The organism is Microbulbifer sediminum, assembly GCF_021729035.1.
Taxonomy (GTDB): domain Bacteria; phylum Pseudomonadota; class Gammaproteobacteria; order Pseudomonadales; family Cellvibrionaceae; genus Microbulbifer; species Microbulbifer sediminum.
In genome coordinates, this window is sequence record NZ_JAJSAP010000011.1 from 1,419 (window position 1) to 110,283 (window position 108,865).

At 61.3% G+C, this 108,865-nt stretch carries 97 protein-coding genes and 7 tRNA genes; 72 read left to right on the forward strand and 32 right to left on the reverse strand.

The features are described 5' to 3' along the window. Positions 1–362 precede the first annotated feature (362 nt). A tRNA-Arg gene (locus LVD11_RS15720) sits at positions 363–439 on the reverse strand. Between the two features lie 338 nt (positions 440–777). On the opposite strand from LVD11_RS15720, the gene ftsH reads away from it, so the two are divergent. Beyond that, positions 778–2,682 carry an ATP-dependent zinc metalloprotease FtsH gene (gene ftsH / locus LVD11_RS15725; RefSeq protein ID WP_237060537.1) on the forward strand — a complete coding sequence of 635 codons (1,905 nt, stop codon included), beginning with the start codon at positions 778–780 and terminating at the stop codon, positions 2,680–2,682. A gap of 25 nt (positions 2,683–2,707) precedes the next feature. Here ftsH and LVD11_RS15730 read toward each other — a convergent pair whose 3' ends face one another. The 3 genes from LVD11_RS15730 to LVD11_RS15740 all read right to left on the reverse strand — a co-directional run bounded on the left by LVD11_RS15730 (position 2,708) and on the right by LVD11_RS15740 (position 6,368). Then, positions 2,708–3,493 (reverse strand): Fpg/Nei family DNA glycosylase, encoded by a 786-nt coding sequence (locus LVD11_RS15730; protein WP_237060539.1) that lies wholly within the window; start codon positions 3,491–3,493, stop codon positions 2,708–2,710. A gap of 49 nt (positions 3,494–3,542) precedes the next feature. Next, positions 3,543–5,261 (reverse strand): DNA polymerase/3'-5' exonuclease PolX, encoded by a 1,719-nt coding sequence (gene polX, locus LVD11_RS15735; RefSeq protein ID WP_237060541.1) that lies wholly within the window; start codon positions 5,259–5,261, stop codon positions 3,543–3,545. A 102-nt stretch (positions 5,262–5,363) separates the two neighbouring features. After that, a complete protein-coding gene (locus LVD11_RS15740) occupies positions 5,364–6,368 on the reverse strand; it encodes a tRNA dihydrouridine synthase (RefSeq protein ID WP_237060543.1) in 1,005 nt (334 codons plus the stop codon). Between the two features lie 254 nt (positions 6,369–6,622). Between LVD11_RS15740 and LVD11_RS15745 the strand changes: the two genes are divergently transcribed. From LVD11_RS15745 to LVD11_RS15755, 3 genes are read left to right on the forward strand one after another with little or no spacing between them, the layout of a single operon-like run. Continuing rightward, entirely contained in the window at positions 6,623–6,856 is a 234-nt protein-coding gene (locus LVD11_RS15745; protein ID WP_237060545.1) for an OadG family protein, read from the forward strand. A 57-nt stretch (positions 6,857–6,913) separates the two neighbouring features. After that, positions 6,914–8,704: a sodium-extruding oxaloacetate decarboxylase subunit alpha gene (oadA, locus tag LVD11_RS15750; protein WP_237060547.1), complete on the forward strand. Its 1,791-nt coding sequence runs from the start codon at positions 6,914–6,916 to the stop codon at positions 8,702–8,704. Between the two features lie 12 nt (positions 8,705–8,716). Beyond that, on the forward strand, positions 8,717–10,030 hold the full coding sequence (locus LVD11_RS15755; protein WP_237060549.1) for a sodium ion-translocating decarboxylase subunit beta: 1,314 nt from the start codon (positions 8,717–8,719) through the stop codon (positions 10,028–10,030). 65 nt (positions 10,031–10,095) lie between these two features. Here LVD11_RS15755 and LVD11_RS15760 read toward each other — a convergent pair whose 3' ends face one another. After that, the gene (locus tag LVD11_RS15760; RefSeq protein WP_237060551.1) at positions 10,096–12,264 is read right to left on the reverse strand and encodes a Vgb family protein; all 2,169 of its coding nucleotides are present in this window, start codon (positions 12,262–12,264) and stop codon (positions 10,096–10,098) included. Positions 12,265–12,599: 335 nt separating this feature from the next. Continuing rightward, positions 12,600–12,761 (reverse strand): hypothetical protein, encoded by a 162-nt coding sequence (locus LVD11_RS15765; protein ID WP_237060553.1) that lies wholly within the window; start codon positions 12,759–12,761, stop codon positions 12,600–12,602. Positions 12,762–13,726: 965 nt separating this feature from the next. Between LVD11_RS15765 and djlA the strand changes: the two genes are divergently transcribed. The 3 genes from djlA to LVD11_RS15780 all read left to right on the forward strand — a co-directional run bounded on the left by djlA (position 13,727) and on the right by LVD11_RS15780 (position 16,012). After that, a complete protein-coding gene (gene djlA / locus LVD11_RS15770; protein WP_237060555.1) occupies positions 13,727–14,500 on the forward strand; it encodes a co-chaperone DjlA in 774 nt (257 codons plus the stop codon). A 25-nt stretch (positions 14,501–14,525) separates the two neighbouring features. After that, a complete protein-coding gene (locus LVD11_RS15775) occupies positions 14,526–14,831 on the forward strand; it encodes a BolA family protein (RefSeq protein WP_237060557.1) in 306 nt (101 codons plus the stop codon). Positions 14,832–15,187: 356 nt separating this feature from the next. Next, positions 15,188–16,012: an OmpW/AlkL family protein gene (locus tag LVD11_RS15780; protein WP_237060559.1), complete on the forward strand. Its 825-nt coding sequence runs from the start codon at positions 15,188–15,190 to the stop codon at positions 16,010–16,012. 91 nt (positions 16,013–16,103) lie between these two features. On the opposite strand, the gene LVD11_RS15785 is transcribed toward LVD11_RS15780, so the two are convergent. Both LVD11_RS15785 and recQ read right to left on the reverse strand, forming a co-directional pair. After that, on the reverse strand, positions 16,104–17,600 hold the full coding sequence (locus LVD11_RS15785; protein ID WP_237060560.1) for a CoA-acylating methylmalonate-semialdehyde dehydrogenase: 1,497 nt from the start codon (positions 17,598–17,600) through the stop codon (positions 16,104–16,106). 202 nt (positions 17,601–17,802) lie between these two features. Beyond that, entirely contained in the window at positions 17,803–19,632 is a 1,830-nt protein-coding gene (recQ, locus tag LVD11_RS15790) for a DNA helicase RecQ (protein ID WP_237060563.1), read from the reverse strand. Positions 19,633–19,818: 186 nt separating this feature from the next. Here recQ and LVD11_RS15795 point away from each other — a divergent pair, with 186 nt between their 5' ends. Beyond that, positions 19,819–20,241 (forward strand): hypothetical protein, encoded by a 423-nt coding sequence (locus tag LVD11_RS15795; RefSeq protein WP_237060565.1) that lies wholly within the window; start codon positions 19,819–19,821, stop codon positions 20,239–20,241. On the opposite strand, the gene LVD11_RS15800 is transcribed toward LVD11_RS15795, so the two are convergent. Next, positions 20,229–21,047 carry a glutaminyl-peptide cyclotransferase gene (locus LVD11_RS15800; RefSeq protein ID WP_237060567.1) on the reverse strand — a complete coding sequence of 273 codons (819 nt, stop codon included), beginning with the start codon at positions 21,045–21,047 and terminating at the stop codon, positions 20,229–20,231. The genes LVD11_RS15795 and LVD11_RS15800 overlap by 13 nt on opposite strands. Before the next feature lie 12 nt (positions 21,048–21,059). Between LVD11_RS15800 and LVD11_RS15805 the strand changes: the two genes are divergently transcribed. Further along, positions 21,060–21,707, forward strand: coding sequence for a DUF502 domain-containing protein (locus LVD11_RS15805; RefSeq protein ID WP_237060569.1), 648 nt, complete (start codon positions 21,060–21,062; stop codon positions 21,705–21,707). Between the two features lie 27 nt (positions 21,708–21,734). Here LVD11_RS15805 and mnmC read toward each other — a convergent pair whose 3' ends face one another. From mnmC to LVD11_RS15825, 4 genes are all read right to left on the reverse strand, one after another. Next, positions 21,735–23,744 carry a bifunctional tRNA (5-methylaminomethyl-2-thiouridine)(34)-methyltransferase MnmC2/FAD-dependent 5-carboxymethylaminomethyl-2-thiouridine(34) oxidoreductase MnmC1 gene (mnmC, locus tag LVD11_RS15810; RefSeq protein WP_237060571.1) on the reverse strand — a complete coding sequence of 670 codons (2,010 nt, stop codon included), beginning with the start codon at positions 23,742–23,744 and terminating at the stop codon, positions 21,735–21,737. Next, positions 23,741–24,265, reverse strand: coding sequence for a flavodoxin FldB (fldB, locus tag LVD11_RS15815; RefSeq protein ID WP_237060573.1), 525 nt, complete (start codon positions 24,263–24,265; stop codon positions 23,741–23,743). Before fldB ends, mnmC begins: the two co-directional genes overlap by 4 nt. A gap of 19 nt (positions 24,266–24,284) precedes the next feature. Further along, positions 24,285–24,749, reverse strand: coding sequence for a tRNA (uridine(34)/cytosine(34)/5-carboxymethylaminomethyluridine(34)-2'-O)-methyltransferase TrmL (gene trmL / locus LVD11_RS15820; protein ID WP_237060575.1), 465 nt, complete (start codon positions 24,747–24,749; stop codon positions 24,285–24,287). Positions 24,750–24,840: 91 nt separating this feature from the next. Next, positions 24,841–25,371 (reverse strand): glycine cleavage system transcriptional repressor, encoded by a 531-nt coding sequence (locus tag LVD11_RS15825; RefSeq protein ID WP_237060576.1) that lies wholly within the window; start codon positions 25,369–25,371, stop codon positions 24,841–24,843. 234 nt (positions 25,372–25,605) lie between these two features. Here LVD11_RS15825 and LVD11_RS15830 point away from each other — a divergent pair, with 234 nt between their 5' ends. The 4 genes from LVD11_RS15830 to LVD11_RS15845 all read left to right on the forward strand — a co-directional run bounded on the left by LVD11_RS15830 (position 25,606) and on the right by LVD11_RS15845 (position 27,797). Continuing rightward, positions 25,606–25,908 (forward strand): MTH1187 family thiamine-binding protein, encoded by a 303-nt coding sequence (locus tag LVD11_RS15830; RefSeq protein WP_237060577.1) that lies wholly within the window; start codon positions 25,606–25,608, stop codon positions 25,906–25,908. A gap of 20 nt (positions 25,909–25,928) precedes the next feature. Continuing rightward, positions 25,929–26,843 (forward strand): class I SAM-dependent methyltransferase, encoded by a 915-nt coding sequence (locus LVD11_RS15835; RefSeq protein ID WP_369413327.1) that lies wholly within the window; start codon positions 25,929–25,931, stop codon positions 26,841–26,843. A gap of 83 nt (positions 26,844–26,926) precedes the next feature. Then, on the forward strand, positions 26,927–27,151 hold the full coding sequence (locus LVD11_RS15840; protein ID WP_237060578.1) for a YheU family protein: 225 nt from the start codon (positions 26,927–26,929) through the stop codon (positions 27,149–27,151). Next, the gene (locus LVD11_RS15845; RefSeq protein ID WP_237060579.1) at positions 27,144–27,797 is read left to right on the forward strand and encodes an alpha/beta family hydrolase; all 654 of its coding nucleotides are present in this window, start codon (positions 27,144–27,146) and stop codon (positions 27,795–27,797) included. The genes LVD11_RS15840 and LVD11_RS15845 overlap by 8 nt, the downstream gene beginning before the upstream one ends. A gap of 8 nt (positions 27,798–27,805) precedes the next feature. Here the strand turns inward: LVD11_RS15845 and LVD11_RS15850 are convergent, their stop codons facing one another. Then, a complete protein-coding gene (locus tag LVD11_RS15850) occupies positions 27,806–28,105 on the reverse strand; it encodes an antibiotic biosynthesis monooxygenase family protein (RefSeq protein ID WP_237060580.1) in 300 nt (99 codons plus the stop codon). 134 nt (positions 28,106–28,239) lie between these two features. Between LVD11_RS15850 and tusA the strand changes: the two genes are divergently transcribed. Beyond that, positions 28,240–28,473 carry a sulfurtransferase TusA gene (gene tusA / locus LVD11_RS15855; protein WP_237060581.1) on the forward strand — a complete coding sequence of 78 codons (234 nt, stop codon included), beginning with the start codon at positions 28,240–28,242 and terminating at the stop codon, positions 28,471–28,473. 33 nt (positions 28,474–28,506) lie between these two features. Here tusA and LVD11_RS15860 read toward each other — a convergent pair whose 3' ends face one another. Beyond that, a complete protein-coding gene (locus LVD11_RS15860) occupies positions 28,507–29,193 on the reverse strand; it encodes a hypothetical protein (protein ID WP_237060582.1) in 687 nt (228 codons plus the stop codon). A gap of 303 nt (positions 29,194–29,496) precedes the next feature. On the opposite strand from LVD11_RS15860, the gene LVD11_RS15865 reads away from it, so the two are divergent. The 5 genes from LVD11_RS15865 to LVD11_RS15885 are packed head-to-tail and all read left to right on the forward strand — an operon-like array spanning position 29,497 to position 34,238. Next, on the forward strand, positions 29,497–30,078 hold the full coding sequence (locus tag LVD11_RS15865; RefSeq protein ID WP_237060583.1) for an elongation factor P hydroxylase: 582 nt from the start codon (positions 29,497–29,499) through the stop codon (positions 30,076–30,078). After that, positions 30,075–31,016 (forward strand): 5'-3' exonuclease, encoded by a 942-nt coding sequence (locus tag LVD11_RS15870; protein WP_237060585.1) that lies wholly within the window; start codon positions 30,075–30,077, stop codon positions 31,014–31,016. Before LVD11_RS15865 ends, LVD11_RS15870 begins: the two co-directional genes overlap by 4 nt. Continuing rightward, positions 31,013–32,146 (forward strand): 4-phosphoerythronate dehydrogenase, encoded by a 1,134-nt coding sequence (locus LVD11_RS15875; RefSeq protein ID WP_237060587.1) that lies wholly within the window; start codon positions 31,013–31,015, stop codon positions 32,144–32,146. The genes LVD11_RS15870 and LVD11_RS15875 overlap by 4 nt, the downstream gene beginning before the upstream one ends. Then, positions 32,143–33,282 (forward strand): ATP-NAD kinase family protein, encoded by a 1,140-nt coding sequence (locus tag LVD11_RS15880; RefSeq protein ID WP_237060588.1) that lies wholly within the window; start codon positions 32,143–32,145, stop codon positions 33,280–33,282. The genes LVD11_RS15875 and LVD11_RS15880 overlap by 4 nt, the downstream gene beginning before the upstream one ends. Next, the gene (locus LVD11_RS15885; RefSeq protein WP_237060590.1) at positions 33,279–34,238 is read left to right on the forward strand and encodes a class I SAM-dependent methyltransferase; all 960 of its coding nucleotides are present in this window, start codon (positions 33,279–33,281) and stop codon (positions 34,236–34,238) included. The genes LVD11_RS15880 and LVD11_RS15885 overlap by 4 nt, the downstream gene beginning before the upstream one ends. Before the next feature lie 25 nt (positions 34,239–34,263). Here LVD11_RS15885 and LVD11_RS15890 read toward each other — a convergent pair whose 3' ends face one another. Both LVD11_RS15890 and LVD11_RS15895 read right to left on the reverse strand, forming a co-directional pair. After that, a complete protein-coding gene (locus LVD11_RS15890) occupies positions 34,264–34,662 on the reverse strand; it encodes a hypothetical protein (protein WP_237060592.1) in 399 nt (132 codons plus the stop codon). Positions 34,663–34,676: 14 nt separating this feature from the next. Beyond that, positions 34,677–35,891: a pyridoxal phosphate-dependent aminotransferase gene (locus LVD11_RS15895; protein WP_237060595.1), complete on the reverse strand. Its 1,215-nt coding sequence runs from the start codon at positions 35,889–35,891 to the stop codon at positions 34,677–34,679. Between the two features lie 131 nt (positions 35,892–36,022). On the opposite strand from LVD11_RS15895, the gene msrB reads away from it, so the two are divergent. From msrB to LVD11_RS15955, 12 genes are all read left to right on the forward strand, one after another. Next, complete coding sequence (gene msrB, locus LVD11_RS15900) at positions 36,023–36,436, forward strand: peptide-methionine (R)-S-oxide reductase MsrB (protein ID WP_237060597.1); 414 nt, start codon at positions 36,023–36,025, stop codon at positions 36,434–36,436. Next, positions 36,433–37,188, forward strand: coding sequence for a DUF1499 domain-containing protein (locus LVD11_RS15905; protein WP_237060599.1), 756 nt, complete (start codon positions 36,433–36,435; stop codon positions 37,186–37,188). Before msrB ends, LVD11_RS15905 begins: the two co-directional genes overlap by 4 nt. Positions 37,189–37,374: 186 nt before the next feature. Next, positions 37,375–37,450 (forward strand) — tRNA-Glu (locus LVD11_RS15910). Positions 37,451–37,452: 2 nt separating this feature from the next. Continuing rightward, positions 37,453–37,528, forward strand: a tRNA-Gly gene (locus LVD11_RS15915). A gap of 119 nt (positions 37,529–37,647) precedes the next feature. Beyond that, a tRNA-Glu gene (locus tag LVD11_RS15920) sits at positions 37,648–37,723 on the forward strand. 40 nt (positions 37,724–37,763) lie between these two features. Then, a tRNA-Gly gene (locus LVD11_RS15925) sits at positions 37,764–37,839 on the forward strand. Between the two features lie 171 nt (positions 37,840–38,010). Then, positions 38,011–39,381: a patatin-like phospholipase family protein gene (locus tag LVD11_RS15930; RefSeq protein WP_237060601.1), complete on the forward strand. Its 1,371-nt coding sequence runs from the start codon at positions 38,011–38,013 to the stop codon at positions 39,379–39,381. Between the two features lie 139 nt (positions 39,382–39,520). Beyond that, positions 39,521–40,453, forward strand: coding sequence for an ABC transporter ATP-binding protein (locus LVD11_RS15935; protein ID WP_237060603.1), 933 nt, complete (start codon positions 39,521–39,523; stop codon positions 40,451–40,453). Next, positions 40,453–41,226 carry an ABC transporter permease gene (locus tag LVD11_RS15940; RefSeq protein ID WP_237060605.1) on the forward strand — a complete coding sequence of 258 codons (774 nt, stop codon included), beginning with the start codon at positions 40,453–40,455 and terminating at the stop codon, positions 41,224–41,226. Before LVD11_RS15935 ends, LVD11_RS15940 begins: the two co-directional genes overlap by 1 nt. Before the next feature lie 85 nt (positions 41,227–41,311). Then, a complete protein-coding gene (gene queF, locus LVD11_RS15945) occupies positions 41,312–42,154 on the forward strand; it encodes an NADPH-dependent 7-cyano-7-deazaguanine reductase QueF (RefSeq protein ID WP_237060607.1) in 843 nt (280 codons plus the stop codon). 217 nt (positions 42,155–42,371) lie between these two features. Next, positions 42,372–42,908 carry an HdeD family acid-resistance protein gene (locus tag LVD11_RS15950; protein ID WP_237060609.1) on the forward strand — a complete coding sequence of 179 codons (537 nt, stop codon included), beginning with the start codon at positions 42,372–42,374 and terminating at the stop codon, positions 42,906–42,908. Between the two features lie 128 nt (positions 42,909–43,036). After that, positions 43,037–44,428 carry an alpha/beta hydrolase gene (locus LVD11_RS15955; RefSeq protein ID WP_237060611.1) on the forward strand — a complete coding sequence of 464 codons (1,392 nt, stop codon included), beginning with the start codon at positions 43,037–43,039 and terminating at the stop codon, positions 44,426–44,428. 71 nt (positions 44,429–44,499) lie between these two features. Here LVD11_RS15955 and LVD11_RS15960 read toward each other — a convergent pair whose 3' ends face one another. After that, the gene (locus LVD11_RS15960; RefSeq protein WP_369413328.1) at positions 44,500–45,900 is read right to left on the reverse strand and encodes an adenylate/guanylate cyclase domain-containing protein; all 1,401 of its coding nucleotides are present in this window, start codon (positions 45,898–45,900) and stop codon (positions 44,500–44,502) included. Between the two features lie 265 nt (positions 45,901–46,165). Between LVD11_RS15960 and LVD11_RS15965 the strand changes: the two genes are divergently transcribed. Both LVD11_RS15965 and LVD11_RS15970 read left to right on the forward strand, forming a co-directional pair. Then, positions 46,166–46,729: a nitroreductase family protein gene (locus LVD11_RS15965; RefSeq protein ID WP_237060613.1), complete on the forward strand. Its 564-nt coding sequence runs from the start codon at positions 46,166–46,168 to the stop codon at positions 46,727–46,729. A 211-nt stretch (positions 46,730–46,940) separates the two neighbouring features. After that, positions 46,941–47,028, forward strand: a tRNA-Ser gene (locus LVD11_RS15970). Positions 47,029–47,451: 423 nt separating this feature from the next. On the opposite strand, the gene LVD11_RS15975 is transcribed toward LVD11_RS15970, so the two are convergent. Together LVD11_RS15975 and LVD11_RS15980 are read right to left on the reverse strand one after the other, a co-directional pair. Next, the gene (locus LVD11_RS15975; RefSeq protein ID WP_237060614.1) at positions 47,452–50,592 is read right to left on the reverse strand and encodes an efflux RND transporter permease subunit; all 3,141 of its coding nucleotides are present in this window, start codon (positions 50,590–50,592) and stop codon (positions 47,452–47,454) included. A 12-nt stretch (positions 50,593–50,604) separates the two neighbouring features. After that, positions 50,605–51,780 carry an efflux RND transporter periplasmic adaptor subunit gene (locus LVD11_RS15980; RefSeq protein WP_233005644.1) on the reverse strand — a complete coding sequence of 392 codons (1,176 nt, stop codon included), beginning with the start codon at positions 51,778–51,780 and terminating at the stop codon, positions 50,605–50,607. Positions 51,781–52,216: 436 nt separating this feature from the next. Here LVD11_RS15980 and LVD11_RS15985 point away from each other — a divergent pair, with 436 nt between their 5' ends. The 8 genes from LVD11_RS15985 (at position 52,217) to LVD11_RS16020 (ending at position 61,770) form a co-directional block, all read left to right on the forward strand. Continuing rightward, the gene (locus LVD11_RS15985) at positions 52,217–52,876 is read left to right on the forward strand and encodes a LexA family protein (RefSeq protein WP_233005643.1); all 660 of its coding nucleotides are present in this window, start codon (positions 52,217–52,219) and stop codon (positions 52,874–52,876) included. Beyond that, positions 52,873–54,156: a Y-family DNA polymerase gene (locus tag LVD11_RS15990; protein WP_237060615.1), complete on the forward strand. Its 1,284-nt coding sequence runs from the start codon at positions 52,873–52,875 to the stop codon at positions 54,154–54,156. The genes LVD11_RS15985 and LVD11_RS15990 overlap by 4 nt, the downstream gene beginning before the upstream one ends. A gap of 811 nt (positions 54,157–54,967) precedes the next feature. Then, positions 54,968–56,203, forward strand: a complete 1,236-nt coding sequence (locus LVD11_RS15995) for a cation:proton antiporter (protein ID WP_237060616.1) — start codon at positions 54,968–54,970, stop codon at positions 56,201–56,203. A gap of 25 nt (positions 56,204–56,228) precedes the next feature. Continuing rightward, entirely contained in the window at positions 56,229–58,418 is a 2,190-nt protein-coding gene (locus tag LVD11_RS16000) for an FUSC family protein (protein WP_237060617.1), read from the forward strand. Between the two features lie 50 nt (positions 58,419–58,468). Continuing rightward, positions 58,469–58,681 (forward strand): DUF1656 domain-containing protein, encoded by a 213-nt coding sequence (locus tag LVD11_RS16005; protein ID WP_233005639.1) that lies wholly within the window; start codon positions 58,469–58,471, stop codon positions 58,679–58,681. 3 nt (positions 58,682–58,684) lie between these two features. Further along, on the forward strand, positions 58,685–59,809 hold the full coding sequence (locus LVD11_RS16010; protein ID WP_237060618.1) for an HlyD family secretion protein: 1,125 nt from the start codon (positions 58,685–58,687) through the stop codon (positions 59,807–59,809). Next, positions 59,784–61,304 carry an efflux transporter outer membrane subunit gene (locus LVD11_RS16015; protein ID WP_237060619.1) on the forward strand — a complete coding sequence of 507 codons (1,521 nt, stop codon included), beginning with the start codon at positions 59,784–59,786 and terminating at the stop codon, positions 61,302–61,304. Before LVD11_RS16010 ends, LVD11_RS16015 begins: the two co-directional genes overlap by 26 nt. 16 nt (positions 61,305–61,320) lie before the next feature. Next, positions 61,321–61,770, forward strand: coding sequence for a potassium channel family protein (locus LVD11_RS16020; RefSeq protein ID WP_232942984.1), 450 nt, complete (start codon positions 61,321–61,323; stop codon positions 61,768–61,770). Positions 61,771–61,777: 7 nt separating this feature from the next. Here the strand turns inward: LVD11_RS16020 and LVD11_RS16025 are convergent, their stop codons facing one another. Then, positions 61,778–62,005: a hypothetical protein gene (locus tag LVD11_RS16025; RefSeq protein WP_232942983.1), complete on the reverse strand. Its 228-nt coding sequence runs from the start codon at positions 62,003–62,005 to the stop codon at positions 61,778–61,780. A gap of 374 nt (positions 62,006–62,379) precedes the next feature. On the opposite strand from LVD11_RS16025, the gene LVD11_RS16030 reads away from it, so the two are divergent. From LVD11_RS16030 to LVD11_RS16045, 4 genes are all read left to right on the forward strand, one after another. Further along, positions 62,380–64,305 (forward strand): glycoside hydrolase family 3 protein, encoded by a 1,926-nt coding sequence (locus LVD11_RS16030; RefSeq protein WP_237060620.1) that lies wholly within the window; start codon positions 62,380–62,382, stop codon positions 64,303–64,305. Between the two features lie 155 nt (positions 64,306–64,460). After that, positions 64,461–65,165, forward strand: a complete 705-nt coding sequence (gene pxpB, locus LVD11_RS16035; protein ID WP_237060622.1) for a 5-oxoprolinase subunit PxpB — start codon at positions 64,461–64,463, stop codon at positions 65,163–65,165. Continuing rightward, positions 65,158–66,117, forward strand: a complete 960-nt coding sequence (locus tag LVD11_RS16040; RefSeq protein WP_237060624.1) for a 5-oxoprolinase subunit C family protein — start codon at positions 65,158–65,160, stop codon at positions 66,115–66,117. The genes pxpB and LVD11_RS16040 overlap by 8 nt, the downstream gene beginning before the upstream one ends. A gap of 30 nt (positions 66,118–66,147) precedes the next feature. Further along, positions 66,148–66,873, forward strand: coding sequence for a 5-oxoprolinase subunit PxpA (locus LVD11_RS16045; protein WP_237060625.1), 726 nt, complete (start codon positions 66,148–66,150; stop codon positions 66,871–66,873). A gap of 9 nt (positions 66,874–66,882) precedes the next feature. On the opposite strand, the gene LVD11_RS16050 is transcribed toward LVD11_RS16045, so the two are convergent. From LVD11_RS16050 to LVD11_RS16060, 3 genes are all read right to left on the reverse strand, one after another. After that, positions 66,883–67,572 carry an aspartate/glutamate racemase family protein gene (locus LVD11_RS16050; protein WP_237060627.1) on the reverse strand — a complete coding sequence of 230 codons (690 nt, stop codon included), beginning with the start codon at positions 67,570–67,572 and terminating at the stop codon, positions 66,883–66,885. Next, on the reverse strand, positions 67,569–67,904 hold the full coding sequence (locus LVD11_RS16055) for an antibiotic biosynthesis monooxygenase family protein (protein ID WP_237060629.1): 336 nt from the start codon (positions 67,902–67,904) through the stop codon (positions 67,569–67,571). The genes LVD11_RS16050 and LVD11_RS16055 overlap by 4 nt, the downstream gene beginning before the upstream one ends. Before the next feature lie 119 nt (positions 67,905–68,023). Next, complete coding sequence (locus LVD11_RS16060; RefSeq protein ID WP_237060631.1) at positions 68,024–68,911, reverse strand: N-acetylmuramoyl-L-alanine amidase; 888 nt, start codon at positions 68,909–68,911, stop codon at positions 68,024–68,026. A gap of 871 nt (positions 68,912–69,782) precedes the next feature. Between LVD11_RS16060 and LVD11_RS16065 the strand changes: the two genes are divergently transcribed. The 3 genes from LVD11_RS16065 to LVD11_RS16075 are packed head-to-tail and all read left to right on the forward strand — an operon-like array spanning position 69,783 to position 73,047. After that, entirely contained in the window at positions 69,783–71,126 is a 1,344-nt protein-coding gene (locus LVD11_RS16065; RefSeq protein WP_237060632.1) for an NlpC/P60 family protein, read from the forward strand. After that, on the forward strand, positions 71,123–72,217 hold the full coding sequence (locus LVD11_RS16070; RefSeq protein WP_237060633.1) for a dipeptide epimerase: 1,095 nt from the start codon (positions 71,123–71,125) through the stop codon (positions 72,215–72,217). Before LVD11_RS16065 ends, LVD11_RS16070 begins: the two co-directional genes overlap by 4 nt. A gap of 41 nt (positions 72,218–72,258) precedes the next feature. Then, on the forward strand, positions 72,259–73,047 hold the full coding sequence (locus tag LVD11_RS16075; RefSeq protein WP_237060634.1) for a MurR/RpiR family transcriptional regulator: 789 nt from the start codon (positions 72,259–72,261) through the stop codon (positions 73,045–73,047). Between the two features lie 86 nt (positions 73,048–73,133). Here LVD11_RS16075 and LVD11_RS16080 read toward each other — a convergent pair whose 3' ends face one another. Next, positions 73,134–74,534 (reverse strand): transglutaminase-like domain-containing protein, encoded by a 1,401-nt coding sequence (locus tag LVD11_RS16080; RefSeq protein ID WP_237060635.1) that lies wholly within the window; start codon positions 74,532–74,534, stop codon positions 73,134–73,136. A gap of 361 nt (positions 74,535–74,895) precedes the next feature. Between LVD11_RS16080 and LVD11_RS16085 the strand changes: the two genes are divergently transcribed. From LVD11_RS16085 to glcF, 10 genes are all read left to right on the forward strand, one after another. Beyond that, positions 74,896–76,533: a serine hydrolase gene (locus LVD11_RS16085; protein ID WP_237060636.1), complete on the forward strand. Its 1,638-nt coding sequence runs from the start codon at positions 74,896–74,898 to the stop codon at positions 76,531–76,533. Between the two features lie 11 nt (positions 76,534–76,544). Beyond that, complete coding sequence (locus LVD11_RS16090) at positions 76,545–77,591, forward strand: S66 peptidase family protein (RefSeq protein ID WP_237060637.1); 1,047 nt, start codon at positions 76,545–76,547, stop codon at positions 77,589–77,591. Between the two features lie 126 nt (positions 77,592–77,717). After that, on the forward strand, positions 77,718–79,112 hold the full coding sequence (locus LVD11_RS16095; RefSeq protein ID WP_237060638.1) for a Na+/H+ antiporter NhaC family protein: 1,395 nt from the start codon (positions 77,718–77,720) through the stop codon (positions 79,110–79,112). Positions 79,113–79,130: 18 nt separating this feature from the next. After that, complete coding sequence (locus LVD11_RS16100; RefSeq protein WP_237060640.1) at positions 79,131–81,053, forward strand: aminotransferase class I/II-fold pyridoxal phosphate-dependent enzyme; 1,923 nt, start codon at positions 79,131–79,133, stop codon at positions 81,051–81,053. Between the two features lie 99 nt (positions 81,054–81,152). Beyond that, the gene (locus tag LVD11_RS16105) at positions 81,153–81,836 is read left to right on the forward strand and encodes a M15 family metallopeptidase (protein ID WP_237060642.1); all 684 of its coding nucleotides are present in this window, start codon (positions 81,153–81,155) and stop codon (positions 81,834–81,836) included. A gap of 79 nt (positions 81,837–81,915) precedes the next feature. After that, positions 81,916–83,100 (forward strand): exo-beta-N-acetylmuramidase NamZ family protein, encoded by a 1,185-nt coding sequence (locus tag LVD11_RS16110; protein ID WP_237060643.1) that lies wholly within the window; start codon positions 81,916–81,918, stop codon positions 83,098–83,100. A gap of 3 nt (positions 83,101–83,103) precedes the next feature. Beyond that, entirely contained in the window at positions 83,104–84,294 is a 1,191-nt protein-coding gene (locus LVD11_RS16115) for an acyltransferase family protein (RefSeq protein ID WP_237060644.1), read from the forward strand. A gap of 13 nt (positions 84,295–84,307) precedes the next feature. Further along, positions 84,308–85,756, forward strand: coding sequence for an FAD-linked oxidase C-terminal domain-containing protein (locus LVD11_RS16120; protein WP_237060645.1), 1,449 nt, complete (start codon positions 84,308–84,310; stop codon positions 85,754–85,756). Then, the gene (gene glcE, locus LVD11_RS16125; RefSeq protein ID WP_237060646.1) at positions 85,749–86,825 is read left to right on the forward strand and encodes a glycolate oxidase subunit GlcE; all 1,077 of its coding nucleotides are present in this window, start codon (positions 85,749–85,751) and stop codon (positions 86,823–86,825) included. Before LVD11_RS16120 ends, glcE begins: the two co-directional genes overlap by 8 nt. Next, positions 86,816–88,087, forward strand: coding sequence for a glycolate oxidase subunit GlcF (gene glcF / locus LVD11_RS16130; protein WP_237060647.1), 1,272 nt, complete (start codon positions 86,816–86,818; stop codon positions 88,085–88,087). The genes glcE and glcF overlap by 10 nt, the downstream gene beginning before the upstream one ends. Positions 88,088–88,167: 80 nt before the next feature. Here the strand turns inward: glcF and murQ are convergent, their stop codons facing one another. The 5 genes from murQ to LVD11_RS16155 form a co-directional block, all read right to left on the reverse strand. Beyond that, positions 88,168–89,121, reverse strand: a complete 954-nt coding sequence (gene murQ, locus LVD11_RS16135) for an N-acetylmuramic acid 6-phosphate etherase (RefSeq protein ID WP_237060648.1) — start codon at positions 89,119–89,121, stop codon at positions 88,168–88,170. A gap of 123 nt (positions 89,122–89,244) precedes the next feature. Continuing rightward, positions 89,245–90,117, reverse strand: coding sequence for a glucosamine kinase nucleotide-binding domain-containing protein (locus tag LVD11_RS16140; RefSeq protein WP_237060649.1), 873 nt, complete (start codon positions 90,115–90,117; stop codon positions 89,245–89,247). After that, positions 90,114–91,688: a sodium:solute symporter gene (locus LVD11_RS16145; protein ID WP_237060650.1), complete on the reverse strand. Its 1,575-nt coding sequence runs from the start codon at positions 91,686–91,688 to the stop codon at positions 90,114–90,116. The genes LVD11_RS16140 and LVD11_RS16145 overlap by 4 nt, the downstream gene beginning before the upstream one ends. A gap of 958 nt (positions 91,689–92,646) precedes the next feature. Next, positions 92,647–93,348, reverse strand: coding sequence for a 2OG-Fe(II) oxygenase (locus LVD11_RS16150; RefSeq protein ID WP_237060652.1), 702 nt, complete (start codon positions 93,346–93,348; stop codon positions 92,647–92,649). 291 nt (positions 93,349–93,639) lie between these two features. Further along, entirely contained in the window at positions 93,640–94,314 is a 675-nt protein-coding gene (locus LVD11_RS16155) for a type 1 glutamine amidotransferase domain-containing protein (RefSeq protein ID WP_237060655.1), read from the reverse strand. Between the two features lie 233 nt (positions 94,315–94,547). Between LVD11_RS16155 and LVD11_RS16160 the strand changes: the two genes are divergently transcribed. The 3 genes from LVD11_RS16160 to LVD11_RS17020 all read left to right on the forward strand — a co-directional run bounded on the left by LVD11_RS16160 (position 94,548) and on the right by LVD11_RS17020 (position 98,007). Continuing rightward, positions 94,548–95,564, forward strand: a complete 1,017-nt coding sequence (locus tag LVD11_RS16160; protein ID WP_237060657.1) for an isoaspartyl peptidase/L-asparaginase family protein — start codon at positions 94,548–94,550, stop codon at positions 95,562–95,564. A gap of 94 nt (positions 95,565–95,658) precedes the next feature. Beyond that, entirely contained in the window at positions 95,659–95,784 is a 126-nt protein-coding gene (locus LVD11_RS16950) for a hypothetical protein (RefSeq protein ID WP_255775807.1), read from the forward strand. A gap of 114 nt (positions 95,785–95,898) precedes the next feature. Next, complete coding sequence (locus tag LVD11_RS17020; RefSeq protein WP_237060658.1) at positions 95,899–98,007, forward strand: mechanosensitive ion channel family protein; 2,109 nt, start codon at positions 95,899–95,901, stop codon at positions 98,005–98,007. Between the two features lie 16 nt (positions 98,008–98,023). On the opposite strand, the gene LVD11_RS16170 is transcribed toward LVD11_RS17020, so the two are convergent. Both LVD11_RS16170 and LVD11_RS16175 read right to left on the reverse strand, forming a co-directional pair. After that, positions 98,024–99,469 carry a hypothetical protein gene (locus LVD11_RS16170; protein WP_237060660.1) on the reverse strand — a complete coding sequence of 482 codons (1,446 nt, stop codon included), beginning with the start codon at positions 99,467–99,469 and terminating at the stop codon, positions 98,024–98,026. A gap of 379 nt (positions 99,470–99,848) precedes the next feature. Beyond that, a tRNA-Arg gene (locus tag LVD11_RS16175) sits at positions 99,849–99,924 on the reverse strand. Between the two features lie 363 nt (positions 99,925–100,287). Here LVD11_RS16175 and LVD11_RS16180 point away from each other — a divergent pair. From LVD11_RS16180 to LVD11_RS16230, 11 genes are all read left to right on the forward strand, one after another. Continuing rightward, complete coding sequence (locus tag LVD11_RS16180; protein ID WP_237060661.1) at positions 100,288–100,467, forward strand: PA3496 family putative envelope integrity protein; 180 nt, start codon at positions 100,288–100,290, stop codon at positions 100,465–100,467. Positions 100,468–100,580: 113 nt separating this feature from the next. Beyond that, positions 100,581–100,928 (forward strand): STAS domain-containing protein, encoded by a 348-nt coding sequence (locus LVD11_RS16185; protein WP_237060662.1) that lies wholly within the window; start codon positions 100,581–100,583, stop codon positions 100,926–100,928. A gap of 887 nt (positions 100,929–101,815) precedes the next feature. Beyond that, positions 101,816–102,496, forward strand: coding sequence for a cytochrome c biogenesis heme-transporting ATPase CcmA (gene ccmA / locus LVD11_RS16190; RefSeq protein ID WP_237060663.1), 681 nt, complete (start codon positions 101,816–101,818; stop codon positions 102,494–102,496). Continuing rightward, positions 102,483–103,226, forward strand: coding sequence for a heme exporter protein CcmB (gene ccmB / locus LVD11_RS16195; protein ID WP_237060664.1), 744 nt, complete (start codon positions 102,483–102,485; stop codon positions 103,224–103,226). The genes ccmA and ccmB overlap by 14 nt, the downstream gene beginning before the upstream one ends. Positions 103,227–103,238: 12 nt before the next feature. Then, on the forward strand, positions 103,239–103,982 hold the full coding sequence (locus LVD11_RS16200) for a heme ABC transporter permease (protein WP_305080712.1): 744 nt from the start codon (positions 103,239–103,241) through the stop codon (positions 103,980–103,982). A gap of 1 nt (position 103,983) precedes the next feature. Continuing rightward, positions 103,984–104,217, forward strand: coding sequence for a heme exporter protein CcmD (gene ccmD / locus LVD11_RS16205; protein ID WP_237060665.1), 234 nt, complete (start codon positions 103,984–103,986; stop codon positions 104,215–104,217). A 55-nt stretch (positions 104,218–104,272) separates the two neighbouring features. Next, on the forward strand, positions 104,273–104,722 hold the full coding sequence (ccmE, locus tag LVD11_RS16210) for a cytochrome c maturation protein CcmE (protein WP_237060666.1): 450 nt from the start codon (positions 104,273–104,275) through the stop codon (positions 104,720–104,722). After that, on the forward strand, positions 104,719–106,704 hold the full coding sequence (locus tag LVD11_RS16215; protein WP_237060668.1) for a heme lyase CcmF/NrfE family subunit: 1,986 nt from the start codon (positions 104,719–104,721) through the stop codon (positions 106,702–106,704). The genes ccmE and LVD11_RS16215 overlap by 4 nt, the downstream gene beginning before the upstream one ends. Positions 106,705–106,736: 32 nt before the next feature. After that, entirely contained in the window at positions 106,737–107,321 is a 585-nt protein-coding gene (locus tag LVD11_RS16220) for a DsbE family thiol:disulfide interchange protein (RefSeq protein WP_237060670.1), read from the forward strand. Continuing rightward, positions 107,284–107,880, forward strand: coding sequence for an IMPACT family protein (locus LVD11_RS16225; RefSeq protein WP_237060672.1), 597 nt, complete (start codon positions 107,284–107,286; stop codon positions 107,878–107,880). Before LVD11_RS16220 ends, LVD11_RS16225 begins: the two co-directional genes overlap by 38 nt. A 188-nt stretch (positions 107,881–108,068) precedes the next feature. Beyond that, positions 108,069–108,368, forward strand: a complete 300-nt coding sequence (locus tag LVD11_RS16230; RefSeq protein ID WP_237060674.1) for a hypothetical protein — start codon at positions 108,069–108,071, stop codon at positions 108,366–108,368. Positions 108,369–108,865 lie beyond the last annotated feature (497 nt).

The window sequence follows — 108,865 nt, forward strand, 5'->3', positions numbered from 1 at the left end:
TGGTGGCCTCTGGAGCGGGGATGTAGGGAGGATGGACTCGAAACACGCTGTTGCGTGTTTCGCCCCTGCGGGCTCGCGTTGCGCGGTCTCAACTCGCTGGAGCGGGTTGATCCAATCTGGGGGTTCTCACCTTCATCTCTGCAAGTGCGCTATATAAAAGGGCCCATCCTGGTGGTGGCCTCTGGAGCGGGGATGTAGGGAGGATGGACTCGAAACACGCTGTTGCGTGTTTCGCCCCTGCGGGCTCGCTTCGCTCGGTCTCAACTCGCATGCGCGAGTTGATCGAACCTGGGAGGTTCGTCCACCGCCCGAACTTGCCATACAAAAAAAGCCCCATCCTTTCGGATGAGGCTTTCTTTGTATGGCGCGCTCGGGAGGATTCGAACCTCCGACCGCCTGGTTCGTAGCCAGGTACTCTATCCAGCTGAGCTACGAGCGCGTCGTTGTGGTTGCGAATATTAGAGAGTTGGGTCGGCTTCGTCAACTCTTTTTTAAGTATTTTTAAGAAAAAATCCTTAAAAATCCGCAAGTTACCGAGGCTGACCGCTTCCCCGGGGGTTGCCGGATCAGCTCGATAGGGCGCGCATTCTGCCTCGGTCGGCGGGACAATGCAAGCCCTTATTGGAAGATAGTTGTAATTGGGCGTCGGTGGGGGCTGGAGCGCGAAACTATACTGGATGGAGTATCTGGGCCCGCCGCGGTGCGGCATTGTTGTGTCCCCGCCCCGCTCAACCTGCGGCTCCCCTAAAGGCAGGGCTAGCCAGAAACAATTTTCATATGGCAGACGAACATAAGGAAGACAAGCAGGGCCGACCGGCAGGCCAGCCCCAATCACCTCTCGCCAGTTACCTGGTGTGGATGCTTCTCCTGTTCCTCGCTTTTTCATACTGGACCACTTCCCGGCAAGAGGAGGCTGGCCAGAAGCTTTCCTATACCGAGTTCAAGGAGAAGGTGCGCGCCGGCGAGGTGGAGAGTGTGACCCTTAGCGGTGAGCAGATCACAGGCCGGTTTGTGGGCGCTGACTCCTATCCGGTGCCCAGGGGGGAGGATCGCGCCGCAATAGAGTTCCGGACCACCAAGCCGCCGGTGGAAGATCCGGACCTGATCCCGCTGCTCGAAGATCGCAATGTCGAGATCAACGCGGAGCCGGTACGCCGTGATAACTGGACGCCACTGCTGATCAGCCTGATGCCCCTTTTGCTGATTATAGGGCTTCTCTGGTTCGCGGGACGCGTCATGCAAAACCGTATTGGCGCCGGCGGTACTACTACCGGGCCTTTCGGTTTCGGCAAGTCTCGTGCCAGGCGATTTGAACGCGGTGAGTCAAATGTGACCTTTGAGGATGTTGCGGGCCTGGAGAACGCCAAGCGAGACCTGCGTGAAATTGCCGATTACCTGAAGAACCCCGAACACTATCGGGAATTGGGTGCCAAGATCCCGAAGGGCATCCTGTTGATGGGGCCGCCGGGAACGGGGAAGACCCTGATGGCGAAAGCGCTTGCCGGAGAAAGCGATGTGCCCTTTTTCAGTATCAGTGGTTCCGAATTCATCGAGATGTTTGTCGGAGTCGGGGCCTCCCGGGTGAGGGATATGTTCGCCTGTGCGAAGAAGGAAGCGCCTGCGATTATCTTTATCGATGAGATCGACTCGGTCGGGCGGGCCCGCGGAACCGGGCTGGGGGGAGGCCATGATGAGCGTGAGCAGACCCTGAACCAGATCCTTGGTGAAATGGATGGCTTTGACCCGCACGAGGCGGTAGTCGTCATTGCGGCCACCAACCGGCCGGACGTGCTCGATGCGGCGCTCCTGCGGCCCGGCCGGTTTGACCGTAAGATTACCCTGGACCTTCCGGACAAGAAGGCCCGCCTTGCCATCCTGAAGACCCACTCCCGCCACACACCGCTGGCGGAGGATGTGGACCTGGAGCGCCTGGCGGCACTGACAGTAGGTTTCTCCGGTGCCGACCTGGAAAACATGATCAATGAGGCCGCGCTCCTGGCGGGTAGGGACGACCGCACGGTAGTGGATATGGCTCGCATGCTGAAGGCGCGCGACCGCGTGGTATTGGGCAGTGAGCGGGAAATGGTGATCAGTGATGAGGAGAAAAAACTCATTGCCTATCATGAGTCTGGTCATGCACTGGCTGCCAGTCTCCTGCCCCATGCCGATCCCCTGGACAAGGCGACAATCGTGCCCCGGGGGCACAGCCTCGGAGCCACTGAACAGATTCCGGAGGAGGAGCGGCACAGCCTGCGAGCCAGCTACCTGTATGACCGCATCGGGGTAATGCTCGGCGGGCGAGTGGCGGAAAAGATTGTTTTCGGGGAGGTAAGTTCCGGTGCCGAGGCCGACCTGAAGCAGGCCACGAGCCTGGCCCAGCACATGGTGGCACAATGGGGCATGAGCGATCGCCTGGGACCGGTGGCGTATCGTCGAGGCGAGGAGCATGTCTTCCTGGGGCGCGAGATTGCCCAGCAAAAGGATTTCAGTGAGCACACTGCGCAGGTCATTGATGAGGAAGTCGGTGACCTGGTCTCAAGGATTGAAAAAAAAGTGCAGAGCCTGCTGGGGGAACACCGACAGCAGCTGGATGCACTGGCGCGAGTGCTTCTTGAGAAGGAGACCCTGGAGGCGGCTGAAATTCAGGCGATTATCCTTGGGGAGAGGAACTCCGATAGTTAAGGCCTGGCAATGCCAGCGGGTTGCGCTATCCCGGCTGGCAGCCAGGGCAATACCAGGCGGTGCGCCCGCCGATTGTCATTTGTTCCAGATTCCCGCCACAGCGAGGGCAATGCCCGTCTTTACCCCGATGGGGCAGGAGATAGGATTCTGGCAGGGCTTCGGGATCGGCGTTGCAGTCGATGGCCTTGTGCAGCACCCGTTGCATCACGTTGAATATCCGCTCGCGGTTGCTCTTGTTGAGCTCAGCCAGCTCGCTTGCGGGATGGATAAGGCACTGGAACAAAATCTCGTCGGAATAATAATTGCCGATGCCGGCTATCTGGCGCTGGTCCATCAACCAGGACTTTGCCCGGCCGTGCCCGCTGCCGGATAGCCTGAGAAACTCCCGCTCGCTGATCCGAAGGGCATCGGGGCCCAGCTCGTGACTGCGGATCCAGGCGTTGGGTGAATCAGCCAGGGCAATATGCCCCAGCTTACGTGGGCAACGGTAGGCGAGTCGGCTGTTGTTCGCAAAGTCGATCTCAAGTTGTGTGTATTGAGGCGTTCTGTTGCCTGCCTGGCAGTAAGCCAGGTCACCACTCATGCCGAAATGTAATACCAGGCACTTGCCTGAATCCAGGTGCGCAAGAAGATATTTTCCGTGGCGTTCGGTTTTTCTGAACGCGGCCCCGTGTAGCGCACGGCCCAGGGCCTGGGGTGTGGTATCCACCAGCAGTTCGGGTCCGGGCACGCGTACATGCTGGATCGCCTGGTGGAGCGCTGTGGAATCGAAGTAGCGACGATAGACTTCAACGTCGGGTAGCTCGGGCATCCGGGGCAGGCTCCAGTAGCGTCACAACGACCAGGGGATAGATCGTCATTTAACGGGTGAAGAGTTTCGCCAGCTTGTCCAGGGGCTGGCAGTTAACCACGTCACTTTTTTCCAGCCAGCCGCGCCGGGCCTGGTCGACTCCGAAACGCATATGGTCCATGTCCGATATGCTGTGGGCATCAGTGGCAATGGAAATTTTCACTCCCAGTTCCCTGGCCATCCGGCAGCCCTCGTCCGTGAGGTCGAGGCGCTGTGGCTGAGCGTTGAGCTCCACGATGCAGCCGCGTTCCCTGGCCGCCTCCAGTATCTTTTCCATATCTGTCTCATATGGAGGGCGCTTATTGATCAGGCGGCCACTAGGGTGGGCGAGAATGTTGAAATTGATATTATCCATGGCGCGCAGGATGCGCTCTGTCTGTTTTTTCCGCGACAGGCCAAATCTGTGGTGGATGGCACAAACAGTAAAGTCCAGTTCCCTGAGCACGCTATCGGGCAAATCGAGGGAGCCATCTTCAAGAATGTCTACCTCACTGGATTTAAGCAGGACGATACCATCGAGCTTCTGGTTCAGCCTGTCGATCTCCCGGACCTGGGCCAGCAGACGCTTCTTGTCCAGGCCATTGGCGACAGTCAGCCGTTGTGAATGATCGGTAATCGCCAGGTAGTCATATCCCAGGTCGCGGGCAGCTTCAGCCATCTCCTTCAGGCTATTGTGGCCATCGCTGGCGCTGGTATGGGCATGCAGGTTGCCGCGGATATCGTTCAGGGTAATGAGCCTGGGGAGCTTGTCTTTTTTCGCAGCTTCCAGCTCACCATGGTCTTCCCGCAGTTCCGGCGGTATCCAGGCAAGGCCAAGCTTTGCGTAAACAGATTCCTCAGTTTTTCCGCAGACGCGCTTATCGCCCTTGAATACACCATATTCGTTTACCTTGAACCCCTTCCTGATACCGAGCTTGCGCAGGGCAATGTTGTGGGATTTGGAACCTGTAAAATAGATTTGTGCCGCACCGAAGCTGACCTGGGGTACTACCCGCAGGTCGACCTGCATCCCGGACTGGAGAAACACTGTTGATCGCGTCTTGCCCCTGGAGGCGATTTCATCGACCTCGTTATAGGACGTGAAATGATCCATTACCGAAGAGCCCTGCTTGGCAGTGACGAGGATGTCCAGGTCACCCACCGTCTCTTTGCGCCGCCGGTAGCTACCGGTAATGACGATATCCTTGATCCCATCTGCTTTTTCAAGGTGCTCGATCAGCGGCCTGCCAATTTCCTCCGCGTCAATCAGCCGCGTACGCTTTTCTTCTCCGGAGTATTTTTGCAGGCGGGCGAGGATCTTTTTCTCGCTTTTCTCGCCGAAGCCGGAGACTCTGCGGATCTCGCCGGAAGCGGCTGCTCTCTCAAGGTCTGCGAGGCTGTTGACGTTGAGAGCGTCATGGAGTGCCTTAACTTTCCTTGCGCCGAGTCCCTCGATCATCATCAGCTCACTGAGGGCCTCCGGGGTGCGCTCCTCTACCTCCTTGAGAAGCGGCAGCTCACCGGTCTCCACTATCGTCCCGATTTTTTGCGCCAGGTCGTTGCCAATGCCCGGGAGCTCGGAAAGGTCCTCTCCGTCTTCCAGAAGGTCTGCCATGCTTCTCGGGTAGCCGCGAATCGTGCTCGCTGCGTTGCGGTAGGCTCGCACCCGGAACTGGTTGGCGCCTTCAATCTCCAGGAGGTCCGCCAGCTTCTCGAAGCTGTCGGCGATCTCGCTGTTATGAACAGTCATGTGTGGATGCGAAACCGGTATCAGGTTTGTTGTTGAAATCCATATCACTTGCCACTGGCGGGGAGTTTTCACCAGGCCTGCCCGGTATATGTATGGACAGGGCTAGGCTGCTGCGGTCTCTCCAGCAGTGCGAGTAAGCTCTTCGCCGAAGGCCTGCTCGATTGCGCCCTGGTCGCGAAGGCGCTTGAAGCCTTCAAAGAAGACCTGAGCTTCAGGGTAGGCCAGTTTCAGGTAGGCGAGCCACTGCTTGACCCGGTTGCCGAGATATTTGGCCGGATATTCGTCGCGGGTGGTCCGGTAGTAGTTCCACAGCAAGTGGACGATCTGAGGCCAGGGTAGTGGTGTGTATTCCTCCCCGGCGCAGGATGCCTTGATCTGTAGTGCCAGGTCGGGGCGTGCCAGTAGGCTGCGGCCCAACATAAAGGCGTCACACCCGGTGACTTCGCGGCACCGGCGGAAATCCTTTACGGTCCAGATATCGCCGTTGGCAATGACTGGTATGGAGAGCTGCTCACGGATCTCACCGATGTATTCCCAGTATGCGGGAGGGCGGTAACCGTCTACTTTGGAGCGGGCGTGGACTGCCAGTTCAGAGGCGCCACCGTTTTCCGCAGCCCGGGCATTGTCCAGGTAGCTGGAACGGTCCTCGTAACCGAGGCGGATCTTTGCCGTCACCGGGAGTTCATCGGGGACCGCGCCCCTGACCGCGGCGACAATGCGTTCCACGCGGTTGGGGCTTTGCAGCAGACAGGCACCGCCATCGCTGTTGTTAACCGATTTGGCCGGGCAACCGAAGTTGAGGTCGATAGCCCGGGCCCCAGCCTCTACCGCGCGACTGGCATTGATTGCCATTGATTCCGGGTTGCCGCCGAGCAGCTGCAGCCGCACGGGAATACCGTGCGGGGTGAGGGCCCCACTGGCCAGTTCCGGACACAGCCGGGTGAATACCTTGCGGGGAAGGCGCGTGTGGGTGACGCGAACGAATTCGGTCACGCAGATATCGACTCCACCGATTGCGGACAAAAGGGTCCTTACATGGTGGTCAATCACGCCTTCCATGGGAGCCTGGTAAATGCTGGGAGTATACGTAAGAGACTGCGTGGTCATAATTTGGTGCCGGTTCCGGGGCGGCGGATCGGAGCGAAAAAAGCAGCAATCCGCCAATTGCCGGCCATTTTATCAGTGCTTTACCTGTCCTCCTAACGGAAAGTATTTAATGACAGTTATGGCAAGAAATGTGGTTGCCGGAACGGATATTCCGCTGGTGATTCATTGTTGCGGCTGTAACTAATAAGTATTTGATTTTAAAAGGTTGTTGTATTGATAATAGCGCCCGCCAAAGTGGAAATCAGGGGGCAAGCGTGGAAGAAGCGCTATTGCAACAGGGACTGGACATCACACTGTTCGGTATGGGAATCGTTTTTACGTTCCTGCTTCTGCTGGTGATCGGAACCAGCATTATGTCCCGCATTATTATCCGTAACTTTCCCGAAGCGGAGCCCGCCGCTCCAGCTCCCGGCAGTCCCGCCGCCGACGATGCGCGCCTTCGCGCAATTATCAAGGCCGCCATTGATCAGCATCGCAAACGCCGATGATCGCTTTTATCACGCGACTGCCAGATAAACCCGAATAAATAGCGAGAGAGATAACCCATGACTGAGGTTAAAAAGCCACTGGGGATTACCGATGTAGTCCTGCGCGATGCTCACCAGTCACTGTTCGCCACACGGATGCGCCTCGACGATATGCTGCCGATCGCAGAGAAGCTGGATGAGGTCGGGTTCTGGTCACTGGAGTCCTGGGGGGGAGCGACTTTTGATGCCTGCATCCGCTACCTGGGCGAGGATCCCTGGGAGCGGATCCGCGAACTGAAAAAGGCCATGCCCAATACCCCCCAGCAGATGCTGTTCCGCGGCCAGAATATTCTCGGCTATCGCCACTATGCAGATGACGTGGTGGAAAAGTTTGTCGAGCGCGCAGCGGAAAACGGCGTGGATGTGTTCCGCGTGTTCGATGCCATGAACGATATGCGAAATCTGCAGACGGCATTGCGCGCAGTAAAGAAGCAGGGCAAGCATGCCCAGGGAACCATCTCTTACACCGTCAGCCCCGTTCACACCATGGACCTGTGGGTAGACCTGGGTCGCCAGATCGAGGACATGGGGGCAGACTCCATTGCCATCAAGGACATGGCCGGCCTGTTGCGGCCCTACGAGGGGTACGAGCTGGTGAAGCGTCTCAAGGAGGCGGTGGATATTCCTATCCACATGCAGTGCCATGCCACCACCGGCCTGTCGACGGCGACCGCGCTCAAGTGTATCGAGGCCGGAATCGATAATATCGACACTGCGATCTCCTCCATGTCCATGACCTACGGCCACAGCCCCACCGAATCTGTGGTTGCCATTCTGGAGGGGACCGAGCGCGATACCGGGCTGGATATCAACCTGCTGGAAGAGATCGCCGCATACTTCCGCGAGGTGCGAAAGAAATACGCGAAGTTTGAGGGCTCGCTGCGTGGGGTGGATTCCCGCATCCTGGTCGCCCAGGTGCCGGGCGGCATGCTTACCAATATGGAGAGCCAGCTGAAAGAGCAGGGTGCCGGTGACCGGCTGGATGAGGTTCTCGAGGAGATTCCCCGGGTGCGTGAAGACCTGGGCTATATCCCGCTGGTGACTCCTACTTCGCAGATCGTCGGCACCCAGGCGGTACTGAATGTCCTTACCGGCGAGCGTTACAAGACTATCTCCAAGGAAACTGCCGCTGTACTCAAGGGCGAGTATGGTGCAACCGCGGCCCCGGTGAATAAAGAACTGCAGGAGCGGGTACTGGACGGCGGTGAGCCGGTTACCTGTCGTCCCGCCGACCTGCTGGAGCCGGAGCTGGACAAGCTCACTGGCGAGCTGAAGCAGAAAGCCTCTGATGAGGAAATCTGGCTGGAGCAGGGCGAGCGCGAGATTGACGATGTACTCACGTACGCGCTGTTCCCGCAGATCGGGCTGAAGTTCCTCAAGAACCGGGACAACCCCGACGCGTTCGAGCCGGTACCCACCGGCAATGAGGGCAGCGCGGTCACCAACGATCAGGGCGAAGAAGTCTACACCGTTACGGTCGAGGGCCAGAGCTATACGGTGACTGTTGCGGACGGTGGTGACCTGACGGGTATTGCGCCGGTGGGCAGTGCCGGAAGCCCTGCGCCTGTGGGTGGTCATACAGCCCCCGCCTCCGGTGGCGAACCGGTATCCGCGCCGCTTGCCGGTAATATCTTCAAAGTACTGGTAAAACCCGGTGACCAGGTGACCGAGGGGCAGACCATCGTCGTCCTGGAAGCGATGAAGATGGAAACTGCGGTCAGCGCGCCGCGGTCCGGCGCAGTTACTGAAGTGACCGTAAAAGAAGGCGATTCTGTCGCCGTGGGCGATGCCCTGCTGAAGATCGCATAAACGGGGGCACGCGTGGATAACCTACTCAATCTCTGGCTGGCCTCCGGCGCCTACAAGATGTCGAGCGGCCAGTTCGTCATGATCCTTGTGGGGCTGGTGCTGCTGTTCCTGGCCATTCGCAAGAACTTCGAGCCACTGCTGCTGGTTCCGATCGGATTCGGCGGTATTCTCGCCAACATCCCTGGCGCTAACCTGGCCCTGTCCGCGGCGGAAACCGCAGTGGTATCGGGCGACCCGGAAATGCTGCGGCAGATGGCCCAGCTGCTGGGGGTGAGCGCTACTGATTCCCTGTATGCACTCAAGGAGGCGTTGGGTAATGCCCCGGCAGCCGTACAGTCGCGGGCGGCGGAGCTGGCCACGGATGCCGGTTTCAATAACGGCATGCTGTATAACTTCTACAACGTGGCCATTGCCTCGGGTGTGGCGCCGCTGGTGATTTTCATGGGTGTGGGCGCCATGACCGACTTCGGCCCGCTGCTGGCGAATCCCCGCACCCTGTTCCTGGGTGCGGCGGCCCAGTTCGGTATCTTTGCCACGGTACTGGGCGCGGTGGGGTTGTCAGTGGCCGGGATAATGGATTTCTCCATCGCTGATGCGGCGGCCATCGGTATTATCGGCGGCGCGGATGGTCCCACGGCAATTTACGTATCCAGCTTGCTGGCTCCGGATCTCCTGGGTGCCATTGCAGTAGCCGCATACTCGTATATGGCCCTGGTACCCCTGATCCAGCCGCCCATCATGCGCGCGCTCACCACCCCGGAAGAGCGTCGTATCGAGATGGTGCAGCTGCGCCATGTGACCAAGCGGGAGAAAATCACCTTCCCGCTGTTGCTGCTGATCCTGGTGGCCCTGTTCCTGCCGGATGCCGCACCGCTGCTGGGCATGTTCTGCTTCGGCAACCTGATGCGTGAATGTGGAGTGGTGGCGCGCCTGTCCGATACCGCCCAGAACGCGCTGATCAATATCACCACTATCTTTCTCGGTCTCTCCGTTGGATCCAAGCTGGCGGCAGACAAGTTCCTGGACCCGAAAACCCTCGGTATCCTGGCGCTGGGTATCGTAGCCTTCGCCATCGGCACCGCGGCGGGTGTACTGATGGCCAAGCTGTTGAATGTCTTCAGTCAAAACAAGGTCAACCCGTTGATCGGTTCCGCCGGCGTATCGGCAGTGCCCATGGCGGCGCGGGTCTCCAACAAGATCGGCCTGGAGGAAAACCCGCACAACTTCCTGCTGATGCACGCCATGGGCCCGAATGTGGCTGGCGTGATCGGTTCGGCAGTGGCTGCCGGTGTGATGATTACCATGGTGCGGGCAATGACCGGTTGATCGGCTCTTGCCTGTCACAACGTGAAAGGGCGAACCAGGTGGTTCGCCCTTTTTTGTTGTTACATTCAGTGAAAGCTTCGTGGTGGCCCGATCAGTGGTGTTTTTACAGGCCTGGCGGCGCCCGGGACGATCACAAACGAGTTGGCGCCGGGATTGGTGCTGTAGAACAGCGGCCCGTCCTTGCGCCAGTTGTTGAGCAGCCAGATATTGCCGGAGGGGTCAATGGCTCCTCCGGTAATCCGTTCCAGGGCGTCGCTGGTGTAACCGGTGTCCGGTGATATCGCGTCCCCGAGTCCCAGCCCATGGGGGCAGCGGCCAGAGCCACAGAGGCGGGTGACACCGGTATCTGGCCATTCCTGGTCGTCGTCGGCGTCCTCTAGCGGCACGCGGCCGAAATTAAATACCCACAGGGTATCGTCGCCGTCCACTGCGCTGCCCCAGGGTATCGTTAGCCCACCGCGCTGGTTGAACTGCTTTGGTTGGCCTCCGTCCGCGGGGTAAAAGATCACTGACGGATTCTCACCACCCTGTGAATCCAGCGGATCGATACAGACGATATTGACAGTATCAGAGCTGGATACCCACATATTCCCACGGCTGTCACTGGAGATCCCCATTGGCCAGGAGACCGAGACCTGTGAGGAATCGACGGTCTCGATGGTACCGTCGAGGGACACGATATAAATCTCCTGTGCCTTGTTGCCGGTTACCCAGGCGCGTCCTTCCGGGTCGATGGCAATGGCGAAGGGTTTCAGCAGTGGGGATTCTGAGTCCGGTTCAGTGCCTCCCCCGGGCAGTGGCATATTGCGCGCCAGCCAGGGGTTTCCCTCCGGAATGACAGTGATGCTGTCACTGCCACAGTTGGCGACCCAGATATTGCCTTTTCGGTCTGACACGGTTGCCTGGGGCCAGAAGATCTTCCCCCGCGTAAACCCCCGGGATGGTGATAGCGGGACACCGTTCGGAAGGAAGAGGGACACACTGTTATGGTTTGCTGGGATCTTGTTCCTGCGGTCCGGTGGAATGGTGCCGTCGGCACAGGCCTCAGCCTCAAAGCCGAAGTTCCCGACCCAGATATTACCCCTGGGGTCCAGGCTGATACCGTAGCCGGCGCCGCTCAAGCCGCCTCCGAAGTAGGGGGAGCCGGGGAAGGTCTCGCCCCAGGGAAAGAACTTGAGCAGGCGCTGACCGGCGCAGGCAATATCTGTGGGGGCCGCGGGCACATAGTTGTCATTGATCCAGGCAAAACCGCGATGGTCGAGGGCGATATTACCGGGGCCGTTGATCAGGTTATTGCTGTCCTGCTCACTGTACTGGCCGCCGGTAAATTTCAGGAACAGCAGCCAGTTTGTCGGGCGTTCGAGACGCATTGGCTGGTAGATCGGCGAAGCGAGGGACAACAGGAAAATTGGGTCATCTGCATCCTTGGGGTAGTTGGGGTAAGACGGGTGCTTTGTGAGGTTTGCGAGTGCCTGCAACACGGTCTTGGGCGCCATTCCACCCACTGGCGTGGTGGCCTCAAAAAGCGCCTGGCAGTAAACCGGGTCTGCGATGCAGGCGGCGACCACGTTGGCCAGGGAGTTGAAAGTCCTCAGAGTTGAGGTTTCCGTACCATTGGGTGAGTTCGCCAGCACGGAGGCAAGCGCTCCCGTGCGGGGGTTGGCCATATTCCCGCCCATGCGCACGGCATTGAGCATGCCGTAGCGGTTGCCTGAAATGCCCTCTTCGTCGACAAACTGGGCGAAGGCGGTGCCGGTGGCAACAGTGGTGCGTTCGTTGACTTCTATGCGGCGGGGAAGCCGGTGGCCTGACCCGATCGCGCTGGCCAGCATTGCCGTATTTTTTTTCGCGACGACGAAATAAATGGGATCAAGCCCGTGAGACAGGATCAGCGGCAAGCGGAAGTGCAGGTCGAATTTTCCGTCCAGGCGGGAAGTGGTGGTGTCGAGCACCAGGTCGTAGCCGATTCCGGGATAAGTGACGTGGAGGGTAACCCGGTAGCCGGCGAGCGCATTGCCATTGCCGCTCAGTTGCCCGGCGATATGCTGTTCCCGACCGAGGATCGGCCCGAGTGTCTGTGGAAAATAGTGCTGAGGATCTACTGCAGGCAGTTCTCCGTTGGCAGCGACCTGTGCCGGTGTAGTAATCAGGCCCAGTAACAGAAGCAGGGAAAAAAGGTGGGGCAGGATCTGGCTGCAGGAACTGGTCGATGGGAAACTGCGGACATCTTCCATGAGTCGTACTTCCTAATGCTTTCCTCTTCAGTCGCTACCCGATACCAGAGTTGTGCTTGAACATGGGTCGGGCATCTGGGGAAAGTATGGCACAGGCCGGCCGCCGGAAGAGCGGCCCGGCGGCTGGCGCGGTAAGACCGGTCCGTCAGGGAGATCATTGAGTGCATGCGTTTGCCCGTTGCGGTGGCAATAGCGCTACGTATCGCGGATGCCAGCGGAAGCAGGCCTGGCGGAACCAGCCCCGTGGGTGGTGGTGGACGGGACAAGCTGGGATTTCCGCCTCCGGTATATCGGCAATATGGGGGAGTAGAGTTATGAAAATCCCTCTGTACTACTCAGCTCTTGTTCAAAATAATTTCATTTCTCAGCAGCGTGGACAGTGTAAACCCTGCAGCGCCCACCACTTTTGTAGCGACAAACTCCGGGTTGGTGGTAATGCCGCCGTTAACGGCGGCCGTGATTTCCCATATCTCGCAGTTGCGCTCGCCGGCATCCACCTCGGCCGCCGGGCAACCGGTGTCCCGAACGATTTATGAAAGGCCTGGCAGCATTTTTCTCTGATGCCGCGCCAGCCGTTTTCCCGGCTACCAGTTGCGACAGCTCGTCGATTGTGGTCTCCATACGTGCGCTGTATGTGTGTTGCCCAACGAGCTTCGGTGTTCACGGTCCAAGGGCCGCGGGGGTTTTAGGACTATCTGGTGGGAAGTGTCTGCCGGCCCTCCAGACCGCTGGGGCCGAACCGTCCTTTACCATAAATGGTGTAGACGTCAGGGGGGTCGAACTGGCAAATATAGATCGAGTGACGATCCTGTGTTGCCAGTTCCTCCGTGAAATGGGGATTCTCCCCCCATCTGATTGACCTGGTCGGTGGGGCTGCGCCCTGCGCCCGCCGTTGCGCTCGGTGTCAGTCTGCAGCCGGCAGGGCCCGGCGCTCGAACGTCATTGATTTCGGAGCCGGTGACCGGGAACGCGTCGGGAACTCCCGGCGCAGGGTTGTTGCCAGACTTGTGACAGTTGCTGCAGCGCACCGCCACGCCCATATCGCCCGGGCCGCGTCCTACCCGGGGGACAGGGGGACGGCCGCTGCCCTGTACTGGCATGTCCTCCTGGTGCCAATTGAGGCACCGGGGTTGCGCTGGTACGGGGGCAATTGGGGGCCAGTTGTTACGGTCCGCGGCTGTCGGGGACTGGGGACGTAACGCTGCTCGCCTGGAGTGCTGTCGCAGGGCCGTGCTGCGATTTCCGGTTGTGGTGAGGGACTGGTAAACGGTAACCCGGTGGTGCGGGCCGTGACAGGTGCGGGGCCGAGTTCAGAGGCGACGATTGCCCAGCCCGGCATATTCCCGTACCGGATAGGGGCCGACCGCCCGGTCGGGTGCCCGTCCGGAATCGGCAGTGTGCATGGTATGATGGGCGTGATTTTTACATGACCGGGCGCACTGGGGCGCCGAGAGGAGAATTTATGTCCTGGCTTGGGGCCGGCATTGGGGCCGGTATCGGGTTGATGTTTGGTGGCCCTATCGGTGCCGCACTGGGCGCATGGGTTGGCAGCTCGTTCGGTTCCGGGCTCAAGCGGGTCGGGAACGGCGCGGCACTGGGGCGCGATGGCGCCCAGGCAGTCTTCATCGTTACGGTGTTTTCCATGCTGGCCAAGATGGCCAAGGCGGACGGGCAGGTGAGCCGGGCCGAGATCGACCTGATCGAGGAGTTCATCTCCAAAAACCTGCGCCTCAATGCCGAGGACCGCAAGCAGGCAATCAAGATATTCCAGAACGCCAAGTCCGATGGCTACAGCATTTACGATTATGCCCAGCAGTACCAGCAGCTGGTGCGCAACCAGGCGATGCGCGAAATGGTTTACCGTTTGCTGTTTGCGGTTGCCTATGCAGATGGCGAGCTGCACGCGGCGGAAGAGGACATCCTGCGGCGCATTCCCGGGTACCTGGGGCTACACGCCTCCATCTTCGCCGCCATGCAGGGTGAGTTTGGCCGCCGCGCACCTGCGGCCAGCGGCAGTCTTGAGCAGCATTATGCGGTACTGGGATGCTCACCGGATGCCAGTGACCGCGACCTGAAACTGGCTTATCGTCGCAAGGCGGCGGAATTCCACCCGGACAAGATTGCCTCCAAGGGGCTGCCGGAGGAATTCATGCGCTATGCGGAAGACCAGATGAAAAGTGTCACTGTGGCTTACGACACCATTATGGAAGCGCGCAAGAGCCGCGCGGTATCCTGATTACGAAATTTTTTGGAGGTAAAGCATGAGCCTGGCCAGCCAGATCGAGGCAAAACTGTCGTCAGCGTTTCACCCGGAGCATATAGAGGTGGACTGTGAAAGCCATTTGCATAATGTGCCGGCAGGTTCGGAGATGCATTTTCGTGTAGTGCTGGTCAGTGATGCCTTCTCTGATCTGCGTAAGGTCCAGCGGCACCAGCGCGTATACGCTGTGCTGTCAGATGAGATGGCAGGACCGGTGCATGCCCTGGCCCTCCACACGTTCAGTCCCGAGGAGTGGCGGGGGCAGGCCCCGGATAGCCCACAGTGCCTCGGGGGTGGGAAACGCTGACAGAGCAGATCCCGCCAATGGTCCCTGTTGATTTTATTTTGCAAGCGCGCCTTCGAGGGCGCGCTTTTACTTTCGAACCGGGTTGATGTCGAGGCCAATCCGGGGCTTATCCCGCCAATTCTGACGTTCAAATCATTAATTTGCCGTTAATTTTTTTCTTTAATTTGGCGCGTTTATTTTTATAAAAATAATTTCTGCGCCAAAAAAAATTATCAGCCGACATAATCACGCAAAAGTTCCATTTTTGCAGTGAGAAGTTGGATGTTTTTTCTACAGAGGTGCTCCTGCCTGTCTAGACTGAAAAGTGATTGGGTTAATTGCTGTTCAATTTGCCGAATATCAATGGAGTACGACCTATGAAAATGACGCGCATTCTGACACCTCTGGCAATCGCAGTATCGTCCCTGGTGGCTGCGCAGCAGGCCGTGGCTGGCCCATCCGGCTATGCTCCGCCCGCTGGACCGCCTCCCATTTACCATGCAGGGACTGCCGTGGTGCGCCTGGGCGCTGCTTATGTGGATCCGGATTCTTCTTCCGGCAACCTGAGAAACCCGGATATTTTCCCCGAGTTCTCCGGCCTCAAGTATGACCTGGATGACAACACTACCTGGCAGTGGAGTGCCATGTTCATGCCGATTGACCATTTCTCGGTAGAGTATGGTTATATCGGTGAATCGGATCACGACCTGGAAATCCGACGGCTTGGCCTCCTGGAGCGGCCGGACCTTGAGGGTAACCGTCGTAACCTGGGCAGCCTGGAACGGACTTCCAGCACCCTCATGGTGAACTGGTTCCCGGTATGCCCGGAATCCTGGGTGCAGCCCTACATCGGCTTCGGTGCTGTCTATACGGACTTCGACAGTGTCAACGTTCGTGAGCCGGTTTACGAGCTGCTGGAAGTGATCGGTGACGCCGCGCCCGGCGGTAACGCACGTGTGAGCGTGGACGATACCTGGGGCTGGGCGGGCCAGATCGGTATTGACATCATGTTTGGTCGCGAGAGCAACTGGCTGGCCAATGCGGCCGTGCAGTACCACGATGTTGAGACCACTGGAAGTCTGCGCTATGTCGTGGATGGTGTTACCAATATGGGCGAGCCGCGTCAGTTCTACAATACTGTGAGAACTGACCTGGATGTGGACCCCTGGGTATTCAACCTGGGAATCGGCTACAAGTTCTGATCGGCTCCCCAATCCGGAAAAAGGCGCTTCGGCGCCTTTTTTCGTTGTGAATCCCCTCGGTTAAGGGGAGACGATGGCGGCTGGCAACCTCTCAGCCGTGGCTGGGGAAACTGAACTGTGCGCCCTCGCGCAGGCCGCTGCTGGGCCAGCGCTGGGTCACCGTCTTGCGGCGTGTGTAGAAACGCACAGAGTCCGGCCCGTAGGTACCCAGATCGCCAAACAGGGATCGCTTCCAGCCACCAAAACTGTGGTATGCCGCCGGCACTGGCAGTGGGACATTAATGCCGACCATGCCGATGCGAATATGATCAGAGAAATAGCGGGCCGCTTCACCGTCGCGGGTGAACAGGCAGGTGCCGTTGCCGTATTCATGTGCGTCGATAATGTCCATTGCCCGCTGCAGGTTTTCCACCCGCATCATGCAGAGCACCGGTCCGAAGATCTCCTCACTGTGAATGGACATGCCCTCGCGAACCCGGTCAAACAGGCAGGCCCCCAGGTAATTGCCGTTTTCGAAACCAGGTACCTCCCGCTCGCGGCCATCCACCACCAGTTCAGCACCTTCCTCGATACCGCGCTCGATAAATCCCCGGACCCGCTGGAGGTGCGCCCGGGTCACCAATGGCCCCATGTCGTTGGTGTTATCCCTGCCATCGCCCAGCCGGAGAGCGGCGATCTGCTCCCTAAGTTTTTGTACCAGGGTGTCGGCAGTGGCATCCCCAACGGCAATGACGACGGAGATGGCCATGCAGCGCTCGCCGCTTGATCCGTAGGCGGCCCCCATCAATGCGCTGGCGGTATTGTCGAGATCTGCGTCCGGCATCACCACAGCGTGGTTTTTGGCACCTCCCAGCGCCTGGACCCGTTTGTGATGGGCGGTGCCGGTGGTGTAGACGTACTCCGCAACCGGGGTGGACCCGACAAAACTCACTGCCTCGATACGCGGGTCGGCAAGCAATGTATTCACAGCTTCCCCGTCCCCGTTAACCACGTTGAGTACTCCCGGGGGCACGCCGGCCTGGTGGCCGAGCTCGGCAATAAGCAGTGCGGGGCTGGGATCGCGCTCGGAGGGTTTCAGAACGAATGTATTGCCGCAGGCGATGGCCATCGGCCACATCCACAGGGGCAGCATGGCGGGAAAGTTAAAGGGCGTGATGCCGGCGCATACGCCCAGGGGCTGGAATTCACTCCAGCTGTCGATCGCCGGCCCGACATTCCTGCTGTGTTCCCCCTTCAGCAACCCGGGGATGCCGCAGGCATATTCCACGTTCTCGATTCCGCGCTGCAGCTCTCCCCTGGCATCGTCCAGTACCTTGCCGTGTTCACGGGTGATCAGCATACAGATTTCGTCGGCGTGTTCTTCCAGCAGGTCCTTGAGGCGGAACAGGACCCGGGCGCGCTTGATCGGTGGGGTATCACGCCAATCGGGAAAAGCGGCCCGGGCCGCGGCGATTGCCCCTTCGACGGTTTGCCGGTCTGCCAGTGTGACTGTGGCCGTCACTTCGCCGGTGGACGGGTTGACGAGTTCCTGCTCGCGGCCGGTGCCGCGTACACGCTCGCCTTCGATCAGGTGGGCAACATTATTCATGGTGCTTCCGCTCCAAAGTAACCGTGGTCGAATAGTGCCTGCAGTGACGGCTGGGGAACGCGACGGGACCCGGCCTGGGGCGGGGCTGATCGCGGTCCGGCAGTCGCCCGGGCACTCTGCGGTGGTGCTGGAGCGAGTTTAGGCGATCGGCGGCGGACCCGAAGGGCTGCGACAGTATCCTGGTGGTGACCGGCGTCTCCGATCAATCCGCCGGCTGGGCGTCGAAGTCCTGTAGTACCTCGAGGAAGGGGGCGCCGAAACGGGCCAGCTTGCTGTCGCCAACGCCGGTGATTCCCAGCAGCTCGGTTTCCGAGCGCGGGCGGGCGCTGACCATCTCGCGCAGGGTTGCGTCGTGGAAAACTACATAGGGCGGTACGCCGCGTTCGTCGGCCAGGCGTTTGCGGCAGGCCCGGAGTGCCTCCCACAGTGGCTGGTCTTCTGCACTGATATCCGCTGCTGCCGGGCGCGGCTGACGTTCCTGCCGGGACACGCTTTCCGGCTGCTTGCGCAGCTGGATGGACTCTTCCCCGCGTAACAGGGGGCGACAGGCCTCGGTCAGTTTTAGGGCCCCGAAAGCCGCCCCGTCCACTTCCAGGTAACCGCGTACCACCAGTTGCCTGACAACACCGCGCCACTCTGCGGTGGCCAGGTCGGCGCCTATGCCCCATGTGGACAGCTGGTGGTGATCGAAACGATGGATTTTTTCGTTGTTGCTGCCACGCAGCACATCGATCACGTGGGCGGCCCCGAAGCGCTGGCCGGTGCGGTAAACACAGGAGAGCAGTTTGGCGGCTGCTTGTGTGCCGTCCCAGGTCTCCGGCGGCTCCAGGCAGGTATCGCAGTTGCCGCAGGGCTGCGGCAGTTCCTCGGCGAAATAGCGCAACAGAGCCTGGCGTCGGCAGCTGGTAATCTCGCACAGTCCCAGCATGGCGTTGAGGCGCGACCGCTCGCCGCGCTTGTGTTCCTCGCTGCCCTCTGAGCCTGCCACCATCTGCCCCAGCTTGACCACATCTTCCAGGCCGTAGAGGAGCAGGGCGGTTGCCGGCTCGCCATCGCGTCCGGCGCGGCCGGTCTCCTGGTAATAGGCCTCGACGCTGCGGGGCAGGTCCAGGTGGGTGACAAAACGCACATCGGGCTTGTCGATGCCCATGCCAAAAGCAATGGTGGCGACGACGATGATGCCATCCTCGCGCAGGAATCGGCGCTGGTGCTCCGCGCGGGTCTCAGCGGGAAGGCCGGCATGGTAGGGCAGGGCGGCAAAGCCCTGCTGGCACAGCCAGTCCGCGGTGTTCTCCACCTTGCTGCGGGAAAGGCAGTAGACAATGCCGGCATTGCCCTGTTGTTCGTCGCGCAGGAACCGGAGCAGCTGTCGCCGCGGGTTATTTTTCTGGGCAATTCGGTACTGGATATTGGGCCGATCGAAGCTGCTGACGAAATGCCGGGCGGATTCCAGGTCCAGGCGGCGCGCGATCTCGCCGCGGGTACGCTGGTCGGCGGTGGCCGTCAGGGCGATGCGGGGAACGTTCGGGAACTGTTCGTGCAGGCAGTTGAGATGCAGGTAGTCAGCGCGGAAGTCATGCCCCCACTGGGAAACGCAATGGGCCTCGTCGATGGCGAAAAGCGACAGCTGGATGCGTTGCAACAGCCCCAGGGTGCGTGGCTGCAACAGCCGTTCCGGTGCGAGGTAGAGCAGGTCCAGCTCGCCGTGCAGCAATTGCGTCTCAATATCCTGCGCCTCGTCGAGGGGCAGGGCGGAGTTGAGGAACGCGGCCCGCACGCCGGCGGCTCGCAGCGACTCCACCTGGTCCTGCATCAGTGCGATGAGTGGTGAGATCACCACGCCGCAACCGGGACGGGCCAGGGCCGGGATCTGGTAGCAGAGTGACTTGCCGCCGCCGGTGGGCATCAGCACCAGTGCATCCCCGCCGGCCATCAGGGTGGAAATTACGGCTTCCTGGGGACCGCGGAAATCTGCAAAGCCAAATGTGTGCTCGAGGACATGTCGGGGAGATGGGGGGGGCTGGGTACTCATGGGCGGCAGTATAACGCGCAGCGGGCACTGGCGTCGCCGGCATACGAAAACATTCAGGGACAGTATCGCTCGGATGGTTCTTCAATGCAGTGGTGAAGTGGGTCACAATAATGTCGCGAAAAGAGTCTCCTCTTGGGGCGGGTAGGTCTATAATTGACCGCCGCAGACATAGACAAGGATAAGCCTATGCGCGTTGTAATTATGGTTTCCCTGCTGGTGGGGGTTCTCGCAGGATGCGTTTCCACCTCTCCGCGTCACCTGGTCCAGTCGGGCCTCGCCGATACCCACCTGGGATGGCAGCCTGCGCCGGAAAACCAGTTGGCATTCTCTCTCGCCACTGCTTCGGGCATTGCCAGGATTGAGTTCCGGCCACTGCCGGAGGAGCTCGAGGTCCTGAGCCTGGATATGCCAGGGATGGAAAAAGTGGAGGGGGTCCAGTGGCTGGGCAGCGACGGCGACCACGCCGTGTTGTTCAGCGGTATCCCGGGAGCCGCCGGCGTTACCCTGGAACGCAAGGCCCGGGGATTTCGCCTGGTGATCGCCGGTGAGGCCCTGGATCTGGTTCGCGGCGGTGGTGTGCTGACCGTTATCGATTACTACCGGGGCTGATGGCCGGTTGCGTTGCCGCCCCGCTCCCCGGCTGCTTTCCCATCCTCGCTAAACCCCAGGCCCTGCGGCCGGATAAGGTAGAGCTGTCGCCAGTATTTACCGGTCACCCAGAGCGCATTCCGGCTGCGGTCCCAGGCGATGCCGTTGGCCACGGTGCCCGGCTGCGGCGAATCCGGCTGTAGCGCCGCCAGGTCCACCTGCCCGCGCACTTCCCCGGTCTCGGGATCGATGGCAATGATCCGGCTGTCCTGCCAGATATTGGCCCATACCAGTCCGTGGGCGTATTCCAGTTCATTCAGGCGCGACCAGTCGGCATCGCCGCCGTGCACCTGCAGGCGGCGCTGGATGGCAAAAGTGTCCGGGTCGCGAAAGGTGAGTTCGTCACTGCCATTGCTCATGATCAGCTGCCTGCCATCGGTGGTCAGGCCCCAGCCCTCCCCCGCGTAGTGACGTGTACCCAGCCGGGACAGGTCGTCGCTGCGGTAGAGTTGTAATTCCCCGGCCCTCCAGGTCAGCAGGTAAAGCCGTCCATCCAGCACCGCCAGCCCCTCCGCGAACCGGTTGCCGGACAGCCACTGCCGGCGTACCGGTGGTCCGCCCGGATCGGTATACTGGGCCAGCCACGACTGTCCATAGCGGCCACTGCTCTCCCACCAGCGCTCGCCATCGTAGTAGAGCCCCTGGGTGAAATGGTCGGCGCCGCGCGCCCGCTGTTCCAGCAGGGTGTAGTCGCTCTGCGGCACCGGCGTCTTGGCGAGTGCGCCGCCGGCGAGCAGCGCGGCGATAACTGTGATCAACTTTCGCATCAGAACCTGCATATGACCCGAGTAAAAACGTTTGTCACCCTGACCCTTCTCGGTGGCCTGGCGGTGGTGTTGCCCATTGTGATTTTTGCGCTCCTGTTCCAGTGGCTGTTCGGGCAGGTCAGCGACCTGGTGGCGCCGGCGGTCCAGTGGCTGGAATCGCATACACAGCTCAAGGATACCCTTGCCAGGCTGGTGGTGATAGCGGTGATCCTGGGGGCCTGTTTCCTGATCGGGCTGGTGGTCAAGACCAGCGTCGGCCGCTGGCTGCACAAGCATATCGATCTCTGGCTGGGGCGCCTTGCGCCGGGCTACAACACCATCAAGGACCTGGTGCTGCAATTTATTGGCGGTGGTGGCGGTGAGGGGGTGCTGTCTGGCCAGGTGGCACGCGTGCGTATCCACGGCGTGGACAATCCGCTTTCGGTCACCGCGATAGTCACGTCCCAGCATGATAACGGCGATTACACCGTGTACGTGCCCACGGCTCCGGTGCCTACTTCCGGCTTTGTATTCCATGTGCCGCCGGCGTGTGTGGAGTTCCTGCCCCATGTCAGCGTCGAGGCGGCGATGAAGTCCATCGTTGCCTGTGGCTCCGGGAGTGGCGCACTGCTGTCCGGCAGTGTCCCATCCCCGGATGCGGCGGCTCCCTTACAGGGCTGATTATCCCGGTGGCGTATGGAGCCGGTTTCAGTCGTGGCGGTTCTTGCTCAATGCCCGGATCGCAAACCTGGCCGGGTGTAGCGCCTTCACCAGTTCAGCGCTCAGCGGCATGGGGCGCCCCAGTAACCAGGATGCAATCGTCTCCGCAGCCAGCGGGGCATAGGTAAAGCCCCGCGAGCCCAGCCCACCGAGGACGAACAGGCCTGGGTAGTAGGGCGTGGTCCGGGGAATCAGTTGCTTGCGGTTCTTGCGCAGTGCCCCGTAACTGGCCTCCAGCTTGTCCCAGCGGGGTACCGGGCCGGCCATGGGCAGGTAATCCGGCGTGGCGGCGCGCACGGCGGCACGCCCGACGAGGTGCTGCGGGGCAAACTCCCGGGCCACCTGCGGCACCATGCCCGCCAGGGTGTCCAGGTTTTCCCGGTGTTCGGTATCCCGTGTCTCCGTGCCCGTCTCGCGCAACTTGAACGTGGCGCCGAAACTGTGCCAGCCGCCGGCGGCTGGTGCCAGGTAGCCGGCGCCGCAGAGCACCCGTTGTAACCTGCGTGACGATTCGCCCTCTGCGGCCCGGGAAACCTGGCCGCGAATCGGGTTCAGCGGCAGGGGGGCAGTCTCCGGAAAGCCCGCCAGGCCCGTGGCGCTGCAGACCACGACTGCACCGGCATGGTACTCGACCTGTCCGGCACGCAGGGTCCAGCCACGGTGACCATTCCGTTCGAGCGCATCGATCCGGGTATTGCATTGCAGCTGGATATTTTCGTGGGCGAGCAGGGCCTCGCAGACCCGGCGCGGTTCCAGCCAGCCGCCCCCGGGGAAATACAGCCCGCCGAAGTCCAGCGGCAGGCCCGCCAGTTCGCCGGCCTCGCGGGCGTCCACCAGGCGGGCCAGGCCCGTCGCATCGTGATGGCGCAGCCAGTCGGCCACCTGTGCCTGCAGTGCCGCTTCCTTTTCTGTCTGGGCCAGTTGCAGCATACCGCAGGGATGGAACACGTCCGGGCAGTAGCGCCGGTAGTAACGCAACGCGAACATCAGCGCGTGCAGGTTGAAGTCGCCGTTGGGGCCCGGTTTGGGGGAAAGCTTGGCATACAGGATGCCCTGGTCATTGCCGGATGCAGCCGCGCCCGGGTGGGCGCCCTGCTCGAATACCATCACCCGATGGCCCTGTTCTGCCAGGTTGCGTGCCACTGCGGCCCCGGAGATACCGCCACCGATCACTGCCACGGCAGCACAACCCTTGCCAGGGGATTTTCCAACTGGTGGCAGGTGCCACGGGGTTGCCGAGAATCCGGGCTCTGGCTCTCTCGCACTGGCGAGACGGCCGCGCAGCATTTCGCGCTTGCGGCCGAAGCCCGGCACCTTCTCGATCCCGAAACCGGCTTCCTTCAGGCCGCGCTTGACCAGCCCGGCGCAGGTAAAGGTGGCGAAGGTAGCCTCCGGGTGACTGAGCGTGCTGATCTCGCGAAACAGGGCCTCGCTCCACATGGCCGGATTCTTGGATGGTGCAAAGCCGTCGAGGAACCAGGCATCCACCTGCCGGTCCCGCGCCGGGTCCTCCAGCCGCAGGGTACGAAAGGCTTCGCTGGCCTCGCCGATGACCAGGGTGAGGCTTACGCGGTCAAACAGCAGGCGGTGAACACCGGGGGCCAGTAGGGGAGGATAGGCCTCCACCAGCTGGTCGGCGTAGCGCGCCAGTTGTGGCCACAGCGACAGCGCCCGGGGCAGGTCGCGGGGATGGAGCGGGTATTTCTCCACCGAAATGAAGTGCAGGTGCGCATCCGGGGGCGCTGTCTCTTCCCAGAGGGCGCGGGCGGCAAGGAAGTTGAGCCCGGTGCCGAAGCCGGTCTCGCCGATAGTGAACGTCGCGGAAGCCGGAAGGTGCCGCCAGCGTTCCCCGAGCCCGTTTTGCTGGAGGAACACATAGCGGCTTTCGTCCAGGCCCGAGGCACTGGAAAAGTAGACATCGTCAAACGCGCGCGAGAGCGGCTGGCCGTCTTCGCGCCAGAGGATGTCCGCGTGTTGGCTGGCGGGCCGGTCGGTCACTGCTGCAGCCCGAACTCGCGCATGACCTGCTCGCACCAGCGGGCAACACGATCTTCCGTCAGGTCGAACTCGTTTTCCTCGTCCAGGGCCAGCCCGACAAACTGACTGCCGTCTTCCGTCAGGCCCTTGGACTGCTCAAACTCGTAGCCCTCGGCCGGCCAGTAGCCGACCGCCTTGGCGCCCTGTGCCAGCAGCTGGGCGTGGAGGTAGCCCAGGGCGTCCTGGAACCACTGGGGATAGCCCTCCTGGTCGCCAAGGCCGAACAGGGCGACAGTCTTGCCCTGCAGGTTCAGTTCGGCCAGCGCATCCCAGACCTCTTCCCAGTCCTCCTGCAGTTCGCCGTAATCCCAGGTGGGGATGCCGAAAATCAGGAAGTCGTATTCTTCAGCCTGGCGAATGTCATCCTCTGCCACATTGTGCAGATCAATCCACTCGGCGCCGATGCGGTCGCGGATTTTCTCCGCCGCCATTTCCGTGTAACAGGTACTGGAGCCGTAAAACAGTCCGATAGGTGCAAGCATAATCCGATTCAGTTCCGGGTTATTGGGCGCCGGCGAAGCCGAGCTGGCGCCATGCCTCGTAAATGACGATGGCCGCGGCATTGGACAGGTTGATGCTGCGGCTTTCAGGGCGCATGGGGATTCTCAGGGTGTTTTCCGGGCCGGTGGCGGCGAGGAAATCAGTGGGCAGGCCACGGGTCTCGGGGCCAAACACGATGGCATCTCCATCGCGGTACTGGATTTCCGTATGGGGCCGCTGCCCTCTGGTGGAGAGAGCCAGAACCCGCGATGGTTGCTCGCTCTCCACAAAAGCCCCCCAGTCGCGGTGGCGGACGACGCGGCTGTACTCGCCGTAGTCGAGCCCGGCGCGACGCAGGCGCTTGTCGTCCATGGCGAAACCCAGCGGCTCAATCAGGTGCAGCTCCGCCCCCGTATTGGCGCACAGGCGAATGATGTTGCCGGTATTGGGAGCGATTTCAGGTTGGTACAGGACGATCTTGAACATTGCGTCGGCTTGTCGGCGGCATCATGGCGGCCGGCGCGGGGCTGCGGCCCCGGGAAGGGCCGCCCCCTTCGAGGCGCGAATTATTTCACAGTTACTGGGGGGAGGCGATCTCCTCGCAGTCGATTTCCACCCCGAGCTCGTCCGCGATGCTGTCCAGCTCGTCCTGCAGACCGTCCAGGTCCATATCGCCAGCCACCTGAATCACGCATTCGGCGGTAAACAGCGGCTCGCCACTCCAGGGCGTGCTGTCGTAGCCGGTGTCCAGCTGCTCCATATTGATTTGCCGGGCGGCCAGGGCGCGGGAGATCTCCCGCACAATGCCCGGACGATCATTGCCCACCAGTTTGAGGGTCAGTGTCTGTCGGTCGCCGGCAGCCACGGCGGTGGCTTCCTCGATCTGGAGCTTATAGCCCTCGGCGGACAGCGCTACCAGGGCGTCTTTCAGTGGCTGGCAGGAATCACTGGGTACGCTGACCCGCAATATACCGGCAAACTTGCCGGCAAAGTGCGCCATGCGGCTGTCCTCCCAGTTGCCTCCCTTGTCCGCGATCACCGCAGAGAGCTTCTCCACAACTCCGGGCTTGTCGTCACTGATGAGAGAAATCACGAGATGCTGTTGCATGGCAGGGTCCTTCAGGTTAATTCCGCAAGCTGGCGCCTGATCTTTCAGGTCACCGGCCGATGGCCGGCCATTAGTATGGGCCAGGCGGCCGGGTTACACTCAACCTATTGTAGCGACTGGCGGCGCGCCTGATAACTGCCTGGCACCCGAGTTGGTTGCCGGTGCGATGGATGTGTGCAGGCGGCGCCAGTCCAGTGCGAGAGTGGAACCAGCATTGAGCGGGAGAGGCGGGCTATGAAAGTCCATGCAGACTTGTGTGTGATTCCCATTGGGGTCGGCGTATCGGTCGGCGAGTACATTGCAGAGTGCCAGCGGGTTCTTGAAGAAGCGGGGCTCGAGCATCGCATGCATGCCTACGGAACCAATATCGAGGGAGACTGGGACCAGGTGATGGCAGCGGTAAAGCTTTGCCACGAACGCGTCCATAATATGGGCGCGCCGCGTATCAGTACCAGTCTCAAGTTGGGAACCCGTACCGATCGCGCGCAGTCTTTACAGGATAAACTCGACAGTGTGGAATCGAGACTCAACCATTAGAACTCACAGGAGGGAGTTATATGAAAATCAAAAAGTTTTCAGCCGGACTGGCATGTGCAGCGCTGGTGCTGGGCACCGTTGGCTGCTCTGAAAAAGAGAGCGCGGACGGCCAGGAAATGGAGAGCATGCAGGCCTCTGAGAGCAGCACCATGGAGCAGCCGGCGGAGTCCGGCAGTGAGGCGGTGGAAGGCGCCGATCTCGAGGCCGTGATCGCGGGCGATCACCGCACGCCGAAATATGCCGAGCGTGACCAGTTCCGTCACCCGGCCGAGACCCTGAAATTCATGGGTATCGAGCCCACCATGACCGTGGTGGAAATCAGCCCGGGCGGTGGCTGGTACACCGAGATCCTGGCGCCGTACCTGAAAGATGCCGGTACCCTCTACGCGGCGCATTTCCCGGCGGACAGCGAGTCGGGATACTTCAAGAAATCCCTCAAGGGTTTTGAGGAGAAGGTAAAGGGTGACAGCGACACCTATGGCGCCATCAAGATGGCCGAATTCGATCCGGCCGATGGTTCGCTGGAGAATGTACCCGAAGGCAGTGCCGATGCCGTGGTGACTTTCCGTAACGTACATAACTGGATGGGTGGCGGCAAGGAGCAGGAAGCCTTCAACAACTTCTTCGCCGTGCTGAAGCCTGGCGGCGTGCTGGGGGTTGTGGAGCACCGCGCGAAGCCCGGAACCAGCAAGGAAGACATGAAGAAAAGCGGTTATGTCACCCAGGATTACGTGGTTGAGCTGGCGGAAGGCGCTGGCTTTGAGTTGGAAGAGGCGAGTGAAGTCAACGCCAACCCCAAAGACACTGCGGATCACCCGAAAGGCGTCTGGACCCTGCCGCCGTCCCTGCGCCTCGGCGAGGAAGACCGGGACAAGTACCTGGCCATCGGCGAAAGCGATCGTATGACCCTGCGCTTCCGCAAGCCGGCCGAATAAACCCGGCCCCATTGCCGGCACCGGGTATCCCCAGTGCCGGCCCTGTTTTTACGTAATTCTTACCGGCAGTTTCCGTTTTTCCCATGATTATTCCCCACCAGCAACTGGACCCCGGCACCTTGCAGAATCTGCTCGAGGAGTATGCGACCCGCGACGGCACCGACTACGGCGAGCGTGAAGTCAGCCTTGAAGACAAGGTGGCGAGCCTGCGCCGGCAATTGCAGTCCGGTGACGTGGTTATCTGGTTCGAGCCAGGCGATGAATCGGTCAATCTGGTACTGGCGCAGGACCTGCCGGACGATGAGTGAATTCCTGGTCGATGCCCCGGCCGGTACTCCCCGCGCGCGCTTCCTGTTCGCCCACGGCGCCGGTGCGCCGATGGACAGTGACTTTATGGTGGCAATCAGCTCGGCGCTGGCGGGGCGGGGCATAGAAGTTGTGCGCTTCGAATTTCCGTATATGGCACAGCGTCGCCGCGGGGGCAAGCGGCGGCCGCCCAACCCGGTGCCGCAGTTACAGGAGTATTTCCGCGAGGTGCTGGCCGAAGTGGATGATCGCCAGCCGGAACTGCCATTGTTTGTCGGTGGCAAGTCCATGGGCGGACGCCTGGCGAGTATGCTGGCTGACGAGTACCGGGAGGGGGGTGTGATCGAGGGGCTGGTGTGCTTCGGGTACCCTTTCCACCCGCGTGGTAAGCCGGACCGGTTGCGGACGGAACACCTGCGGGAAATGGCCTGCCCGGCGCTGGTGGTGCAGGGTACCCGGGACCCGCTCGGTAGCCGGGGAGAAGTGGAAACTTACGGACTGTCACCGTCTATCCGCGTGCAGTGGCTCGGGGACGGCGACCATGACTTTCGCCCGCGCCGTGCCAGTGGCTTCACCCGGGATGGACACTGGCGATCGGCGGCTGATGCCGCCGCTGGTTTCATGCTGGGGCTGGCTTCCGGAAGCTGAGGCGCCTGTTAATCCGCTCCCTCGAGAATCGTGATGCGTTCGGGCTCGGCCAGCATGGGGCGCAGCAGCGACATCTGCGCGCGCCGATCCTCGCTGGTATACCAGTGCTGCCAGTGAATCTCTGACTGCCACTTGGACAGGGTAAAGCGCCGCAGCGGATCTTCCTTGGACTGGTACGTGTGGCCCTCGATAAAGCCCACGGTGCGGTATGCATGGGTAAGCAGCTTGCGCGCCGCCTCTTCGTAAGCGCTGCGCATATCCTCTGCGATGTGTCGCTCGATCAATACGTAGATCATCTTCTCTCTCATGTTTACCCGGAGTGCTGCCGGGACAGGGAGCTTGGATTCTACCCCGGTCACCCGGTGGCGGGCCGGGCATATTGGCCGCCGAAACGGGCAAATTTGCAGGTGACGTCCCTCCAGAAATTTCCGACAATAGCACCATGAAGCCAGATCATACCCTCGATGCCCGCGGCCTGCTGTGCCCCGAGCCCGTCATGATGCTGCATGCCGCGGTGCGCAAGGTCGCGCCGGGAGAAGTGTTGCAGGTCATCGCCACAGATCCCTCCACCCAGCGGGACATACCCAAATTCTGCCAGTTCCTGGGCTACGAACTGGTGGAGCACCGGGAAGAGAGCGATGAATTCCTGTACTGGATAAGGAAGGCGGAGGATTGAGGCGGGCGGTCGTGGGACCGCCCGCCTGGGCTGTTACGGATTGGTGACCAGTGCCGCAATAGCGGCGAGGGCCTCGGGGTCTTCCGACTTGATCTTGTTGGCGATGTGGTGCTGAAAGAAGTAACGGAAATCTGTCGCTTCCTGGGCCGGGTAAAGGCACAGGTCACCCGGCAGCACCGGAGTGGTGACGACGCTGTCGTGATCGATCAGCATGCCGTGGATCTCACCACTGGCGTGCAGGCGCCAGCTCACCACCTCTGTCAGGGTCAGGTTCTCCCTTGGTTCATCCATGAATACCGCATGGGTGCCTATGGTGTCAGGTATTTCCTGCAGCACCTCATTGGCCTTGTTGCTCTCGTACTCGAAATATTCCGCCGCAGTCTCCAGCTCGACAATTTTGTGGATCGGGGGCTCGTGGAAAATTTCCTCGATGCCCGGGTCGTAATAGCCTTCAAAGCGTCCGTCCAGAGGGTCCTTGATCTCGGGGCAGGGGACAATGGAGTTCAACCAGGGGACAAGACCAACAATCTCGCCATTTGCCTTGAGGCCCCAGCACAGGATTTTGAGGCTGTAGAGGTCTGAGCCGCTGGAGCTGTTGGAGTAGAGCATTTCGAGGCCGTCCAGCTCCGGCGACAGGCGGATAAAGCGCCTGCTCGCAGAAGTCTCGATCGGCTCGCCGGTGAAGAGGTCAACCACGTTGGAATTACTGTGGTCGGTCATGGAGCACCTCCTTGCAGGGCCGGTTATGGTGCCGGAGGGCGTTTTACTACTTGTTCCCTCCATGAAGGACCCGGGTCCGGGTGGGCGCCATTACCGGAGTCCCTGCTACTAAAGGTATATCCTGGTTTCACTAAATACAACCGGCATGCAGTGCCGGGCGGGGAGGCGCGCCGCGCCAGTGAGCCTGTTTACGCCGGCTCCGCCCCGGTTTTCGGGGGAGACAGGGAAAGCCGCGCCCTTGATCTACGCCGCCCGGTTGCTATAGTCCGCCGCTTTCCCGTAAACCTGCTTGTGGAGCCACCCTTGACCGCCGAGTCCCGAGCCGATGACGTCGCCGTGGCCTACCCGGTTGCCGAGCGCATTGTTGCTGTTTTCAACCGCTGTTTTGCGGCCCCGGACCCGCTCAACACCCGTCTCTGCGGTGGGTGCGAGGAGCCCTTCTACCGCCCCGCAGGAGACGGCGGCAGCCATCACTGTATCGAATTCACCCGGGACTACCCCGCCAGTGCGTTGCACGAGGTGGCCCATTGGTGTGTGGCCGGCCCGGCCCGCCGCCAGCAGCCGGATTACGGTTACTGGTACGCCCCGGATGGTCGCTCAGAGTCGCAGCAGAGACTTTTTGAGCAGGTTGAGGTGCGACCCCAGGCACTGGAGTGGCTATTCGCGCGGGCCTGCGGACTGCGTTTCCGGGTCAGTGCCGATAACCTGGCGAATGGGCTGGGGCCCAGCGAGCAGTTCCGGCGCGATATCTGGCGCCAGGCACGAGAGTATTGTCGCGACGGCGTCAACGGGCGCGCGCGACGCTTTGCCCTCGCGCTGGCGGCGGAGTTTGGCCGCCCGTCGCCTTTTTCCGCGGATCTCTACCAGCTGGAGCATCTCTCGTGAGCGGCTTTCCCGGTGGCGAAGCCGGTGGCAGTACGCTGCTGGTGGATGCCTCTGTATATATCTTTCGCTATTACTTCGCCCTGCCGCCCAACTGGACCAGCCGCAGTGGCTACAGTACCGAGGCGGTTTACGGCTTCACCAATTTCCTGCTTGACCTGCTGGCACTGCGGCCGGCGCGCATCGCCTGTGCATTCGATGAGTCCCTGGGCAGCTGCTTTCGCAACGATATCTATCCCGATTACAAATGCAGCCGCGCCTTGCCGGACGAGGCTCTCGCTTTCCAGCTGGTGGCCTGCCGGGAGATGGCGGAGGCGGTGGGGATTGCCAGCTTTGCCAGTGAGCGCTACGAAGCGGACGACATCCTCGCCACACTGACACGGCTGTGCCGTGCGCACGGGCCGGTTGTGGTCAGTCGCGACAAGGACCTGGGGCAGCTGCTCGACCGGGGGGCCGCCTCCCTGTGGGACTTTGCCGCTGATCGCCATCTGGACGCGGCGGCCCTGAGGGCGCGCTTCGGTGTCGCACCCGGCCAGATTGCGGACTTCCTGGCACTGGTGGGCGACCCCGGCGACGATATCCCCGGTGTACCGGGGGTGGGGCCCAAGACTGCCGCACAACTGCTGGCCCACTACGACAGTGTCGATGCCCTGCTGGACAATCCCGCCGGGGTAGCGGACCTGCCCGTGCGGGGGGCGAAGGGGCTGGCGGTGAAGCTGGCGCAACATGCCGGGCAGATTGCCATGGCCCGACGCCTGGCAGCCCTGGAGGAGCGGGTACCCCTGGGTAGTAGCGCCAGTGAGTTGAGCTGGCGCGGCGCCGACATAGAGCTGGCGCAGGCGCTGGCGGAGGAGTTCGGTATCGGCGGCCTCAAGGTTAAAATCGGGCGGATACTCGCCGGCAGCGCCGGTGACGCGACCCTAAACAAGGAGACAGTGTGAGCCAGCGACCACTCAGTATTGTTGCCGACGAGAATATCCCGGCCGTGGAGGCCTGCTTCGGGGACCTGGGGCAGGTTACCCGGGTACCCGGTCGCAACCTGCAGCCATCCCAGCTGGTGGATGCCGATATCCTGCTGGTCCGCTCCGTGACCCAGGTAAATAGCGAGCTGCTGGCCGGCACGCCGGTACGTTTCGTGGGCAGCTGCACCATCGGCACGGATCACCTGGATACCGATTGGCTGGAAGGCCACGGCATCACCTGGAGTGCGGCCCCGGGCTGTAATGCCAATTCGGTGGTGGAGTATGTGTTCTGTGCCCTGTCCGCGCTGGGCGTCGACTGGCGCGAGCGCAACTTTGGTATTGTCGGCTGCGGCAATGTGGGCGGCCTGTTACAGCGTCGCCTGCAGGCCCTGGGGGTCGATTGCGCCGTCTACGATCCCTGGTTGCCGGACAACCCTGATTCCGCGTCACTGCACTCGGTGCTCGAGCGGGACGTGGTCTGCCTGCACGCGCCGCTGGTGCGCGGCGGCCCGCACCCGAGCCATCACCTGCTGGGTGCTGACGAGATAGCGCAGCTGCACGATGACGCTGTACTGGTCAGTGCCGGTCGTGGCGCTGTGGTGGATAACCGCGCGCTGCTCGAGCGCCTGCGCTCCGGCAGCGGGCCCTCGACGGTGCTGGACGTCTGGGAAAACGAGCCGGATATCGACCTGGAGCTGCTCCGGCACGTGGATATCGGCACGCCGCATATTGCCGGTTACAGCCTCGACGGCAAGCTGGCGGGCACTCGCATGGTGCGCGCCGCCCTGGATCGCTTCCTGGGCAGCACCGGCACAGCAGCGCAAGAAGCAGGCCGGGACCTGAATGGCGGGGTGTTGGAATGCCCGCGCGAACAGGGTTTCGCGGCAATGGCCGGGCTGCTGCTGCAGGTTTACGACCCCCGCGCCGACGATCGGCGCCTGCGGGCAGTGGCGGAGCGGGCGGTTGCCGGTACCGAGCCGATGGGACTGGGGTTTGACCGCCTGCGCCGGGAGTATCCGGAACGGCTGGAGTTCTCTCATTATCGCATTGACGACGCCGCACTCGGGGATGGGGAGCGGCACCAACTGGCAGTACTGGGATTGTTGTGAAACTGAAGAAACTGGGATTGGTAATCAACCCCTGGGCGGGCGTCGGTGGCCCGGCGGGCCTGAAGGGCAGCGATGGCGCCGACACTGTACAGCGGGCACTGGAAGCCGGGGTGGAGCCTCAGGCACAGAAGCGTGCGGCCACCGCCCTGGCCGGGCTGGCGGATTTCCGTGAGCGGCTGCAGATTCTCTGTTTTGCCGGCGACATGGGGGAGACCGTCGCCCGCGATGCGGGGCTGTCGGTGACTGTAGTGGGCGACGCGGAGAGCAATCCCTCCACGCCGGCGGACAGCGAGCGCGCCGCACAGGTGATCCGCGACAGCGGCGCCGACCTGATCGTATTTGTCGGCGGCGACGGCACGGCCCGGAATATGGTGAATGCGCTGGGTGACGATTTTCCGGTGCTGGGCATTCCCGCCGGGGTAAAGATGCATTCGGCCTGTTTTGCCATTTCCCCGCGTGCCGGCGCCGAGGTGCTGCGCCGGCTTATGGCCGGGGAGCTGGTGGACCTGCGTGAGCGCGAGGTGCGCGATATCGACGAAAAATCGTTCCGCGAGGGCAGGGTGAGCACCCGCCATTACGGGGAGCTGCTGGTGCCCGAAGAGGGGCATTTCCTGCAGGCGGTCAAAAACGCCGGCCGCGAGGTGGAGGAGCTGGCTGTGGCGGATATCGCCGCCGATGTGGTGGAGGATATGGACCCGGACACCCTCTATGTTGTCGGGCCCGGTTCCACCACCCTGGCGATCCTCTCAGAGGCCGGCTGCGAGGGAACCCTGCTGGGGGTAGACCTGTTGCTGGATGGTGCTCTGGTGGCTGTGGATGTCGGGGCGGCGGAGATCGAGAAAGCCATCGACGGGCACCGGGGGCCCGTCAGGATTATCCTCACGGCCATCGGTGGCCAGGGCCATCTGCTGGGGCGTGGCAACCAGCAGTTTTCCCCTGCGGTGCTGCGCGCTGTGGGGCGGGACAACCTCATCGTTGTGGCCACCAAGACCAAGGTTACCGAGTTGGGCGGCCGGCCACTGCTGGTGGACAGCGGTGATGCCGAACTCGACGAGCAGTGGAGCGGGTTTATTCGTGTGGTCACCGGTTACCGGGATGCGATCCTCTACCCGCTCAGCAATGGAGATTTTGAATGACCATGACTGACTGGGAGCCCCTGCTGGAACAGGTTGGGGAAAAGCTCGAGCAGGATCGGGTCGCCGCAGGGCAGGGGATTCCGGACAGTCGCCGGCTGTTCCACGGTCGCGGCCGCCGCTGGCCGGGCCTGGAGCAGGTGTGCGTGGATAGTTTCCACCCGGCACTGCTGGTCAGCTTCTTCGAGCCCCACGAGGGGGAGGAGGCTCTGTGCGAAGCCTTGTGGGCGCTGGCCGAGCCTTATGGCTACCGGGGTGTGGCCGCGCAGCGGCGCTACCAGCAAGGGGCGCCGGTGGCGTGGCCTTGCGGCCTGCCGGTGGCTGAGCCGGTGGCCCGTCGCGGTGAGCTGGCCTTCCCGCTGACCTTTGCGCGCCAGAACGTGGGCTTTTTCCTCGACATCGAACCCGGCCGGCAGTGGCTGGAACAGCAGGTGCGGTCGCACCTGGCGGCGGGCGCTGACCTTAAAATGCTTAACCTGTTCGCGTTTACCTGTGCCTTCTCGGTGGTGGCGCGGGCCTGCGGCGATTTGAAAGTGGTGAATGTGGACCTGAATGGTGGTGTACTCAAGCGGGGTCGCCAGAACCACAGCTTCAATAACCTGCCGCAGAAGGGGATCCAGTTCCTTAAAATGGATGCCCTGCGGGAGTTCGATCGCTTCGACCGGCGCGGCCCCTTCCAGCTGGCGGTGGTGGATCCGCCCACGCGCCAGAAGGGCCGGTTCGATGTCAATGAACACTATGACGAGCTGTTGCCATTGCTGCCTGACTGCCTGGCAGACGAGGCCGACCTGTTGCTGGTGATGAATTCGCCCGGCCACAGCGAACAGCTGTTCCGCGACATGATCGAGCGTGCCGACTCACGTTATGAGATCGTGCAGCGGCTGCCGCAGAATCCCGACTTCCCCGATCGCGACCCGGATGCCGCGCTGAAAATGCTGCACGTGCGTTTCCGCCGCTAACCTCTCGCGCTGCCCCGGCCCGATGTCAGGGCCGGGCCATCTCGTGCATCAGGTGTTCCATCAGTTCCTGAATCTGGGTCGAGGAACCCGTGCGCATTACCTGGTCGAGCCGGTGTGCGTTGCTGATACCGTCACCATCGCGGCGTACCAGCAGCAGGAATGCGCTGTGGGTTAGGCTCGCTTCTTCCACCGCCTCCTGGCGTACCAGCTGGGTGAAATGGATATAACCGCTCTGCTTCAGCCAGGTCATGGCGCCCAGGCAGGCCAGGTGGCGCGGCGAGTGCAAGCCGAATTCGTCGGGGGTATCGGGTCCCGCAATATCCTCCACATACACCGTAGCCGGTGCGGGAAACTGCAGAAACAGCGCCAGCAGGGTGCGGCCGGCATCGCGGTAAAAATCGTGTATGTGCAGGTCGTCCAGCATATCCAAGTTTCGGTTTATCCCGTGTAACGCTCGAGGAAGTTGCCCAGCCGCCCGATAGCGTCGGACAGGTCGTCGACGCGGGGCAGGAAGACAATGCGCAGGTGATCGGGGGCATCCCAGTGAAAGGCGCTGCCCTGCACCAGCAGGATCTTCTCCTGGCGCAGGAATTCCAGCACCAGCTGCTCGTCATCCTTGATGCGGTGATGGTCGAGGTGAATCCGGGGAAACAGGTAAATGGCTCCCTTTGGTTTTACGCAGCTGACCCCGGGGATATCGTTCAGCATATCCCAGGCCAGGTCGCGTTGCTGGCGCAGGCGGCCGCCGGGCAATACCAGGTCGTTGATGCTCTGGTAGCCCCCCAGTGCGGTCTGGACCGCGAACATGGCCGGCACATTGCCACACAGCCGCATGGAGGAGAGGATATCCATGCCCTCGATAAATCCCCGGGCCCGGTGGCGGGCGCCGCTGACAATCATCCAGCCGGAGCGGAACCCGGCCAGGCGGTAGGACTTGGACAGGCCGTTGAAGCTCAGGCACAGCACGTCCTCGGCCAGGCTGGCCATGGGGGTGAACTCGGTGTCGTCGTACAGGATCTTGCTATAGATCTCGTCGGCGAAGATCACCAGGTCGTGCTGGCGCGCGAGCTCCACGATCTCTTCCAGCAGCGCACGGGGGTACACGGCACCGGTGGGGTTATTGGGATTGATGACTACAATTCCCCGGGTCCGTGGTGTTATCTTTGCCCGTATGTCGTCGATATCGGGTAACCAGTCCGCCTGCTCGTCGCAACGGTACAGAACCGGGTTCGCGCCGGTGAGGTTGGTGGCGGCCATCCACAGCGGGTAGTTGGGCATTGGCAGCAGGAGTTCATCACCATCGTTGAGCAGTGCCTGGGTGGCCATGGAAATCAATTCGGATACACCGTTACCCAGGTAGATATCATCGATATCGACATTCGGGATCCCCAGGGTCTGGCATTCCTGCATGATGGCCTTGCGGGCGGCAAACAGCCCCTTGGATTCCACATAGCCCTGGGCCAGGGACAGGTTGTGAATGACATCCTGGATAATTTCATCGGGGGCGTCGAAACCGAAGGGGGCCGGGTTGCCGATATTCAGCTTGAGGATGCGATGGCCTTCCTCCTCCATCCGGTAGGCATGCTCCATCACCGGGCCACGGATTTCGTAGCAGACGCCGTGCAGCTTTTCCGATTTCAAAATGTCCTTCATGGTGAGTCGGGTAATCCTTGGCAAGATGGTAAACGTAGGATGTTGCTCACAGGCGATGATGATGGCCGGGCGGGCCGGCATCACCCGTATGCGGGGTTCCCACTGCGGTAACTGATTAGGGACAGGAGAGTATGTCAAAAGAGAAAGACGATAACTACTGGCGCGATCGACTCACCGATGAAGAGTTCCATGTCTGCCGCAAGGCGGGTACAGAGCGGCCCTTCTCCGGTGAATACTGGGACTGTTTCGAGGACGGCACCTACCGCTGCCGCTGTTGCGGCGAAGTGCTGTTTCACTCGGAATCCAAGTTCGATGCCGGTTGCGGTTGGCCGAGTTTCGATGCCGCGATTCGCAGTGGGGCGGTCGAGGAGCGTCCGGACAATTCCCTGGGGATGCAACGTATCGAAATTCTCTGTGCCAGCTGCAATGCCCACCTGGGCCATGTATTCCCGGATGGCCCCACGGAAACCGGCTTGCGCTACTGTGTCAATTCGCTGTCGGTGAAACTGGATCCGGACAATCCGGATAAAGGGGACAAGCAATGAGAAATACCCACTGGAGTCGCTGGCTGGTGCGCATCCAGCTGCTGCTGATTGCCGTTATCTTTGTGGCAGGGCTGGCGCTGCGACTGGAGCTGGTCCATTTCAGGCTGGTATTCCAAGTGTTCAAGTATGCCGGGCTGGCGGCACTGGGGATGGCCCTGGCCAGTATGCTGGTGTTTATCTGGGGCCTGGTAAAGCGCCATGCCGATGCCCGGCGGGCGGCCCTGTGGGCTGTGGTGCTGGGCCTGCTGCCGGTGGCCGTGCCGCTGCTGACCGTGGGCAAGAGCAACTTTGGTGTGCCGCCGATACACGATATCACCACCGATCTCGGCAACCCGCCGGCATATCGGGCGGTCCTGTCGCTGCGCGAGGAGGGCGATAACAGCGCCGAATACGATGGCGAGGAAGTGGCCCGGCAGCAGCGGGAGGCAGATATCTATGAGGATATCCGGCCGCTGGACCTGGACCTGCCGGTCGCGCGGGTGACCGCGATGGCGGCGCAGGTGGCGGAGGACCTGGGCTGGCGGATTGTGGCCCGGGACGACGAAACCGGTCACCTGGAAGCGGTCGACCGGACCCCGCTGCTGGGATTCAGTGATGATGTGGTGGTACGTGTGACCCGGGTGGAAAAGGGGGCCCGGGTGGATGTCCGTTCCAGCTCCCGTGTGGGGATCAGTGATCTCGGTGCCAATGCCGAGCGGATCCGGCGATTCCTTGGGGAGCTGGAAGAGTTCGCCGCAGAACAGGGCCAGTAAGTAGGCGGGGGCACCGCGGTGCTCCGGAACTGGGGTTCGGGTAAGTGCCTGACTATAAAAGAAAAAAACAGGAATTTTTTTTCGATCGGGTGTTGACAGCTTCCCGGGTGCTCCATAGAATGCGCCCCACTTCTGACGCACAGCGGATCACTGAGACGCCAAGAGTGCTGAGGAAGGAGATCTTGGGTCCCCTTCGTCTAGAGGCCTAGGACACCGCCCTTTCACGGCGGTAACAGGGGTTCGACTCCCCTAGGGGACGCCATTGCGGGAATAGCTCAGTTGGTAGAGCGCAACCTTGCCAAGGTTGAGGTCGCCGGTTCGAACCCGGTTTCCCGCTCCAGTTTCTTTCGTGACGATGTGATTCAATATCCTGTCGATACGAAGAATACCAAGGGGCAACCCGAGGTAATGCCACGGCAGTGTGGCAGCACAAGGTGTAGAAGCCTGTGCAAGTTTTCTGTCCCCATCGTCTAGAGGCCTAGGACACCGCCCTTTCACGGCGGTAACAGGGGTTCGACTCCCCTTGGGGATGCCAATACGGCCCGGCAGCAATGCTGCCGGGCCAACCTGAAAAAGCGGGAATAGCTCAGTTGGTAGAGCGCAACCTTGCCAAGGTTGAGGTCGCCGGTTCGAACCCGGTTTCCCGCTCCAGATAGAAAAGCCGCTCATTTGAGCGGCTTTTTTATTTTCCGCCCACGTCACTACTAATCCCTTTTCCCTTTCTGGATCCAGGAAACGCGCACCGCGCCAGCGGAAGCCGTGCCTATACTTGCAGCCGGAAACGACCGCCCGGCGATATTCGCGGGGCCATGGAGGAAGAGAGTGACAGTGCGCAGGGATGCCCCGGTTGTCATTGCACGCATCGTGGTAGCCGGTCTCTTGCTGGCATGTACGGCCTGTTCCTATATGCCGGAGCAGGCAGCTCCGCTGGCGCGGTGGTCGCCGGAGCGGAATGCGGCGGCGCGCGAGAGGATGAGCGGTGACCGCTCCACCGAGATTGCCGTGCTGCTGGCCTTCTCCGGCGGCGGGACCCGGGCAGCCGCACTGTCCTATGGGGTCCTCAGGGAACTGGACCGGACGCCGGTACGCACCTCCGCCGGTCAGCGCACAATGCTGCAGGAGGTGGACATGATTTCCTCTGTATCCGGCGGCAGTTTCACCGCAGCCTATTACGGCCTGTACGGCGAACGGATTTTTGCCGATTACGAGGAGCGCTTCCTGCGCCGGGACGTGCAGGGGGAGCTGGTCCGGCGGGCCCTGAGCCCCTCCAACTGGCAGCGCCTCGCCAGCCCGACTTTCGGCCGCATCGACCTGGCGGCGGAATACTACGATGAGCTGCTGTTTGACGATGCCCCCCTGGGCGCACTGGTCAGGCCCGGTGTACCCAGGGTGGTGATCAACAGCACGGACCTTGCCACCGGTGAGCGCGTGCCGTTCGTGCAGGAAATGTTCGATCTTTTCTGCCTGGACCTGGAAAGCTATCCGCTGTCGCGGGCAGTGGCCGCTTCCTCGGCGGTGCCGCTGGTGTTCTCGCCGGTCGCGGTCCAGAATCACGCCGGTAGCTGCGGTTTCCGGCAGCCTGCCTGGGTGGACCGGGCCCTGAAAGATGACCAGCTCACTTCCAGGAAGATTGCCGCGCGCAGTGTGAAGGGATACCTGGATCGGGAAAGGCGGCCGTGGCTGCACCTGGTGGATGGAGGAATTTCCGACAACCTCGGGCTGCGCAGTTATTACCGCACCATTACCCTGACCGCGGACCCGGCGGTCAATTCCAGGCTGCTCCCTCATCTCAACGCGCGCCATATCCTCATGATACTGGTCAATGCCAATTCACATCCCCACCGCGAATGGGCGGAGGAGGCGCATTCACCGCCGTTCCTGGAAGTGGCGGGCAGTGTCAGTGGCAGCCAGATACAGCGGTTCAGCGACGACACCATACTGATCACCCGGAAGATGTTTGAGCAGTGGGTGGATGAAAACTCGACACCGGATCGGCCGGTGACCTTCCACTTTGTGGAGGTGAGTTTTGACCGCGTGAAAAGTGATGCTGACCGGCAGTACCTCAACAGTATCGGCACCACATTCCGCCTGACGGATACAGAAGTTGACCGCCTGATCGCAGCTGGCCAGCGGGTCCTGGCCGATTCCCCGCCCTACCGGGATTTCGTGCGGCTGGTGCAGGGCGCGAGGTAGACGTCCCGGTCCCTGCGGTAGTCCGAATGGGTGAGCCGCTTGCTTCAATCCCCCGCCGGGGAAAACCCCCATAGTTTGTCCGGTTGCAATGTGGAGGCTAAGGGCGTTGAATATGCGCCCTTATCCGCAGGAGGATTCAATGACAGCTGCGCTCTCCATTCGCAACCTCGAGAAAACCTACGACAACGGCTTCCAGGCCCTGAAAGGCATCAGCTTCGATGTGCAGCCGGGGGATTTCTTTGCCCTGCTGGGCCCCAACGGTGCCGGCAAGTCCACCACCATCGGGATTATCTGCTCCCTGGTGCGCAAGACTGCAGGCAGTGTGTCGATATTCGGGGTGGATATCGATAAGGATTTCGCAGCAGCCAAGCAACTGCTGGGCGTGGTGCCGCAGGAATTCAATTTCAGCCAGTTTGAGAAGGTGTATGACATCGTCTGCACCCAGGGCGGCTTTTACGGCATGCCGCGTAAACTGGCGGAAGAGCGCACCGAGAAGTACCTGAAGCAGCTGGGGCTGTGGGACAAGCGCAGTGTGCAGGCGCGTATGCTGTCGGGCGGCATGAAGCGGCGCCTGATGATCGCCCGCGCGCTGATCCACGAACCCCGGTTGCTGATCCTGGACGAACCCACCGCGGGTGTGGATATCGAACTGCGTCGCTCCATGTGGACCTTCCTGCAGGAGATCAACGCAGAGGGCACCACGATTATCCTCACCACCCACTACCTGGAAGAGGCGGAGAGCCTGTGCCGCAATATCGCCATTATCGACAACGGTGATATCGTCGAGAACACTTCTATTCGCTCGCTGCTGAAAACCCTCAACCGGGAAGTGTTTATCCTCGATGTGCGGGACACCCTCGAAGCCTGTCCCGACCTGGGTGGCTTCCACGGCCGCTTGCTGGACGAGAACAGCCTGGAAGTGACGGTGGAAAAAGGCCAGTCGCTGAATGACCTGTTTAGCCGGTTGGGAGAGCAGGACGTGGCAGTGGTGAGCATGCGCAATCGCGCCAACCGACTCGAAGAGCTGTTTGTGTCGCTCCTGGAAGAAGAGCGGCAGGGAGGGGAAGCGTAATGCATACATCCGCAGTCTGGACTTCGTTTTCCACCATCCTGCGCCGCGAGGTGCGCCGGTTCACCCGCATCTGGCCACAGACACTGGTGCCGCCGGTGATCACCATGTCGCTTTACTTTATTATCTTCGGTTCCCTGATCGGCAGCCGCATCGGCGAGATGGGCGGCTTCTCCTATATGGAATTCGTGGTGCCGGGGCTGATCATGATGGCCGTGATCACCAATTCCTATTCCAACGTGGCCTCGTCCTTTTACAGCGCAAAATTCCAGCGCAATGTGGAGGAGCTGCTGGTGTCGCCGACCCCCAACTGGGTGATCATGGCCGGCTATGTGCTGGGCGGCGTTTCGCGGGGCCTGATCGTCGGCTTCGTAGTGACGTTGATCGCCCTGTTCTTCACCGACCTGAGTGTGCAGCATCTGGGGATGACCGTGGCCATTGTGTTCCTGGCGGCAGTACTGTTCTCGCTCGCCGGCTTTATTAATGCCATCTTCGCCAATAGTTTCGACGATATCTCCATTATCCCGACTTTCGTACTGACGCCGCTCACTTATCTCGGTGGGGTCTTCTACTCGATCGAGTTGCTGTCACCGTTTTTCCAGGCGCTGTCAAAGCTGAACCCCGTGCTGTATATGGTGAACGCCTTTCGCTACGGCGTGCTGGGGGTTTCGGATATCAATGTCGCCTGGGCTTTCGTTGGGGTTCTGGCCTTTATTGCACTACTGTTTGGCTGGGGATTGCACCTGATGTCCCACGGAAAGCGTTTGCGCCACTGACCGGGCGGCCGCTGTGCCGCACACCGGTTCCCCATAGATGCGTGTGTCAGCCTGCCTGCGGGCGAACACCCAGAGCCTGAGACTGATGGAAAGAGAAGACTGGCAGAACCTGCCCCTGGGGCAGGAAACCCGTTACGAGTCGCAGTACAACCCGCAACTGCTGCACCCGATCCCGCGGCATGTGTCCCGTGCCCACCTGGGTGTCATGGAGGGAAACCTGCCGTTTGTCGGGTACGACGAATGGTGGGGCTTTGAACTGTCGTGGCTGAACTGTAAGGGTGTGCCGCAGGTGGCGGTGGCCAGGTTCCGTTTTCCGGCTACCAGCCCGCAGATGGTGGAATCCAAGTCCTTCAAGCTGTACCTGAACTCCCTCAACCAGACGGAGTTCGGTTCCCGCGATGAGGTGCGGGATACGTTGGCCAGCGACCTCTCCCGGGCTGCCGGCGCGGAGGTGGGTGTTACCCTCCATGATGTGGCCAGTGAAGAGCTGGCGGTGCACCAGCCCAGGGGCTTCTGTGTGGACCAGCTGGATATCGAAACCCATCGCTACCAGCCGGATGCGGCGCTGCTGAAGCTCGACTCCAAGGGGGGCGCGGAAGGGCACATTGTCGAAGAAACCCTGTACAGCCACCTGCTGCGTAGCAACTGTCCGGTGACCGGCCAGCCGGACTGGGCGACCGTGTTCGTGCATTACCAGGGGCCTGCGCTGGACCGGGAGGGATTCCTGGCCTATGTGGTTTCATTCCGGGAGCACCAGGATTTCCACGAGCACTGTGTCGAGCGGATTTTTTGTGACCTGGATGCCCTGGCGCAATTCAAGTCGCTGACAGTCTGCGCCCGCTATACCCGCCGTGGTGGCCTGGACATCAATCCCCTGCGTAGCAAGAAAGAGGGCGCCGAGTTGCCGCCGCGCCTGGCCCGGCAGTAATCCCCGTCACTCTCCCGGGCCGGTTCGCTGCCGGTGCCCGGCAAGCCCGATTCCCCTCCCTGTCCAATACCCTGGTCGCCCCTGGCACGCTGTTCCCTGGCTCGGGATGACTCACCGGACAAATTCTTGCCCGGGCCCTTCGCGCTGGTCTACGGGGAGCTTTACTACGTTAAGGGTTTAGGGTGTGTTAAAGCGATTGATCGTTAAGGTAATGATTATGGGTGACGCAACCGAGCCGGGCGATTCCCGGCAGGGCAGGTCGATGACACTGTTGGGAATCCTGACCGTCATTCTCGGTATCCTGGCAATCCTGGCCCCCAGTGTTACCGGGTTTTCCATTGCGCTGCTAATCGGCGCGCTGGTTCTGGTCGGCGGTGTGTTCCGCCTGGTCTGGGCCTTCCGGGCCGGGAGCCTGGGCAAGGGGCTGATCGGGGTTGCACTCGGTGCACTGACCATCCTGGCGGGCGTCATCCTGCTGGCAAACCCCATTATTCTGTCAGGCAGCCTGACGATCCTGCTGGCAATCTATTTCCTGGTCGACGGCGTCGTCGAGCTGGTAGCGGGATTCAGTGCCGGCGGCGCCGGTAACCGCGGCTGGCTGATCATTGGCGGGGCGGTATCGATCCTGCTGGGGATACTGCTCTGGAGCCAGTTTCCCTTTTCCGGGGTCTGGGCGCTGGGGATTCTGTTCGGAATCAAGCTGTTCTTTATCGGCATGATCATGATTACCGGTGGCAGGGTGTTGCGTGCCTGAGCAGAGGGCTGGCGGCCCCGCCAGCGGCGCGTTCCCGTGGCCGTCCCGGGTGGCAGTCCCAACGACAGCCTGGTGCGATGCTGGGTAAAGCCATAACACTGTTCACCGCAGTGATTGCCGGTGTCTTTTTGACTCTGGCGGTCGGGCTGGCGCTCTATATCGAGCGCTTGCCGGACCTGCGGGTCTGGCACACCGCAGCCCTGGACGCAGAATACACCCGGGATTCCCCGGTGTCGGATTTTGCCGAATACCTGGCCCTGGAAGAGCGCCTGTTTGCGCAGCTGGATCGTGAGGTATACGCGCGCACCGAACCCGCAGGAGCACATACCGTCAATCGTTATCGACGGGGCAGCCTGGCGGATCCTGGCCGCTGGCCAGTCGACTGGAACCGCAGTTTCCTGTGGGAGCCCGAGCAACCAGCACGCGCGTCTGTCCTGCTGCTGCACGGGCTCACCGACGCCCCTTACAGCCTGCGTCAGCTGGGCCAGCATCTGCACCGTGCCGGCGCGAGGGTTCTGGGCCTGCGGATACCGGGCCACGGTACCGCCCCGTCGGGATTGGTGTCCGTCACCTGGCAGGACATGGCGTCGGCGGTCAGGCTGGCTGTGCGCCACCTGGCCGCCGCCCCGGATGCGGGGCCCATTCATATTGTGGGTTATTCCAATGGCGCGGCCCTGGCGGTCCACTACGCGCTGGCAACGCTGGAGGATGCGGAGCTGCCGCGGGTCCGGAGCCTGGTGCTGCTCTCGCCGGAAATCGGTGTCTCCCGTATCGCTGCACTGGCGGAGTGGCAGGCACGGCTCGGGAGGTTCCTGGGAATCGAGAAATTGCAGTGGGACAGCGTGCATGCGCTGGAATACGAACCCTTCAAGTACGGTTCCTTCGCGGTGAATGGTGGCACCATCACCCACCAGATTACGGACGCAATCCAGCGTCGGGTCCGCCGGCTTGCCAGTGGAGGTGGCTTACAGCAGATGCCGCCGATCCTGTCGTTTTCATCGGTGGTGGATGCGACGGTAGAGGCCACAGCGGTGGTGGGAGGCCTTTTCAATTACCTGCCGGAAGGTGGGCATGAGCTGGTGCTGTTTGATATTAACCGGCAATCGGACGTGGAGCACCTGCTGACCTGGAGCCCGAGCCGTATGATCGCCACGTTGCGGGACGTCCCGCGTCGGCACTACGGCCTGACGGTGGTGACCAATGCTGGACCCGGGACGCCGACAGTGGTGGCACGACGATGGGAGGCGGGGCTGGGCGTAAGTCACGACAAAGAGCTCGCGCTGTCCTGGCCTGCCGGGGTGTATTCGCTCTCCCATGTGGCCTTGCCGTTCCCGCCTGCGGACTACATCTATGGCGGCGCACCACCCGGCCCCGGGCCGGGCATACAGCTGGGCAACCTGGCGCTGCGCGGCGAGCGCGGGGCACTGGCGATCAGTGCCTCGGCACAGTTGCGGCTGCGCTGGAACCCGTTTTATGACTGGCTTGAAGAGCGTGCCACGGCATTTATGGCCCTGGACTGACCTGGGCTGGGATAAACGGGGTGATGCAGGGGTGAGAGTAACAACGCGCGGGCGGGCTGTGCCCACACGGGTCAGATAATGACTTTGTTCTTGAGGGTCTGCGTGGCTTTTTCGAGCGCCTGCAGGACCTTGCCCTTGTCGTAATTGCGGATCTTGTCCAGGTCCAGGTGGATGGAGAAACCGGGCGCGTGGTCCTCCAGGTAACTCTGTTGCCCACCCAGGTTCTTGCGCAGGTCGGTGACCTGGTAAACCTTCACCGGGGTGCTGAAACCTTTCACTGTCACATGGCCCTTGTCCCGGCACATCACCGACTGCTTGATCAGCGCCCAGGTCTCGTGGCTGATCAGGATCTCACCCGGCTGGGCGGCCCCCTCCAGGCGTGCGGCCAGGTTCACATGGGTGCCCATCACGGTGTATGACTGGTGGTTGGCGGTACCGAAAATTCCCACGGTGCAGTAGCCGGTGTTGATGCCCATGCGCACCTGCAGCGGCCGGGCGATCCCCTTGTTGTACCACTCCTGCTTCATCTCCCGCACGCGCTTGCGCATCGCCAGGGCCATGGCCACACAGCGCAGGGCGTCCGACTTGGGGCCCTTGCTCTCGTCATCGCCGAACACCACCATCACCGCATCGCCGATAAACTTGTCGATGGTGCCGCCATACTGGCCTGCAATACGCGCCATTTCCGACAGGTAGCTGTTGAGCAACTGGGTGAGGGTATCGGCCTCGAGCTCCTCGGTGAGCTGGCTGAAGTCTTTGATATCGGAGAAAAACACGGTAAGCAGCTTGCGCTCGGTGACCAGCTCCTCTTCCTTGCCGGTAGTCACAGCGCGCCAGAGGCGCTGGGGTAGGTACTTGGACAGCTTATAGGTGCGCATCTTGGCCAGGTGCTGGTCGGCGGTCAGTGAGCGATTGGCGCGCTTGAGCTGATCAATCTGGGCGTGGGTATAGAATGCGTAGGCGCAGAAATAGGTAAAGACGCCAATGAGGCTGGCGACACTGATGTTCAGGTCGGCATTGATCACCAGTGCCGGGCGATGCAGGAGGTAGCCCACCGCTACACCCAGCAACAGGCCGGTATTGTGCTCGAACCAGCGACGCCCGCCACCCTGGGTCAGCGAGTTGAACTGCACCATGGTGACAAAGAGCAGGGTGGGGAGCAGGCTGAAATCGGCCAGGGCGATGGCCATGCCGATCAGGGTGGTGTCACAGAAGGAAAGGCAGCGCCCGACAAAATCCGCATTTTCCGGGCCGGTTCGCCGGCTAATCTGGAAAGCGACCCCGGTGTACAGCAGCAATACCACTGCCATACCCGTTACCAGCATCTTGTCCGGTGTCCAGGGCGAGGACCAGTCAATGGCATTGAACAGCGTGCCGGCCGCAGCAAAGCAAATCAGCGTACGGAAATAGAGCGGGTACAGGGACTCCAGATTCCTACCGGCAACGGTCTCTGACTGATCCAGCATCGACATTGTGATTTTCTTTATGCCCTTGAACGAAAAATAGCCAGCGTTGTGGCTGGCGTCTTTTTTTATTATCCGACCTTTATTTGACGCCACACCTGTCCCCCAAGGACAGGAGTGCAGTGTACTCCGGAACAGTGAATAATGCGAAACCTTGTTGCCGCATTCTGGCTGACAGGTATGGCAGTTTAGAATAAAGAGTTCGTCCGGCTAATTCGTTAGAATGGCGCCAGATTATTAACGACACCAATACTTCTTTAAGCAGGAGAGAACCATGGATGCGCTGTACGCCCTCCACCACCGGGTATCCGTAGGTAAGTTAACCGAGCCCGCGCCCCCGGTAGAGCAGCGCGAGCGTATTTTCCGGGCGGCCCTGCGCGCGGCCGACCACGGCTGCCTGCGCCCCTGGCGCTTCCTCCAGGTCGAGGGGGCGGCGCGGGAGAGGCTGGGGCAGGTTTTCCTGCAGGCCATGGAAGAGGCCGAGGGCCCACTCTCTGCGTCCAAACGGGAGAAGACCGTGGCCATGCCCCTGCGCGCACCCCTGATAGTGGTGGCTATCACCACCCTCCAGGACCATCCCAAGGTGCCGCATATCGAGCAACGCCAGTCCACCGCCGGCGCAGTCCAGGCCATGATCACCGCCGCCTTCGCCGAGGGGGTGGGCGCGTACTGGCGCACCGGCCCGCTGGCCCGGGACCCACTGGTCGCGCGCAAGCTGGGCCTGGCCGGCAACGAGCGCATCGAGGGCTTTATCTACCTGGGCACTCCCGGCAAGCCCCCCCGCGAGGCCCCGGAGCAGGCGGTAGGGGACTACTTCGGCCAGTGGATCGGTGACTGAGTGCCAAAATCGGGGCTGGAGGGCGGAATTTTCACTCTTTTTGCCCCCAAGGCTTGCTTCCCGGCCTGCGTTTATGTAAAGTGCGCGCTCGCTGGACGGGACGTATGTTCCTGATTAGCAAGACAATTTCCCCAATTGAAGGCCCGAGGGCAGGGGAGATTGATGCAGGCGTGCAGAGGCAGCAAGAGCCCGAAACGCGACAATCAGATTTGGTGAGGTGTCCGAGTGGCTGAAGGAGCACGCCTGGAAAGTGTGTATACCGAAAGGTATCGAGGGTTCGAATCCCTCCCTCACCGCCATTAAACAAAAAAGCCCGGCAAACGCCGGGCTTTTTTGTTTAACCGCGTTGCGGGCGGGTGAGAACCCTCGTGGTTCGACCAACTCGCGCAAGCGAGTTGGGACCGAGGCGCTTGCGCCGAGCCCGCAGGGTCAAAACACGCTCAGCGTGTTTTGAGTCCATCCCTCCCGGCGCCTCACTTCTATCTCGATCTGTGCGTATGCCGCCGCTTTTGTTTAACCGCGGCGAGGGGGATTTGGATGAAAACCCCCGTTCGAGCCGGAGGCAGCGAAGCTGCCGGAGACCAGCGAGCGCAGCGAAGCTAATCCCGCCTGGAGCCCTTCTCGCGAACAGTTCGTTGAGGCTCTGAGTGAAGCCCGGCAAACGCCGGGCTTTTTCATCCATCCAACAGGCAGCCTCTCCACCGCCTGCTGCTTACATAGGATTAGTCGACAGCCTCAATCCCCTCACGGGGACTCCCCGTAAAGTAAGACCTCACCCGCTTCTTGACCCGGCCGGCACTCGTGCTGATATCCACCCCAATCCCGTACAGCGCCGGCACCAGCAGCAGCGTCACAAAGAACGCCACGAAGACCCCGAACGCCAGCGCCACCACGATCGGCTGCAGGAATGCGGCCTGGATGCTGCGTTCCATCATCATCGGCATCAGGCCGACGATGGTGGTGACGGTGGTCAGCAGGATGGGGCGGAAGCGGGCCACGCCAGCTTCCACGATGGCTTTCAGGGGATGCATGCCCTGGTCGCGCAGCCGGTTGCTGTGGTCCATCAGCACCAGGTTGTCGTTGACCACCACACCCGCGGCAGCAGCGATACCGAAGTAGCTGAAGATGGCCATGGTCATGCCGGTAACGGCGTGCCCGAAGATGGCGCCGACAAAGGCAAAGGGAATGGCCACCAGGATCAGGATCGGCTGGGAGTAGCTGCGGAAGGCCACTGCCAGCAGGCTGTACATGGCGAAGAAGGCCATGGTGTACAGGCCCAGTACTTCCTGGATAAAGCGCTTCTCGCCCTCGGCCTGGCCCACGGCACCGCGGATGATTCCCGGGTAGCGCTTTTCCCAGTCGGGGAAGAAGTTCTCGTTCAGGTCCTTCATGATCTCGCCGCGCACGTCGTCCTTCAGGTCCGCCATCACGCGCGCGGCGCGGTTGCCGTTCCAGCGCTGGATGCGCTTGATGCCCGGTGCGTATTCCAGTTCTGCCACCGCCAGCAGGGGCACTTCTCGGCCATCGGCGGTGCGCACGCGGAAGTCCTTGAGGCTCTCTATGGAGCGGCGGGATTCCAGCGGGTAGCGCACCATTACCTTCACGTCCTGGCCGGCGCGGGGCAGGCGTTGTACTTCCTCACCGAAGTAGGCCTGGCGTACCTGGCGGTTGACGTCTGCCAGGGTCAGGCCCAGCTTGGCAGCGCCGGGCTGCAGGTCGATGCGGATCTCCTCCGATGCGCCCTCCAGGTTGTTGCGCACATCGTAGAGGCTTTCATAGCTGCGCAGCTGGTCTTCCAGTTCGGCCGTGGCCGCGCGCAGCACCTCCAGGTCCGGGTGGCGGATGGAAAGCTCGAAGCCGGGCCCGTTGTTACCCATGGAATACTGTACCGAGACTTCCTTGGCATCCGGGATATCCCCCAGCAGTTCCCGCAGGCGCAGCGCCGCATCCTTGGCGGACATCTCGCGCACTTCCGGCGGTGCCAGCTTGACGATGGCCAGTACGCTGTCCCGGCGGGAGCGGGTATACCAGTTCTCGATCAGCACGCCCTGGCCGTCGGTGCGCTGGTTGACCTCCTCCACGAGGCGCTTTTCTGCGTCCTGCAGCTGGGCCAGCACTTCGAGTGCGCGGCTATAGGGCGCGCCCTCGGGCATCACAACGTTGACAATGACTTCGTCGGACTCGATCTCGGGCATAAAGCTCTTCTTCACCCAGCCACTGCCGAACATGCCGAAGCCAATCATCAGCACCGCGATAAAAATGCTCAGGGTGAGGTAGCGCCGGTCCACCGCCCACTGGCCGATACGGCGGTAGTGGTTTTGTGCAAAGTAAACGATGCAGTCGGCAATACCTTTCTGCAGGCGCCCGAAGCGGCCCAGCTCGGTGCGCGGTTTCAGCTTGCGCAGGTGCGCCGGCAGGATAAAGAGGGACTCGATCAGGGAGAACAGCAGCGCCAGGATGACCACCCAGGTGATATGGCGCGTGAACTCACTGGTCGAACCGCTGATAAACAGCCATGGCAGGAATGCGAGCATGGTAGTGACCACGGCAAAGACCACCGGCTTGGCCACCAGTTGTGTGCCCAGTACCGATGCCTTGATCCCGGCATCGGGCTGCCGGTAGTCAACATTGTGGGACTGGGTGTGGATGCTCTCGCCCACCACGATGGCATCGTCGACGACGATGCCCAGTACCAGCAGGAAGGCGAAGGTGGACAGCATATTCAGCGAGACACCGACACTGGGAAGCAGTACAAAGGCGCCGGCGTAGGCGATGGCGATACCGATGGCTACCCAGAAGGCCACTTTGGGGCGCAGGCTGAAGAACAGTACCAGTAATACCAGTATCAGACCCAGGAAGGCGGATGAGCCGATGGTATACAGGCGGCCCTTGAAGTCCTCGGCATTATCGGTCCAGAGCGTGAGCTTGGCACCGGCCGGCAGTGTTTCTTTGCGATCGGCAATCCACTGGCGAATGGACTGGGATGCGGTAGTGATATCCATGGTCTCGGTGCTCATCACCTGCAGCAGCACCGCCGGCTCGCCGTTCAGGGTGGCAAGGATTTCGTTGTCCTCGAAACCGTCCACCACGGTGGCCACGTCACCCACGCGAATGGTGCCGCCGTCCGCCGTCTGGCGCACGATAATATTGGCAAACTCCTGTTCGGTGTCGGCCTGGTTACGTACCTTCAGCTGGTAGGCGCCTACCTCGGTGCGCACGGTGCCGGCGGACTGGTTGATGGAGCTGGCACGGATGGCATCGGCCACTTCCTGGAAAGTAATGCCGTAGCGGCGCAGGTCCAGTTCACTGACCTCGATGGAGACTTCCTCCATGCGGGTGCCGAACAGCTCCACCACGGAAATTGCAGGCAGGGTAGCGGCCTCGCGCCGCAGTTGCTCCGCCAGTCGTTTCAGTTCACGCTCGCCCAGGTCACCGTGTACCGCCACACGGATATATTCCTGGCGATTCACCCACTGGTGGACCTGCGGCGGTTCTATGTCCCGGGGAAAGGACGAGATGCTGTCCACGCGGATCTTCACGTCGTTCATAAACCGGCTGAAGTCCACTGAGGTCTCTGCGAGGATGTAGACTTCACCGAAGCCCTCGGACGAGGTTGAGCGGACCCACTCGATATTATCGAGGTCGCTGACCGCCTCCTCGATCCGGGCGACGATCTGCTCTTCCACTTCCTCGGGGGCGGCGCCGGGCCAGGCGACGCGAATTTCCAGGCCCGGGAAGCGCACCTGCGGGTCCATCTCCCGTTCCATCAGGCCGAAGCCGATAATGCCGGCGACGAAGATACCCACCATGGCCAGGTTGGCGGCGACACTGTTGCGGGCCCACCATTCAATCAATTTGTTCATGCGCGCACTCCGTTACTTGCGGGCCAACTGGGTAATGGGCTGTACGGCCATGCCGTCCACCACATTGGCGACGGTGGAGGTCACCACCCGCTCGCCATCAGCGACGCCAGAGGCGACCACGACCCGGCTTTCAGAAGTGGACAGGACTTCCACCGTGCGGATATCCAGGCGATCCTCTTCGTCGATCACGTAGACTTTGTCGGCATTGCGCAGGGCCTCCCGGGGGAGCACCGTGGCGCGGCGCTCCTGCACGCTCTCTGTCTCGGCAGTGACAAACAGCCCGACAGCGAGCGGGACGCCGTCACTGGCGCCCGCCCCATAGGGATCTTTCACTTCGGCCACGGCATAGATCAGACGTGTCTGCTGGTCCACCGCAGCCTGGGTGCGGACGATGTGTCCCTGCCACTGGCGCTGTTGCCGGCCCACCTGGGCTGACAGGGTTACCTGCGGGCCCGGGTTGTCGTTGCTGGCGACAAAGCCCATGGGCAGCTCCAGTTCCTGTAGTTGTGCATCGGTGAGTGGCAGGCGCACCTCAACGCGGTCGGTGGCAAATACCCGGCCCAGGGGCATGCTGGCAGTGACATACTGGCCCACGCCGATATCGCGGCTGATCACCCGGCCACGGAAGGGCAGCTTGATGCGCGTGCGTGCCAGGTTCAGTTTCGCATCGGTGAGCTCTGCCCTGGCGGAACGTAACCTGGCCTCGGCTTCCGCTACCTGGGGCTGGTTAACCTGCAGTGGGGTGGGCTTTTTGTTGGGATTGATGGATTCCCATTGCTTGCGCTTGATGTCGGCAGCGGCTTTCGCCTGCATCAGCAGGACCTCGGCCTGTCTTACGCCGGTTTCGGCACGGGCCACCGCCAGGCGATAGTCGGCATCATCAAGCTGGATCAGGGTCTCGCCGGACTCAAAGCCGGCGCCCTCGGCAAAGTTTTCCGAGATGGCAATAATGCGGCCGGAAACCTGTGGTGTCAGGTCGATCTCAGTGTGCGCCCGCACTTCCCCCTGGGTGCTCACCGCGAGGTGTACCGATTCCTCCCGGGCCTCGCTGAACAGCAGCGATACCGGGCGCTGCTCTTCCTCTTTCTTTTCCGGTGCCGGCTTGGCGGCGGACATGAATTGTACTACCCCGAACCCCAGCGCCAGCACCATTACTGGTGCGGCAGCTTTCAAAACTTTCTTCTTCATTTGTCTCATCTCGCCAGATTCGCCGAAATCCTTGCCGGCGTCAGTTGGTGTGAGTTGGTATGGACCGTGTGCGATAAGATCACGAAACCCCAAGAGCGGCTACAGGTGCGAAGCCGGGTTGAGCCGGTCGAGCGATGAATTCCTGTTGCCAACGATTCTATTGACGGGATGGGGGAGTAGTTTGGATGCAGCCGGTTACAGATTTTATTGATCGACCGGAAAAGAGGCGCAGCAGTATGTTTAATTTAGCGCCAGAAGGGCCGGTGCAATAGCCAGTGCCCGGCCCCCGGAAGCCGATGGTTCACCATGTTGGCATGGGGTGCCAAGTGCAGGCGCGCGGATACCGGGAGCGACTGGCGTGGCGCCGGACTGCCGGTCAGTCCTGTCGGCACCGCGGTGCTTGACCTGCTGGGGCTACCTGCCGAAAATACTGGATATGTGCACAGTATTTTCTAACCCTGTCCCGTTATTGCCAGTCGCCGTGTCCGCCGGCTTCCCGTCACCGGCGGCAGCCTATGCCGCCCGGCCTCTGGTGCTGGATGACTGGCTGTGGCCCAGCCGCGCCAGTTGCCAGCTGGTTCCCCTGGGCGGGCATGGCCGGGTGCACCTTGTGCTGGACCGGTCCCTGCAGCCGGTGGCGGGCGACCGGGTATGGGTCGGCGCCGATGCGGAGCCGCTGCAGTGGCCGCCGGCAGGCGCGGAAACAGGGGAGGGGACGGGGGTCGTGATCGCGGCCACCATCGCCCTTTACCGGCGGCGGCCCGATCCCGGCCCCGCGCCCGGCAGTATCCACGACTGGCTGATCCGGCGGCCCCACGCCAGTTACCTGGTGCGGGCCGAGGGGCATTCCATGACCGGCTTTGGTATTCACCACGGCAGCCTGCTGGTGGTGGATCGCAGCTGCGAGTTGCACGATGGTGACATTGTCATCGCCGGGTCCGAAGAGGGCTTCCTGGTCAAGCAATACCGGGGCAACCCGCCCCGGCTGTTGGCGGGCCACGGGGACTACCCGGATATTGTCCTGGCGCGCTCGCCGCAGTTCGACCTGGACGGGGTGGTGATTGCCAGCCTCACCCGGCACAGGGGGAAACCGTGAAGCGCTGGGACCAGCAGCCCGACCAGGTCGCCCTGGTGGACGTCAATAACTTCTATGTGTCCTCGGAGCGCGCCTTCGACCCCCGCATCCGCCACCGGCCGGTGGTGGTGTTTTCCAACAACGATGGCTGCGTGATCGCCCGTAGTGGCGAGGTCAAGGCGATGGGGGTGAAAATGGGCGTGCCGGTGTTCGAGGTGCGCCAGCTGTTCCGCGACCGAGGTGTTGTGGTGCGCAGCAGCAACTACGAGCTCTACCACGATATGTCCACCCGCTTCGTGGCGTCGCTGGAACAGTTCTGCCCGGATGTAGAGCAGTACAGTATCGATGAGAGCTTCCTGCGCTTTGCCGGTTTCGGCGAGGGGCTGGCGACACATTGCCAGCAACTGGTGACGTCGGTACACCGGTGGACATCCATGCCCTGCTGCGCGGGGATTGCCCCCACCCGTACCCTGGCGAAGGCGGCCAACCATTTCGCCAAGACCCTGGGTGTCCCCGGGGGTGTCCTGCACATCGGTTCCGAGTACCACCGCCAGCAGCTGCTCAGGCAGATGCCGGCAGGCGAAGTGTGGGGCGTCGGCCGCCGGCTGGCAAAGCGGCTGGCAACGCTGGACATCCACACCGCCTGGGACCTGGCGTCGTCCCATGTCCCCACTATCCGCAAGGCATTTGGGGTAACGCTGGAGCGCACCGTGCGGGAACTGCAGGGGATTCCCTGTATTGAACTGGCGCCGCTGGCGCAGGCGAAAAACGAGATCGTCTCCGGGCGTATGTTCGGCCGTTTGCTCGTGTCGTTTGACGATGTAATGGCGGCGGTGGCCAACCATGTGCAGCTGGCGGGAGAGAAGCTTGCCGCCCAGGATGGCGTCACCGGCCGGCTCACCGTGTCGGTCCAGACCCGGGGTGTCGGGCAGGAGTGGCGGCATGTGTCGGGGCAGGCGGAATTCCGCCCGGCAACGAAAGACAGCAGGGCGCTCACGTCTGCCGCCAGGGGCTGCCTGGAGGAGATATATGTAGCCGGGCGCGACTATCGCCGCGCTTCGGTCTGTTTTTCGGCTCTGGAACCGGCGCAGGAACAACAGGACGACCTGTTCGGCAATACCGGCGACGACGACAATGAACGACTGTCGGCTTGCCTGTCGGAAATCAACCGCCGGTTCGGGCGGGGCGGGGCGGTGCTCGCCAGTGCCCGGCTGTCGGACGAATGGCAAATGAAACGCGAACACCTGTCACCGGCATATACCACTGACTTCCGGCAGCTGCCGGTGGCGCGGACGGGATAGCAGGCAGTTACCGGAAGGTGGGGCGATGCGGGGGCGGCGTTGTTGGGAATATGCAGGAGGTGGGAGAGTAACCGAGTCCTCTCGCACATTGAGAGACATGTGGGCGTGATCACCGTCCCGAGCTGGCTTTGGCTGGCCAGGTTCAGGAAACAGGCTAAAGATATTCCGTGCCATCCCAGTCAAGTACTGGCAAGTCCTGTCCCTGTGCAAACTTCTCAGAGAGCACTTCCTCCGCCCTTGTGCCATCGATGGGAATGCCACTCCTCCACAAGTCGCCCGCCACGCCGTACGGCTTGCCGCCAAAGCAGGTGCTGCAGGTGACTTTATAGTAGTAGCCTTCGGTTACTTCGGCTTCCCTTCCGCAAATGACACACTGATCCATAATGCTTTCCGGTAATGGCGCTGATTTAGATGGGCGGGCTGTTAGTTGCCGCTAACACGATCTGCTGGCCCGCATTGAATGCCCGGCTTCTACTCATGTCGTTTGTCCGCAGTTCGCCGGGGCGCGGCGGCCTGCCGCGTACTCCCGGCTGAAAGGTAGTGCAATAAACACCCTAGCGGCCATACCAGGGGCACTTCAGGGCGGATGGTACATTCCATGGTATGGCAAAGCCCCAGCCGCCCAAGCCCGCCAGCACAGTGGCCCTATACAGCGCTGACACCGCCCGATCCGATGGCGTTCGGTTTGCCTGCATGCTCAGTGGGCAGGCGGGTAGGGCGATAGTGTCATCTAGACTAAGGGCAGCTTCCAGGTCCCTGCGCTGCCGAGGGTGGGCAATGGCTGGAACGCGCCACAAGGTTTGGGTTACCCATGAATTACCAGAATGTCTGTATCCTGGCGCTGTTTGTATTTCTCTACAGCGTCATCGGCGGTCGTGCGGACCGGACACCGATCAACGGTGCCCTGGTATACACCCTGTTCGGGTTCCTGATGGGGGCCCAGGGCCTGGGATTGCTGGATCTCAATGTTGACTCCGGGGGGATGCGTACGCTGGCGGAGCTGACCCTGGCCCTGGTGCTGTTCACCGATGCCGCCAACGCGGACCTGGGCGTGCTGCGGCAGACGATCAGGGTGCCGCGGCGCCTGCTACTTGTGGGCCTGCCCCTGACCATTGTGCTGGGTGCTGTCGTGGGCGCTTTCCTGTTCGACGGACTGAGCCTGTTCGAAGTGGCGATACTGGCGACCATGCTCGCACCGACGGATGCTGCGCTGGGCAAGGCGGTGGTGACCAATACCGCGGTACCTCCCTATATCCGCCAGGGGCTCAGTGCGGAGAGTGGGCTCAATGATGGTATTTGTGTCCCGATATTGTTTGTATTCCTGGCACTGGCCTCTGGTGCGGTGACACCGGAGGCCTCCAAAGGACTGGGGCTGATGCTCGTGCTGAAAGAGCTGGGCCTGGGCTTGCTGGTGGGGCTGGGATTGACGCTTTTGATGGCGCACCTCCTCCGGGCTGCGTCAGGGCGTGGCTGGGTCACAGAGACCTGGGGCCAGGTCCCGGTACTGGCCATGGCGTTGGGATGTTTTTCCGCCGCGCAGTGGCTTGGTGGCAGCGGCTTCATCGCAGCATTTTCCGGCGGGTTGCTGTTCGGCTGGCTGGCCCGGGCAGAGAAAGAACCGCTCCTGACGGCCGCGGAGGAGACCGGGGATACCCTGGCCCTCCTGACCTGGGTCGCCTTCGGGGCTGGGGTGGTCGGGAATTATCTTCACCTGCTCTCCTGGCAGGTGTTCTGCTATGCGGTCCTGAGCCTGACGGTGGTGCGCATGTTGCCGGTTTTCCTGTGCCTTGCTGGCGTCGGTTCCTCGACGTCGGAAAAGCTATTCATAGGCTGGTTCGGCCCGCGCGGGCTAGCGAGCATTGTCTTCGGCGTAATTGTACTGAATGAGAGGCTGCCCGGCGGAGGGACGATCGCAGTGACAGTGGTGTGTACGATCCTGCTGAGCGTCATTGCCCACGGCCTCACCGCCAACTCCTTTGTCCGCCGGCTGGCCGCCGGTGAGCCCAGCCGGCTCGCGCGCAGTGAAACCGACCATCACGAACGGTGAGCGGGGCAGGGGAGGACTTACCTTGATGCTGAAATTGCCCCCACTGAGCGTCGCTACTCGCGAATCAATAAAGACCGCCCTGGCGATGGTGTCAGTCTATGGCATTACCCTCAGCCTCGACTGGGGTAAGGCGGCGTGGGCGGGACTCGCGGTGGCAGTGGTGAGCCAGTCGTCGCTCGGTATGTCGCTCCACAAGGCAGCATTACGAATGCTGGGCACGCTGATGGCTGTGGTGGCCGCGCTGGTGATAGTGGCGCATTTTCCCCAGGACCGGTGGCTGTTTATGGCTGCACTGTCATCGTGGCTGGGAGTGTGCACTTATCTCTCGCTGGGGGCAAAAGACTCCTACTTCTGGCAAATTGGCGGCTGGGTCAGTGTGATCATCTGCGTCAACGCAGCCACCAGTCACAGCGGCGCCTTTGAAATCGCGATGCTGCGTACCCAGCAGACGGGACTGGGTATCCTGGTGTACTCCCTGGTGGCCCTGCTGATATGGCCACGCAACAGCAGAGGGGATCTCCGGGAGGCTTTCGAGCGGTTACAGTCTGCCCAGCTGGCGCTTTTTCAGGAGTGCCGGGCAGTGCTTGCCGGCGCCGGGCGAACAACGGCACTGGTGAACGCGCGCAGCGACCTTGTCCACGCGCAGTCGGCGGTCAGTCCGTTGCTGGATGCGGCCATTGCAGACAGCCACTTGGTCCACGAGAGACGCCGCGAATGGCAACAGCTGCTGGCATCGTCGACAGAGCTGACCGAGTTACTGGAGCGGCTGAGCGAAAGTCTCTACCAGGTGGATGACAGACTGTTGCGGGAACTGCTACCCGGTATCGACAGTTACTGCTCCGGAGTTGAAAGGCGCTTGCAGGCGCTGACGGGGCCCGTCGGAGAAATGCAGCCCGGCGAGCCACAAGAATACGGCAAAATAGCTGTCGAGGCGGCGCGCATTCCCGATTCCCGGCTACTGGATTCGGCTGTGGTTACCGTCCTCAGGAGGCTGTTGCAGCGGGTTTCCGAGCAGGTGGATAGCGTAGCCCAGGCCGCATGCGCGATTAGTAATGAAGCTAAGAGTCGCGGTAGTAAATTCCCGGCCGTGGCCGACACGGGTGCGGCGTCGAGGATGTTGGGGAACCTGATGCCCGATCCAGACCGGCTCGGCGGGGTTGCCCGGGTAATATTCACCATCTGGCTGGCTTACCTGGGTTACCTGTACGTTGACGGCCTGCCGGCAGGGCCACTGATCCTCTCCCTGGCCGCTTCACTGTCGATTGCACTGGCGGCAATGCCCTTTGTTGCACCGCGCAAAATATTCCTGCCAGTGTTGGTGGCCATTCTCTGTTCCGGGGCCATCTACCTGCTGGTGCTGCCGCACTTATCAACTTTCTGGTCGCTGGGACCATTGATCTTCGGCGTGACATTCGCCCTCTGCCTGCTGTTTTCCGGTCCCCGCAGGGCTGCCGGGCGGTCCATAGCGCTGGCATTTTTCGTGTCCGTGATGGGTATCAGCAACTCACAGGTTTACAGCTTCAGCGCTGTCGCCAACATGCTGGTTGTTGTCACCCTCCTGCTGATACTACTGTCCTTTGCTGCCTATATACCCTTCTCGCCACGCCCTGAGCGCATGTTCCAGCGCCAACTCGGGCAGTTTATGTGCAGCTGCGCGTGGCTCCTCACGGGCCGACCCACCGGTTGGCGCAGCCGCTATCACCGCAACCTGGTCGCCCGGATTCCTGCCAGACTCTCCCTGTTAGCGGGGGTTATTGAGCGGCGCTACCTGCCAGGGGATAGTGAGGCTAACTTGCGGGCTGTGGTTGCCCGGTGCGAGGCACTGGCCGCGCGTATCAATGCGCTCGTGGAGGCGCGCCTGCACGCCGGCGATGTTGCGGGCAAAAACGCTACAGGGGCGGCACTGGAATCCTGGCAGGGGGCCGCGGCTGATGCGCTGGAGCGATTGGCGGCTGTTACCCGGAAGGGGGAGCGTCCAGCCCCCGCCAATTCCAGCGCACGGGAAGGTGCACAACTGCGGGAAATCGAAAACCTGCTGCGCCAGTACCATGGCGCGACAGGGGCGCCTGCCGGTAGTCAGCCGGACGGGCGTCAGCTGGAAGGGGCACTATTACTGCTGGGGGTGTCCCGGAGTGTCAGTGAGCTACTGGCCTCCCTCACTGAGCAGCTGCGCGGGATTGACTGGCGAAAATGGAGTGAACCGCGTTTTTTCTAGCAAGGAACAGCAATTGCCAGGGCACAGCAACTCACGGAGTGATATACACGATGTTGCCAATACCTCATGAAATATCCCTGGGAGGGATTTACCTGCCCCCCCTGCTGCTTGCCGCTGTCCTGGGGTTCGGGGCGGCCACGATGACGGCACGAGCATTCGATCATTATCGACTCTCCCGGTATTTTGCCAGTCCCCCACTGGTCCTGATTGGCATGGTGATCATATACACCCTGCTGTTCGGCATTTTTTTTATTGGCATCTGAAACATGAATGCCGCGAGAAATTACCTGTTTTCCGGGCTGGTCCTGCTGCTTGCAATGGTGGTAGCACTCCTGGCCGTATGGAAGTTTCTCGAAAACCCATGGACCCGAAACGGCCAGGTGCGAGCCTGGGTTATTCAGGTGACGCCTAACGTGACCGGGCAGGTAGTGGATGTACCGGTGAGTGATAACCAGTATGTGCAGCGTGGCGCGCTCCTGTTCCAGATTGACCCGCGCCCCTTTGAGACGGAACTGGCGCGTGCCCGCGCAGAATACGACAAAACCGGTGATAGCTACCTGGCCACCGAGCAGCAGGTACAGGTTGCGGCGGCGCAGGTTGAGGCGGCCGAGGCTGCTGTCTGGCAGGCTGAGAGCGCTATAAAGGAAATTGATGCCGAGATCGAGAAGAGCCGTGCCGAACTCCAGCGGCAACGACAATTGTTGCCGCAGCGCGCCACGTCACGAAAATCGCTGGAGCGCGCGCAGGCGGAACACGCCATTGCGCGGGAAAAGCGAAAGGGGGCAGAGGCGAAACTGGCACAGGCGCGGGCTTCGCTCGACGGGGCCCGTGCTGACCTGGAAGAGGCCCGTGCACGGCTGGGTACTGTCGGCGAGGCAAATGCCAGTATCCGGGCTGCGCGAGCGGCCGTCCGGCAGGCGGAACTCAACCTGGAGTTTAGCCGGGTAACTGCGCCAGTGGATGGTTACATCACCAACCTGAGGCTGCGCGATGGGAGCCAGGCTGTCGCCAATAAGGCCGCCCTGGCAATTGTCGACGCCGGCAGCTTCTGGGTAGAGGGTTATTTCAAGGAAACCAGCATTGCACGGATTGCGCCGGGAGATCGTGCCGTCGTTACCCTGATGGCATATCCGGACCGGCCACTGGCGGGGCGGGTAGACAGTATCAGCCGCGGGATTTCACAGCAGGATGGCAGCACCGGCAACGAACTGTTGCCTGCGGTGAGCCCGACCTTCGACTGGATTCGCCTGGCGCAGCGCGTGCCGGTGAAAATCGTGTTGGACAATGTGCCCGACGATGTCGAGCTGCGGGTAGGAATCACCGGTTCGGTGATGGTGAAAAGCGGCACCGCCGCCCGGGAAGAGAATGGACCGATATCCCCTGGAAAGTAGGTCCTTGCCACAGGCCGTGAGGACGCTTGAGAGCCTGTGGACCCTACTGGTACTGGTCTGTTGCCTCGCGGGCTGCACCCTTGGGCCGGACTATCGGCCCCCGCCGGTGCCGCTCGAGGACAGCTGGAGTGAAGAGCGCAGTGCGCGCCTGGACAGCGGCCAGCCAGTCGATCCGCTCTGGTGGGAGCATGCATTCAGCGACCCGGTTCTGGACCAGCTGGTGGCTATATCGCTGGACCGGAATCTCACACTTCGCTCGGCTGCCTTGAGGGTAATGCAGGCACAGCAGCAACTGGCAATTGCCGTCGGTAACCAGTACCCACAGCTGCAGGAATTAGCCGGTTCTGTCTCGCGTACCAAGGAGAGCGAGCTGATCATCGAGGAATACGATATTGGCTTCAATCTCAGCTGGGAGCTGGATATGTGGGGGAGATTCCGACGCCAGGTGGAGTCCGCCAGCGCCGACCTTGGCGCCAGTGTGGCCGATTACGACGGTGTCCTGGTTTCGCTGGTAGCGCAGGTTGCCCAGACGTATGTGGCGATCCGAACCACGCAGGCACGGCTGAAGGTGGCCAGGAATAATATCGACCTGCAGGAAGAAAGCCTGCGTATTGCCCGGGCGAAGTTCGAGGCCGGGGAGGTCAGTGCGCTCGATGCCGAGCAGGCCGAAGCGCTGTTGTATAACACCCGCGCGGCTGTACCCAGCCTGGAAACCACGCTGCAGCAATTGAAGAACACGCTGGCGGTGCTGCTGGGAATGCCGCCCACGGCAGCCACATCACTGGCGGGGATGCCGGGCGCGATTCCGGTTGTCCCGGCACAGATTGCCATCGGTATGCCCCAGGACCTGTTGCGCCAGCGGCCGGATGTGAGGGCGGCGGAGCGACGCCTGGCGGCACAGGGACCGCAGATTGGTGTCGCCGAGGCTGAGCTGTACCCGGCCTTTTCCATCGGTGGCTCGATCGGCTCGCGTGCGATGGAAGCCGGTAGGCTGTTCGAGGGGGAAAGTGAAGCCTGGAACCTGTTCGGGGGCTTCCAGTGGAACCTGTTTAATTACGGCCGGCTGCGTAGCAATGTTCGCTTGCAGGATGCGCGCTTCCAGCAATTGTTGGAGGACTACCGCCAGGCCGTGCTGCAGGCCCAGGCTGACGTGGAGAATGCGATTGTGGCGTACCTGAAATCCCACGAACAGTTGGAAAGCTATCGCCGCGCCGCGGCGGCGTCGAGCCGCTCGGTGGCACTGTCGTCCGCCCAGTACACCAACGGGCTGGTCGGTTTCAACACGGTGATCAGTACCCTGACCGCTGACGCACAGCAGCAGGACCTGCTCGCCCGGGCCCGGGGTGCAGTGGCTGCCAACCTGGTGCAGGTATACCGATCACTGGGCGGCGGCTGGGAGGTACGTGAGAGCCGCAGCGTTGAGCAGCTGCTGCCGGTGCCGGTCCGGGATGAGATGCTCGATCGTACCGGTAAGTGGAAGAAGGTGCTGCAATAGGGAAGGCGGGAAAGTAATGCTCAAGGTGATCCTGATCGCATCGGTACTAATCATCCTGACAACCATGGTTCACGCGGTTGCCATGATAATTGCCATTCACTGGACTCGCGCCCTCAACCAGTTGCGCCCGGGGCATCCGGTTCTGGTGCCCGGCCGCCCCGCGGTGGTCTCACTCACTGTGCTGCTGATGTTCCTGACCTCGACATTCGAGGTCTGGATCTGGGCTACCGCCTACCGCATGCTGGGAGCGTTCCGGGAACTGGAACCGGCCATGTATTTTTCGATGGTTTCATTCACCACCCTGGGATACGGCGATATTGTGCTGGGGGAAGAGTGGCGCCTGCTCTCATCATTGCAGGCAGCCAGTGGCATCATCATTTTCGGCTGGACCACGGCAATCGTGATCATGGTGGTCCAGCGCCTGTATACGAAGGATTCACTGGGCTCCCCTCGCGACCCTGAATAAGCTGGAATTAACGACTGGATAAGCGCACCGCGCTGGTTACAGCCTGGATGGGTGGCTGTGGCCCCGCCCCCGCCTCCTTGTGCGGCTTGTCGGTGACAAAGGCCTTGGCCGTCGCCACCCAGGCCGCACCAGCCTCGGGGAAGATCACCAGGGGCAGGGTGACCGCCATCAGCAGGAACAGCGAGCCGAGAAAGGTCGGCTTGTCGATGATTTCATTCCAGCTGCTCGATGACACGCTTGCCTCCATGATCCCATGGACCAGAATGCAGGCATCCGTATCCGGCCAGGTGGTTCACTTTGTGAACCGTTTACCAGCCATATGTTGAATTAAGCGTAAACAATCCTGTGCGTTTCATCGCCGCGGGCCGCCCCGGGGTGGGATAAGCTTGCCGAATGTAGAAATCGCCGCCTCAGGGGCTGCCCTGATGAGGGACTTTTGTCATTTCCCGGCTGTCTGTGTCGGTATCCGCTGGAAATGTCGATGCGTGCCCCCGAGCCGGGCGGACAGCGGCCCGACGCTGCGCGGTTTTTCCTTGTGAACGGGAAAGATCTTCGGCAGAATAAAATATTCCATCCAGAAAGCCGTAGAATAATGGATTATCTCCCGCGATGAAGATTCCCAGCCTGTCCAGAATTGCCCGGCCCGCGGCCCTGCTGGCCGCCTTGTTCTCACTTTCCGCGTGCGACGACACTGAGGTGGCAGCCGTATCGGACCTGGACCTGCGGCAGAAAATTGCCCAGAAGATCATGCTGGACCTGCGTTATTACTGTGGGACGACCAACCGCGGAGATGGCATGCGGGAGAACTGCCGGCAACCGGTCACCGAGCTGCCGCCGGAATTGGGGGACTTGATTGCCCGCAACAGCCTGGGGGGGGTGATCCTGTTTGCCGATAACCTGCGGGACAGCGGCCAGATGGTGCGGCTGAATCACGCATTGCAACGGGCGGCACTTGAATCTGCTACCGGCTGGCCGCTGCTGCTGGGGATAGACCAGGAAGGGGGGCGCGTGAATCGCCTGCCCCGCAATGAGAGTGCGGCATTTGCCGGCAATATGGCCATCGGTGCCACCTACCCGAAGCACGGTGATGTGTTCGCGCGCCAGACCGCCCTGGCCATGGCAGAGCAGCTGAAGGTACTGGGGTTCAATGTCAATTTTGCCCCCACGGTGGATGTGAACAGCAACCCGGATAACCCGGTGATCAATGTCCGTTCCTATTCCGAGGATCCACAGGTGGTGGCGGAGCTGGGGACTGCCAGCGTGCAGGCTTTCCAGCAGGGCGGTATTGCCGCAACCCTGAAGCATTTTCCCGGCCACGGTGATACCTCGGTCGACAGCCACACCGGGCTGCCGCGGGTTGAGCGCAGCCGGCAGCAAGCACGGGCCACGGACCTGCTGCCATTCCGGCATGTGATCGGCGCCGCTGCGCCGGCACTGACCATGACCGCGCATATCCAGTACCCGGCACTGGATGACAGCACTCTGGTTGCGAAAAGCGGTGAGGAAATCGTCGTGCCCGCCACCCTGTCACGGAAAATCCTCACCGGAATTCTGCGGGACGAATACGATTATCAGGGGCTCATCATTACCGATTCCCTGCATATGGCCGGTATCAGCCACTACTTCACCCCGGAAGAGGCGGTGGTGCGCACTTTCGCCGCCGGTGCGGATATTGCCCTGATGCCGATCAAGGTGCGTTTCCCTGAGGACCTGGAAAAGCTGGACCAGCTGATCACCGACGTGGTGGCGGCAGTGGAGCGGGGCGAGCTGTCCCTGGCGGAAATTGATGCTTCGATCGACCGCATTGCCGCCCTCAAGCGGCGTGTGATCGATCGCGACTGGATTGGTGCGGGGGAGCGGGAGAAAGTCGCCGCGGCGCGACAGGTAATGGCCAGCCCGGGGCACCGGACAATTGCCCGTGAGCTGGCCGGTGCGGCGCTCAGCGCCATTTACCCGGTCGAGGCCGGGACGCTGCCGGTGATCGACCAGGGGGTGCAGACCATCCAGGTTGTCGCCCCATCGGAGGAGGTGGGCCAGGCTTTTCGCCTTTCGCTGGAGGCGGTTACCCGTGCCCGGATCGAGATAGTGCCACCGCAGGAAGCAGCGGCGCGGATCGGGAACCAACTCGCCGACCTGGTGATTGTCGCCAGCATTGTGCCCGGTGAGAGTGCGGTGGAATGGGGTGGCATGGAAGACCTCCCGGGGATGCGCCGTGTGCGCTTGCCGGTGCATGCCCTGTATCGCGAGTACCGCAAGACCCTGGAACTGGCCCGGGCCCAGAACCGCAAGACCGTGTTTGTCAGTATGCGCTCGCCATACGAGGCCGCGGACTTCCGTGAACTGGCTGATATTCATATCGCCAGTTTTGGCTACAAGGCGTTTATCGATAACGAAAACCGGCTGCACGGTCCGATTTATATGGCCCTGGCAGAGGCTTTGACCCGCAAATCCCTGCCCCTTGGTGCCGTACCGGTCACGGTATTGCCGGGGGCGCCGCATGAGCCAACTCGCTCCCGGAGTAATCCCCGCTCCTGATTAACGGCTGGCAATCGCCAGTCCTGCCGGTGCTGCACCGGCGGGCCATTTTGGGATAACCTTTCCGGGGGAAGTTGCCCGGAAAGCGATTGATATGGGCAGCGACAGGCGCTGCTGCCCGGGGCGGTGGTGTGATCAATGCAGGGAGCAGCAACATGTTGCGGATAACCGATTCTAGCGACGAATCCCTCACTCTTTATCTTTCCGAAGACTACGATGAGCAGACCCTGGCGTGTATCGAGCGCCTGACCGCGCTGGTGCGCCGTGATATGGGCGACTGGGTCACCGACGTGGTGCCTTCCTACTGCAGTGTCACCGTCTTCTACGACCTGCTGCGCTGCGATCACAGCGAAGTCTACCGGCGCCTTGAGCACTGTGCGGAGCGGGCGTTGCAGGAGGCCGGTGCGGAAACGGCTGCCCCGCAAAGCCGGCTGGTGGAGCTGCCGGTGTATTACGGCAAGGAGGTCGCACCGGACCTGCACCGCGTGGCGGAATTTGCCGGCATCACTCCGGACGAAGTGATCGCTATGCACGCGGCGGGAGAGTACCGTGTCTATGCGCTCGGCTTCCGGCCGGGATTCGCGTTCATGGGCAAAACCCCGGAGCCCCTGCGGTTGCCGCGCCTTGATACTCCCAGGCCCAGGGTGCCGGCCGGTGCAGTGGCGATTGCCGGTGCCCAGGCGGCGGTTTACCCGGATAGCTGTCCCGGGGGCTGGAACCTGATTGGCCGTTGCCCGGTAAAGCTGTTTGATCGCAGCAGTAACCCACCAGAGGTATTACTGGCAGTCGGCGATCGTGTGCGGTTTGTACCGGTGGCGCGGGAAGAGTTTGAGCAATTGGGAGGCAGTCTCGATGGGTGAGTTCGCGACCGTGGAGCGTGCCGGGCCAATGAGCCTGGTGCAGGATCTTGGCCGTACTGGCCAGCGCCATCTGGGGGTCAGTTCCGGTGGTTCGCTGGACCGGCACGCGGCCGGCTGGGCCAACCGGCTGTTGCGCAACTCACCGCGGGACGCGCTGCTTGAAGTGGCCATGGGGTCCTTTGCGCTGCGCTTTTCCCACGCCACCACGTTTGCCCTGGCGGGGGCGGAGTGCAACTGGCGGCTCGATGGCAGGCCGGTGGCCAATTGGGCCGCCCATCGCGCCGACAGAGGAAGCCTGCTGGAGGCCGAGGTGGCCCGCAGCGGCGTGCGCAGTTACGTCGCCCTGGGCGGCGGGATCCTGACGGAGCCGGTCTGGGGTAGCCGGGCCACCACGGTGGGCGAGCGGATTGGCGGTATTGATGGACGCCCGTTAAAGTCCGGCGATCGGCTGCCCTATGAGCCGGAAGCAGAGACATTGCTGGCCGGCGCGCCGCGCGAGTATATTCGCCAGTACGGCGGGCAGATATCCCTGCGCCTGGTTCCCTCAAACCAGTTCGGACTTTTTGCCTCCGCGCACCAACAGACGCTGTTGGCACAAACATACCGGGTCTCGCCCCATTCCGACCGCATGGGGGTTCGCCTGTCGGGGGCGCCAATGACGGGGGTGCCCGGTAACCTGGTCTCGGAGGCGGTGGCTCCAGGAGCAGTACAGGTCCCAAGCGATGGCCAGCCCATTGTGTTGATGGCGGACTGCCAGACGATCGGCGGTTATCCGAAAATTGGCCATGTCTACAGCGTTGATCTGGACCTGCTGGCGCAGGCGCGCCCGGGGGATACAGTGACTTTCAGCATCGGCACGCTCGACGCGGCGCAGGAGGCACTGCGGCAGCAACGGGCCTTTTTCGAGGGGCCGGTGGACAACGGTGTCGAGCCTGCCGGGGCAGGGGAGTAAGTGGGGCGATATGGATTTTCAGGGGGAGACATGAAACTGAATTGTGACCTGGGCGAGAGCTTCGGCCGCTGGCAGATGGCGGACGAGGCCGCGGTGATGCCGTATATCGACATGGCGAACGTGGCCTGTGGCTTTCACGCCGGCGATCCCCTCACTATCTTGCGTACCCTGGAGCTGGCGGTTCACGACGGCGTGCAGGTGGGGGCGCATCCCGCCTACCCGGATCTGGTGGGGTTTGGCCGCCGCTCCATGCAGTGTACGGCCGACGAGGTCAGGGCGATGGTGCTGTACCAGGTCGGTGCCCTGCAGGGCCTTTGTACCGCAGTGGGCACCAGGGTGACCTACGTCAAACCGCACGGGGCCCTCTACCACGATATGTTGCGGGACGAATCGGTGTTGCGTGCAATTCTCTCCGCCATCGCCAGCTATGCTGCGGACCTGCCACTCATGTTGATGGCCACACCGGAGGCCGGCGAGCATCGCCGGCTGGCGGCTGAATATGGCGTGGGGATCCTGCTGGAAGCCTTTGCCGACCGTCGCTACACGCCGGAAGGTCGCCTGGTGCCGCGTGGTGAGAAAGGCGCGGTGCTGCATGGCCGCGGCCAGATCCTGCAACAGGTACGTGAGATTGCCGCCGGCAGTGTTACCGCCAGTGACGGCCGGCAGTATCCATTGGCGGCGGACACCCTCTGCGTCCATGGCGACAATCCCGAGGGTGTCGCTACCATCGTGGAGATACGGCGCGAACTGGGTTAACCCCTTATGTCAGCCCAGGGCGCGGGCGACAGCGCTGCGGGCGTGGATGGCGGTGGTATCGAATAGAGGGACCGGCGTGTCCTGCTGTCGCAGCAGCAGTGGGATTTCCGTGCAGCCGAGGATAACGCCCTCCGCCCCTCGGGCCGCCAGTCCCGAGATCACTGCCTGGTAGCGCGCCCTTGAAGCGGGCTCGATGATCCCCTGGCAGAGTTCGTTGTAGATCACCTCGTGCACCAGTGCCCGCTCCTGTGCATCCGGCACCAGGACCTGGATCCCGCGCTGTTCCAGCCGCTTGCGATAGAAGTCCTGTTCCATGGTAAAGCGGGTGCCCAGCAAGCCCGCTGTGCGGATTCCCTGTTGCTCCAGGCTGTCGGCAGTGGCATCGGCGATATGCAGCACCGGGATGTCGATCTGCGCCTGTACCTGGTCCGCGACCTTGTGCATGGTATTGGTGGCGATCAGCAGGAAATCGGCACCGGCCGCCTGTATACCCTGTGCGGCGTGGGCAAGGATTTCAGCAGTGGCTTCCCAGTGACCCTCGTGCTGCAACTGTTCGATCTGAGCAAAGTCCACACTGTAGAGTGCGATCCGGGCGGAGTGCTGGCCACCGAGTGCCGCGCGTATTCCCTGGTTCAGCAAGCGGTAATATTCCAGCGTGGATTCCCAGCTCATGCCACCCAGGATGCCGATGGTTTTCATGGGCTGTCACTCCGCTCGAATCCGTAATCGCGCTCGACCCTGCAAATGCGGGTGGTAAAGGCGGCATACCATTTTTCTCGTCCCAGCCTGCGGGCCTCGCTGTGTTCGGCGTGGTTTTTCCAGCGCTGGATGGATTCCAGGTCTTTCCAGTAGGAAACGGTAATACCAACAGTTTCACGGGCGCTGTCGACGCCCAGGAAACCGGGTTGGCCTGCGGCGAGTTCGAGCATCCGTCCGGCCATGGTGCCGTAACCTTCCTCGATGTCGCTGCGCAGGCTGGTGAATATCACCGCGTAGTAGGGGGGCTCGGGTGTCCGGGCAATGGTGTGCACGCTGGTTTCCGTCTCTTGTGTTTTTCCCGGGGAATTGTACCCCGCGACGGGGGTGGTGAGACACCTGGCCGGGCGGGGCGCTTGGCCGGGCACCGGGGCCCAGCCGTTTGCTCGCTGGGTTACTCGCTCTCCAGTTCGGCCAGTATGCCGGTATTAATTCCGGGATAGTCGCTCAGCTTGCGCGGGAAATACTTCTCCAGTAGGGCCAGTAATATTGCGCGGGACTGGTTGTCTACTTCGCCGTCCACTTTCCAGGGGCGGAAGTGGTACTGGAAAGCGCGCGTGTAGAGGCTGATGTCCTCGTCTGTGGCGGACTCCGGGTCGATGCCGTAACCGTAATCTGCCAGTTGCCGGGCGAAGCGGCGACGCACACTTTCGCGGTCGCTGGTGGTATTTCCCTGCAGGTGCTCCAGGTGGCGTTGCACGGTCTCTTCCTCGTACCAGGCGCCAATACCAGCCTCCGCCAGCTGCTGCCAGGGGAAGCGCGGGCCGGGATCGATTTTGTACTGAGGGATTACGTCGCCGTGGCCGACGACATTGGTGGGGGAGATATCCGGATAGCGCGCAAGGATGTCCTTTGACAGGGCGATCAGCAGCTTGATCTGGGCCGGGTCGAATTCGGGGAAAAAGCAGGTCTCCTCACCGACTTCCACCTCACCACTTTCCACGGGCGTCTCGCAATAACTCTTGTTGACGATCTCGATACCAATGGACTGGTCGTTGACCTGGGTGCGGTCTTTCCACTTGCCCGGACCCGCGTGCCAGGCGCGGCGGTTTTCGTCCACCAGCTGGTAGACGCGCAGCTCGCGGTGGGGGTAACTGGGATCATTTCGCTCGGGGACCAGGTAGTGGGCGCTTACCGGGGCTGCGCTGGGCTGGGTGAGCACCCGCAACGACGTGGCGAAGTCGATAGCGGTGAAGTGCATGACCAGGAAACGGACCCGTTCGCTGGCGTTTTGTGATTCCACGGTTTCGATACGGTAATCGCTGCCCGGCGTATGGTTCATGCCCGCAGGTCCGGCACAGCCCGCCAGTACCGCCGAGGTCAATGTGGTTGCCAGGACGCGCCGGCAGACAGTGATTACCGGATTGCACACAGGGCCGAGAGCTCGGTTGCAGTGGTCAGCGCGAAATCGAGATGATGTTCCTGTGACCAGTCTAGGAGGGAGAATGTTGTCGATCATTTATTGTTCATCCAGATGTTGCGGCAATGCGAGTGGCCACTGTCGAGGCGAGTCGATACATCGGGAACTGCCCGGCGGCTCCCAAAGCTGCACCAGCGTGCAATCCTGTCTATTAAATATAAATAATTCTTGACCGTCCAATTTCTGACAAATATTTTATTCCAAGAGGTTACTTTGTTTACTCATGCGGCAGTTGCGGCCATGTCCCGCTGCCGTGGCGAATCTGTCTGGGTGTCCGCTGGTGATCCCCGCCCGTCTCACTCGGTGCATCAAGAGGCGGGGGACCGCCGGCCGGGTTGGTTCCAGCGGGTATGGGCGGTAGGTTCTCTCTTATCTCCCCGGCGTGTGGGTCGGAGGTATGGGGTCGACCCGCATGATTTTCTCGTCCTTGTCCTTGACCGGCGCGCTGCGCCGGTTTTTTTATTACGAGATTATTCTTTGTTGTTGTGGTTGCTTGAATAATGTATTCTTTCAGCCTGTCGATTGTTGTGGCTGGCCGAGTCAGGGGCCGGATGTCGCGGTGTGGAATCCTCGCCGCCGGCCGTCACAGCATTGAATCACCAGATAATAAGAGCGCGTGGCCGCCAGTGCCGCGCGACAGCAAGGTAGGGCAGCGTTGATACTCAAGATTTCCCTTCACATCCTGGTCGTCGTGTACGCATTCAATGCCTTTGCGGGGACAGGGACCCGCCCAGTGCCATCAGCTGGCGCAGCGTCTCCCGTTTATGTCAGCGATGTTCCCGGTATCAGCGAGGAGATGCTCTCTGTCGATTACTGGGCCGATCGGCTTGCCAGTGACCGGCTGCGCATGGGTGACCGACAAATCCAGGCTTTCAATGCCCGTAACCTTGCTCGCGGTGAGTTCCTGCATGACCTGCAGGCACTCGGGGAGACCATGCCGGGAGAGCGGGTGCGTGAGTTACTCGACGGTGTCAGCAGCCCGGCATCGTCAGCGCGCTTTTATCGCGACGGGCGCGAAGTCCGTGAGGCCGATTACGGGCGTATGCAGGCCTCGGTCCAGCGTGACCGGATCCCTGAGCTGGTGGAGTTGCAGTGGGGCCTGGTCGTAGAGCGCGCCAGCATGCGGAGCTACCCCACTCGCGAGAGCATATTCAAGACGCCCACAGACCTGGACCTGGATCGATTGCAGGAGACCGGTGTTTTCCCCGGGCAGCAGGTGGTGCTGCTGCATGAGAGTGCCGATGGCGAGTGGTGGTTTGCCCTTAACTACCATTACGCTGCCTGGCTACCGAAATCCGCAGTGGCGGTGGGGAAGCGCACACAGGTGGAACAATGGCTGGCAAAGGTGCCACGCCTGGTGGTGACCGGCGCGCAGGTCAGGACCAACTTCAATCCCGTCGACGCGCGCACCTCGGAGCGGGTGCTGGACATGGGGGTGTCATTGCCGCTGCTGAGCGCGGCAGAAGTGGGGCACAACGTGAAGGGGCAGAACCCCTTCGCCAGTCATATCGTCAGCCTGCCGGTGCGGGATGGCGCTGGGCGGCTTGCGTTCGAGCCGACCCTGATCGCGCGCAGCCGCGACGTGGCCACGGGGTACCTCGAGTACCGCCCTTCACTGGTGTTGGAGCAGGCTTTCAAGTTCCTGGGCGAGCGTTACGGCTGGGGCCATGACTTCAACGGGCGTGACTGCACCGGGTTCGTGGGTGAGGTATACAAGTCTTTCGGTATCCTTATGCCGCGTAATTCCGGCCAGCAGGGCAGGAGCGCTTTCGCGCCCACGCAGTTCTTTGAGCCCGGGGAGGAACGCAAGCGCCGGCAGGCTCTGGACAGCCTCAATGTCGGGGATCTTATCTATATACCCGGTCACGTAATGATGTATATCGGTCATGCGGATGGGGAACCCTATGTGATCCACGATGTGACCGGCCTGAGTTATTTCAACGCGGATAACGAGTTTTACCGCGGCACCCTGTCCGGTGTCTCGGTAACTCCCCTGGAACCTCTGCAGCTGGGCCGTGAGCGCAGTTTCGTGGACAGCATTTACGCCATAAAAACCATCCAACCGGTAATGCCATGAAAATAGTTGACGTCAAGCTGGGCATGCTCAAGGTGCCCCTGATCACGCCTTTCAAAACCGCGCTGCGGACCGTCGAGTTTGTTGAGGACGTGATTGTAATGCTGGAGACCGATGATGGTCACATCGGTTACGGCAACGCGCCGGCCACCGCAGTGATTACCGGTGATACCCACGCCTCGGTGATTGCGGCGATTCGTGAAATCTTCACTCCGTTGCTGCTCAACCGTGATGTGGGTGACCTGAATCGCCTGACGCGTGAAATCAGTGCGGCCATGGTGAACAACACCAGTGCCAAGGCGGCAGTGGAAATCGCCCTGTACGACCTTTTCGCCCAGGGCTTCGGGGTACCCCTGTACCGCGCGCTCGGTGGCGGCGAGAAAAGCCTGACCACGGACATCACGATCAGCGTTGATTACATCGACAAGATGGTGGCGGATGCCGAGAGCGCGGTAGAGCGGGGATTTGAAATCCTCAAGCTTAAGGTAGGCAAGGATATCCGTCTGGATATAGAGCGTATCAAGGCCGTGTATTCAGCGGTAAAAGGCAGGGCACTGCTGCGCCTGGATGCGAACCAGGGCTGGAGCCCGAAGCAGGCGGTGCAGGCCATACGCAGCCTGGAGGACGCCGGTGTATTGCTGGAACTGGTGGAGCAGCCGGTGAAGGCCCGCAACCTCGAGGGTATGCGCTACATCTCAGAGCGGGTCAAGACGCCGATCATGGCCGACGAGAGCGTGTTCGGCCCGTTGGAAATGATGGATATCATTCAGGGGAGGGTGGCTGAGATCATCAATATCAAGCTGATGAAAACCGGCGGCATTACCAACGCCCTGAGGATGACGGACCTGGCTGGACTGTACGATGTGGAATGCATGGTAGGATGTATGCTGGAAACGAGTATTGGTGTATCCGCCGCGGCGCATGTGGCTGCAGCCCGATCCTCTGTGGTATCCAAGCTGGACCTGGATGTGCCGTCACTGTGCCAATTTGACCCGGTGATTGGCGGGGCGACTTACACCGATGCTGATGTGATTCTCAATGATACGCCGGGGCTGGGTATCGAAAAAATCGAAGGGCTGAAACTGCTGGCCTAGTGGCGTGCGCGGCTGCGCTGCCACCGCTGGAATGAAAAGCGATGACCTGTTTGCTGAAAATGCGCGCGATGCGCGAACAGATGTCGGTCAATGAGCGTAAGCTCGCCGACTTCATCCTGGATAATACCAAGCTGCTGCGGGATTACTCCTCCCAGCAGCTGGCCGATGCGGTGGGTGTCAGCCAGTCGAGCGTGGTGAAGTTCTCCCAGAAGCTCGGTTATAAGGGCTACCCGAGCCTGAAACTGGCCGTCTACGAAAGCTATGCTGGTGGTATTGCCAGTCCCGCCCGGGATGATGCGGCGTTACCGTTCGGAGGTGGTAATACACCACTGACCGAGCTGGGCCAGAAAAAACTTGAAGTGCTGGAGAATACTGCTGGCATCAATGACCTGGAACACCTGCGTGCAGCAGTGAAGGCGATTCGCAATGCACGCTGTATCCAGGTATCCGCCTGCGACGGCTCTGTTTCCGTGGCCCAGTACCTCACTTACCAGCTGCTGGAGCTGGGCTGTTGGGCCGTATTCGATCAAGGTGGGATGCTGCAGCGTTCCATGGTGGATTCCCTGGGCGAGGAAGACCTGCTGTGTATCATCTGCGATATGCAGGACGAGGAATCGCTGGTTGACGCGGCCAACCGGGCACGGGAAAAAGGCATCAAGGTGCTCAGCCTCACCCGTTATAACTACAATGCTGCCAGCATTCATGCCGACATCCGTTTGTATGTCATGCCCTCGGAAGAAGAGCAGCCGCTGCAACGACTGCTGTTCCGTTCCGGGCAGCTGCATCTTATCGAAAGCCTGATCAGCGGCCTGCTGATGGCCGACCAGTAGGGGCGGCCCCGATCCCAGACAGCGCGGATCGGGTTAGGCAGAAGCTGCCACGAACCGGGGCGCCGCCCCGGTCTGGTATGGCGGGCTTATTTGCTGGCGACAGTGGTGGGCTCTGTGTGCTCGATCTCCCATTCCATATCGTAATCCCACTGGTCGAAGTACAGGTTGCCTCCCTCCCACTCCACTTCGCCCCGCTGTGAATCCACAGTTTCCGAGCGGAAGTGCTCCTTTTCCGGTGAGAAAGGGCGGCTGTAGTCTGTATTGAAGATCAACCGGTAGGCATCGAGACCGCCGAGGTAGAACCAGGTCTCGGTCTCGTCGGTACTGCCCAGCTTGCCATGGGTAACGTCCATCGGCAGCCAGCCATAAGGTGCCAGGTAGAACTCGCCCCAGTCGTGCATGGTGTCGAACGACTCTGGTGAGAACTCCCAGCCTGACTGCCAGCGCGCCGGGATGCCGTTCATGCGCATCAGGGTGATCAGCAACAGTGTCTGCTGCCCGCAGTCGGCATGGCCGGCATGGGCCGCATACTGGCTGATATTGCGGATGGTGGAGTACTCCCTCGCGCCAGCCCAGGGAATCTGGTCGACATGGGCAAAGAGTTTCTGCGCAATACGGTAGGGGTGTGTCTCTTCCCCGACGATGCGTGCCGAGAGTGTCCGTAACTCCGGTGTAAAAACCACGTGTGGTGCCCGCTCCGAAAGATAGGGTTGCAGTGCCGGCGTGAATTCCACCGGCTCTACCTGCTGCGGATCAATTGCCGTATGCCGGGCAATACTCTCGTAGCGATAGCTGACTTGGAATGTCGTCGGTTCCCCGGCGCGGGCGGGCTTTTCGAAGTACACAGTGCGCTGGGCCTGGTCCCCGGGTGCCAGCTGGAACTGGGTGGGCGCGGCGGAGATCAGTTCGACATTTTCCTGTTTGCCGGTAATTTCCTGCGGGAACGGGATCCAGGCCCGCACTATCTCGCCCGCGGGTACCGCATCGGGGTCAACGGAGAGTGTGTAATCGATGCGAATGCGGTTGCGCGGCGGCGTTTCAGCTGTGATTACTTCCCGGTGATGCGGGTGCAGGGCATAGAGTGGCGCCTTGCCGGTAAAGCGCTGGTAGTTGTCAGTTCGTCGTGCCGCGGCATCGGAAATATGGACCAGGTTATAGGCGGTCTTGTTGAAGAAGCGGCGCTCGCCGTCAATCACTCTGGATTCCAGCAGCCCCTGTTGATCCCAGGCGAGGATGTCCTCGGCCGTGGCGTCGGGAATATAGCGCTGGATGGAAGGCAGCAGTTCTTCCTCCGATAACTGGAAGTCCATTTCAATACGGCGCATGCGTTCTTTCTCGAACAGCAGGTAAGCGGCTTCGCTGTGTGTGGGGTCGGTTTCCAGCATGTTCCTGATCTCCTGGCGAGCTTCGCTGTACAGGCCCTTGTCGGCCAGCTGCTGGACCCGGGCGACGCTGTCTTCACCCTGGCCGCATCCTCCGAGAGCCATGGCCGAAACCAGGGCGGCGGAAAGGATTTTTTTCAGGGGGCGACAGGACGTCGCTGGCAGGTTTTCCCTGCACGTTTTTATGGAAGGTGTCTTGCGCACGGCGGGCTCCGGAAATCGTTTGCCTTTGCTCTGAATAAATTATGTTTACATGGCAAATTCGTATTGATAAATTATTCTTAAAATTATTCTAAACAAATGCCTGGGTCAAGTCGGACGAGGACAATTGCAACGCCAACCAGTATGCCAGCTGGTCTGTGACGGGGCCTCCGGCCTCTCTTTGATTGGTATCGCTGAAGGCAGCAGTGGTTGTGTTGCTCTTTACTTACGGTCTCTTGACTACAGGCTGCCCACTGGAGGCCTCATGTTACCGATCCCACTGAATAACCCGTCCTGGTTGCCTGCAGTCGGCCTCGCCGTCACGGCCATGCTGGCTGGGTGTAGCAGTGGCCGGGATGCGCAACAGCCCCTCCCCGATCCGGAATCCCTGGTTCAGCGGGTACTTGAGGAAGAGCGGGTACCGGGGGCGGCTGTGGGGATCTGGCACGCCGGCCAGCCAGTGCTGCTGCAGGGATTCGGGGTGACCAATGTAGAGAGCCCGCGCCCGGTGGATCCGCAGACCCTGTTCAAGCTTGCTTCCACCACCAAGGCCTTTACCACTGCGGCGCTGGCGCTGCTGGTGGAGGAGGGGAAGTTGCAGTGGGACAGTCCGGTGGTGGACTACCTGCCGCAATTTGCCCTGGGCGATGAGTGGATTACGCAGGAGTTCCAGGTGGTGGACCTGCTCACCCATCGTTCCGGGCTGGGCCCCGGCGCGGGGGACCTGATGCTGTGGCCGCAGCCCAACAGCTTCAGTCGTGCGGATATCCTGCAGGGGCTGCGGCACCTGCCGGTGACTGGCAGCTTTCGCGCCGACTACGCCTACGACAACCTGCTTTATATCGTGGCCGGTGAGCTGATCGCCGCCGTATCCGGTATGAGCTACGAGGATTTTGTGCAGCAACGCCTGCTGGCGGAGCTGGGCCTGGAGCACTGCTACGCTGGACCGGTACCGGAGACTGCGCGGGACAACCTTGCCGACCCCCACCGGCTGGAGGGGGATCGCCTGGTGGTCGATACACCCAACCTGGCTCCCGATCACCCGATCGTTCTCGCCGCCGCCGGCGGTATGCACTGTAGTGCCGGCGATATGCTGCGTTGGCTGCGGACGCTGCTGGCCGGTGGTGTCAGCCCCGAAGGCGAACGCCTGCTGAGCCTGGAATCCCGCGATCGCCTGTGGCAGCCGGTTACCCTGATGCCAATGTCAGCGGAGCGCTCCGAGCGCGACCGCGGCCACTTTTATGCCTATGCGTTGGGCTGGCGCGTGCAGGACATGTACGGCAAGCGGGTGATTCACCATACCGGTTCACTCTCCGGTATGTATGCCTGGGTAGCGATCGTGCCTGAAGAAGAGCTGGCCATGGTGGTGCTGATGAACCGCAGTGCCGGCGTGGCACGGCAGGCACTGATCCACGGGCTGCTGAAACCCTACCTGGGTGCCGGGCCACGGGACTGGCTGGCGCATTTCCAGGAGCTCTGGGGTGGGGCCGCGGCCCCCAGCGAGCCGGAACTGCTGCCCCGGCCGGAAAGCCGTGCGCCGGTGGCCCGCAAGCAGGTTGAGGGGCGCTACCGTGATCCCTGGTTCGGGCCGATGGAAATCTTCACAAACGCGGCGGGCAAACTGCGCTGGCGCTCACTGAGGTCACCGCGGCTTGTGGGCACTATGGAGCCTGCCGCACCGGGTGTATGGAGCTTGCGCTGGGACGACCGCAGCCTGCAGGCGGATGCCTGGCTGATGGCCGAAGAGCGTGAGGACGGCGAACTGGTGGTCACAATGCAGCCCCTGTCGCGCGGGGTGGACTTCAGTTATGACTTTCCGGACCTGCGTTTTGTCCGTACCGGCCCGGTCGGGGAAAGGGTCGAGGCAGTGGGTCCGGTGGCACAAAAGAAGAATAAGCAGTAACAGGAGCGAACGTGGACAGAAGAACCCTGATCAAGAGCCTGGTGTCGGTGCCATTGCTGGGCGCAATGGCCGGTGCCGCCACCAATGTCGCGGCCGCCGGGGAGCAGCGGCCGCGGAGACCCGCCAGGCTGCGCAAGGGGATGACCGTAGGGCTGGTGACTCCGGCCAGCAATGCCTGGGAGGACGAGGATATCCGCTTCGCCATCGATGTGGTGAAGTCACTGGGATTCCGGATAAAGGAAGGCGAACACCTCTACCAGCGTACCCAGTACCTGGCCGGCCCGGACCTGGCGCGGGCCCAGGATATCAATGCCATGTTTGCCGATGACGGTGTGGATGCGGTGTTCTGCCTGCGGGGTGGCTACGGCACGCCACGAATCCTGCCGATGCTGGACTATGACACCATTGCCGGGAATCCCAAGGTGCTGCTGGGCTATTCCGATATCACCGCGCTGCTGAATGCCATTTACCAGCGCTGCGGCTTCGTTACCTTCCACGGCCCCATCGCCGCGCAGAACTTCACCGATTACACCCTGGAGGAATACCGCAAGGTGCTGGTGCGGGGTGAGTCCCCGACCTTGCTGGGAGCGCCACCGCCCTTTGAGGCCCGGCCGGGCAGGGCGGAGCACCGCAACCGGATTACCCGGTTTCGCGGCGGGCGCGCCCGTGGTCGCCTGGTGGGCGGCAACCTGTCACTGGTCTGCAGCCTGCTGGGCACCGAGTTCGAACCCGATTTCCGCGACTGCCTGCTGTTCCTCGAGGACGTGGGCGAGGCGCCCTACCGGATCGACCGGATGCTGACGCAGCTGTGGCTGGCGGGCAAGCTCGACCAGGTGGCGGGAATCGTCTTCGGCAAGTTCACGGAGACCGATACCGACGGCAATACCTTCAGCGTGGAGCACGTGCTGCGTGAGCGCTGTGCGGGGCTGGAAGTCCCTGTGGTACGGGGCCTGATGATCGGTCACGTGGATGACCAGACGGTGGTCCCGGTGGGGGCCATGGCGGAACTCGACGGTGATGCCGGCACTCTGAAACTGCTCGAACCGGTAGTTACGTGATCACAAAACCTCTATGATGCGTTCTGCCGGGGCCTGTCGCCCGGCGCCCGGCTGGCCGGGCGATGCCTGCCGGATTGGCGGGAGCCGGGGGCTGGCCGGCAAGCTGAATAATAAATAGAAGCCTGTATGACTGAATTGACCTGGATTACCCTGCTTCCCCCCTTTTTCGCCATCGGCCTGGCCCTGCTGACCCGCCAGGTATACTTGGCCCTGTTTGCCGGTATCTGGCTTGGTTATTATCTGCTCAACCAATCCGGGGTACTCCCTTCCCTGGCAGAAGCCCTCGATGGCGTGCTGGCCGTACTGGCGAACCCTGGCGATGCGCGGGTAGTCATGTTTACCCTGGTCATCGGTGCCTTCATCATCACCCTCGAGCGCAGCGGTGCCGTCACCGGCTTTGTACGCTTCCTGGAGCGGAGTCACTGGGTCACCAACGGTAAGCGCGCCCAGTGGATGGCGTGGCTGGTGGGGGTGCTTATTTTCATTGAATCCAATATCACGGTGCTGGTGTCCGGTACGGTGTCGCGCCCGCTGTTTGATCGCTTTCGTGTGGCGCGGGAAAAGCTCGCCTACATTATCGATTCCACCTCCGCCCCGGTCTGCATGCTGATCCCCCTCAATGCCTGGGGGGCGTTCAACCTGGGCCTGCTCGAGGGGCTGGATGTCAGCGACCCGCTGACAGTACTGTTGTCCAGTATTCCGCTGAACCTGTATGCCATTACCGCGGTGGCGATGACCGCATTCACCATAGCCCGTAACTACAATCCCGGCCCCATGGCCGCGGCCCAGGCCCGAACGGATGGCGGAGAGGTGGACGGCATTGAGCTGTCCGTCCATATCGATAAAGAAAAAACGGCCAAGCCCCGGGCAGTCAATATGATCGTGCCGATCCTGGTGCTTATCCTGGCCATGCCAGCCGGCCTGTGGATTACCGGTAATGGCGAGATCTTTGCCGGCTCGGGCTCCACTTCGGTGCTGTGGGCCTCCCTCGCCGGTCTCACTGTAGTATCGGTGATGGTGCTGGCCCAGCGGATCATGAACCTGGATGAACTCAGCCATACCTGGATGGAGGGGGCTGGGCGTATGTTGCCGCTGGCGGTAATCCTGGTACTGGCGCTGGCATTGGGCTCGGTCGCCAAGACGCTGGGCACCGGTGACTACGTCGCCGGTATGGTGGGGGACGCGATCCCACTGTGGCTGTTGCCGCTGGTGATCTTCCTTGTCTCCGGCCTGATCGCGTTTTCCGTCGGCTCCAGCTGGGGCACTTTCTCGATCATGTTGCCGATTGCGATTCCGGTCGCATCGGCACTGGGCGCTGAACCCGCCCTGTTTGTCGCCGCCGTATTGTCCGGCGGTATTTTCGGCGATCACTCCTCGCCAATTTCGGACACCACGATTGTCTCTTCGCTGGCGTCCGGCACTGAACATATTGACCATGTCCGGACCCAGTTGCCTTATGCACTGCGGGCCGGTGCCATCAGCGCGGCGGGTTTTGTGCTGCTGGGTGTGGTCCTGTTGTAACTGAACATGGGTTTGGAAATGGATTGTAAAGTTGTACTGGTAACCGCGGACGCCCAGTTTGGCCGCCGCTGGGTGAGCGAACTGGCGCAGGTGGCGGAGAGTGATGAAGGCTCCCCGCTGGGCCTGGTGTTCAATCATTGCGAGCCGGGTGCACAGCTGACGGAACAGCTGGGTGATGGCCGCACGCAGGTGGTGGCGCTGGATGACGGGGCACTGGATAAGACTGCCCTGGAGGGGTGCTACCGTGAACTGCGGCGGCTGCGTGCAGAAATCGACTGCGTGCTCCTCACCGGGAGCAAGACCCCGGCCGAAGAGCGTATTTATGAATGCGTAATCTCCCGGGCCGAATCTAACTACGGCGTGGTTTACCGCACTTTGCGCCGGATCCTGCTGGAGCGCATCGCCACTCCCTTTGCCGACGCATTGAAGGAGTATGTCTATGCCGCGCGGGATTCCTGGCATACACCCGGTCACTCCAGCGGCGACAGCCTGAGTTCCAGTCCCTGGGTGGTGGATTTCTATCGCTTTATGGGCGAGCACATCTTCAACACGGATCTGTCGGTCAGTGTGAAAATGCTCGATTCCCTGATGGACCCGATCAGTGTGATCCGCCAGGCGCAGATCCTGACCGCGAAAACCTTTGGGGCAAAATACAGTTACTTTGTCACCAACGGCACCTCTACCTCCAACAAGATTGTGCTGCAACACCTGTTGCGCCAGGGAGACCGGGTGGTGGTTGACCGCAATTGCCACAAGTCAGTGCATCACGCCATGATCATGAGTGGCGCACTGCCGGTTTACCTGGAGTCGTCAGTCAACCAGAAGTACGGTGTCTACGGCCCGGTACCAAAGGCCAGTATCTTTCGGGCGATCGAGGAAAACCCCTCGGCGCGCCTGCTGGTGCTTACCTCCTGTACTTATGACGGCCTGCGCTATGACCTCAAGCCAATCATCGATTTTGCGCACCAGCACGGTGTTTATGTCCTGATCGACGAGGCCTGGTACGCGCATGGGCGCTTCCATCCGGAACTGCGTCCCACGGCGCTGGAGTGCGGGGCGGATTTCGTCACCCAGTCCACCCACAAGATGCTGTCGGCATTTTCACAGGCCAGCATGATCCATGTTGGCGAGAGTGTGGAGAATTTCGATGCGGCGGGTTTCCGTGAAGATATCAATATGCATACCTCCACCAGCCCCCAGTACGGGATGATTGCCAGCCTGGATGTGGCACGCAAGCAGATGAGCATCGAAGGTTACGATGTCATGGACCGGACGCTGGGCTTCGCAGGGGAAATCCGCAATTTTGTCCGTGAATCCACCGCTTTCCGTTGCCTTGGGGTCGAGGACCTGTGCAGTGAGGAAGTGGCGCAGGATGGCATTCGCCTGGATCCCACCAAGGTCACCGTTGACGTGGGTTGCGCTGGCCTCTCCGCACCGGCGGCACAATATCGCCTGTTTAATGAATTCGGTATTCAGGTGGAGAAGAATACCCACAACACCCTGTCTTTCCTGGTCACCATCGGCACCACCGAGAGCAAGCTACTGCGCCTCAAGCAGGCGCTGCGCAAGCTGTCGGAAAGTGCCGGTGGCGAGGCAGATGCCGACCGGGGCCAGTCCCTGCCGCCCCTTGCGGACATGGCTGCCTTGCCCCGCACCGCCTACAACGCACGTGGTGAGCTGCTGCCGCTGGAGCGGGACGATATGTCCGCGCTGGTGGGACGAATTTCCTGCGATGAAATCGTGCCCTATCCGCCGGGCATCCCGCTGCTCGTTCCTGGTCAGGAAATCACCGGGGAAATACTCGCGGCGATCATTTCCTACGTCTTCGAGCGCGAGGACCTGGAAATGCACGGTGTGCGCCACAGCGGGGGCAGGGTGGCCCTGCGGGTGATGACCCAGTCAGAGGAGTCGCCTGCCCGCCGGGAGCTAGAGGAAATCTGATCGGGAGAGACACCTATGGGGCAGCCCAGGGAAGCGGGCGGGAATGCGGGGCATTCCCCCGCGAAGCCAGTCGCAGGAAATACCGTAAAGCTTGCGGGGATGCGAAAAATCCTAGCCGCCGGTTTTTCTCTGGCGGTGTTGGCTTTGTCGGCCTGTGCCAGTGAAGAAGACGCGGGCGGCAACGATTTCCGGGCGGTGGCGGTGCGGGGCGAGGGCATCCGGGTGGATATGAAATATTTCACCGGTGACAACCTGGTGGGCGAACCTCTCGACGGTTACCGGGCCAACCGCTGCCTGCTGGCGCCTGTCGCTGCGGAGGCGCTGGTACAGGTTGCGCGGGACCTGGCGGGCCGGGGACTGGGGCTGGAAATTTTCGACTGCTATCGGCCACAGCGCGCGGTGGATCACTTCGTTCGCTGGGCCAGTGCCCCGGAAGACTTTTCCACCAAGGCGAAATTTTATCCCCGCGAGAAAAAATCGCAGATGTTCGAGCTTGGCTATATCGCTGAGCGCTCGGGACACAGCCGCGGTGCAACCGTGGACCTGGGACTCTATCGCCTGGAGAGTGGCGACTCACTGGATATGGGCACCGGTTTCGATTTTATGGATGAGCGATCGGCCACCGCCTTCCCGCTGGAGGATTCCGCTGCCATTCGCAACCGGCAGTTGCTCAAGGAAGTCATGGCGGCGCACGGGTTTGTCAATTATGCGCAGGAGTGGTGGCACTATACCTACAAGCCGGAGCCGTGGCCCGGGCAGTATTTTGACATGCCGGTGGAGTGACAACCGTTCACCGGGATGTCGGCAGTGGGGCCCCCGGTTTAACTCAGGCTAAATGATCCGAAAGCGAGGGTGGTGGATTATGCATTGGCGTTGGTTCTGTCCCGTCTGCCTGGTTCTTCTGGCGTTGCTGATCAGTGGCTGCCTACGGGCTGAGCAGAGTGAGCCACTGCATACCGGCGCCGAGCGTGCCGATGCCTACCTGCCCCTGCTGGGCGATGAGCGGGTGGGCCTGGTCGTAAACCAGACCTCTCGCGTCGGGGATGAACACCTGATCGATTTTCTCCGCGATCGTGATGTGCGGGTCCGGAAAATATTTGCCCTGGAGCACGGTATCCGCGGTGACGTGGAGAATGGCGGCCAGGTCGAGAGTGGGGTGGATGGCCCGTCCGGACTGCCGGTGGTCTCCCTCTACGGGGGAAACTACGCGCCAAGTGCAGAACAGGTCAGTGACCTGGACTGGCTGTTGTTCGATATCCAGGACGTAGGGGTGCGCTTCTATACCTACATCAGCTCATTGCATTACCTGATGCAGGCCTGTGCCGATTATGACGTGCCGCTGCTGGTACTGGACCGGCCTAATCCCAACGGGGATTACGTGGGTGGTCCGGTGTTGGAGCCTGAATTCCGCAGCTTTGTCGGTATGCACCCGATCCCGCTGGTGCACGGGCTGACGGTGGGTGAGCTGGCGCAGATGATCAATGGTGAAGGCTGGCTGAAGGGCGGCGCACAGTGCGAGCTGACCGTGATCCCGGTGGCCGGCTATGAAAAATCCATGGCCTATTCCCTTCCGGTGCAACCATCCCCGAACCTCCCCAATGACCTGTCGATCCGCCTGTACCCGTCACTGGGCTTGTTTGAGGGCACCAGCGTCAGCATTGGTCGCGGGACGGGCTTTCCATTCCAGGTGATCGGCCATCCAGCTGACACTGCTGGTCAATTCAGTTTTACCCCCAGGCCCGTTCCCGGCGCCAGCGAGAACCCCAAACACAATGGAAAACAGCTTTCGGGCCAGGACCTGCGCGGGGAACCGCTATCCAGCCGGTTTACCCTGGAATACCTGGTGGACTGGCAGCAGCGCACCGGTGAGGGTGATGAGGAGTACTTTTCCCGCGCCGGTTTTTTCGACAAGCTCGCCGGGACAGATGCATTGCGCCGCGCGGTCCTGGCGGGCCAGGGGGCGGAGGAAATTCGCCGCAGCTGGGAGCCGGATATACAGGCCTACCTAGAGCGGCGCCAGCCTTACCTTCTCTACCCGCAGGACTGAGGCATGTTGCGGCAGCATATCGATCGGATTATGGCCCTGCAGCCACAGGGACGGCTGCTTTCGGTGGATCTGTTGCGCGGTCTCGCCATCGCTGCCATGGTGCTGGTCAATAATCCCGGCAGCTGGTCCTATGTCTACGCCCCCCTGGCCCATGCGGAGTGGCATGGCTGGACGCCCACCGACGTTGTGTTCCCGCTTTTCCTCTTTGTGGTGGGTTTCTCCCTGGTACTGGCGAATGGCAATCGTGGGAAATTTCCTCCTGTGGGCTGGTCCCAGTGGTCACGGGCGCTGAAGTTGTTCGGGCTGGGCCTGTTACTGGCGGTTTTCTTTTACAATTTCCGCGATGCTTCCTACAGCTGGCTGGAGGACCGGATCGAGGGTATCCGCTGGATGGGGGTCCTGCAGCGCATTGCGCTGGTATATATCATCGCCTGTTACCTGCTGCGCTGGTGCTCGCCGAGTGCACTCGCCGGAGTTGCGGTGCTGCTGTTGGCAGTGCCCTGGGGCCTGATGCTACTGGTTCCTTACCAGGCTGCCGGCGGCGAAAGTTTCCTGGGAGAGCTGGAGTTCGGTAATCACTTTTCCGCCTGGCTCGACCAACACCTGCTCGGTAGCGCACACGTCTATTACCGTACTGCGGAACCGTTTGCTTTTGACCCGGAAGGGCTCCTCACCACCTTACCGGCAGTAGTCACCTGCCTGCTCGGCGTCTTCGCCGGCTTGCGATGGCGGCGGGCGGGAAAATCCGTGGCGGACCAGAGAAATCTTTGCATGCAGTGGCTGCTTGCCGGCCTGGTGCTGCTGGTGGCCGGGCAGCTAATGCACCCCTGGATTCCCATCAACAAGGCCCTATGGAGTCCCAGTTTTGTCCTGGTGACCGGCGGGGTTTCCCTGTTACTACTGGCGGGCCTTTACTTCCTGGCCGATATTAACGGTCACCGGCGTGCGCTGGCCCCCCTGGCGGTGTTCGGGGTCAATGCGATCGCGCTGTTTATGCTCGCGGGCGTGATTGGGCGCCTGCTGATCATGATCCCGGTGGGCGATATGACCCTGAAGGGCTGGGTGTTCAATAACTTTTACCTGCCTCTTTTTGGGGGCTATGGCGGTTCGCTGGCATTTGCGCTGACCTGCCTACTGGTCTTCTATTGGGTGATGTGGCAGATGTACCAGCGACAGATAATCTGGAAGGTGTAGAAGGGAAAACGGCATGACCGAAGGGCAGGGAGCACCGATCGTCACCGAACTTCGCAGGGCAATCAGCGCCGGGCGCGTACTTGACCGGCGCGAGCAGGTGGCGCCGTTCGAGTGTGACGCACTGCCGGTATATTGCGAAAGGCCCCTGGCGGTGGTGCTGGCCCGTAACGAAGAGGACGTGGTGACGACGGTGCGCCTCTGCCGCCAGCACAGCGTGCCACTGGTGACCCGCGGGGCCGGCACGGGGCTGTCGGCGGGCGCCAAGCCCTACGGTCGCGGTGTGCTGCTGGTGACTGCACCCATGAGTGAAATCCTCTCCCTGAGCCCGGAGCGTATGACCGCCCGTGTCCAGCCGGGTGCCATCAATGAACATATCTCCCGGGCTGCCGCGGCACACGGCCTCTATTATGCGCCGGATCCCTCGTCCCAGATCGCCTGCTCCATCGGTGGCAATGTGGCGGAAAATGCCGGAGGTGTGCATTGCCTGAAGTACGGGGTGACGGTGCACAATGTCGTGGCACTGCGGATTGTCACTATCGAGGGCGATGTCATGGCCGTGGGGGGCGACACGCTTTCCCACCCCGGCTACGACCTGCTGGCACTGGTGCATGGCTCAGAGGGCTGCCTGGGGGTTGTTACCGAAGTTACGGTCAGGCTGACGCCACTGCCCGCACAGACCCGCACACTGATGGCTGATTTTGCATCGATCCGTGCAGCATCCGATGCAGTGTCCGGGATTGTCCGCGCCGGTGTTATCCCGGCAGCGATGGAAATGATGGACGCGCTGGCGATTTCCGCAACGGAGGAGTTCTGCCACGCGGGCTATGCCCTGGATGCGGCGGCAATACTGATTATCGACCTGGATGGTGATCCGGATGAAGTCGCGGCCGAGCTGGCGCTGGTGCGCGAAGTGCTGCGTTATTCCGGCGCCACCCGGGTGCAGCTTGCGGATAGCGAAACCCAGCGCGCGCTGTGGTGGAAAGGGCGCAAGAGCGCCTTCCCTGCGATCGGGCGGCTCAGCCCCGATTATTATTGCATCGACGGTACCGTACCGCGTCACCGGATAGGCGATGTGCTGGAGGCCATTGATGCATTTTCCCACCGGTACAATCTCCGGGTGGCCAATGTGTTCCACGCGGGGGATGGCAACCTGCACCCGATCATCATGTTCGACAGCCGGGAGGTTGATGCCCTTGACCGGGTAGAGCTGCTGGCCGCGGATATCCTCGAATACTGTATCGAGGTAGGTGGCACCATAACCGGTGAGCACGGTGTTGGTATGGAAAAAATCAACCAGATGGCGGTGCAATTTTCGGATTTGGAAATTGCACAGTTCCTGGCGGTGAAGCAGGCGCTGGACCCGAAGGGCCTGTTGAACCCGGACAAGCTGATCCCCACGCTGGCACACTGCCAGGAATACCGTGCGATACGGGAGCGGCGGCGGGAGAGCAGTGATGGCTGAACACGATATCAGCGCAGAGCTGCAGCGCTCGGTACAGCTGGCGCTGGCAAACCCGGCGGGCAAAGGCCTGCGTATCCGCAGTGGTAATACCCGCGGCCACCTGTTACCCGGGGATGTCACCGATGAGGCGATACCGGCGCTGGATACAGGCAGGCATACGGGAGTGATCCACTACCAGCCGGACGAACTGGTGCTGCGCGCTCGCTCCGGGACACCGCTGGCGGAGCTGGAATCGTTGTTGGCCGAGCACGGGCAGGAGTTCGCCGCGGCTATACCACAGCCGGGCCGGGCCAGTACCCTCGGTGGGGCCATCGCCTGTGGCTGGGATGGCCCGGCCCGCCCCTATGGCATGTCCCTGCGGGATACAGTACTGGGTTGTCGTATGGTTAATGGTCGCGGTGACAGCGTGAACTTTGGCGGCCAGGTGATGAAGAACGTCGCCGGCTATGACCTGGCACGCCTGCAGGTTGGTGCGCTGGGCACCCTGGGCCTGCTGCTGGACGTAAGCCTGCGGCTGTTGCCGCGTCCCGAGTTCTCCGTGAGCCGGGTCTTCGCGGTGCCGGAACAGCAGTTGCCTGAGTGGTGGGGGCGCACCCGGGCACTGCGGCCATTGTTGCGCGGCACTTGTTATCTTGAGGGCCTGTTGCACCTGCGCCTGTGCGGGCGGGAGCGTGCGGTAAAAGCTGCAATGGCCTCCCTCGGTGGAGAAGAGAGCGCGCTTGACTGGCGGGCACTGGGAGATCTGCGCCACCCGTTTTTCTGCACAGACCAGCTTGCCTGCGTGAACCTTCCCCCGCAATCAGCGTTCCGCCCCGCGACAGGTTCTTCAATGGTGGAGTGGGAGGGGGCCCGTGTGTGGGTACGTGACGGGGATCATGTGCAGTTGCAACAGCAGGCGAGGGAACACAACGGCTTCGTGGAGGTTTTCCGCGGTAAGGCGATGAGATTGCCGGCACCGGCAAGGGAATGGCAGCGGCGCTTGCGCAATGCCTTCGATCCAGAGGGGCTGTTTAACCGCGCTCTCTATACGGCCCATTTCCATGGCTCGGAGGCTGATCCATGCAGGTGAAAATTGTGGATGGGCTGCTCAGTCCGGGTGATGCCAGGCGGGCCGAGCAGGTACTGAATGCCTGCGTGCACTGCGGTTTCTGCACTGCCACCTGTCCCACTTACCTGCAGGAATATAACGAGCTGGACAGTCCACGCGGGCGTATCTATTTGATCAAGGAAATGCTCGAGACGGGCACGGCCACTGGCGTCACGCGCCTGCATCTGGATCGCTGTGTGACCTGCCAGAGTTGCGAGACGACCTGTCCCTCGGGGGTTGAGTACCACAAGCTGGTGGCTATTGGCCGCGCCACCACCGAGCGGCTGGCGCCCCGCGGGCGCGCAGGGAAAACCCTGCGGGCACTGCTGAGAAAACTGATGTTGTCACCACGGCTGTTTTCTTCCCTGCTACGTTATGGCCGGCTGGTTGCGCCAGTATTGCCGGCAAGACTGCGCCGGGTTTACTTCCCCGGCCTTGCCCGGGGCCGGAGCGCTTCCGGAGAGGGGCAAACGCCGGTGCCCGCTACAGCAGGGCCGGCTGTCATCCTGCTGCCGGGCTGCGTGCAGCCGGCTCTGCGGCCCGGCATTGACCGGGCACTGAAACAAATCCTCTCCCACTGTCGGGTCCCCGTGCTTGCGCCGCGTGCAGCCGGCTGCTGCGGTGCGGTCAGCGCCCATACCGGCACCCCGGATGAGGGGCGTGATTACGCGCGCCGTAATATCGATACCTGGTGGCCGATGCTGGAGCAGGCACAGAGTGAGGGCGGGCAGGGCATCCGCGCGATCGTTTCCACCGCCACCGGTTGTGGCGTGCAATTAAAAGACTACCCGACACTGCTGGCTGATGATCCCTACTACGCCAGGCGCGCGCAGATCCTTGCGGCACTGGTGCGCGACCCGGTGCAGCTGGTCAGCGAGCTGGTGACCGAGGGCCGCCTTGACGTCGACCCGTCAAAATTGCCGGTACAGGCGGTTTTTCACTGCCCCTGCACCCTGCAGCATGGGCAGGGTCTGGAGGGCGAAGTGGAGCGCGTCTTCCGGCAACTGGGGGTCGTATTCCCGCCGGTGAAGGATAGCCATCTCTGCTGCGGCTCCGCCGGGACTTATTCCCTCTTGCAGCCGAAAATTTCGCGTACGTTGCGCCGGGAAAAGCTCGAGCATCTGGAGGCGAGTGATCCAGAAGAGATCCTGACCGCAAATATCGGCTGCCTGCTGCATCTACAGGGAGGCACGAGGCGACCGGTACGTCACTGGCTTGAGGTCATTGCGGCTGCGCTGGACTGATGCGGCGGCGGGGCCATATTCACAGCCCGCACGCGCAGACAGCGGGGGGCTTCCCTATCCCTCGGTTACACGACGCCGGTTCAGCTGCTGCCGGTGTCCAGTGGGTCCGCTTTGGCCTTGCCAAGCTTCTGCAGTGCCAGACGCAGGAAGCCATCTGCGTCGTCCAGGGCCTCTCTGGCTGCCGCGGTATCCAGGTCGCCCAGAATCATCATGATAGCGAGCTTGGCGTTGTGATCGCACTGCTGGAGAACCTGGTCGGCCTCTTCGTAGGAAACCCCCGTAGCCTCCATCACGATCCGGCGCGTGCGCCCCACCAGCTTTTCGTTGGTGGCTTGTACATCCACCATCAGGTTGTGAAAACTCTTGCCCAGCCGCAGCATGCTGGCGGTGGTCAGCATATTCAGGACCAGCTTCTGTGCACTGCCGGCTTTCATGCGTGTCGAGCCGGTGAGGATTTCCGGACCAACCTCCGGCAGGATAGCGATGTCGGCTACCGCGGCGATGGCAGCAGTCTTGTTACAGGAGAGGGCAATGGTGGTGCAGCCGACCTGGTTCGCATATTCCAGGCCGCCGATTACGTAGGGGGTGCGGCCGCTGGCGGCGATGCCTACGACGATATCCTCGGGGCGCAGGTCGATATCCTGGAGATCCTTGCGCCCCATGGCGGGATCATCCTCGGCACCTTCCTGGGCCCGGTAAACTGCGTCTTCGCCGCCGGCAATCAGGGCCACGACCATGTCCTCTGGCACGCCATAGGTGGGCGGGCATTCCACGGCGTCCAGGATACCCAGGCGGCCACTGGTACCTGCGCCCATGTAGACGAGCCGGCCGCCCCGCTTGAAGGCGCTGACGATACTCTCGACCGCAGTGGCGATTTCCGGCAGCACTTTACCCACAGCCTCTGGCACCTCGCGATCCGCCCGGTTGATCTTCTCCAGTACCGCGGAGCTGGGCAGCAGGTCAATATCCTGCGAGTCCGGGTTGCGCGCCTCGCTTGTCAGGCGACTCAGTTCCTTAATCAGATCTTGCTTCATCGCTGTAGTTTCCACCTGTGTTCCATCTGGGTCGCGTCTGCCAATGGTAATGGGCTGGTAGCGGATTCCCCTGCCGGCATGGGGCGGGAGGGAACCTGATCGGGGCGGTTAAATGGGAGCGGTTCACGCATCTTCGGTGATCCCCTTGCGGGCGAGGGCACAGGCACCGTCAAGAGCGGTACCCCGGGGTGGGACCAGTCGCGCACGAAGGTCTGCAGACAAATGCGGTGCCAGCCGACCTGCAAGGCCTCCCTGCAGCACCAGGGGGAGGTCATCGGTGTCGAGGGCAGCCCGAATCAGGCGCTCAACTTCGCTGACGCGGTCGGCAATGATAGCGCGCGCCCGCGGACAGTCGGGCAAATGCTCAAATACAGTTGGCGCTAACGCCGCATATTCATATGACCCTGCGGTCTGGAGCCACGGCAATATGGATGAACGATTCCTGCCCACCCGCTGCATTATAGTGCGGCAGAAGGCGCTTTCCGCCCGGCCGTAGAGGTCCAGGTCCCACAGCAAGGCGCGCACTGCACTCTTGCCGATGGCGGCACCACTGCCCTCATCGCCCACGGCCAGGCCCCAGCCACCATACTGCCGGGTGCTGCCGTCGCGACTTAACCGCATCACTACCGAACCGGTACCCACGGCGGCCATGACAATCGGCGCGCCGTTCGCGGCGCCATAGAGGGAGGTCACTGCGTCTGAACAGACATTGGCGTAGTGAAAGCCCATGGACTGTAGCGAAGTGCGAAGGGATTCAGCCGCACCGGTATTGCCAGCACCTGCTACCCCGCAGGCGAGCGCCACCTGGTTCGCTCGCAGCTGTCGCCCGGTCAGTATTTCCCGGCAGAGTGCCGTGATATTACCGATTGCCCCGGTAAGGTCCTGGGTCAGTAATGCGGGACCTGCGCGCAATTCCAGTGGTTCCTGGCCGGCGCACTGAAGCCTGGCCAGTGTCTTGGTGCCGCCGCCGTCGATACCGAGGACCCAATCGCTCATATACTGGCGCTCCGTAACGGGGCGTGGGCGGTCTCGGCTGCGGGTTTGCCCAGGCAGCAGATGGCAAAGGCGATTGCAGTGCCCAGGGTGAGCTGCCAGGTAAATGCCAGCGCCAGCGGGTTTTCGTCTCCGGTATACAGGTTGATCATCCACGGCTGTTGCAGCAGGGTGGCCACAAACCCGGCGGCAAGCGCCAGGGCGGCACTGGTACTGTTACCACGGTGGGTAAACAGCACGGTGAAGAAAACCCCCAGCAGGCCAGAGTAGGCGAAGACCATCACTGAGAGGGCAAAAGTGAGCAGAGGCAGGTCGCTGACCTGCTGCCAGTAGAAGCACAGGATGGCCATGCCACTGAGTGCCCCGGCAATCACGGCCATGGAGACGCGCCCGGCGAAAACGAAATGCTGTGCCGGCTTTTGCAGCCCACGCCTCTTCAGCCAGGGGCGATACAGGTCCTCGGTGAGCACACTGGCCATGGAGTTGAGGCTGGAATTCAGCGTTGACAGTGCGGCGGCAATCACGCCGATGGTAACCAGGCCGCGCAGACCTGTCGGCATCTCGTTCAGTACGTAATGCATAAACACGGTGATATCGCCGCCTGTGGGACTGGAAATCGCCATGTCACCCATCATGTCCGGACGCTGGTAGAAGACATAGAGCAGCAGGCCGATGCCCATAAAGACCGCCATCACCGGCGCCACCATTACCACCGAGGTGATCATGGCCCGGGCGCCGTCGCGCTGGTTCCTGCAGGTGAGCAGGCGTTGGGTGACATCCTGGTCCAGGCCGAATGCAGCGATATTCAGGAGCACAAAACCGGTGAAGGTTGACCACAGGTTGAATGGGTCTCCGAGATCCCAGCCGGTGTCCACCAATGCGAGTTTGGAGGCTTCCCCACCGACCGGCTCCTGCAATGCGGTGATTATCTCAGCTGGGCTGGCGGGAATCTGCCAGAGCAGTACCGCAACCACGGCAAATGCGGCACTGACGTAAACCAGGCACTGGATGACATCACTCTGGATTACCGACCGCACACCACCGATAAAAGTCTGCAGGAGTCCCACCAATGTCAGCAGCAGGACCGCGAGCACAACATTGTCGGCCTCGATATCATTGAAGAGAATCATGGATACCGCAATTGCAGCCATGTAAAGACGGGCGCCGCTGGCAAACACCCGCCCCAGCAGGTACATGCTGCCAGCCTGGTATTTGGAGGAGGCCCCAAAGCGGGACTGCAGTAGCTCGTAAACCGTGGTCACACGCTGGGCATAGAAGCGTGGTATCAGGTGGCGGGCGACGATAAATGCTGCGAGCAGGGCGCCCAGATTGGTAAACAGGTAGGTGAGGTCCCCTCGGTACCCCAGGTCAGGACCGCCGAGGAAAGTTGCCGCAGACTGGGTGGTGGCCAGGGTGGAGATGGCAACCATCCACATGGGCATGCTGTTATGGGCCAGGAAGTAGTCCCGGCTATCATCGGCCTTTTGTCGACTGTAGTACCAGCCGCTGGCACTAAGCACGGCAGTGTAAAGCCCAAATATTGTCCAGTCCAAAGCGGTAAACTGGAGGTTCATAGCCGGCGCATCCGTCGAATCACTGCGCGGGCCGCCAAGGGAATGGCGCGCTATTCGTCACGTAGTGAGTAATTATTCTTTAATATTCTTTTTATTGGTATCATTTATTCCGTCCTGGTGCAAAGGAAAGTGTCCGGTTGGCCTGCACACCGCCCGCACAGGGTGTGTCATCCTTGGTAACCCTTCAATTTTTCAAGCTTTGCAGGTTCAGGCTCGTCGCCGCAGTGGGAATCGGTTATGGGCTCAATCGCCAAGATCCGCAGGATGCGGGAATCCATGTCCAGCCATGAACGGCGTATCGCAGATAACTTTTGGGAAATGTCGAGGAAGTACGCAGCCACTCTTCCAAGTCGTTCGTGGAGAGCGCCGGTGTATCCCCGTCGAGAGTGGTGAAATTCAGCCGGAGGCTGGGCTACCAGGGCACAGGGGCTACTCGGAACTTGAGTTGTAGGGAGTTCCTTGCCCGTACTTCGGTATTGACCAAAGGCTATCCACGGTGACTCTGGAAAAGCTCGCTGAGGTAAGCCTTTCTTCTTGTAATGCCGGGTAGCCTCGTTTTAATTCGGCTCGGATCGACTGTATTGCGAGGCCTGACTGCCTTTCGTGACAATGTTTCCGGGTAGTCACGAAGTATTTTCCAAGGGCAAAGTTTCGCGGTACGAGGGTTGATCCGTACTCTCGGGAATAATATATTCTTTGATGTCCCTGTAATCGTGATAATTACGCGCTGTATCGAGCCTGCATCGCGAGCAGGGGTTCCGGGTTTTCCTTCCGTTTTCTTTGTTACGGGAAATCCGGATTTTCACCTTGAACTGCCAGTTCCGGATAACCGAGAAGGTCGGATTGGGTTTGAGCGGCGGGCCAGGCCCGCCGCTTTTTTTATGGGTTGTGTTTGTCCTGCCTGAACACGGGCGCCATGCAGACTGCCGGCGGGGTCTGGTCAGATCCCCGGGCGCGGTCAGGCCTGCCTGGGCCGATTGCGGCCACCTAGCTGTTTTCCGAGCCAGCCCTGCAGTCGCTTCAGTTTGTGCGACAGCCGGCCGCGTTTCGCCTTGCGCAGCTTTTCTTCCGCGTTGACCAGCCAGGCCACCTGGATGACCCGGCGTTCCCCCTCGAATGGCAGGTGGCCGTGGAATGAATTGTCCGCACGCTTGAAGGCGGCCAGCGTGCCGTACTCGGGCGGGATTTCAGGTATGACCGTATCCTCGAAGTCATCGCCCCGGTTGAGGAATCGAAGGCAACCCTGGCGGTTTCCGGTCCAGTCTTCATTCAGGTAGAGCAGGGCGGTGGCTATTTTGGAGTTGCCATCGGTGTGTATCTTGCCATGACGTCTTTTCAGGGTTCTCGAGATCGAGATATAGGTGGGATATTGCGACAATTTTTCGATACCAAGCATTTCGCCCAAGGCATCGGCGAATTCTTGATCTGTCAGGCGTGCGATTAGCGCATTGATACTGTCACCGCACTGGTCACTTTCATAGGGCAGGTAGCCCGAACCTTTTAGATTCGGGAAATGGGCCGACAACGAGGACATCATGTCAGCCGGGAGCAGGTTTCTTGCAACCAGGAAATTGAAGGGCTCCGATCGCACAAGGGGGGCTGTCTGCTTCAGGGAAGCTGGGCTCAGCCATTCAGTTGTGTCTTCCAGTATCGCCGTCATCTTATTGTGTTCTCCATGAGGCCGCTAATCAGCCCGGGCCTATATTTACCTGGATAGTGTCTGGATAACCTCTTTTATTTTTATTCGTAAGCGAACAACCATTAAAAGTTATCAGAGAGAAGGAAAGAAACCAATTGTGGTCTTCTGGAAGGTGGGGCGTAGCTTAAGGATTCGCAGCAATGTCACTGGGCGAGAGCCAGCGGTTACCTGTTTGGCCGGGAGTCCCGGCAAAAGCGCAGAAATCGCAGCGGGGGGGAAGGCCGGCGATTGGGTAATCGCCGGCGGTGAGGCTTAAAGCAGGTTGAGCAGGGCCTTCGCAGTGGCTTCCGAGGAGACGGGGTTTTGTCCGGTCACCAGGTGGCCGTCCTTCACCGTATAGCTTGCCCAGTCATCACCACAGCTATAGTCGGCGCCCTTTTCCTTGAGCATATCCTCAACCAGGAACGGCACCACGTCGGTGAGCTGGACGCCTTCTTCTTCCGAGTTGGTGAATCCGGTTACCCGCTTGCCAGCGACCAGTGGCTTGCCATCAGTGCCTTTGGTGTGCCGGAACACCGCTGGGGCGTGGCATACCGCGCCTAGCGGTTTCCCGGCGGCATCCATGGACTCGATCAGGGCAATGGAATCCCGGTCTTCCGCCAGGTCCCAAAGGGGGCCGTGACCGCCCGGGTAGAAGACCGCGTCGAAATCCGCTGCATTCACCTCTGCCAGTTTCAGTGTCTTGGCCAGCTGCTGCTGGGCCTCCTTGTCACCGGCGAAGCGGTCGGTGGACTCGGTCTGGAAATCGGGCGCGTCACTCTTGGGATCCAGCGGCGGCTGCCCGCCCTTGGGGGAGGCAAGAGTGATGTCGGCTCCCGCATCCTTAAACACGTAGTAGGGCGCGGCAAACTCTTCCAGCCAGAAACCAGTCTTCTCTCCGGTATCGCCCAACTGGTCATGAGAGGTCAGAACCATCAGGATTTTCATCTTTTATTACCTCGTCTTGGGTCTTGCAAATGGTGAATTGTCGCCGGGCAAGCGGCGATCCGGTTGCAGACAATCATAGGGTCGGGAAGATGATTCGTGAACTTTAACTTTCTAATCGCCATGATTCGAGTTATGAATGGCTGGCAGCTGGTGGATGCCAGCGGCACTTTTGTTACCCGGGCCAAGCTGGTATGAATAGCAGTGGAAAATAAAAGAACAAGGCGTCACCTGTTATGAAGAAAATACTCTCCCTGGCCAGCATGCTCGGCTCGCTACTGGCCGCCCCGGTTATGGCGGCAGATGAGCTTCCGCTCGCGATTGCGATTCACGGTGGTGCGGGCACTATCGAAAAAAGCAATATGACGCCGGCACGTGAGAAGGCCTACCGGGACAAGCTGGAAGAGGCCCTGGAGCGCGGATACGGAATCCTGGAGGAAGGAGGCAGCAGCCTGGATGCGGTTACGGCGGCAATCAATGTGCTGGAGAATTCCCCATTGTTCAATGCCGGTCGTGGTGCTGTTTATACGTATAACGGTACCCACGAACTGGACGCATCCCTGATGGATGGCCGTACCCGGCAGGCGGGTGCGGTGGCCGGCGTGACTCGTATCGGCAACCCCATTGACCTGGCGCGGTTGGTGATGGAGAAGTCTCCGTTTGTAATGCTGGCTGGCGAGGGCGCTGAAGAGTTCGCGCGCACGCAGGGCATGGCGATGGTGGATAACCGTATTTTCGATACCGAGCAGCGCCGACAGCAGCTACAAAGGGCGAAGGAGCGCCTGGACAGGGAAGCGAATGACCAGGCTGCAGTGGATGCGCTGCCCGTGCCATACCGAATGGGTACTGTCGGCGCTGTGGCTCTGGACCGCGATGGCAATATCGCTGCCGGAACCTCTACTGGCGGAATGACGGCAAAGCGCTACGGTCGCATCGGCGACTCGCCGGTGATCGGCGCCGGGACTTTTGCCGATAATGATTCCTGCGCCGTTTCGGCCACGGGCCACGGGGAATACTTTATCCGCTTTAACGTTGCGGCGGATATCTGTGCCCGGGTGCAATACCAGGATAAAACAGTCCGGGAGGCAGCAGAGGAGGTTATTAATGGCGTGCTAAAGCCCGTGGGCGGTACTGGCGGTGTGATTGTCCTCGATGCGCGAGGTGATGTTGCCCTGGTGTTCAACACTGCCGGCATGTACCGGGGTAGCAGGACCAGTTCCCAGGCCGCCAGTGTGGCGATTTTCGGGGAATAACGCGTTTTTCCACAAGCGCTGAAGTGGCACGCAGATATAGTTGCGTCGCTCTGTGCTACCTTTGCAGGGCATTCCAATCATTGGGGGAGTCCGTATGACACGCAAGGCAACGAGACACCGCCGCCACCGCCAGGCAGAGCGCACGGTGCGTATGTTCTGGGGCTGGGTATTGCTCGCCGGTCTGTTCGCAGTCCTGCTGATGTACCAGGCTCTGGGGTGAACATGCGGGGGCAATCGTACCCTGCCCCCTGTCCAGCTCTCGTGCCGCTGTGTTCCCGCTGAGCTGTCCTGCCCGGGCTGGCTCTGTGTCCTGTCCTGTGCCATGTATAGTGCCGTGTCCGCAGGTACTGTCGTGCTCCCCGGCTTCGGCTATCTTCTTGGGATAACGGTATTCGTATTGACGGGCCCCACCCGGGGCCAGCATGGGGTGCGCGTGCGGCTTAAGTGGATCGGTCTTGCCTGTCTTTTGTTCTTGTCCCCGCTGGTGCTCGGGCAAACCACCGATGACAGTAAGTCACGAGAGGCGGAACAGCCGGCCGACAGGGCGCCCGGGACAGAGCCCCCCCGCAATTACCCCCTGGATCCACTGGACCTAACCAGCCCCCGGGCCACCATCACCTCATTTCTTGCGGTGGGCGATCAGATGGGGCAGTTTGCCAAGGAGCAATTTTGGGGCGATCCAAGCCGGGAGCTGGCGCAGAAACTCGATGAGAAGCAGGCCCGCGTCAGGCGTATGCTGGATCTCAGTCGAATCCCACCGGCGGCCCGGGCCGACGTGGGGAATGATGCGGCGATCTACCTTTACGAGGTCCTGTCCCGGATTGAGTTGCCACCACTGGAGGAGATTCCTGGCAGGGAAGAGGTGGGCAGTCTTGCGACAGTGGTTTCAGAGACTGATACCCCGGCGGAGAAACCGGGCACCAGAGCATTACCGGGCACCGACAGCAAGGCGGATGCGGCGCAGGGGCAGTCCAAGGGTGTAGCCAGCTCCGTAAGCTGGACCATTCCCCATACCGACATCACGCTGGTGCGGGTAGCCGAGGGGGCTCAGGGCGGCGAATTCCTCTTTTCTGCAGAGACTGTTGCGCGCGCAGCTGATTTCTACCAGCGCGTGCGCCATCTTCCCTACCGGCGCCAGGTGCCGATACCCCATTATGCGGATATGCGTTCCTACCTGGCCATGCGGGGCTGGCTGGTGCCACCTGAGCTGATTGAGTCCTTTCCCGGGTGGATGAAGCGCAGTGTGTTCCGGCAGGCCGTCTGGAAGTGGACGGCGTTGATCGGGGTTTTTGCGTTGTTTGTTGTCATCCTCTTTGTGCTGCAACGGACCGTTGCACGCTTCCGTGCGAGCCCGAATCTTCTCGTCAGGTTGTCCCGTTTTATCGTGCCGGTGGTGCTGGTCATGGTTATAGAGCCACTGTCCGCATTCCTGCACCAGCAGCTGACCCTGACTGATGCGGTTGGTGGGGGTGTCTCACTGTTGGCAGAAGTGGTCAGTTACCTGGCCATGGCCTGGCTGGCCTGGGCATTGCCTTCCGCGCTGATGGAAATCTATATCAATCGCTCGAGGGTTCAGGGTGAGAGCCTGGACGCCCACCTGCTGCGCTTTATTGCCCGGACGGTGGGGATCGTCGGGGTGATTGGCGTGGCATTCCTTCTCACCAGCCGCCTGGGCGCGCCGCTTTACAGCCTGCTGGCCGGTTTTGGTATCGGTGGTATCGCCATTGCCCTGGCGATGCGCGGATCATTCGAGAACTTTATTGGCAGTCTCAACCTTTTTGGCGACAAACCGGTCAGGGTGGGGGATTTCTGCCGCTATGGGGAGGACTCGGGTGATGACTTCCAGCGCGCTGGCACGGTAGAAAGTATCGGCATGCGCTCGACGCGCCTGCGGGGTATCGATAACAGTCTTACCACCATCCCCAATGCAGATTTCAGCCAGATGCATATCGTCAATTATTCCACGCGCCGCTACATGTTGCTGCGCACGGTCTTGACCTTGCGTTTTGAGACAACGGAGGACCAGTTGCGCTACCTGCTGGTGACTATCCGTGAGATGCTGGTGGGCCATCCCCGGGTAGCGGATGACGAGCCTTCGGTGCGTTTTGCCGGATTCGGGGAGTCGGCCCTGTTGGTGGAACTGCGGGTGGATATCACCACCAACGAGTATCCGGAATTTCGTGCCATCTGTGAGGACATCTATTTCAGGGTCTTTCGTATCGTGCGCCGGTCCGGCACGGATTTCGCTTTTCCGTCCCGGACCGTTTATTTTACCCGCGATGGTGGCATTGATGTTGAGCAACAACAGGTTGCAGAGGCGCATGTACGCGAGTGGGCCGCAGCACAGCAGATGCCTTTCCCTTACTTCTCAGCGGAGCAGCGCGCGGCCCTGCACAATACGGTTTACTATCCCCCGGAGGGCTCCCCGGACTCAGAGGGATAATGTTCCGGGTGTCGCTTCAGAACGCCAGCATCAATTCGGTGTTAAATACGACACCATTGCCGCCCAGTGAAAAGGGCACACTGTTGTAGCCTACCGGTGAATTGTCCAGATACAGGAATTGTGCCGTCAGGCGGAGCTCGCGGCGCTTGAAGGGGTAGAAATTGAATCCCAGGGCCAGGTCCCAGGGGTCCCCATACTCGCCATTAATCTTCGAGCCGGCCACAAACATCTGCAGGGTCTTGGGGGCCAGCATCGTGGATCCCTGTACCTGGAAACCGTGGTCCCAGAGGTCATCGACGGGCAGGCCGGTATCGGTGTCATTCAGGATAATGGTCCTGAAGTCGTTGACCTTGCGCCAGTAGTATTCCACGTCCAGTGAGTAACCACAGTACTTGATGCCACCGTTGACGGCTGCCATCTGGTAAGTGGCGTTGCGGATGTTAACGCCGACATCAAATGGATCGGGAGAGAAAATGCGTGTGCCATCCGACAGCCGGATCTGGCTGTTATCGAAGCTGTCAATTTCAGGCTGGCCCTGGGCATCTTCATCACTGCGTGTGTAGTGAATCCCGAACAGGGTGGCTGGCTCCGTGTGGAACTCAAAGTCGCCGAAACCGTTGGCGGGTCCGTATTCACCGGTGGTGGGCATCCACCACAGTGCACCCGACAGGGTGTTGAAATTATCATCCAGCTCATCGGCGTCCACACCCAGCTGGCTGAGGTTGTTGCCGATCATGGCCCGGTATTCGACCTTGTCCGTGATCTCTCCCCAGGCCCACAGGCCGGTGGTGTAGGAGCCGCGGAAGAATTCATCGGCAATGGTGCGATGGTCCACCTTTAGCCAGTTGGGAAAAGTGCCGTTGGTCGTTCGTGTAGTGGGTAGTGCATTGATGCCGGCGCCCAGCTTGAAGTTGTCGTTGAACAGGTAGCTCATGTAGCCGGCCACCACCACCTGGGCCGACTGGCCCTGGTTGGAATTGCTGGTCCAGGTGTAAAAGCGATACTGGAATTTCGGGTCAAAAAGCCAGCCCTTGAAGGTCAGGTTGACCTTCTGCAGTTGCATCTGGTTGCGGATGCTGACGTCAAAGGTCCGGTCAAAGCTGTCGGTATAGGTCTCCTCCAGGTTCTCCTGGTTCAGGTAGCGGACGTAGGAAAAAATACTGAAGTTCACCTCGCCCAGATCCGACCTTAACAGCACAAATCCCTTGCCGGGTTCATAGGTGCCCCAGGCAGAAGGGGGGGCTGGCGCAGAGGGGTAATAATCCGGAACCTGCTCCTGACGATGCGCCGGCGCCTGTTCGTGCTGAAGCACGGGTGCTCGTTGCGCCAACACAGCAGGCTGTTGCTTAGCCGCCTCCCGGTCCGGTTCCCCGGTCCCGCTGGACTGTCCCGCGAACCCGGCCATGGGAAAGGTGGCGAGACCGCCGGCCAACAGGGTGAGAGTCTTCATATTCCAATGCACGTCGATCGCCTTCCTTGCCTGGGGCTCTCCCGGGTGTCGGGTCTCACCTGCAGGTTTCGCAGGGTTGCCCGCCATACACCAATCGATGCAACCACGTATGGAGCTCAGGATGCGCGTCCGTTGCCCCGGGTGTGATTTCCATCCCCATATCCGCTGTGGGGAGCATTCGAGAGGATAGTTGAACGGCACCGGAGGTGCTCATTAATGCGTCAGTAGGGGGCTGTAATTGGCGTGGTTCTTTACAGGAGGGGATGGGGTGTTCTGCGGCGGTGGCCTCACCCGGGATCTGCTCATGCTCAACTGGCTACGAGCTGGCAGTCAGGGAGGAATGCTGAACGCGGCGCCCGGGGTTCCTGCTGAACCGTAAGCGGGCACGAATTGGCGCCCCCGGCAGGACTCGAACCTGCAGTGCGGACTTAGGAGGTCCGTGGTTTATCCTGTTAACCGACGGGGGCGGATGGCCGGGTCGCCTATCGAGGCGGCCGGAAAGGTCGGTATTCTAGCGCCTGTGGCGCCCAGTGTCACCGGTGGTAACACGGATGTTTCCACGCTTACGGAGAGCTGGGCCCGGTTGTCATGTGACTGACGAGAAATTGTCGCACGACGGTCACATATGACAGTTAATTTGCCGCCCCGGGAGGGCGGCGGAGGGGATGATTTCCCCGCCGGAATCCCGGTGTGTTACGTCGCCTGAAAAAGCTGTTTCCGGGGTGCAGATTTTGCTTGACCAGTATCCTCGGAGCTGATTAATCTGCAGGGGCACAACAAAAACAACAAGGGTGAATCTGCCCTGGCGGATCGAGATATTGGAGTTTCGTATGAGCGGCAACGTTAGCGAAAAGACCTTTGATTTTGATTACGACGATATCCCCCAATTAGCAACAGAAATACTGAAGCAGGCCACGTCACAGCCACCCCGGGATGCCCGGCGGATGGTGGAGGACAAGCTGGAGGAAATACGGCTACAGCGAGAGTTGATGGACTACGATTTTGATTGAGTATGTAGCATAAAGGCGCCCTCCGGGCGCCTTTATGCGTTATGTGTCTGTCGGCATTCATCCCGGGCCGGTTTCAGGCCTCCTGGCGCAGCAGATGAATAAGGAGATTCGCCATGCTGATGTCCGATCAGACAGTCTCCCGGGTTTCCACCCATCTTTCGGATGGCGGCGAGGCGCTGACTATCCGGGTCGATGGGAATTTCGATTTCAATCTCCACAGTGAATTCCAGCGCGCATACCGGGAATGTTTCCCGGCACCGAAGAGCTACAGTGTCGATCTTTCCGATACCCTCCACCTCGACAGTGCGGCGCTGGGGATGCTCCTGCTTCTTCGCGATCACAGCCTTGAGGGCCTGGATGGTGGTGGGCAACGGCATACCGTGGAACTGATCAATGCCAACGACCATGTGGCCAGGGTCCTTGCCGTTTCCAATTTCGACATGATATTTAGCATCCGTTAGCGGCCTCGTCTGCCTTTAATATCCTCGTTATCGAGCCGGGTGCTGATGAAGCTCGAGAGCTCAACGATTTTCTGAAGTCCTGCGCGCCGCCCGCCGACGCCCTCGGTGATGGATGCGACTAAGTCCTGTACAAGCCATACAGCGTGCCATTGGTGCGGCTGAACCTGGAGCAGCCAGTTCAGTATGTGCTCCTGGAGCCGGGTGACTGGCTATAACTCTGGCGTGACGTGTCCACGAGGCGCAGGGCCCGTCCGGTGAGCTGTCCGGGGAGGAGCGTCTGCCTGCCATCATCCGCAATGCTTACGCGGAAGACCGTTTTGAGAAAATCCTGACGGCGAAGGACCTGCGACAGCCGGATCCGGTTCCACTGATGCACCGGGTGCTGGCACGGTTTCCCGAGTTCTAACACCTGCGGGACACGCCCGCTATCGTGTTGGGGGCGTTGTTCAACAGTGCCATAGAGCACTGGCTGCTGGAACTGGACAGCGGTCTCAAGCGCAGCGAGCACGGCTTTGTCGGATACTATCGCCGGTTGGAATCCGGCCGGCGCCAGTTGCGCCACGGTTGGACCCGGATCCAGCTCGGCAGCTACCGGGAAGGGGGGGGTAGTGGCCTGCTGGTCTCGGTGTCGGACAGCGGGCGGGGGCTGCCACTCCTGAAGAGCATCTGCGGCGGGTCGAATGGTAGCCGGGAAGCGGCGAAGTGCGTGCGTTACTCAGCTGGGACCAGGAGGAAGCGGCCGGCTGTGAGCCGGCAGCGGCGCCTGCCGGAGTGTAATCGGGGGCCGATCGCAAACAAGTACCATACAATTTGCGCCACAGCCGGTATAATGCCGCTCACATTTTCATCAATCGCCTGTTCCAGAGGTTTTCGGCGGCATCGGCACTATGTCAGCGACTGTATGTTCACCCCCCGTTTTACAACTGCGGCGGCTCTCCTGTGAGCGGGATGGGCGGTGCCTGTTCTCCGGGCTGGACCTGGCGCTGGAGGCAGGGGCCGCGGTGCAGATCGAAGGGGCGAATGGTTCCGGTAAGACCACCCTGCTGCGCACGCTGATTGGCAGTGCCGGGGACTACCGCGGTGAGATCCTGTGGCGGGGTGAGCCGTTTCCACGGGCTCTTCCCCGGATGCGCAGCACCCTGCTTTATATCGGTCACCAGGCCGGTGTGCGCCGCGGCCTGACGCCGCTGGAAAACCTGGCCTGGTATGGAGCGTCTGAACGGGACGCGCTGGCGGCGTTGGAGCAGGTGGATCTTTACGGCTTTGAGGACAGCTCCTGCCAGCAGCTCTCCGCCGGCCAAAACCGCCGGGTCGCCCTGGCGCGCCTGTACCTACCCAATGCCCCACAACTGTGGATACTCGACGAGCCCCTTGCCGCACTGGATGTGGCCGGGGTTTCCAGCCTGCAAGGGCAGATGGCCTGTCACCTGGCGCGCGGTGGTGCAATCCTGTTTACCTCGCACCAGCCGGTGGCCCTGGCCAACCTGCAACACGTGAACCTGGCGGATCATGAGCCGGCCGGGGCCCTGGAACCATGGCCGGGGGAGGGCGACCATGAGTACGCCTGAGGCAACGCGCCAGGCCCCCCGGGTGGATGTGGCAAGGAATCTTGCGGCGCGGGAGCGCGGCGGTCCAGGCTTTGTCGCGCTGCTGCGTACGGAGCTGTTGCTGGCACTGCGGCGCCGTGCAGATATTGCCAATCCCCTGTTGTTCTTCGTTACTGTGCTTGCCCTGCTGCCGCTGGGCGTGGGGCCGGAACCGGCACTGCTGGCCCGGCTGGCGCCGGGCATGATCTGGGTGATGGCTTTATTGGCGACACTGCTGTCCCAGGAGAGTCTTTTTCGCAGCGATTTTGAGGATGGCTCCCTGGAGCAGCTCACCCTGGCCCCACAACCGCTGTACTTTGCCGTACTGGCGAAGGTGGCGGTGCATTGGCTGGTGACCGGCTTGCCCCTGGCTATGTTGTCGCCGCTGCTGGGCCTGATGCTCAATCTGCCGCCTGGGGGCTATATCTGCCTGCTGCTGTCACTGTTGCTGGGTACCGCCAGCCTGAGCCTGATTGGTGCTGTGGGCGCGGCGCTCACGGTCGCACTGCGTCGCCCGGGCCTATTGCTGGCGTTGATTGTTATGCCGCTATACGTGCCCGTGTTAATCTTCGGCACCGGTGCAGTCCAGGCGGCCCTGGACGGCTACGCCTACAGCGTGCAGCTGGCCATACTGGCGGCGCTGCTGGCGGGTGCCGCGGCGCTGGCGCCACTGGCGGCGGCCGGCGCCATCCGTATCAGTACCGATTCTTGAGGAGGTTTGCCCTTGGCCTGGCAATGGTTTCACCGCTTGGGTTCGCCGCGCTGGTTCTATGAGAAAAGCAGCGGCTGGCTACCGTGGCTGGCCGGTGCCAGCCTGCTGTTACTGGCAGTGGGCATGGCCTGGGGGCTTGGGTTTGCCCCCCAGGATGCCAAGCAGGGTAACAGTTACCGTATCATCTATATCCATGTGCCGGCGGCTTTCTTGGCGCTGGCAGGCTATTACCTGATGGCGATCAGTGGCGCCATCGGCCTGATCTGGAAGATGAAACTGTCCTTTGTGGTGATGCGGGCCGCCGCACCCATTGGCGCCGCGCTGACCTTTGTGGCCCTGTTTACCGGTGCGGTCTGGGGCAAGCCCACCTGGGGCACCTACTGGGTCTGGGATGCCCGCATTACCTCCATGCTGATCCTCTTCTTGCTATATGTGGGGATGATCGCCCTCTCTCGCGCTTTTAGTCGCGAACAGCTGGCTGACAAGGCCTGTGCCTTGCTGGCGTTGGTGGGTACCGTGAATATCCCGATCATTTACAAGTCGGTGGACTGGTGGTTCACCCTGCACCAGCCGGCAACCATCAAACTCACCGAATCCAGTAGTATCGATCCCAGTATGTTCTACCCGCTGCTGACCATGATTGCCGGCTTTTACTGTTTCTACGCCTGGGCCCTCATACTCCAGACCCGCACACTGGTGCTCCAGCGGGAATGGCGGACCCAATGGGCGAGCCAACTGCTCGGGGAGGGTCGTTAAGGTGGAATTCCAGTTCGACGGCCTGGCAGATTTCCTTGCCATGAATGGTCACGGCCCTTATGTCTGGGCTGCCTACGGGATCACCCTGCTTGCCATGGCTGGACTGATCGTCCAGCCGTTGCTGGCCCGCCGCCAGTTGCGCAGGGAGTTCCGCCGGGAGCAACGAATACACGCACGCCGTGCCGGACGTCGCCAGCCAGGTCGTCGGGCAGCGGAGGGCGCGCTGGCGGAATAGCGATGCCCGCCGGCCAGAGCCGATTTATTATTTGATTTCCGGGGGAAAGGACAAAATGCATCCCGCACGCAAACAACGCCTGATCCTGGTGCTGGTCCTGGTGGCCCTTTCCAGTGCCGCCGTGGGATTTGTCACCTATGCCATGCGTAACAACATGGATTACTTCTACGCTCCCAGCGCATTTGCCGCTGGCGAAGTTCCATTCGAGAAGCGCATCCGCGCGGGTGGCTGCGTGGTGCCAGGCAGTGTCCGGCGCGCGGGTGACTCCCTCGACGTCAGCTTCGCCATTACCGATGGCAATGCGGATCTGCAGGTGGTTTTTGACAAGATCCTGCCGGATCTCTTTGCCGAGGGCGAAGCCGCGGTGGTAACGGGGGAGCTGATGCGCGATGGCACCATGCGCGCCGACCAGGTGCTGGCGAAGCACGATGAGAACTACACCCCGCCGGAGGTGGCCGAGTCCATGGCCGGCAACGCCAGTTGCGGGCACGGAGCCAGGATATGACCCCGGAACTCGGACATTTTGCGCTGCTGGTGGGCCTGTTGCTGTCTATGGCCCTGGCCGCGGTACCCATGGCCGGCAGCTATACCGCACGGCCACTCTGGATGGAGGCCGGACGCCCGCTGGCACTGGGGGTGCTGGTGTTTACCGCTATTGCCTTCCTGTGCCTGAGCGCGGCGTTTGTGCAGAGTGATTTCAGCGTTAATTACGTGGCGCAGAACTCTAACAGCCTGCTGCCACTGCATTACAAGTTCACCGCGGTCTGGGGCGGTCACGAGGGTTCCATCCTGTTGTGGCTGTTGATGCAGGCCGGCTGGGCCGCAGCGGTGGCAATGTTCAGCCGGCAGTTGCCGGCGGAGCTGGTAGCGCGGGTGCTATCGGTTCTTGGCTTGGTGCTGGTGGGCTTCTTCCTGTTCATCCTGCTCACCTCCAATCCGTTCGACCGCACACTGCCGTTCCCGCCGGTGGAGGGCAATGACCTGAACCCGCTGCTGCAGGACCCGGGCATGATTATCCATCCGCCACTCCTCTATATGGGTTACGTGGGTTTTTCAGTGGCATTTGCGTTTGCCATTGCCGCCCTGCTGGGCGGCCAGCTGGACGCCGCATGGGCACGATGGGTACGCCCATGGACAGCGGTAGCCTGGTCCTTCCTCACCCTGGGTATTGCGCTGGGCAGCTGGTGGGCCTACTACGAACTGGGCTGGGGCGGCTGGTGGTTCTGGGATCCAGTGGAGAATGCCTCCTTCATGCCGTGGCTGGTGGGCACCGCGCTGCTGCATTCACTGGCTGTGAGCGAGAAGCGCGGCCTGTTCAAGAGCTGGACCATCCTGCTGGCAATTTTCGCCTTCAGCCTCAGCCTGCTGGGAACATTCCTGGTGCGTTCCGGTGTGCTTACCTCGGTTCACGCGTTTGCCACTGACCCGCTACGGGGTGGCTTTATCCTGGTGTTCCTGGTGATCGTGGTGGGGCTGTCCCTGGTGCTGTTCGGCCTCCGGGCACCGGCGGTCAGCGCTGGCAGTGTGTTCTCATTCCGCTCCCGGGAAACCTTCCTGCTGTCCAACAATATCCTGTTGGTCCTGATCACAGGTGTTGTGCTGACGGGTACCCTTTATCCGTTGCTGGCGGATGCTCTCAACTGGGGCAAGATCAGCGTGGGCCCGCCGTTCTTCAACCTGTTTTTTGTGCCGCTGATGGCGGTGCTGTGCATGCTGCTGGGTCTCGGCATTCACGCCAACTGGAAAGACAGTCGCTGGGATCGCCTGTTGCGTACCTGGCAGTTGCCGCTGGCCGTTGCGCTGGCTGCGGGTCTGGCTGTTCCCTTCTTGTTGGGCGACTTCCACTGGGGCGCGGCACTGGGTATCTTTGTCGGCACCTGGGTGGTTGCCGCCAGCCTGGGGGATATGTTCGCCAAAACCCGCAATGCGGACTCCCTGTTCGTGGGCCTGCGGCGCCAGCGCGCCAGCTATTACGGCATGCACCTGGCCCATATTGGCCTGGCGGTGACTGTGCTCGGTGTGGCACTGACAACCGTGTACAGCATTGAGGACGATGTCCGCCTGGGACCGGGGGATACGCACCGGGTAGCGGGCTATGAATTCCGTTTCGATGGCGTGCGCCAGGCGCAGGGGCCGAACTACCGTGCATTTGAGGGGGTGCTCCATGTCAGCCAGCATGGTAAGCCGGTGGCGGAGTTGCACCCGCAGAAACGCAATTACCTCTCCGGTGGCAACACCATGACCGAAGCTGCCATCGACACCGGACTGTTCCGCGACATCTACGTGGCCCTGGGTGAGCCGTTGGACAAGAGCAACCCCAACGGTGACTGGGCTGTGCGACTGCAGTACAAAGCCTTTGTGGTCTGGATCTGGCTGGGGGCGTTGCTCATGGCTGTAGGTGGCGGTATTGCGGTAGCTGACAAGCGTTATCGCAGGGCCCGGGCCAACCAGCCCCGGGCTATAGACGCAATCCCGGCAGGCACCTGAGCCGCGGGGAATTAGGAGGGATCGACACGACCATGGCAAGACTCAAGCTGTTCCTGCCGCTGATCATTTTTACCGCGCTGGCTCTGCTTTTCTGGCGGGGTCTCTCCCTGGATCCGCAGGAGATGCCCTCGGCACTGCTGAACAAGCCTGTGCCTGAGTTTTCACTCCCAAAAGTCACCGACGCGGAAGCCCGGGTGGGTCTTGGCGACCTGCCGGCGAAACCCCTGCTGCTCAATGTCTGGGCGACCTGGTGTATTGCCTGCCGGGTGGAGCATCCATATCTGAACAAGCTGGCCGAACAGGGAGTGCCCATCGTCGGCGTTAACCTGAAAGACGACAGTGCCGAGGCAATCAAGTGGCTGGAAAAATTTCATAATCCCTATTTGTTCAGTATTGCCGACGGGGAAGGGCGACTGGCCCTGGACCTGGGAGTGTTCGGCGCGCCGGAGACTTTCCTGGTGGATGCTGATGGCACCATTCGCTGTAAACACGTTGGTGTGGTAGATGACCGTATCTGGCAGACCAAGCTGCAGCCGCTATACGAAAAACTGCAAAAACAGTCATGGGAAGAGTTTGCCGGTGACCTACCAGATTCCCTGCTCTCCCGTTGTCAGTGAGACGGAGGAAAAGAAAAGTCGCTTTATCTGCTGGCTCGGGCCGGTAGAGGACAGGGCGGGCTTCCTGCAGCAGCTGGACAGCATGCGCAATCGGTACCCGGATGCGAGCCACCACTGTACCGCACTCGTGATTGGCAATCCCGCCAACCCGGAGGTGATGCAGTCTGATGATGACGGTGAGCCTGGAGGCAGCGCGGGGCGGCCGATGCTGGAACTCCTGCTGAAGCAGGGGGTCGGCAATGTCGGGGCGATTGTCACGCGCTATTTCGGTGGTACCAAGCTCGGGGTCGGTGGGCTGATGCGGGCCTACCGCGGTGCGGTGGGGGCGGCGCTCCAGCGGGCCGAGCTACAGCCTTTTGTCCCGCTTGTCAGCGCCGTTGTTTATTGCGATTTTGCCCAGGAGTCCCGGCTGCGCTTCCTGGTTGGGCAGGCCGGTGGCGACTGTGGCACAGCGTCTTACGCTGAGGGTGTCACAATGCCTGTCGAAGTCCCACAGGATTGTTGGGGTGACCTGGCAGTGACCCTGGCTGCAGAGGGGTACCGGGTTCACGACGGATAAGACTGGTTCCAGGCGACGGGCAAGCCGCTGCAGGCCGGACTTTCGCTAATCTCCCCAATTCGATATAAAGATTGCCATAAGAGCGGTCGGCCAGCCCGTGGTTTTGCTGCCAGCCAAAATAATATCCCTCAGGGGAAAAGGGGAAGAATATGCTGCAGGCATTGATTGCGGGTGGTGTGGTATACGGTTTGTTTAAACTTCTGGAGCGGGGTCGTGACCGGGGACTGGATGGTTTCACCTCGATCACCTTCGTGCTGGTGCCGGCGCTGCTGGTCTGGCTGGCGAGCCTGGCTATCGCCCTTGGTGGCCTGCCCCAGTACCTGCTGCTTCCTCTGCTCGCCCTCTATTTCATTGTACCGGCCCTGATGTTGCGGTTGCAGTTTGAGTTCAGCTGGAAAACTGCCTGCGGTTACGGTGCACTGGTGTTTGTCGTGGCCCTGGTGGTTGATATCCTGCTGGCAGCTGGCCTGTCCGCAATGCAAGTCTGAGTCTGGACGGTGTCTGCTCGGCCGTTATGGCTCTTGCCTTGCGGGCGTTGTTACAGCGCGTCGGGATCCAAAACTTTTCTGGATAACTTTGCCGTTAGCCGATCCGCCTTATAAAAAAGTCTCACACTTACATAGATCCCTCCTTGCCAGCGTGAATTCCTGTAGAGGGACTGACTCGGGCCGTCCATGGCCCTCGCCCTGCGGGCGCCGTCGCTTCGCTCTGGCGTCCAAAATTGCTCCAGGCAATTTTGTCGAACGAGGGTTCTCGTACGCCGATCCAGCATATACAAAAAAGCCCCGCTCTTGGGTAGATCGCTCCGTGCCGGTTGGAACACCTGTGGCGGGACTGATTTGCGGCTATACCGCTCACCCTTCGGGCGCCGTCGCTTCGCTCTGGCGTCCAAAATTGCTCCAGGCAATTTTGTCGAACGAGGGTTCTCGTACGCCGATCCAGCATATACAAAAAAGCCCCGCTCTTGGGTAGATCGCTCCGTGCC

Excerpts from the sequence above, each read along its gene's own strand:
- ftsH (WP_237060537.1), top strand. The coding sequence starts at position 778 with ATGGCAGACGAACATAAGGAAGACAAGCAGGGCCGACCGGCAGGCCAG.
- LVD11_RS15730 (WP_237060539.1), bottom strand. The coding sequence starts at position 3,493 with ATGCCCGAGCTACCCGACGTTGAAGTCTATCGTCGCTACTTCGATTCC.
- polX (WP_237060541.1), bottom strand. The coding sequence starts at position 5,261 with ATGACTGTTCATAACAGCGAGATCGCCGACAGCTTCGAGAAGCTGGCG.
- LVD11_RS15740 (WP_237060543.1), bottom strand. The coding sequence starts at position 6,368 with ATGACCACGCAGTCTCTTACGTATACTCCCAGCATTTACCAGGCTCCC.
- oadA (WP_237060547.1), top strand. The coding sequence starts at position 6,914 with ATGACTGAGGTTAAAAAGCCACTGGGGATTACCGATGTAGTCCTGCGC.
- LVD11_RS15760 (WP_237060551.1), bottom strand. The coding sequence starts at position 12,264 with ATGGAAGATGTCCGCAGTTTCCCATCGACCAGTTCCTGCAGCCAGATC.
- djlA (WP_237060555.1), top strand. The coding sequence starts at position 13,727 with ATGTCCTGGCTTGGGGCCGGCATTGGGGCCGGTATCGGGTTGATGTTT.
- LVD11_RS15775 (WP_237060557.1), top strand. The coding sequence starts at position 14,526 with ATGAGCCTGGCCAGCCAGATCGAGGCAAAACTGTCGTCAGCGTTTCAC.
- LVD11_RS15780 (WP_237060559.1), top strand. The coding sequence starts at position 15,188 with ATGAAAATGACGCGCATTCTGACACCTCTGGCAATCGCAGTATCGTCC.
- LVD11_RS15785 (WP_237060560.1), bottom strand. The coding sequence starts at position 17,600 with ATGAATAATGTTGCCCACCTGATCGAAGGCGAGCGTGTACGCGGCACC.
- recQ (WP_237060563.1), bottom strand. The coding sequence starts at position 19,632 with ATGAGTACCCAGCCCCCCCCATCTCCCCGACATGTCCTCGAGCACACA.
- LVD11_RS15795 (WP_237060565.1), top strand. The coding sequence starts at position 19,819 with ATGCGCGTTGTAATTATGGTTTCCCTGCTGGTGGGGGTTCTCGCAGGA.
- LVD11_RS15800 (WP_237060567.1), bottom strand. The coding sequence starts at position 21,047 with ATGCGAAAGTTGATCACAGTTATCGCCGCGCTGCTCGCCGGCGGCGCA.
- LVD11_RS15805 (WP_237060569.1), top strand. The coding sequence starts at position 21,060 with ATGACCCGAGTAAAAACGTTTGTCACCCTGACCCTTCTCGGTGGCCTG.
- fldB (WP_237060573.1), bottom strand. The coding sequence starts at position 24,265 with ATGCTTGCACCTATCGGACTGTTTTACGGCTCCAGTACCTGTTACACG.
- trmL (WP_237060575.1), bottom strand. The coding sequence starts at position 24,749 with ATGTTCAAGATCGTCCTGTACCAACCTGAAATCGCTCCCAATACCGGC.
- LVD11_RS15825 (WP_237060576.1), bottom strand. The coding sequence starts at position 25,371 with ATGCAACAGCATCTCGTGATTTCTCTCATCAGTGACGACAAGCCCGGA.
- LVD11_RS15830 (WP_237060577.1), top strand. The coding sequence starts at position 25,606 with ATGAAAGTCCATGCAGACTTGTGTGTGATTCCCATTGGGGTCGGCGTA.
- LVD11_RS15835 (WP_369413327.1), top strand. The coding sequence starts at position 25,929 with ATGAAAATCAAAAAGTTTTCAGCCGGACTGGCATGTGCAGCGCTGGTG.
- LVD11_RS15840 (WP_237060578.1), top strand. The coding sequence starts at position 26,927 with ATGATTATTCCCCACCAGCAACTGGACCCCGGCACCTTGCAGAATCTG.
- LVD11_RS15845 (WP_237060579.1), top strand. The coding sequence starts at position 27,144 with ATGAGTGAATTCCTGGTCGATGCCCCGGCCGGTACTCCCCGCGCGCGC.
- LVD11_RS15850 (WP_237060580.1), bottom strand. The coding sequence starts at position 28,105 with ATGAGAGAGAAGATGATCTACGTATTGATCGAGCGACACATCGCAGAG.
- tusA (WP_237060581.1), top strand. The coding sequence starts at position 28,240 with ATGAAGCCAGATCATACCCTCGATGCCCGCGGCCTGCTGTGCCCCGAG.
- LVD11_RS15860 (WP_237060582.1), bottom strand. The coding sequence starts at position 29,193 with ATGACCGACCACAGTAATTCCAACGTGGTTGACCTCTTCACCGGCGAG.
- LVD11_RS15885 (WP_237060590.1), top strand. The coding sequence starts at position 33,279 with ATGACCATGACTGACTGGGAGCCCCTGCTGGAACAGGTTGGGGAAAAG.
- LVD11_RS15890 (WP_237060592.1), bottom strand. The coding sequence starts at position 34,662 with ATGCTGGACGACCTGCACATACACGATTTTTACCGCGATGCCGGCCGC.
- LVD11_RS15895 (WP_237060595.1), bottom strand. The coding sequence starts at position 35,891 with ATGAAGGACATTTTGAAATCGGAAAAGCTGCACGGCGTCTGCTACGAA.
- msrB (WP_237060597.1), top strand. The coding sequence starts at position 36,023 with ATGTCAAAAGAGAAAGACGATAACTACTGGCGCGATCGACTCACCGAT.
- LVD11_RS15905 (WP_237060599.1), top strand. The coding sequence starts at position 36,433 with ATGAGAAATACCCACTGGAGTCGCTGGCTGGTGCGCATCCAGCTGCTG.
- LVD11_RS15935 (WP_237060603.1), top strand. The coding sequence starts at position 39,521 with ATGACAGCTGCGCTCTCCATTCGCAACCTCGAGAAAACCTACGACAAC.
- LVD11_RS15940 (WP_237060605.1), top strand. The coding sequence starts at position 40,453 with ATGCATACATCCGCAGTCTGGACTTCGTTTTCCACCATCCTGCGCCGC.
- queF (WP_237060607.1), top strand. The coding sequence starts at position 41,312 with ATGGAAAGAGAAGACTGGCAGAACCTGCCCCTGGGGCAGGAAACCCGT.
- LVD11_RS15950 (WP_237060609.1), top strand. The coding sequence starts at position 42,372 with ATGGGTGACGCAACCGAGCCGGGCGATTCCCGGCAGGGCAGGTCGATG.
- LVD11_RS15960 (WP_369413328.1), bottom strand. The coding sequence starts at position 45,900 with ATGTCGATGCTGGATCAGTCAGAGACCGTTGCCGGTAGGAATCTGGAG.
- LVD11_RS15965 (WP_237060613.1), top strand. The coding sequence starts at position 46,166 with ATGGATGCGCTGTACGCCCTCCACCACCGGGTATCCGTAGGTAAGTTA.
- LVD11_RS15975 (WP_237060614.1), bottom strand. The coding sequence starts at position 50,592 with ATGAACAAATTGATTGAATGGTGGGCCCGCAACAGTGTCGCCGCCAAC.
- LVD11_RS15980 (WP_233005644.1), bottom strand. The coding sequence starts at position 51,780 with ATGAAGAAGAAAGTTTTGAAAGCTGCCGCACCAGTAATGGTGCTGGCG.
- LVD11_RS15985 (WP_233005643.1), top strand. The coding sequence starts at position 52,217 with ATGTGCACAGTATTTTCTAACCCTGTCCCGTTATTGCCAGTCGCCGTG.
- LVD11_RS15995 (WP_237060616.1), top strand. The coding sequence starts at position 54,968 with ATGAATTACCAGAATGTCTGTATCCTGGCGCTGTTTGTATTTCTCTAC.
- LVD11_RS16000 (WP_237060617.1), top strand. The coding sequence starts at position 56,229 with ATGCTGAAATTGCCCCCACTGAGCGTCGCTACTCGCGAATCAATAAAG.
- LVD11_RS16005 (WP_233005639.1), top strand. The coding sequence starts at position 58,469 with ATGTTGCCAATACCTCATGAAATATCCCTGGGAGGGATTTACCTGCCC.
- LVD11_RS16010 (WP_237060618.1), top strand. The coding sequence starts at position 58,685 with ATGAATGCCGCGAGAAATTACCTGTTTTCCGGGCTGGTCCTGCTGCTT.
- LVD11_RS16015 (WP_237060619.1), top strand. The coding sequence starts at position 59,784 with ATGGACCGATATCCCCTGGAAAGTAGGTCCTTGCCACAGGCCGTGAGG.
- LVD11_RS16020 (WP_232942984.1), top strand. The coding sequence starts at position 61,321 with ATGCTCAAGGTGATCCTGATCGCATCGGTACTAATCATCCTGACAACC.
- LVD11_RS16030 (WP_237060620.1), top strand. The coding sequence starts at position 62,380 with ATGAAGATTCCCAGCCTGTCCAGAATTGCCCGGCCCGCGGCCCTGCTG.
- pxpB (WP_237060622.1), top strand. The coding sequence starts at position 64,461 with ATGTTGCGGATAACCGATTCTAGCGACGAATCCCTCACTCTTTATCTT.
- LVD11_RS16040 (WP_237060624.1), top strand. The coding sequence starts at position 65,158 with ATGGGTGAGTTCGCGACCGTGGAGCGTGCCGGGCCAATGAGCCTGGTG.
- LVD11_RS16045 (WP_237060625.1), top strand. The coding sequence starts at position 66,148 with ATGAAACTGAATTGTGACCTGGGCGAGAGCTTCGGCCGCTGGCAGATG.
- LVD11_RS16050 (WP_237060627.1), bottom strand. The coding sequence starts at position 67,572 with ATGAAAACCATCGGCATCCTGGGTGGCATGAGCTGGGAATCCACGCTG.
- LVD11_RS16060 (WP_237060631.1), bottom strand. The coding sequence starts at position 68,911 with ATGAACCATACGCCGGGCAGCGATTACCGTATCGAAACCGTGGAATCA.
- LVD11_RS16070 (WP_237060633.1), top strand. The coding sequence starts at position 71,123 with ATGAAAATAGTTGACGTCAAGCTGGGCATGCTCAAGGTGCCCCTGATC.
- LVD11_RS16075 (WP_237060634.1), top strand. The coding sequence starts at position 72,259 with ATGACCTGTTTGCTGAAAATGCGCGCGATGCGCGAACAGATGTCGGTC.
- LVD11_RS16080 (WP_237060635.1), bottom strand. The coding sequence starts at position 74,534 with ATGGCTCTCGGAGGATGCGGCCAGGGTGAAGACAGCGTCGCCCGGGTC.
- LVD11_RS16085 (WP_237060636.1), top strand. The coding sequence starts at position 74,896 with ATGTTACCGATCCCACTGAATAACCCGTCCTGGTTGCCTGCAGTCGGC.
- LVD11_RS16095 (WP_237060638.1), top strand. The coding sequence starts at position 77,718 with ATGACTGAATTGACCTGGATTACCCTGCTTCCCCCCTTTTTCGCCATC.
- LVD11_RS16100 (WP_237060640.1), top strand. The coding sequence starts at position 79,131 with ATGGATTGTAAAGTTGTACTGGTAACCGCGGACGCCCAGTTTGGCCGC.
- LVD11_RS16105 (WP_237060642.1), top strand. The coding sequence starts at position 81,153 with ATGCGAAAAATCCTAGCCGCCGGTTTTTCTCTGGCGGTGTTGGCTTTG.
- LVD11_RS16110 (WP_237060643.1), top strand. The coding sequence starts at position 81,916 with ATGCATTGGCGTTGGTTCTGTCCCGTCTGCCTGGTTCTTCTGGCGTTG.
- LVD11_RS16115 (WP_237060644.1), top strand. The coding sequence starts at position 83,104 with ATGTTGCGGCAGCATATCGATCGGATTATGGCCCTGCAGCCACAGGGA.
- LVD11_RS16120 (WP_237060645.1), top strand. The coding sequence starts at position 84,308 with ATGACCGAAGGGCAGGGAGCACCGATCGTCACCGAACTTCGCAGGGCA.
- glcE (WP_237060646.1), top strand. The coding sequence starts at position 85,749 with ATGGCTGAACACGATATCAGCGCAGAGCTGCAGCGCTCGGTACAGCTG.
- glcF (WP_237060647.1), top strand. The coding sequence starts at position 86,816 with ATGCAGGTGAAAATTGTGGATGGGCTGCTCAGTCCGGGTGATGCCAGG.
- murQ (WP_237060648.1), bottom strand. The coding sequence starts at position 89,121 with ATGAAGCAAGATCTGATTAAGGAACTGAGTCGCCTGACAAGCGAGGCG.
- LVD11_RS16140 (WP_237060649.1), bottom strand. The coding sequence starts at position 90,117 with ATGAGCGATTGGGTCCTCGGTATCGACGGCGGCGGCACCAAGACACTG.
- LVD11_RS16145 (WP_237060650.1), bottom strand. The coding sequence starts at position 91,688 with ATGAACCTCCAGTTTACCGCTTTGGACTGGACAATATTTGGGCTTTAC.
- LVD11_RS16150 (WP_237060652.1), bottom strand. The coding sequence starts at position 93,348 with ATGACGGCGATACTGGAAGACACAACTGAATGGCTGAGCCCAGCTTCC.
- LVD11_RS16155 (WP_237060655.1), bottom strand. The coding sequence starts at position 94,314 with ATGAAAATCCTGATGGTTCTGACCTCTCATGACCAGTTGGGCGATACC.
- LVD11_RS16160 (WP_237060657.1), top strand. The coding sequence starts at position 94,548 with ATGAAGAAAATACTCTCCCTGGCCAGCATGCTCGGCTCGCTACTGGCC.
- LVD11_RS16950 (WP_255775807.1), top strand. The coding sequence starts at position 95,659 with ATGACACGCAAGGCAACGAGACACCGCCGCCACCGCCAGGCAGAGCGC.
- LVD11_RS16180 (WP_237060661.1), top strand. The coding sequence starts at position 100,288 with ATGAGCGGCAACGTTAGCGAAAAGACCTTTGATTTTGATTACGACGAT.
- LVD11_RS16185 (WP_237060662.1), top strand. The coding sequence starts at position 100,581 with ATGCTGATGTCCGATCAGACAGTCTCCCGGGTTTCCACCCATCTTTCG.
- ccmA (WP_237060663.1), top strand. The coding sequence starts at position 101,816 with ATGTCAGCGACTGTATGTTCACCCCCCGTTTTACAACTGCGGCGGCTC.
- ccmB (WP_237060664.1), top strand. The coding sequence starts at position 102,483 with ATGAGTACGCCTGAGGCAACGCGCCAGGCCCCCCGGGTGGATGTGGCA.
- ccmE (WP_237060666.1), top strand. The coding sequence starts at position 104,273 with ATGCATCCCGCACGCAAACAACGCCTGATCCTGGTGCTGGTCCTGGTG.
- LVD11_RS16215 (WP_237060668.1), top strand. The coding sequence starts at position 104,719 with ATGACCCCGGAACTCGGACATTTTGCGCTGCTGGTGGGCCTGTTGCTG.
- LVD11_RS16220 (WP_237060670.1), top strand. The coding sequence starts at position 106,737 with ATGGCAAGACTCAAGCTGTTCCTGCCGCTGATCATTTTTACCGCGCTG.